The 113,407-nt window shown below is 56.9% G+C and carries 116 protein-coding genes and 1 riboswitch (2 of these 117 running past the window's edge); of the genes, 44 read left to right on the top strand and 72 right to left on the bottom strand.

All coding sequences use genetic code 11. From position 1 onward, the window contains the following. Nucleotides 1-664 carry the 3' portion of a DEAD/DEAH box helicase gene (locus tag HNR64_RS09755; protein ID WP_204996299.1) on the top strand. Its footprint begins 647 nt before the window's first position, so the window shows 664 of its 1,311 coding nt (coding positions 648-1,311); its start codon lies beyond the left edge, outside the window; its stop codon occupies nt 662-664. Here HNR64_RS09755 and HNR64_RS09750 read toward each other — a convergent pair. The 17 genes from HNR64_RS09750 to HNR64_RS09670 form a co-directional block, all read right to left on the bottom strand. Continuing rightward, nucleotides 661-1,806 carry a PepSY-associated TM helix domain-containing protein gene (locus HNR64_RS09750; protein WP_204996298.1) on the bottom strand — a complete coding sequence of 382 codons (1,146 nt, stop codon included), beginning with the start codon at nt 1,804-1,806 and terminating at the stop codon, nt 661-663. The two genes, HNR64_RS09755 and HNR64_RS09750, sit on opposite strands and share 4 nt — an antisense overlap. 1 nt (nt 1,807) lies before the next feature. Further along, nucleotides 1,808-3,892 carry a TonB-dependent siderophore receptor gene (locus tag HNR64_RS09745; protein ID WP_204996297.1) on the bottom strand — a complete coding sequence of 695 codons (2,085 nt, stop codon included), beginning with the start codon at nt 3,890-3,892 and terminating at the stop codon, nt 1,808-1,810. Nucleotides 3,893-3,961: 69 nt separating this feature from the next. Next, the gene (locus HNR64_RS09740) at nt 3,962-5,008 is read right to left on the bottom strand and encodes a hypothetical protein (RefSeq protein ID WP_204996296.1); all 1,047 of its coding nucleotides are present in this window, start codon (nt 5,006-5,008) and stop codon (nt 3,962-3,964) included. 54 nt (nt 5,009-5,062) lie between these two features. Next, nucleotides 5,063-5,494, bottom strand: coding sequence for a group II truncated hemoglobin (locus tag HNR64_RS09735; protein ID WP_204996295.1), 432 nt, complete (start codon nt 5,492-5,494; stop codon nt 5,063-5,065). A 50-nt stretch (nt 5,495-5,544) separates the two neighbouring features. Then, nucleotides 5,545-6,723 (bottom strand): acetyl-CoA C-acyltransferase, encoded by a 1,179-nt coding sequence (locus tag HNR64_RS09730; protein WP_204996294.1) that lies wholly within the window; start codon nt 6,721-6,723, stop codon nt 5,545-5,547. Nucleotides 6,724-6,798: 75 nt separating this feature from the next. Beyond that, on the bottom strand, nt 6,799-7,536 hold the full coding sequence (locus tag HNR64_RS09725; protein ID WP_204996293.1) for a sulfite exporter TauE/SafE family protein: 738 nt from the start codon (nt 7,534-7,536) through the stop codon (nt 6,799-6,801). Between the two features lie 90 nt (nt 7,537-7,626). Beyond that, nucleotides 7,627-8,022, bottom strand: coding sequence for a hypothetical protein (locus tag HNR64_RS09720; protein WP_204996292.1), 396 nt, complete (start codon nt 8,020-8,022; stop codon nt 7,627-7,629). Nucleotides 8,023-8,055: 33 nt separating this feature from the next. Then, complete coding sequence (locus HNR64_RS09715; RefSeq protein WP_204996291.1) at nt 8,056-9,201, bottom strand: hypothetical protein; 1,146 nt, start codon at nt 9,199-9,201, stop codon at nt 8,056-8,058. Nucleotides 9,202-9,231: 30 nt separating this feature from the next. Then, complete coding sequence (locus HNR64_RS09710; RefSeq protein ID WP_204996290.1) at nt 9,232-9,861, bottom strand: class I SAM-dependent DNA methyltransferase; 630 nt, start codon at nt 9,859-9,861, stop codon at nt 9,232-9,234. A 134-nt stretch (nt 9,862-9,995) separates the two neighbouring features. Continuing rightward, nucleotides 9,996-11,078: an endonuclease/exonuclease/phosphatase family protein gene (locus HNR64_RS09705; RefSeq protein WP_204996289.1), complete on the bottom strand. Its 1,083-nt coding sequence runs from the start codon at nt 11,076-11,078 to the stop codon at nt 9,996-9,998. Further along, entirely contained in the window at nt 11,078-11,455 is a 378-nt protein-coding gene (locus HNR64_RS09700; RefSeq protein ID WP_204996288.1) for a nuclear transport factor 2 family protein, read from the bottom strand. Before HNR64_RS09700 ends, HNR64_RS09705 begins: the two co-directional genes overlap by 1 nt. After that, on the bottom strand, nt 11,448-12,137 hold the full coding sequence (locus HNR64_RS09695) for a YoaK family protein (protein WP_204996287.1): 690 nt from the start codon (nt 12,135-12,137) through the stop codon (nt 11,448-11,450). The genes HNR64_RS09700 and HNR64_RS09695 overlap by 8 nt, the downstream gene beginning before the upstream one ends. Before the next feature lie 66 nt (nt 12,138-12,203). Next, nucleotides 12,204-12,503 (bottom strand): hypothetical protein, encoded by a 300-nt coding sequence (locus HNR64_RS09690; protein ID WP_204996286.1) that lies wholly within the window; start codon nt 12,501-12,503, stop codon nt 12,204-12,206. Continuing rightward, the gene (gene dbpA / locus HNR64_RS09685) at nt 12,503-13,888 is read right to left on the bottom strand and encodes an ATP-dependent RNA helicase DbpA (protein WP_204996285.1); all 1,386 of its coding nucleotides are present in this window, start codon (nt 13,886-13,888) and stop codon (nt 12,503-12,505) included. The genes HNR64_RS09690 and dbpA overlap by 1 nt, the downstream gene beginning before the upstream one ends. Nucleotides 13,889-14,049: 161 nt before the next feature. Further along, nucleotides 14,050-14,256 carry a cold-shock protein gene (locus HNR64_RS09680; protein WP_168448358.1) on the bottom strand — a complete coding sequence of 69 codons (207 nt, stop codon included), beginning with the start codon at nt 14,254-14,256 and terminating at the stop codon, nt 14,050-14,052. A gap of 220 nt (nt 14,257-14,476) precedes the next feature. Beyond that, nucleotides 14,477-14,869 carry an NAD(P)H-binding protein gene (locus HNR64_RS09675; protein WP_204996284.1) on the bottom strand — a complete coding sequence of 131 codons (393 nt, stop codon included), beginning with the start codon at nt 14,867-14,869 and terminating at the stop codon, nt 14,477-14,479. A 74-nt stretch (nt 14,870-14,943) separates the two neighbouring features. Continuing rightward, nucleotides 14,944-15,696, bottom strand: a complete 753-nt coding sequence (locus tag HNR64_RS09670; protein ID WP_204996283.1) for a hypothetical protein — start codon at nt 15,694-15,696, stop codon at nt 14,944-14,946. An 81-nt stretch (nt 15,697-15,777) separates the two neighbouring features. Here HNR64_RS09670 and HNR64_RS09665 point away from each other — a divergent pair, with 81 nt between their 5' ends. Continuing rightward, nucleotides 15,778-16,056 (top strand): peptidylprolyl isomerase, encoded by a 279-nt coding sequence (locus tag HNR64_RS09665; RefSeq protein ID WP_027874009.1) that lies wholly within the window; start codon nt 15,778-15,780, stop codon nt 16,054-16,056. Here HNR64_RS09665 and HNR64_RS09660 read toward each other — a convergent pair. The 4 genes from HNR64_RS09660 to HNR64_RS09645 all read right to left on the bottom strand — a co-directional run bounded on the left by HNR64_RS09660 (nt 16,053) and on the right by HNR64_RS09645 (nt 21,614). Further along, nucleotides 16,053-17,531 (bottom strand): PepSY domain-containing protein, encoded by a 1,479-nt coding sequence (locus tag HNR64_RS09660; protein ID WP_204996282.1) that lies wholly within the window; start codon nt 17,529-17,531, stop codon nt 16,053-16,055. The two genes, HNR64_RS09665 and HNR64_RS09660, sit on opposite strands and share 4 nt — an antisense overlap. A gap of 11 nt (nt 17,532-17,542) precedes the next feature. Then, complete coding sequence (locus HNR64_RS09655; protein WP_204996281.1) at nt 17,543-19,648, bottom strand: TonB-dependent receptor; 2,106 nt, start codon at nt 19,646-19,648, stop codon at nt 17,543-17,545. 110 nt (nt 19,649-19,758) lie between these two features. Then, a riboswitch (cobalamin riboswitch) is annotated at nt 19,759-19,914 on the bottom strand. Between the two features lie 30 nt (nt 19,915-19,944). Beyond that, on the bottom strand, nt 19,945-20,484 hold the full coding sequence (locus tag HNR64_RS09650) for a hypothetical protein (protein ID WP_204996280.1): 540 nt from the start codon (nt 20,482-20,484) through the stop codon (nt 19,945-19,947). Nucleotides 20,485-20,570: 86 nt separating this feature from the next. Further along, nucleotides 20,571-21,614 carry a transporter gene (locus tag HNR64_RS09645; RefSeq protein ID WP_204996279.1) on the bottom strand — a complete coding sequence of 348 codons (1,044 nt, stop codon included), beginning with the start codon at nt 21,612-21,614 and terminating at the stop codon, nt 20,571-20,573. Nucleotides 21,615-21,756: 142 nt separating this feature from the next. Here HNR64_RS09645 and HNR64_RS17480 point away from each other — a divergent pair, with 142 nt between their 5' ends. After that, nucleotides 21,757-23,016, top strand: a complete 1,260-nt coding sequence (locus HNR64_RS17480; RefSeq protein ID WP_204996278.1) for an ATP-binding protein — start codon at nt 21,757-21,759, stop codon at nt 23,014-23,016. A gap of 11 nt (nt 23,017-23,027) precedes the next feature. Further along, nucleotides 23,028-23,567 carry a response regulator transcription factor gene (locus tag HNR64_RS09635; RefSeq protein WP_204996277.1) on the top strand — a complete coding sequence of 180 codons (540 nt, stop codon included), beginning with the start codon at nt 23,028-23,030 and terminating at the stop codon, nt 23,565-23,567. Nucleotides 23,568-23,638: 71 nt separating this feature from the next. Here the strand turns inward: HNR64_RS09635 and HNR64_RS09630 are convergent, their stop codons facing one another. The 3 genes from HNR64_RS09630 to HNR64_RS09620 all read right to left on the bottom strand — a co-directional run bounded on the left by HNR64_RS09630 (nt 23,639) and on the right by HNR64_RS09620 (nt 29,026). After that, a complete protein-coding gene (locus HNR64_RS09630) occupies nt 23,639-26,581 on the bottom strand; it encodes a choice-of-anchor I family protein (RefSeq protein WP_204996276.1) in 2,943 nt (980 codons plus the stop codon). A 123-nt stretch (nt 26,582-26,704) separates the two neighbouring features. Next, nucleotides 26,705-27,925 carry an argininosuccinate synthase gene (locus HNR64_RS09625; protein WP_204996275.1) on the bottom strand — a complete coding sequence of 407 codons (1,221 nt, stop codon included), beginning with the start codon at nt 27,923-27,925 and terminating at the stop codon, nt 26,705-26,707. A 186-nt stretch (nt 27,926-28,111) separates the two neighbouring features. Continuing rightward, nucleotides 28,112-29,026 (bottom strand): alpha/beta fold hydrolase, encoded by a 915-nt coding sequence (locus HNR64_RS09620; RefSeq protein ID WP_204996274.1) that lies wholly within the window; start codon nt 29,024-29,026, stop codon nt 28,112-28,114. A gap of 120 nt (nt 29,027-29,146) precedes the next feature. Here HNR64_RS09620 and HNR64_RS09615 point away from each other — a divergent pair, with 120 nt between their 5' ends. From HNR64_RS09615 to HNR64_RS09600, 4 genes are all read left to right on the top strand, one after another. After that, on the top strand, nt 29,147-29,737 hold the full coding sequence (locus HNR64_RS09615; protein ID WP_204996273.1) for a TetR/AcrR family transcriptional regulator: 591 nt from the start codon (nt 29,147-29,149) through the stop codon (nt 29,735-29,737). Nucleotides 29,738-29,758: 21 nt separating this feature from the next. Further along, nucleotides 29,759-31,654 (top strand): N-acyl-D-amino-acid deacylase family protein, encoded by a 1,896-nt coding sequence (locus tag HNR64_RS09610; RefSeq protein WP_204996272.1) that lies wholly within the window; start codon nt 29,759-29,761, stop codon nt 31,652-31,654. 110 nt (nt 31,655-31,764) lie between these two features. Further along, nucleotides 31,765-32,064 carry a ComEA family DNA-binding protein gene (locus tag HNR64_RS09605; RefSeq protein ID WP_204996271.1) on the top strand — a complete coding sequence of 100 codons (300 nt, stop codon included), beginning with the start codon at nt 31,765-31,767 and terminating at the stop codon, nt 32,062-32,064. Nucleotides 32,065-32,260: 196 nt separating this feature from the next. Then, nucleotides 32,261-32,563, top strand: coding sequence for a hypothetical protein (locus tag HNR64_RS09600; RefSeq protein WP_239547750.1), 303 nt, complete (start codon nt 32,261-32,263; stop codon nt 32,561-32,563). Nucleotides 32,564-32,589: 26 nt separating this feature from the next. Here HNR64_RS09600 and HNR64_RS09595 read toward each other — a convergent pair whose 3' ends face one another. Then, nucleotides 32,590-33,054 carry a DUF4442 domain-containing protein gene (locus HNR64_RS09595; RefSeq protein WP_204996270.1) on the bottom strand — a complete coding sequence of 155 codons (465 nt, stop codon included), beginning with the start codon at nt 33,052-33,054 and terminating at the stop codon, nt 32,590-32,592. A 148-nt stretch (nt 33,055-33,202) separates the two neighbouring features. After that, nucleotides 33,203-34,060, bottom strand: coding sequence for a LysR family transcriptional regulator (locus tag HNR64_RS09590; protein WP_204996269.1), 858 nt, complete (start codon nt 34,058-34,060; stop codon nt 33,203-33,205). A 100-nt stretch (nt 34,061-34,160) separates the two neighbouring features. Between HNR64_RS09590 and HNR64_RS09585 the strand changes: the two genes are divergently transcribed. The 3 genes from HNR64_RS09585 (at nt 34,161) to HNR64_RS09575 (ending at nt 35,853) form a co-directional block, all read left to right on the top strand. Next, a complete protein-coding gene (locus tag HNR64_RS09585) occupies nt 34,161-34,571 on the top strand; it encodes a nuclear transport factor 2 family protein (protein ID WP_204996268.1) in 411 nt (136 codons plus the stop codon). 35 nt (nt 34,572-34,606) lie between these two features. Then, the gene (locus HNR64_RS09580; protein WP_204996267.1) at nt 34,607-35,509 is read left to right on the top strand and encodes an NAD-dependent epimerase/dehydratase family protein; all 903 of its coding nucleotides are present in this window, start codon (nt 34,607-34,609) and stop codon (nt 35,507-35,509) included. Between the two features lie 158 nt (nt 35,510-35,667). Next, nucleotides 35,668-35,853: a DUF6435 family protein gene (locus tag HNR64_RS09575; protein ID WP_204996266.1), complete on the top strand. Its 186-nt coding sequence runs from the start codon at nt 35,668-35,670 to the stop codon at nt 35,851-35,853. A gap of 55 nt (nt 35,854-35,908) precedes the next feature. Here the strand turns inward: HNR64_RS09575 and HNR64_RS09570 are convergent, their stop codons facing one another. Then, the gene (locus HNR64_RS09570; RefSeq protein WP_338061845.1) at nt 35,909-37,147 is read right to left on the bottom strand and encodes a sensor domain-containing phosphodiesterase; all 1,239 of its coding nucleotides are present in this window, start codon (nt 37,145-37,147) and stop codon (nt 35,909-35,911) included. A 321-nt stretch (nt 37,148-37,468) separates the two neighbouring features. Here HNR64_RS09570 and HNR64_RS09565 point away from each other — a divergent pair, with 321 nt between their 5' ends. From HNR64_RS09565 to dsbG, 3 genes are all read left to right on the top strand, one after another. Next, nucleotides 37,469-37,765 (top strand): glutaredoxin family protein, encoded by a 297-nt coding sequence (locus HNR64_RS09565; RefSeq protein ID WP_204996264.1) that lies wholly within the window; start codon nt 37,469-37,471, stop codon nt 37,763-37,765. Next, nucleotides 37,762-38,355, top strand: coding sequence for an RNA polymerase sigma factor (locus HNR64_RS09560; RefSeq protein WP_204996263.1), 594 nt, complete (start codon nt 37,762-37,764; stop codon nt 38,353-38,355). Before HNR64_RS09565 ends, HNR64_RS09560 begins: the two co-directional genes overlap by 4 nt. A gap of 69 nt (nt 38,356-38,424) precedes the next feature. Next, nucleotides 38,425-39,204, top strand: coding sequence for a thiol:disulfide interchange protein DsbG (dsbG, locus tag HNR64_RS09555; RefSeq protein WP_204996262.1), 780 nt, complete (start codon nt 38,425-38,427; stop codon nt 39,202-39,204). 35 nt (nt 39,205-39,239) lie between these two features. Here the strand turns inward: dsbG and HNR64_RS09550 are convergent, their stop codons facing one another. Further along, nucleotides 39,240-40,091, bottom strand: a complete 852-nt coding sequence (locus HNR64_RS09550; protein ID WP_204996261.1) for a LysR family transcriptional regulator — start codon at nt 40,089-40,091, stop codon at nt 39,240-39,242. Nucleotides 40,092-40,224: 133 nt separating this feature from the next. On the opposite strand from HNR64_RS09550, the gene HNR64_RS09545 reads away from it, so the two are divergent. After that, a complete protein-coding gene (locus tag HNR64_RS09545; RefSeq protein WP_204996260.1) occupies nt 40,225-40,929 on the top strand; it encodes an FMN-dependent NADH-azoreductase in 705 nt (234 codons plus the stop codon). Further along, on the top strand, nt 40,922-41,404 hold the full coding sequence (locus tag HNR64_RS09540; RefSeq protein WP_204996259.1) for a deaminase: 483 nt from the start codon (nt 40,922-40,924) through the stop codon (nt 41,402-41,404). Before HNR64_RS09545 ends, HNR64_RS09540 begins: the two co-directional genes overlap by 8 nt. Nucleotides 41,405-41,469: 65 nt before the next feature. On the opposite strand, the gene HNR64_RS09535 is transcribed toward HNR64_RS09540, so the two are convergent. From HNR64_RS09535 to HNR64_RS09495, 9 genes are all read right to left on the bottom strand, one after another. Continuing rightward, on the bottom strand, nt 41,470-42,006 hold the full coding sequence (locus tag HNR64_RS09535; protein ID WP_204996258.1) for a GNAT family N-acetyltransferase: 537 nt from the start codon (nt 42,004-42,006) through the stop codon (nt 41,470-41,472). Nucleotides 42,007-42,163: 157 nt separating this feature from the next. After that, nucleotides 42,164-42,481, bottom strand: a complete 318-nt coding sequence (locus tag HNR64_RS09530) for a type II toxin-antitoxin system RelE/ParE family toxin (RefSeq protein ID WP_204996257.1) — start codon at nt 42,479-42,481, stop codon at nt 42,164-42,166. Continuing rightward, a complete protein-coding gene (locus HNR64_RS09525; RefSeq protein ID WP_204996256.1) occupies nt 42,469-42,726 on the bottom strand; it encodes a type II toxin-antitoxin system Phd/YefM family antitoxin in 258 nt (85 codons plus the stop codon). Before HNR64_RS09525 ends, HNR64_RS09530 begins: the two co-directional genes overlap by 13 nt. A 313-nt stretch (nt 42,727-43,039) precedes the next feature. Beyond that, the gene (locus HNR64_RS09520) at nt 43,040-43,459 is read right to left on the bottom strand and encodes a J517_1871 family lipoprotein (protein WP_204996255.1); all 420 of its coding nucleotides are present in this window, start codon (nt 43,457-43,459) and stop codon (nt 43,040-43,042) included. Nucleotides 43,460-43,909: 450 nt separating this feature from the next. Beyond that, nucleotides 43,910-44,797: a 3-hydroxyisobutyrate dehydrogenase gene (mmsB, locus tag HNR64_RS09515; RefSeq protein ID WP_204996254.1), complete on the bottom strand. Its 888-nt coding sequence runs from the start codon at nt 44,795-44,797 to the stop codon at nt 43,910-43,912. A gap of 43 nt (nt 44,798-44,840) precedes the next feature. After that, on the bottom strand, nt 44,841-45,956 hold the full coding sequence (locus tag HNR64_RS09510) for an enoyl-CoA hydratase/isomerase family protein (RefSeq protein WP_204996253.1): 1,116 nt from the start codon (nt 45,954-45,956) through the stop codon (nt 44,841-44,843). After that, nucleotides 45,956-46,744 carry an enoyl-CoA hydratase gene (locus HNR64_RS09505; RefSeq protein ID WP_204996252.1) on the bottom strand — a complete coding sequence of 263 codons (789 nt, stop codon included), beginning with the start codon at nt 46,742-46,744 and terminating at the stop codon, nt 45,956-45,958. The genes HNR64_RS09510 and HNR64_RS09505 overlap by 1 nt, the downstream gene beginning before the upstream one ends. Then, a complete protein-coding gene (locus HNR64_RS09500) occupies nt 46,741-47,901 on the bottom strand; it encodes an acyl-CoA dehydrogenase family protein (RefSeq protein WP_204996251.1) in 1,161 nt (386 codons plus the stop codon). The genes HNR64_RS09505 and HNR64_RS09500 overlap by 4 nt, the downstream gene beginning before the upstream one ends. Nucleotides 47,902-47,928: 27 nt before the next feature. Then, a complete protein-coding gene (locus HNR64_RS09495) occupies nt 47,929-49,368 on the bottom strand; it encodes an aldehyde dehydrogenase family protein (protein WP_204996250.1) in 1,440 nt (479 codons plus the stop codon). Between the two features lie 162 nt (nt 49,369-49,530). Between HNR64_RS09495 and HNR64_RS09490 the strand changes: the two genes are divergently transcribed. Next, nucleotides 49,531-50,421, top strand: coding sequence for an AraC family transcriptional regulator (locus HNR64_RS09490; RefSeq protein WP_204996249.1), 891 nt, complete (start codon nt 49,531-49,533; stop codon nt 50,419-50,421). Here HNR64_RS09490 and HNR64_RS09485 read toward each other — a convergent pair. Genes HNR64_RS09485 through HNR64_RS09475 form a run of 3 tightly spaced genes read right to left on the bottom strand, consistent with a single transcriptional unit; the run spans nt 50,418 to nt 52,444 of the window. Then, nucleotides 50,418-51,200 (bottom strand): PhzF family phenazine biosynthesis protein, encoded by a 783-nt coding sequence (locus HNR64_RS09485; protein WP_204996248.1) that lies wholly within the window; start codon nt 51,198-51,200, stop codon nt 50,418-50,420. The genes HNR64_RS09490 and HNR64_RS09485 overlap by 4 nt on opposite strands. Before the next feature lie 22 nt (nt 51,201-51,222). Next, the gene (gene cobB / locus HNR64_RS09480) at nt 51,223-51,948 is read right to left on the bottom strand and encodes a Sir2 family NAD+-dependent deacetylase (protein WP_204996247.1); all 726 of its coding nucleotides are present in this window, start codon (nt 51,946-51,948) and stop codon (nt 51,223-51,225) included. Beyond that, on the bottom strand, nt 51,941-52,444 hold the full coding sequence (locus HNR64_RS09475; protein ID WP_204996246.1) for a GNAT family N-acetyltransferase: 504 nt from the start codon (nt 52,442-52,444) through the stop codon (nt 51,941-51,943). The genes cobB and HNR64_RS09475 overlap by 8 nt, the downstream gene beginning before the upstream one ends. 133 nt (nt 52,445-52,577) lie before the next feature. On the opposite strand from HNR64_RS09475, the gene HNR64_RS09470 reads away from it, so the two are divergent. Further along, nucleotides 52,578-54,344 carry an alpha/beta hydrolase gene (locus HNR64_RS09470; protein WP_204996245.1) on the top strand — a complete coding sequence of 589 codons (1,767 nt, stop codon included), beginning with the start codon at nt 52,578-52,580 and terminating at the stop codon, nt 54,342-54,344. A gap of 47 nt (nt 54,345-54,391) precedes the next feature. On the opposite strand, the gene HNR64_RS09465 is transcribed toward HNR64_RS09470, so the two are convergent. The 3 genes from HNR64_RS09465 to HNR64_RS09455 form a co-directional block, all read right to left on the bottom strand. After that, the gene (locus tag HNR64_RS09465; protein WP_204996244.1) at nt 54,392-54,580 is read right to left on the bottom strand and encodes a DUF3094 family protein; all 189 of its coding nucleotides are present in this window, start codon (nt 54,578-54,580) and stop codon (nt 54,392-54,394) included. Between the two features lie 120 nt (nt 54,581-54,700). Further along, nucleotides 54,701-56,488, bottom strand: a complete 1,788-nt coding sequence (locus HNR64_RS09460; RefSeq protein WP_204996243.1) for an acyl-CoA dehydrogenase C-terminal domain-containing protein — start codon at nt 56,486-56,488, stop codon at nt 54,701-54,703. A gap of 103 nt (nt 56,489-56,591) precedes the next feature. Further along, nucleotides 56,592-58,379, bottom strand: a complete 1,788-nt coding sequence (locus HNR64_RS09455; RefSeq protein ID WP_204996242.1) for an acyl-CoA dehydrogenase C-terminal domain-containing protein — start codon at nt 58,377-58,379, stop codon at nt 56,592-56,594. Nucleotides 58,380-58,705: 326 nt separating this feature from the next. On the opposite strand from HNR64_RS09455, the gene HNR64_RS09450 reads away from it, so the two are divergent. Then, on the top strand, nt 58,706-59,008 hold the full coding sequence (locus tag HNR64_RS09450) for a hypothetical protein (protein ID WP_204996241.1): 303 nt from the start codon (nt 58,706-58,708) through the stop codon (nt 59,006-59,008). Between the two features lie 27 nt (nt 59,009-59,035). On the opposite strand, the gene bioD is transcribed toward HNR64_RS09450, so the two are convergent. Genes bioD through bioB form a run of 4 tightly spaced genes read right to left on the bottom strand, consistent with a single transcriptional unit; the run spans nt 59,036 to nt 63,575 of the window. Further along, the gene (gene bioD / locus HNR64_RS09445; RefSeq protein ID WP_204996240.1) at nt 59,036-59,731 is read right to left on the bottom strand and encodes a dethiobiotin synthase; all 696 of its coding nucleotides are present in this window, start codon (nt 59,729-59,731) and stop codon (nt 59,036-59,038) included. Nucleotides 59,732-59,743: 12 nt separating this feature from the next. Further along, a complete protein-coding gene (bioC, locus tag HNR64_RS09440) occupies nt 59,744-61,309 on the bottom strand; it encodes a malonyl-ACP O-methyltransferase BioC (protein WP_204996239.1) in 1,566 nt (521 codons plus the stop codon). After that, on the bottom strand, nt 61,306-62,496 hold the full coding sequence (gene bioF, locus HNR64_RS09435) for an 8-amino-7-oxononanoate synthase (RefSeq protein ID WP_204996341.1): 1,191 nt from the start codon (nt 62,494-62,496) through the stop codon (nt 61,306-61,308). Before bioF ends, bioC begins: the two co-directional genes overlap by 4 nt. Nucleotides 62,497-62,516: 20 nt before the next feature. Continuing rightward, complete coding sequence (gene bioB / locus HNR64_RS09430; RefSeq protein ID WP_204996238.1) at nt 62,517-63,575, bottom strand: biotin synthase BioB; 1,059 nt, start codon at nt 63,573-63,575, stop codon at nt 62,517-62,519. Nucleotides 63,576-63,654: 79 nt separating this feature from the next. On the opposite strand from bioB, the gene HNR64_RS09425 reads away from it, so the two are divergent. The 5 genes from HNR64_RS09425 (at nt 63,655) to HNR64_RS09405 (ending at nt 68,810) form a co-directional block, all read left to right on the top strand. Beyond that, nucleotides 63,655-64,374, top strand: coding sequence for a ComF family protein (locus tag HNR64_RS09425; RefSeq protein ID WP_204996237.1), 720 nt, complete (start codon nt 63,655-63,657; stop codon nt 64,372-64,374). Between the two features lie 18 nt (nt 64,375-64,392). After that, complete coding sequence (locus HNR64_RS09420; protein WP_204996236.1) at nt 64,393-65,394, top strand: serine/threonine protein kinase; 1,002 nt, start codon at nt 64,393-64,395, stop codon at nt 65,392-65,394. Between the two features lie 168 nt (nt 65,395-65,562). Continuing rightward, nucleotides 65,563-66,021, top strand: a complete 459-nt coding sequence (locus HNR64_RS09415) for a (2Fe-2S)-binding protein (protein WP_204996235.1) — start codon at nt 65,563-65,565, stop codon at nt 66,019-66,021. Nucleotides 66,022-66,031: 10 nt separating this feature from the next. Next, a complete protein-coding gene (locus HNR64_RS09410) occupies nt 66,032-68,260 on the top strand; it encodes a xanthine dehydrogenase family protein molybdopterin-binding subunit (protein ID WP_204996234.1) in 2,229 nt (742 codons plus the stop codon). 13 nt (nt 68,261-68,273) lie between these two features. After that, a complete protein-coding gene (locus tag HNR64_RS09405) occupies nt 68,274-68,810 on the top strand; it encodes a hypothetical protein (protein ID WP_204996233.1) in 537 nt (178 codons plus the stop codon). A gap of 50 nt (nt 68,811-68,860) precedes the next feature. Here HNR64_RS09405 and HNR64_RS09400 read toward each other — a convergent pair whose 3' ends face one another. The 3 genes from HNR64_RS09400 to HNR64_RS09390 form a co-directional block, all read right to left on the bottom strand. Further along, entirely contained in the window at nt 68,861-69,622 is a 762-nt protein-coding gene (locus tag HNR64_RS09400) for an ABC transporter permease (protein WP_027874065.1), read from the bottom strand. After that, nucleotides 69,619-70,575 (bottom strand): ABC transporter ATP-binding protein, encoded by a 957-nt coding sequence (locus tag HNR64_RS09395; RefSeq protein WP_204996232.1) that lies wholly within the window; start codon nt 70,573-70,575, stop codon nt 69,619-69,621. Before HNR64_RS09395 ends, HNR64_RS09400 begins: the two co-directional genes overlap by 4 nt. 208 nt (nt 70,576-70,783) lie before the next feature. Beyond that, nucleotides 70,784-71,461, bottom strand: a complete 678-nt coding sequence (locus tag HNR64_RS09390) for a TetR/AcrR family transcriptional regulator (protein WP_239547748.1) — start codon at nt 71,459-71,461, stop codon at nt 70,784-70,786. 75 nt (nt 71,462-71,536) lie between these two features. On the opposite strand from HNR64_RS09390, the gene HNR64_RS09385 reads away from it, so the two are divergent. The 4 genes from HNR64_RS09385 to HNR64_RS09370 are packed head-to-tail and all read left to right on the top strand — an operon-like array spanning nt 71,537 to nt 76,059. Next, nucleotides 71,537-73,552: an NADPH-dependent 2,4-dienoyl-CoA reductase gene (locus HNR64_RS09385; protein ID WP_204996231.1), complete on the top strand. Its 2,016-nt coding sequence runs from the start codon at nt 71,537-71,539 to the stop codon at nt 73,550-73,552. A gap of 52 nt (nt 73,553-73,604) precedes the next feature. Beyond that, complete coding sequence (locus HNR64_RS09380) at nt 73,605-74,696, top strand: MBL fold metallo-hydrolase (protein WP_204996230.1); 1,092 nt, start codon at nt 73,605-73,607, stop codon at nt 74,694-74,696. 33 nt (nt 74,697-74,729) lie between these two features. Then, complete coding sequence (locus HNR64_RS09375; protein ID WP_204996229.1) at nt 74,730-75,632, top strand: esterase-like activity of phytase family protein; 903 nt, start codon at nt 74,730-74,732, stop codon at nt 75,630-75,632. 37 nt (nt 75,633-75,669) lie between these two features. Then, nucleotides 75,670-76,059 (top strand): nuclear transport factor 2 family protein, encoded by a 390-nt coding sequence (locus HNR64_RS09370; protein WP_204996228.1) that lies wholly within the window; start codon nt 75,670-75,672, stop codon nt 76,057-76,059. Nucleotides 76,060-76,106: 47 nt separating this feature from the next. On the opposite strand, the gene HNR64_RS09365 is transcribed toward HNR64_RS09370, so the two are convergent. Both HNR64_RS09365 and HNR64_RS09360 read right to left on the bottom strand, forming a co-directional pair. Then, nucleotides 76,107-76,490: an MAPEG family protein gene (locus tag HNR64_RS09365; RefSeq protein ID WP_204996227.1), complete on the bottom strand. Its 384-nt coding sequence runs from the start codon at nt 76,488-76,490 to the stop codon at nt 76,107-76,109. A gap of 49 nt (nt 76,491-76,539) precedes the next feature. After that, complete coding sequence (locus tag HNR64_RS09360; protein ID WP_204996226.1) at nt 76,540-77,262, bottom strand: acyltransferase; 723 nt, start codon at nt 77,260-77,262, stop codon at nt 76,540-76,542. 80 nt (nt 77,263-77,342) lie between these two features. On the opposite strand from HNR64_RS09360, the gene trmB reads away from it, so the two are divergent. Together trmB and cysE are read left to right on the top strand one after the other, a co-directional pair. Beyond that, the gene (gene trmB, locus HNR64_RS09355) at nt 77,343-78,017 is read left to right on the top strand and encodes a tRNA (guanine(46)-N(7))-methyltransferase TrmB (RefSeq protein WP_204996225.1); all 675 of its coding nucleotides are present in this window, start codon (nt 77,343-77,345) and stop codon (nt 78,015-78,017) included. 48 nt (nt 78,018-78,065) lie between these two features. Beyond that, complete coding sequence (gene cysE / locus HNR64_RS09350) at nt 78,066-78,884, top strand: serine O-acetyltransferase (RefSeq protein WP_239547747.1); 819 nt, start codon at nt 78,066-78,068, stop codon at nt 78,882-78,884. 42 nt (nt 78,885-78,926) lie between these two features. Here the strand turns inward: cysE and HNR64_RS09345 are convergent, their stop codons facing one another. After that, the gene (locus tag HNR64_RS09345) at nt 78,927-79,718 is read right to left on the bottom strand and encodes a M48 family metallopeptidase (RefSeq protein WP_027874075.1); all 792 of its coding nucleotides are present in this window, start codon (nt 79,716-79,718) and stop codon (nt 78,927-78,929) included. A 103-nt stretch (nt 79,719-79,821) separates the two neighbouring features. Here HNR64_RS09345 and HNR64_RS09340 point away from each other — a divergent pair, with 103 nt between their 5' ends. Continuing rightward, complete coding sequence (locus HNR64_RS09340; protein ID WP_204996224.1) at nt 79,822-80,394, top strand: DNA-3-methyladenine glycosylase I; 573 nt, start codon at nt 79,822-79,824, stop codon at nt 80,392-80,394. An 88-nt stretch (nt 80,395-80,482) separates the two neighbouring features. Then, nucleotides 80,483-81,028 (top strand): DUF4136 domain-containing protein, encoded by a 546-nt coding sequence (locus tag HNR64_RS09335; protein ID WP_204996223.1) that lies wholly within the window; start codon nt 80,483-80,485, stop codon nt 81,026-81,028. A 10-nt stretch (nt 81,029-81,038) separates the two neighbouring features. On the opposite strand, the gene HNR64_RS09330 is transcribed toward HNR64_RS09335, so the two are convergent. After that, complete coding sequence (locus tag HNR64_RS09330; protein ID WP_204996222.1) at nt 81,039-81,602, bottom strand: DUF1415 domain-containing protein; 564 nt, start codon at nt 81,600-81,602, stop codon at nt 81,039-81,041. A 224-nt stretch (nt 81,603-81,826) separates the two neighbouring features. On the opposite strand from HNR64_RS09330, the gene HNR64_RS09325 reads away from it, so the two are divergent. Beyond that, on the top strand, nt 81,827-82,381 hold the full coding sequence (locus HNR64_RS09325; protein WP_204996221.1) for an NAD/FAD-utilizing enzyme: 555 nt from the start codon (nt 81,827-81,829) through the stop codon (nt 82,379-82,381). Nucleotides 82,382-82,438: 57 nt separating this feature from the next. Here the strand turns inward: HNR64_RS09325 and hemE are convergent, their stop codons facing one another. The 10 genes from hemE to HNR64_RS09275 form a co-directional block, all read right to left on the bottom strand. Continuing rightward, a complete protein-coding gene (hemE, locus tag HNR64_RS09320) occupies nt 82,439-83,503 on the bottom strand; it encodes a uroporphyrinogen decarboxylase (protein WP_204996220.1) in 1,065 nt (354 codons plus the stop codon). Nucleotides 83,504-83,591: 88 nt separating this feature from the next. Beyond that, nucleotides 83,592-85,010, bottom strand: coding sequence for an FAD-dependent oxidoreductase (locus HNR64_RS09315; protein ID WP_204996219.1), 1,419 nt, complete (start codon nt 85,008-85,010; stop codon nt 83,592-83,594). A 28-nt stretch (nt 85,011-85,038) separates the two neighbouring features. Further along, nucleotides 85,039-89,487, bottom strand: coding sequence for a glutamate synthase large subunit (gltB, locus tag HNR64_RS09310; RefSeq protein ID WP_204996218.1), 4,449 nt, complete (start codon nt 89,485-89,487; stop codon nt 85,039-85,041). Between the two features lie 158 nt (nt 89,488-89,645). Continuing rightward, complete coding sequence (gene aroB, locus HNR64_RS09305) at nt 89,646-90,734, bottom strand: 3-dehydroquinate synthase (protein ID WP_204996217.1); 1,089 nt, start codon at nt 90,732-90,734, stop codon at nt 89,646-89,648. A 53-nt stretch (nt 90,735-90,787) separates the two neighbouring features. Next, nucleotides 90,788-91,318 carry a shikimate kinase AroK gene (gene aroK / locus HNR64_RS09300; RefSeq protein ID WP_204996216.1) on the bottom strand — a complete coding sequence of 177 codons (531 nt, stop codon included), beginning with the start codon at nt 91,316-91,318 and terminating at the stop codon, nt 90,788-90,790. A gap of 7 nt (nt 91,319-91,325) precedes the next feature. Continuing rightward, on the bottom strand, nt 91,326-93,506 hold the full coding sequence (locus HNR64_RS09295; RefSeq protein WP_204996215.1) for a type IV pilus secretin PilQ: 2,181 nt from the start codon (nt 93,504-93,506) through the stop codon (nt 91,326-91,328). A gap of 23 nt (nt 93,507-93,529) precedes the next feature. Then, nucleotides 93,530-94,057: a pilus assembly protein PilP gene (locus HNR64_RS09290; RefSeq protein ID WP_204996214.1), complete on the bottom strand. Its 528-nt coding sequence runs from the start codon at nt 94,055-94,057 to the stop codon at nt 93,530-93,532. Next, a complete protein-coding gene (locus tag HNR64_RS09285; RefSeq protein WP_204996213.1) occupies nt 94,057-94,680 on the bottom strand; it encodes a type IV pilus inner membrane component PilO in 624 nt (207 codons plus the stop codon). The genes HNR64_RS09290 and HNR64_RS09285 overlap by 1 nt, the downstream gene beginning before the upstream one ends. A 3-nt stretch (nt 94,681-94,683) precedes the next feature. Next, nucleotides 94,684-95,244: a PilN domain-containing protein gene (locus tag HNR64_RS09280; RefSeq protein ID WP_204996212.1), complete on the bottom strand. Its 561-nt coding sequence runs from the start codon at nt 95,242-95,244 to the stop codon at nt 94,684-94,686. Then, nucleotides 95,244-96,311, bottom strand: coding sequence for a pilus assembly protein PilM (locus HNR64_RS09275; RefSeq protein WP_286693982.1), 1,068 nt, complete (start codon nt 96,309-96,311; stop codon nt 95,244-95,246). The genes HNR64_RS09280 and HNR64_RS09275 overlap by 1 nt, the downstream gene beginning before the upstream one ends. 170 nt (nt 96,312-96,481) lie before the next feature. Here HNR64_RS09275 and HNR64_RS09270 point away from each other — a divergent pair, with 170 nt between their 5' ends. Further along, the gene (locus HNR64_RS09270) at nt 96,482-98,947 is read left to right on the top strand and encodes a penicillin-binding protein 1A (RefSeq protein WP_204996211.1); all 2,466 of its coding nucleotides are present in this window, start codon (nt 96,482-96,484) and stop codon (nt 98,945-98,947) included. A 21-nt stretch (nt 98,948-98,968) separates the two neighbouring features. Here the strand turns inward: HNR64_RS09270 and radA are convergent, their stop codons facing one another. Next, complete coding sequence (radA, locus tag HNR64_RS09265; RefSeq protein ID WP_204996210.1) at nt 98,969-100,330, bottom strand: DNA repair protein RadA; 1,362 nt, start codon at nt 100,328-100,330, stop codon at nt 98,969-98,971. 77 nt (nt 100,331-100,407) lie between these two features. Here radA and HNR64_RS09260 point away from each other — a divergent pair, with 77 nt between their 5' ends. From HNR64_RS09260 to tatC, 10 genes are all read left to right on the top strand, one after another. Continuing rightward, nucleotides 100,408-101,550, top strand: coding sequence for a DnaT-like ssDNA-binding domain-containing protein (locus tag HNR64_RS09260; RefSeq protein ID WP_204996209.1), 1,143 nt, complete (start codon nt 100,408-100,410; stop codon nt 101,548-101,550). Beyond that, nucleotides 101,459-102,127 carry a replication protein P gene (locus HNR64_RS09255; RefSeq protein WP_239547745.1) on the top strand — a complete coding sequence of 223 codons (669 nt, stop codon included), beginning with the start codon at nt 101,459-101,461 and terminating at the stop codon, nt 102,125-102,127. The genes HNR64_RS09260 and HNR64_RS09255 overlap by 92 nt, the downstream gene beginning before the upstream one ends. 86 nt (nt 102,128-102,213) lie before the next feature. After that, nucleotides 102,214-102,963, top strand: a complete 750-nt coding sequence (ubiE, locus tag HNR64_RS09250; protein ID WP_204996208.1) for a bifunctional demethylmenaquinone methyltransferase/2-methoxy-6-polyprenyl-1,4-benzoquinol methylase UbiE — start codon at nt 102,214-102,216, stop codon at nt 102,961-102,963. An 8-nt stretch (nt 102,964-102,971) separates the two neighbouring features. Next, the gene (locus HNR64_RS09245) at nt 102,972-103,586 is read left to right on the top strand and encodes a ubiquinone biosynthesis accessory factor UbiJ (RefSeq protein WP_036256368.1); all 615 of its coding nucleotides are present in this window, start codon (nt 102,972-102,974) and stop codon (nt 103,584-103,586) included. 14 nt (nt 103,587-103,600) lie between these two features. Continuing rightward, on the top strand, nt 103,601-105,232 hold the full coding sequence (gene ubiB / locus HNR64_RS09240; protein WP_204996207.1) for a ubiquinone biosynthesis regulatory protein kinase UbiB: 1,632 nt from the start codon (nt 103,601-103,603) through the stop codon (nt 105,230-105,232). Between the two features lie 40 nt (nt 105,233-105,272). After that, nucleotides 105,273-105,674, top strand: a complete 402-nt coding sequence (gene hisI / locus HNR64_RS09235; RefSeq protein ID WP_204996206.1) for a phosphoribosyl-AMP cyclohydrolase — start codon at nt 105,273-105,275, stop codon at nt 105,672-105,674. After that, complete coding sequence (locus HNR64_RS09230; protein ID WP_204996205.1) at nt 105,664-106,026, top strand: phosphoribosyl-ATP diphosphatase; 363 nt, start codon at nt 105,664-105,666, stop codon at nt 106,024-106,026. Before hisI ends, HNR64_RS09230 begins: the two co-directional genes overlap by 11 nt. Nucleotides 106,027-106,041: 15 nt before the next feature. Then, complete coding sequence (tatA, locus tag HNR64_RS09225) at nt 106,042-106,281, top strand: Sec-independent protein translocase subunit TatA (protein WP_204996204.1); 240 nt, start codon at nt 106,042-106,044, stop codon at nt 106,279-106,281. Nucleotides 106,282-106,284: 3 nt separating this feature from the next. Then, nucleotides 106,285-106,737: a Sec-independent protein translocase protein TatB gene (tatB, locus tag HNR64_RS09220; RefSeq protein ID WP_204996203.1), complete on the top strand. Its 453-nt coding sequence runs from the start codon at nt 106,285-106,287 to the stop codon at nt 106,735-106,737. Next, complete coding sequence (tatC, locus tag HNR64_RS09215; protein WP_204996202.1) at nt 106,734-107,501, top strand: twin-arginine translocase subunit TatC; 768 nt, start codon at nt 106,734-106,736, stop codon at nt 107,499-107,501. Before tatB ends, tatC begins: the two co-directional genes overlap by 4 nt. A 34-nt stretch (nt 107,502-107,535) precedes the next feature. Here the strand turns inward: tatC and dnaB are convergent, their stop codons facing one another. From dnaB to rnr, 7 genes are all read right to left on the bottom strand, one after another. Further along, nucleotides 107,536-108,954 (bottom strand): replicative DNA helicase, encoded by a 1,419-nt coding sequence (gene dnaB, locus HNR64_RS09210; RefSeq protein WP_286837796.1) that lies wholly within the window; start codon nt 108,952-108,954, stop codon nt 107,536-107,538. A gap of 150 nt (nt 108,955-109,104) precedes the next feature. After that, nucleotides 109,105-109,551 carry a 50S ribosomal protein L9 gene (rplI, locus tag HNR64_RS09205; RefSeq protein ID WP_204996201.1) on the bottom strand — a complete coding sequence of 149 codons (447 nt, stop codon included), beginning with the start codon at nt 109,549-109,551 and terminating at the stop codon, nt 109,105-109,107. 38 nt (nt 109,552-109,589) lie between these two features. Then, the gene (locus HNR64_RS09200) at nt 109,590-110,405 is read right to left on the bottom strand and encodes a hypothetical protein (protein WP_204996200.1); all 816 of its coding nucleotides are present in this window, start codon (nt 110,403-110,405) and stop codon (nt 109,590-109,592) included. A 39-nt stretch (nt 110,406-110,444) separates the two neighbouring features. Further along, nucleotides 110,445-110,672 carry a 30S ribosomal protein S18 gene (gene rpsR, locus HNR64_RS09195; protein WP_027874105.1) on the bottom strand — a complete coding sequence of 76 codons (228 nt, stop codon included), beginning with the start codon at nt 110,670-110,672 and terminating at the stop codon, nt 110,445-110,447. Between the two features lie 26 nt (nt 110,673-110,698). Next, entirely contained in the window at nt 110,699-111,142 is a 444-nt protein-coding gene (gene rpsF / locus HNR64_RS09190) for a 30S ribosomal protein S6 (protein WP_204996199.1), read from the bottom strand. A 157-nt stretch (nt 111,143-111,299) separates the two neighbouring features. Further along, complete coding sequence (gene rlmB / locus HNR64_RS09185; protein WP_204996198.1) at nt 111,300-112,031, bottom strand: 23S rRNA (guanosine(2251)-2'-O)-methyltransferase RlmB; 732 nt, start codon at nt 112,029-112,031, stop codon at nt 111,300-111,302. Between the two features lie 55 nt (nt 112,032-112,086). Then, nucleotides 112,087-113,407: the 3' portion of a ribonuclease R gene (gene rnr, locus HNR64_RS09180; protein WP_204996197.1), read on the bottom strand. It continues 1,091 nt past the right edge of the window; only the last 1,321 of its 2,412 coding nucleotides appear in the window; its start codon lies beyond the right edge, outside the window; it ends in the stop codon at nt 112,087-112,089.

Here is a 113,407-nt window from a genome sequence, read left to right as displayed (position 1 = left end):
ACGCGTTGAACAATGGATATGCCCGGTCGATAAAAAACGCAAACCGGCACTGCTGGCAAAATTAATCGAAGAGAATGGCTGGCATCAGGTACTGGTGTTTTCACGCACTAAACACGGCGCCAATAAACTCAGCCGTTTTCTCGACGAACGCGGCATTCCCTCGGCACCGATTCACGGCAACAAGAGCCAGAATGCCCGCACCAAAGCGCTGGCAGAGTTTAAAAGCGGTAAGATTCAAGCGCTGGTGGCCACCGATATCGCCGCGCGCGGTTTGGACATTAGTCACTTGCCCTACGTTGTGAATGTCGACCTGCCGAATGTGCCGGAAGATTATGTGCACCGCATTGGTCGCACGGGGCGCGCCGGCGCCGCCGGGCAGGCCGTTTCACTGGTGAGCGCCGACGAATTTGACCAACTCAGCGACATTGAGCGCCTGATCAAACAACTGCTGCGCCGCGAAGAAATTGAAGGCTTTGAGCCAAGTCACGTATTGCCGGAATCGCGCCTGAACGCGCGCCCCGGACGCAGCCGTAAGCCACAGCAAAACCGCAAACCCCGCCCGGAGCACCGGGACGGACAGCGTCCACCGCAAGCGAGACGGCGCCGACGCCGCCCCGCCGCTGACGGCAACCGCAGTGCGCGGCCAGCAAATGGAAACCGCTAATCCCGACCGAGCGCGGCGCGGGTAGAGACGCCTGCCGCTGCGCGCTGCTTACTGCGGCGCTTATGTCTGGCGCGGCGTCGTTTGGCGCGTCGCGTCAACCACAGATAGCCGCCGGTGAAAGCCAACAGTAGCGGCGCCAACCCCAGCACACTCCATATAACGCGACTGGTCAGCCCGGCGAAGTTCCCAAAGTGCAGGCGCCGAAAGCTGTCCAATACCTTTGCCCCCACCCCAGCAGTTCGAATGTCACTCGCCGCTAATGCCTCCCCCGTATCGGCATTGAAACCGACGCTGCTCGCGTATTCACTCAGCAGAGGATTGGCCGAGCCAACGTCACCCCAGAAACGGATCGCCCGACCGGGCTCCCAGGGCAGGGACACGTAGCGGGCCGTAAAGCCGGGCAACTGTGCCTGACTCTTGGCAAGCAAGGCATCCAGCGACAGGTCGCGACTGTACATCGGCCCTTCAACTATCGGATGCTCGTGGCCATCGGCATGCTCTTGGTATTCCTCGATACTGTGCGCGATATTCCAATAGCCTCCGGTAATACCGAGCACCAACAACACCGGCGATGCCAGCGCACCACTCAATTTGTGCAGGTCGCTGTAGTAGACGATGCGCCGACCGTGGCGACGCAAGGTGAACAGATTTTTCCAAAACCTGCGATGCAGAATCAGGCCGCTAATGCCAAGCAGGCACAGCACGACCGCCACCACCGCACTCACAATAATGCCGGCATCGTCCAACAACAGGGTGTAGTGCAACTCCAGCAACCAGTCACTGAGATAGTGATCGGTGGCCACCGCTGGCGCCAATATTTCACCGCGATAGGGGTCTACCAAGGTATACAGCCAGTCTCGACTGCCGTGCGCAATCACATACACCTGATCGGCACGCTGCGGATCATCAAACAGCGTCCAGCCGACGATTTCATGATTCGGCAAACCTTGGTGCAGCACCGTTTGCAATGCATCCAGGGACTGCCGCGGCCCGGCCACCTCAACCCGTACCTTTTCGGGCATCAGCAGGCGGTCAATTTCGTGCTTGAACACGAGGACACTGCCGGTCGCACAGATAACGACCAAGGGTAGGCAAGCGGCCAGCGCCAACCAGCTGTGCCATTTGAACAGCCACTTATTCATGTCAGTAGTTCCAGCGCACCGTCAGCGACGCGTTGCGAGGCGCGGCATAAAACGCCTGGTCCCAATAGAGGCTGTTCAGGTATTTTTCATCACCTAGGTTATTGCCATTGATGGCGATGCTCAGCGTTTCATCATACTGATAGCTGACAAAGGCATTCACAACGGAATACGCCTCCTGCTCCACACGCATTCCATCTTTGGTATCCCGGCGGGTATCATCCTGCCATCGCACGGAACTACCCACCTTCCATTTCGACGCCCAGGGCAATTGATAGCTCAGCGCCGCAGCAAGAATACGCTTAGGCACAAAGCGCCGGGCCGTATCGCCCTCTTCATCCTCTATACGCAGTTGGGTAAGGCTGACATTCGCCGACAGGCCCTCAGTGATCTGGCCGTAGACATCCAGTTCCAGACCTTCGCTTTGATAGTCGCGACCAACATAGACGTTCCGCCCCAGCGTTGTGTCAAAACCATCCGACTCGGCAACGTGCTGGTGCTTGGCTTGGAATAGCGCCACAGCAACGGTTAGGCGCTGGTCAAAGAAGGCCGACTTTAAGCCCAGTTCCGTATTGCTCCCTTCGGCGGGGTCTAAACGGTCATCATTGCGATCCAGGTCGCGCTGGGGCATGAACGTTTCGGTATAGCTCAGGTAGGCACTGTGATTATCGGCATATTCATACACCACACCGCTGTAGGGCAGTATCTTGCCGCTGGCCCGCGTCGCCTTCGACTTCCCGTAACTGTCGCCCTTGCTGCGCCAGTCCAACACCCGGGCGCCACCAATAAAGCTTAACTGCTCGCTCAGTCGAATACGGCTCGCCGCGTATGCCGCCTGCTGAACATCCTGCCAGTCGCTGCCCGTGCGGCCATCGACAAAATTCGGCGTCGGCGCGCGTCCCCGCCACTGCGAAAAATCGTCTATCGCGGGGAAGCCATTGGTGTAGTCATACAGGGAAACGTCTTCAATGTTGCTCTGCGCATAGTTAACGCCGAAAACAGCGTCGTGTTCACGCCCCCACAGCGTGTAACGCCCTTGCAAGTAGGCATCGAGCTGTTGGCGGCGATCATCCAGCGTGTATTCGCTGGCATACCCGATCATGCCTGACTCAGACGCCCGGTCCGGCAAGTTATACATATAAAACAGGTGGCTATCGCTATCGGTGTCGTCGTATTGATACACCGCTTTAAACTGCCAGTCTTCAGCAACCGGCACCGACCATTCGACAAAGGCACTGCGGTTGCGATTATCCCAGTACGCCCAATCTGCCGAGGTACTTGTCGACACGTCGTAGTCTGTCTGGCTGCCATCGCTGTAGTTCATCGGCAGCGCCCCCCAAAGCGGACTGTCTGCCTGGCGGTCTTCAATGGTGAGCCCCGCGGTTAAGCGACCGGCACTGGCGAGGTCCTGTTCAATCACCCCGTAGATAACGCGATTGTAAGTTTCGTAGCGATCTAAATGCGACTCGCCTTTTTCAATGGCCGCCACTAAACGGCCTCGGGTATTGCCCGCCAGTGCCCCACCAGCATCCAACTCTAAACGCCGTGTGTTCCATGAACCCAGCGTCGCGGCCACCGAGAGCGCGAGGTCATCACTCGGGCGCTTGCGAATTAAGTTGATCGTGGCCGAGGGATTACCGGCCCCCGACATCAAGCCATTGGCACCGCGCAGCACGTCGATACGTTCGAAGAGCGCCGAGTCGACACTGCCATACACACTACCCGAGCTGAGCGGCAAGCCAATGCCGTCGCGCTGAAAATTGGTGATATCGAAGCCGCGAGCCGTGTAGTAGGTACGATCGGTCTCAATACTTTGTACCTGAACCGTCGCCTGATTGGCCAGCGCGTCATTGAGATTGTGCAGAGCGAAATCATCGAGTTGCGAACGGCTGATCGCACTTAGCGATTGAGGGGTTTCCAATACCGACAACCCCAGGCGGGTAGCCGTTTCGCCATCACTAAGGCCGTACTGCGCGGCATCGCGCTGGCCGTATACCTCGACGGTTTCCAAGTGGTCATTGGCAAAAATAGGGGGGCTAAAAGCAAGGCTCAGGGCCAGTGGCCCGGTGTAAATCCGCCAAGACGACATACTGCACGCTCCATGATCTAACGAAAGAGCGCAGCATGCTATTGCAAATGATATTGATTATCAACTCTATTATTGATTGCGACCGTCTTCCTCCAACCAGCGCTTGCGTCGCACCTGGGCGCGCAACAGACTGACCACCTCATCAAGCGCGGGGCCGAAATCTCGCGGTCTGGCGCGGCGCTCATCGACGAGGTCATCGATAACACTGCGCACCAAGCTCTCCAGTAGTTCTCCACCCAGTGCCGCGTTGTTGTCGCCGTAGCCAAATAACTCATCAATGGTGTCGCAACTGGCGCTGACCAGAATACTCTCCAGTGCCTCGATAATGGCATCGCCGACGCCCGGCAACCGATCCAGGCGCTGCGCCGCCGCATTGTGCGCAAGAGTGCGCTGCACAAGTTCGGTAACGTAACGATGAATATCCTGGCGGCGCTGCCCGTAGACGGTATTTGCCGTTGTACCGATGCGCTCGGCCAGCGCCGATGACAACGGCTCCCGACGCGGCGCAATGACCTTCTGCAAAATTTGGTCAGGTAGCTCCGACGCGCCACTGCGCAGTTCAGACTGGACGCCGGAGAGCACATTGTCGACAATGCGGTCCGAGAGTTCTTCAATCAAAATGCGGTAGTAACGCATCACAATGCCGTAGGCGGGCCACTGCTGAACATGGATCAGGCCCAGACGCTGCAGGCGGAACAATATCGAAAACACCCGCAATATTCTCAGCCAGCGGAAGCCCGCCAGGGGTATGCAACCCAGCACGTCGTACCAGTGAACGAAGGGATAAAACCACCAGCGCTCATAGCGGCGCTCCCACGCTGCCAAGCCCCAGCCCAAAACGACGTCGAAGACAAACACCGCCACAAAAAGTAAGTCGATAGTTTGGAAATTTGCATGCACCTGATCGGTATAGCGCTGATGAAAAGCAGGCAACACCTCAGCTAAAAACTGGTTAAACGGTGCGAAAATAAACAGGCTATCAAAGACAATAAGCAGCAGGTTGGCCGACACTAACAATATCACCAGCAGATCCCACAACAGCAGCAACTGCTCTTCCAGGCGGCTACTCTGTTGGCGGCTGTGACGGCTCTTCGCGGATTCTTCTGGCTCACTCATCGCGGCATCCTTTTTGGCGAGATCAATACTGTGACCGACCAAGGCCGCCAGGATTCAACCCGATTTGGCGGCGTGCTCTAGTTGGCTGCGCTGGCGAACCCGCTCAGCAGGAATACTGAGCTGGGCGAGCAAATATTCTTTGAACTCCGGCGGGTAGTCCTGCCGATCCAGTGCGCGCTGCATGCACCACAGCCATTGGTCTCGCTCTTCTGACCCGATTCGCAAATGCTTGTGGATATCGGGAATACTGATCGCACCGAAGTGCTCACGATACAGGCGCGGCCCGCCCAACCAGCCCGACAGAAAATAACTCAAGCGCTGGCGCGAAGAGGACAGGTCGTCAGGGTGCATGGCGCGGATTACCGCCGCATGGGGTTCGGTGTCCATAACGGCGTAAAAATCATCGACCAGCGCAGTAATGCCCGCCAGCTCCCCCGCCGCTTTGTAGGACGCATCGCCCTCGCCAAATGCCAATTTAAGACTCACACTCGCTCCTCAATATCATCGCCGCCACGCGCGCTCAGTCACCGTTATCGTCACAGTCGCTCTATGATGACAGCGGCGCCAATACCCGAGGCTCCGGTTGCAACGACCATTCCCAGGCGGCCATCGCGCTGTTCCAACGCATCCACCAAACACGACAATAGTACCGCACCGGTGGCGCCCATTGGGTGCCCTTTTGCCAGGTGGCCGCCAGCAATATTTACTTTACTGGGGTCAACGCGATAGCGCTGTTCAAACAGCGCCGGCACAACGGCAAAGGCCTCCATCATCTCGATAACATCGATATCGTCCAGCGATAAACCCGCGCGACTCAGCACCTGCTCCATCGCCGCAAAGCCGCCCGTCAGGGACTCCTCAGGACTGCCGCAGTGCTCTGACAGTGCAATGAAGCGGGCCCGCGGCGCGCTTTCCAGCGGCAAATTCGCAGGGCCGATCAACGCCACCGCAGCACCATCCACCATGGGCGGCATATGCGCAAAACTGTGTCGCGCGTCCAATGCGCGGCCATGCAGCGTCTCAGCATAGGGCTTGGCAAAGTCGGCAAAGGCCGGCGGCATTGCCGCCAGGCTTTCAGCAGAAAGCTGCGCCTGAATCGCTTCGTCGCGATCTGCCAGCACACTGCCGTCGGCCGACGTCATCGCCACCAGCGACGCATTGAACGCCGGCTGTTGCTGCGCAGCCGCCGCTCGCTGGTGGGAGCGCAATGCCTGTGCATTGAGTTGTTCAACCGTCACATCAAACTGACTGGCCAACAGGTCGGCGGCCACCGGAACAGGAATGAATCGCCCCTTGCGCGGCAGACTAGCGTCACTGTAATAGCTGGCGCGGTCGGCCATAAAAGGTACCTGGCTTAAATTCTCGACGCCGCCCGCCAGGCTCATATGACTCATGCCAGCCTGCACTGCCAACACCGCCTGGCTAATGGCCGTGAGACCCGATACGCAGTAGTTATTCAGCGTGTAAGCGGCTGCACTGTCGCTAAGCCCTGCGGCCATTTTGCTGACCAGGGCAATATTGCCCCCCTGACTGGACACTTGACCGACACAGCCCAGCAGCAGCTGAGCCGACTCTCGCACGCCCGGGTGACGCCCTTCCATGGCCGACAACAACTGCCTAACCATCTCGTGCGGCGGCATCGTCGCCAAACTCCCCTGTTCGGCTTTGGCCTTGGCTCGCGGGCTGCGCAAACAGTCGTATAGGTACGCGTCCATTTCTGCTCCTTATTCCTCTCGGTTCACGGCTCACGGGCGGGCAGGAAAAAGGTATCACAATGCAAGTAATAAATCTTACACAGGCAAACGAAGAAAGAAGACCGCAGCCATCACCAACCCCACCACCACAATACCGCCGCGTAACCACGACGCTGGAATACGATAGGCCAACGCAGCACCCGCATACCCGCCAACAATAGCAGCCACCGCCATCGGCAGGAACGACGCCCACACCACCATGTCACCCGCGGCATACACCAACACCGCAATAGCAGTCAGCACCGCGGATAACACATTTTTCACCCCGTTCATGCTGTGCAGATTGCGCTGCCCGAGTAAGCCCAGGGCCGCCAACAAAATAATGCCCAAACCACCATTGAAGTAGCCGCCATAGAGACACACCACAAACACACTGCTAAGGGCCAGAGGCCGCCTAACCTCGCGGACGGAAGCCAGTAATGACGGGGCCAGCGCGAACAGCATGGTTGCCAGCAGTATCAACCAGGGCGCCAGGCGCGCAAACCACTGCGGGTCGCCGACCGTTAACAGCGCCGCGCCAAGGCTGCCACCCAGTAGGCTAATCCCCAACAGACGTGACCAAGACAGGCCTGCAGGCGCATGAATATCGCGACGAAAGCGCCAGGCGCTCATGATATAGCCGGGCAGCAACGCCGCTGTACCCGTGGCATTCGCCATTACCGGCGGCAATCCGGCAAACACCAGTGCCGGTAAGGTGACAAAACTGCCGCCGCCCGCCAGTGCATTCATCGCCCCACCAACAAATCCAGCGGTGACAATTAGCAGTAGCTCCACGCAAAACCTCCCGTACCGCTCGGTGAAATCTGAAGATGCAAATCAGCCAGCGATCGGCGCCCGGTAATCGCGGCTGTAATACCCCGGCGGTTATTGACGACTCTGCGGCGCCCTAAGCGAATAGACCACCAGCCAAGCACCCAGGGTAAGATCCACCGCTGCGCAAAAGGCTGGCCACCAGATCGGTACACCGGGGTTGTCGATAAGGCCGTCGTGGAGGATATCGAATACGGCGTGCAACGCAATGCCAACGCCCACCCCCAGCGGCCAGTAAAACGCGGCAAGCAAGGCCGCTGCGGTAAACGCCAGCGCGACAAGCGCCTCCTCAAAAACAGCTTGCCCAGCCATACAGGCAAACAAAAGGTAGTAACTGGCGATCACAATTAACACGGTGGGGTAAAAGCTTCTATCCCGGTCAAACTGCATCCAGCGTGCAGATGCCGCAATCACCACCGCAAGCGCGATCCCCAGCATAATGGGCATCATGTTTTCTCTCCACAAGCACTAATCGCAGGCTGCTCAGTCATTGAAATACGCGCTGTGATCAGCCTCGTAAAATAAGCGATCATTGGGACGGGGAATGGCCGAGGGCAAGCCCGAGCCACGCCGCGTGCGCGCAGCGGTGTACTTAAAACCGGGGCCGGAGGTTTTTTCGTCACACCACAAGCAGGCATTGAGCTTACCGGTTTTTTCATTCTCCAGCGGGCAGCCATTGGCCTGAAGGATGGCCCGCAAGGCGGGGTCGTCGCTTTCCACATCCGCGGGGCAGGCACTAAATTCGCCTTTCACCATGGTATTGAAAACGCCGCGCAACAGCGGCGACAACCAGGCATCGCGCCCGTAACTGCGCATACAGTCCAGAGCACATTCGGCGCCTGTATGTATGCCGTTGTACGCCCAGCTCTCCGCGCACATTTCTGTGAAGCCCACTTCCTCGATAATGCACTGCTTAACGTCGTCCAGCTTACCGACCTGCCCTCGCCCCTTCTTGGTACAGGCGCGCACGGGTGTCGTTTGATCGGGAATGCCCATATATGCCGCTAGATCTTGTAGCGTCGAGCACGTGCCGCAGTGGTACTGATGCGTAATGGTCCAGCCCGCTTGTTTAGCTGCCTCGCCATTGGCGAAGGTTTTCAGCTCATAGCGCTGCTGGGCTGCATCGGTAAACTTTACCGCACACACCTCCTGCGCCACAGCCTTGCCGTGACTCACGTCGCTGAACCACTGGCTGACGCGCTGTTGCTGAAAGTAATTGGGACGGCCATTTTCCAGCTCGTAGCCTTCCGCACTGTCGGTGTAACCCTCCGGGTTGTGAACCGTTTTGCCGTCGCGAACGACACTGCGCGGTTTGGGCAACGCTATCGAGGCCTCCTCCGCGCGAGGATAATAGGGATTGGCGCTGGCAAAGCCCTCGCCACGATTCACATCACTCTGCAGGGCGAGCTGCTCAACGATATCAGCGTGATTCACCGCCCGGGTGTTATACAGGCGGATGACCAGCTCCCGCGTCTCGCTCTGGCCTAGTGCCACCCCGGTATTCGGATTGCGGTAGTGAATATCGGCGTCGAGGATATTGTAGCGGCCAATATGGGTCTGCGGCGCAGGCTCTGCCACCGCAAACTCAGCAGCCACCAGCACGCCAAGGCAGAGAAGAAGGGCTTTCATTCGCACAGTCTCTTGTCGATAAAAGCGTGATTAAAGCAGACGCTGCGCGCTGGCGCCCTCGTCTTTTTGGCGCTTGTGAGCGATCACATAGACATGGGATTGCGGGTGCTGATCGCGCTCGCAGTGGAGGATGGTCAGCCCCTCGCTCATTAGCACGCGGAGATTTTCCGAAATACCGATAGAGCTGTAGTGAAAATCGCGACCATGCCACTGGTCGATGTGGCTACCCTCGGCGTCGCCGAAGCTGTATATCAGCACGCCGTTGTCATCGAGTAGTCGACACAGCTTTCTCAGCACTGGCTCGTGCTCGTTGAGCGGGAGGTGAAAAAGGCTGTCCCAGGCCAGAATCAGTGCGAAGCGCCGCTGGCTCTGCCATTGGCAAATGTCGGCGCGACAGAACCCCAGCCCCGGATGCGCCTGTTGCGCCAGACTCAACATCCCCGCCGAAACATCGATGCCCTCAGGCGTAAAGCCCGCTTGCTGAAGGGCGTCAATCATCCGCCCTCCCACGCCGCAACCGACATCCAGTGCGTCGCCCACAATCGGGCAATAACGTATCGCGCGCCGCAGGGCACTCAGTCCGTAGTCGGAATGCAGCATATCGCGCTGATAAAGCGGGGCAATGTAGTCGTAGGTTGCGCCAAGTTCCTGCGGCGTCATGGATTCGTCCTTGCTGTGGGCCGGTATCAACAGGCAGTGAAGCTCACCTTAACGTAGAGGCCCAGCATAAAATAAAGTTCCGCTTTAATATCTGCGCCACTTTGCAAAAATCCCATTCAGTCCGCTAACGCGCCCTACGCTCTCGGTGTGGGTACATCGTCAACACCCACATCTTGCTGGGCAATCAAGGCATCGACCTCGCTGTCGGTATCCGCGTCGGCGTCCAAACCGGCATCTGCGCGATGCTGCTCAGCCACCAATACCAGCTCGGTGTACAAGGCGAAGTGGTCGGAGCCAAAGGCCGGCAGTCGGTCAATCTCGGCAACAGCAAAGTGGCTGCTGTGAAACACGTGATCCAAGGGCCAGCGCATGCCCGGATATTTTGCGTGGAAGGTATTGAACATCCCGCGCCCAACCCGGGGGTCCAGCAGGCCGCTTTTCTTGCGGAACAAGCGCGTTGTTCGCGACCAGGCCACATCATTCAGGTCGCCGCACACCACCACTGGCTCACGGCAGGCATCCAGCTTCTTGGCAACCACCATCAGCTCCGCATCGCGCTCCGCCGATTCGTCATTTTCTGTCGGGCTCGGTGGTGCAGGGTGCAGGCAGTGTAAGCGCAGCCGCGGTCCGTCCGGCATTTGCAGCAACACATGTATCGACGGCACATCCTCTTCGACCAAAAATTCAACGTGGCTATCGAGCAGCGGCCAGCGCGAATACAAGTGCATACCGTATAAATTATCCTGAGGACATTTAACGCTGTGGGGATAGTCGGCATCCAGCTCCGCCAGCGCGTTTTGCCACCACGCATCACTTTCCAGGGTCACGAGCACATCGGGGCGCGTCTCTCGCACCAGCGACAAAAATGCCTCAGCGTTGCGATTGGGGGTAAGCACATTCGCCGTTAACAGACGCAGTGTGGGTAGCCGTGTTTGAGCCGGCGCATCTGGCACCTCCTTGGGATAAAACGGCGTGTAGGGAATGATCCACCACCACTGATAGACGGCGCAGGCTGCGGTCACCCCCACCATCGCCTGCACCCACTCCTGATTGCTATCTAACAGCAGATATTGCGCTGCCACCAAGGCGCTGGCCAGCAGAGCAATTTGCATGCGCGGGAAATCAAACGCGCGTACCCACCACTGCTGCTTGGGCAGGGCCGGCAATAGCGAGGCCACCACGCAAACCAAGCTCAATACCACAATTACTGCGCCCATTACGATTCCTCGGCCATGCGAATATCGGCACTGACAATGCGGCCCTCTCGCAGGCGATAGCGCGCGTGCAACAACAATTCCAGGCTCTCACCCTCGGCAAATGAGTGACCCATAAAGTCTGCCACCGCCACCTTGGCAGTGAAGCGGTCGCGAATATCAACGCCGTATTCGTCGCCGTGGCAGGCAATATGTTCAGGCGTCATGTGGTCGTAGAACTGGGCAATAATGTGTTTGTACACCGCTAGAATCGCGTCCGGCCCACGCAGTGCCCCGTCGGCGGTATGCAACACAATATCAGGGTGATAAAAATCCCTCAGTGCATCGGGGGATTCTGAATTATAGGTGCGAAAATAGTCTTCAATAATCGCTTTACTCATCCCGCGTCGCCTCGGTGCCTATAGGGGTACTCGCCGCACGCAACCGCGTTATACGGTAGGCCAGCGCCAGCAAAAAACATAGCACAGCGGGTATTGTCAAAGCGAAGAAGCCAAGCCCGGCATAGAGCCAGGCCCCGGCACTGCCGCCGCCGGTAAAACCCAAAATGATCAGCATAAACAGGCTGGCTTTGCGGCGGTCAAAGTGCTCGCCCCGCAGCGCGGCGCCGATCATTATCCCGAGGTCAGTGAACAAGCCGGTCACATGGGTGGTGCGAACCACAGCCCCGCTGTACCGGGTCGCCATGGCATTTTGTAGGCCACAGGCCGCCGACGCAAAGTAGTGCCCGGCGCCCTGCTCACGCTGAAGAAACGCGATCGCTATCAACAACAGTGCCCCCTCTATCACGAGCAACGTGTCGTAATGGCGTCCCAGGCTCAGGGTTTCGCTGCGGTTCAAATACCCGGAAATTGCGGCGCCCAATAGAAAGCTCAGCAGAATTGCCAATAAATGCCAGGCCCCGGTATCGCTCAGTAGGCCAGCGCCCAGCAGCGTAGCGGTGCCGGACAGGTGAGAAACCGACTGGTGGGCAAAACCTAGCAGGCCCACCGCATTAACGATGCCGGCCAGCAGCGCCAAGGTAAAGGCGCCCAGCTCCAACCAACGCGGCAGTGAATGAATCAACGCTAGCTCCCTTTGTCTGTCGGACAAACCCGTGGAACCGTTGCAGGACGGTTTGCGAAATTGACGCTACGCCAGTGGAAACGCACGTTGCCATTCGCTACCGGCACCCGTGCTATAACTCAGCCCACTGCCACCGGGCGCTCGGCAAGGCCTCGCTTGCCAAACCGCAGCCAGTGCCTCGCAACCGGGCGAAAAATACACCAGTACCTCACAGTGCAAGCGCCCCTCTGACTCGTGCCTGGTTATCAAAACCCGCGGCGTGGCAGACGCCGAGTAGCGGCGCTGAAAGTCAGCTACCAGAGCGGCGTGCTGCGGCTCCGCCAGCAGCGCATCGCCTAAATTCAAGCAGTGCCACCCAGCGGCCATCAGCGAATCTTGCGCACCCGTACACTGCGGCCTTTCAGCTTACCGGCCGTCAGCGTGCGCAATGCTTGGTCGGCGACATGTCTGCGCACGGCAACGTAGGCACAGTTATCAAAGATATGAATTTTACCCACTTCTTTGCCGGCAACACCGTCTTCACGAGTGAGTGCTCCAAGGATGTCACCCGGGCGAATTTTCTGCTTTTTGCCGGAGTCCAATTGTAGGCAAACCATCGCCGGTTTGTAGCCCGGGGCGCTCAATACGGCGGCACTGGGCAAGGGCTCGGGGCGGATCGCCGCCTGACTCTGCGCTTCGAGCCGCTCAATTTTCTGGCGCTCGCGATCGCCAAACAAGCTACAGGCGCGCCCCTTTGCACCGGCCCGACCTGTTCGACCAATCCTGTGAGTGTGAACCTCGGGATCGCGGGCGATGTGGTAATTGATCACCATATCCAGCTCTTCAATATCCAGGCCTCGCGCGGCCACGTCGGTGGCCACCAACACCGACACGCTTTTGTTGGCGAAACACACCAAGGCCTGGTCACGGGCGCGTTGGTCCAACTCGCCGTGCAGTGCAATGACCTTCAGATTGGCCTCGCGCAGTCGCGCCGCCACCTCTTCGGTATCGCGCCGCGTGTTGCAAAACACCACGGCGGAGTCGGGGCGGTGTTCAAGCAGTAAGCGAAGCACTGCCTCTACTCGCTCGGCATTGTCATTGACGTAATAAAAACTCTGCGCGATTGTCGTTGCGCTGTGCTGCTCTTTAATTTGCAGCAATTCAGGCTGGTTCATCACCCGCTTGGAAATTGCGCGGATCTCATCCGGGTATGTTGCACTGAACAACAGGGTCTGACGCTGCTTAGGCATTTTTTCCACGATGGCGTCCAGCGTCGCCTGAAAGCCCATTTCCAGCATGCGATCGGCCTCGTCCAGAACCAGCATGGAGAGCGCGTCGAGCTTCAGATTGCCCTTGCGCAGGTGCTCCTCTACCCTTCCCGGCGTCCCCACAATAATATGCGCGCCGTGCTCCAGCGAGCCGACCTGCGGCCCAAAGGGCATGCCACCACACAGGGTCAGCACCTTCACATTGTGCACGCCCCTCGCCAACTTGCGCAGCTCTCTCGCCACCTGATCGGCCAACTCACGGGTTGGACACAGCACCAATGACTGCACCGCAAAGCGTTTGACCTCCAGCTTCTGCAACACCCCCAAACCAAAGGCCACCGTTTTGCCTGAGCCGGTTTTGGCCTGTGCGATCAGGTCCACGCCGTCGAGAATGCGCGGCAGGGCGCCAGCCTGTACCGCAGTCATTTGCTGATAGCCCAAAGAGGAAAGGTTATTGCGCAGCCCACTTTTGAGCGACAGGCTGGCGAAATCGTAGTGATTCAAGGTGGTACCTATGTATATTGAGCTGGCGGGTATAGGGCTATGATGCCAGTTCAGCCGTGTTTTAAAAGCCCAAAAGCAAAAGGGCAGAACCTCGCGGTTCTGCCCCTTCTCGTTATTCGGCCGTAGCCGAGTAATGCTGATCCGACTAGCGGATCACATCATTACAGTACAACGATGTTGTCAGCCTGTGGGCCTTTTTGGCCTTGGCTTACAGAGAATTCTACACGCTGGCCTTCAACCAGAGTTTTGAAGCCGCTGCCAGAGATAGCGCTGAAGTGTGCGAACACGTCTGGGCCATTTTCTTGCTCGATGAAGCCGAAGCCTTTAGTTTCGTTGAACCATTTTACTGTGCCAGTAACTGTAGACATATTTCTATCCTGAGTTTTCAAAAATAAGTTTTGCCTCACACGAGGCGGTTGTGCTGGAAGTGTTTCTATTACTTATGAGATCAGGACGAGAACTAAAGGTAGAACATCGAAATGGCGTGCATAAATATTAGGAGCTACTTTCTAGCTGGTGCCCACTATATAGGTAAAGTGAATAGAGGTATAGCTTTTTTTAGGCCGTAAAAACCGCAGCCAAACCCGACTATTCACCACGCTGAGCAATAACAGATTGCGCGCGGCAACTGACGATTGCCGGCGCCTTGTGCAGCAAACTGTCGTCGCGAAGCGCCGCGACCATAAAGCCAGCAAAATCCACCCGCCGCGTTTTATTGCTGGCCAAAATCGGGTCGCCGGCGGGCTCAGCATAATCCAGCACCGCCTGCGCCGTACCATAGGCATACTGCTGGACACCCCAGGGCACCAGCACAACTACGGCACCATCGCAGCCTTGAAGGGCGCGACGCAGCACTGCCCGATCATTGGTTTTACCGGGAAAGATCTCAATGCCGCCGGCAAATTCGTCCAGCTTTTTCACGCTCTCGGGGCGACAGACAGCGGCGACCTCGTCACCCGCCTCCAACAACTGCCGAACCATGTATTGCCCCCAACTTGCCCGAAGCGCCCACCACACAAATTCGCATTTCTTATCCCTCGCCTGTCAGCCTGAGCTCAGCCCTGCAAGCCCTCGCGGGCCATAAATTCTGCAACCCGTTGTCGCGCTTGCGCATCGCGATGTTCGTCGCCGCGCCGGCTGTCCATTTGGTCAATATAATGCAGCAGCCCCACCTCGTTAAACGCGTACATCGGGGTATCGCTGCAAACATCGGCGGCCTGCTGCGCCGACAGCAGGCTGGTTCGCGCATGGTACAAGCGATTATGGTGACTATTATCGAGTATCAATAAACCCGGCTGACGATTCAGCAGCAGACCACTGCCCTCATCAAGACTGCGAGCCACCCACTGCTCGTGTAAGGCATCAACAGAAAGCTGTGGCTGCTGGCCCTGCAACTGGTAAAAGCGCTCAGCCATCGTATGGCCCATCACCCAGGTAGCGAAATAACGGCGCGGTGCAGCCAGCCAAAAGGCCGTCGGATACGGCGGTGTGTCCTGGTGAGGGCTCTGACAAAAGTCAGTGAGATAGGGATTGCTGCTGTATGCATGCTGCTGAGGCGCGCGTTGCGCCAGGGTGTAATTGGTGGGGTTCAGCGGCAAACCGGGGAATTCGATAATGCCCCATTCAAAAATTTCCTTGCGCAGCTGCTGCAAGAAGTCGTAGGCCGAGGCATTAAAAGGGTGGCAGCCGTGCAGCGCTTCAGGCACCGCTATGCGAAGCCCTAACAAACGGCCATCCAGGCGATAGCATCCCGTAGTAACCGTGCATTCTGCAGCGATGTCATCAAAGCTAAAGGCGGGGCGGGACATACACACTCGGAACTATTCGCGACCGTAGGCCCACCACATTATAATCAGCCTCCCCTAATTACCAGCCCTGGAATGCCCGCAATGAACACAGCAATGGCGCGCCACATTCTTGTCGCGACGGAGGCCGAAGCCTTGGATATCAAACGCCGCCTTTCGAAAGGGCAGGCCTTTGATGTGCTGGCACGCAAGTATTCCAAATGCCCCTCAGCGAAGAAAGGCGGCGACCTCGGCGAGGTTCGCCGCCGACAAATGGTACCCAGCATCGACAAGGTCATTTTCAATAACGCCCTGCGCCAGACCCACGGCCCGATCAAGAGTAAGTTCGGCTATCACTTGGTGCAGGTGTATTTTCGCGGTTAAGCGCGGCGCCTGCTGGGCCGCGCCTGAAGGCGTTTCGCCGCGATGATTATCGCGGTTATCGAAAAGCCAGCCCCCAGAACCATCATCGTAATCACCAATACATCCCAGAGAGGGCGACGGTTAAGCAGCGGCAAAAAGTCCCAGCTATGCAAGCCGTTGTATAGCCAGCGCCGCAATCGCTCGCGCTGGTTAAGCCTGCCACGCAGCTCACCCGTGAGCGGGTCAATGTGGAACCACGTTGCCTGTGGGTCGTCAAAACGCAGCCGCATCACCGGCAGCGGACGATAACGCTGGTGATGGCTGTAGTAGTACACATCGTGCCCGGCCAGCACCTCAACCCGGTAGCCGTGGTCGGGCAGCAGCTGCGCTGCGGCCTCGGCGATCTTCGCCGCCATCACCGGCTCACGCTGCCAGGACAGCGGCCGCAATAGGTCTGTGTGGCGAGGGGAGCGCGAGCCAAGCAGGTAATATTCGCCGCCCAATCGTCGCCAATGCAATTCTCGGTATTCCCCGCTACGGAGAACCTGTTGAAGCGCGGGCAGTGACGCCACCTCGTCCGCGATTTCGCCGCCGCCGTAATAGCGCTGCGCCTGCCGAGAGTAGGGCTCGCCTGACGAAAAAATTCCCCACGGGCTCATCGACATCAAACCGCTGAACATATAGGTGGCGAAGAATAATACGCAGATCAGCCCCATTACGTGGTGCCATTTCATCACCCCACGATAGGGGCTATAACGACGCCCCTTGTAGGGTTTGCGCAGACGCAAACGCCAAATACCTACAACGGCCCCACTGGCAATAGACAGCAACCCCAATAGCGATAAAGCAATTACCAACTGCGCCCACAGTTCTGAGTGGCGACGCAGCGCCGCCGGATAGAGCCAATGCAGGTTGGCCCCCAGCCAATTCCAACTGCGCTCGAAGCGCGTGGTATCACGCAGCACCTGGCCCGTTTGCGACGACACATAAAGCTGAAGCCCATCCTCGGTGCCAAGGTCCACCCGAAAGAGCGGGCGATGCTCACGCAAGCTCGACGATAAGCTCCACTGGTCGTAGTCGATACTCGCCACCGATACCACCCCGGCGACACTGGCAGCCAGGCGACCACTGCGCCGGGCAAAGGCCTGCGCAAGCCCGACGGCCTCCTCCGCAGAAATGGCGGCGACGGGCTCGGCCGTATCTGCGTAATACCGCTCTGTTCGGCCATCGCTGAAACCAACAACATAGGCAGCGCGATCGCCAATGGCGCGCAGACTTAGCTGAGTAACGCCCACCTCGCTCAACAACTGCCGCGGGGAAACGGCAACGGCAGAGGCCCGCAGCGGCGGCAAGCCCGCCAGTCGTTCCTCCTCGCTCAAGCCAGGATAGGGCACATACATCAGCACAATGCCGCTGATAAACCACATGGCAAACAGCACGCACATGGCCACACCCAGCCAGCGATGCCCCAGATATAAATACCGTTTTAGTTTCATCGCGGCGCGCCTCAGAAGCGATAATTCACACTGAGGTCAGCAGCCCGTCCATCTGCCAGGATCCACTGATCACCATAGGGTGCCAACACATAGTCGCGGGTGTCCGACAGGTTTTTACCGCGCAAACTTATTTGCAGGGCATCACTAACCTGCCAGTGAAGGGCCGCGTCGACAACGCGGTAGGACGGCAATACCGAGGTGTTACTGTCATTGGCATAGCGCTCACCCACATAGCGCAGGCCCGCACCCAGCTGCCAGTGAGGATGCCACTGCCAACGCAACCACAGGTTGGCGGTTTTCTCGGCGACATTGCGCGGGGTGTTTCCGGAAAGATCATCGCTGCCTTTCACGAACTCCTCGTAACGCGCCCGCGCCAATGCCAGATTAAAATCAAGGCTGACCGACTCGCTTACCTGTGTATACACCTCCCACTCGATACCTCGGGAAGATTGCTCACCAATTTGCCGCTGCACACCGCCGGGGTCAGCGCTCAACAGGTCGCGTTTGACGATATCGTATACCGCTAAACTGGTTTGCAAACGCCCCTGCCAGTACTGCTGTTTTACGCCGAGCTCTACTTGCTCACCCTTGGCCAGCGCCACGTCATCGTTCACCGATGTCAGTACCGATCCAATGGGATCGAGTGCACGGCTGTATTGCGCATAGACAGAGGATTCCTCTGACGGCTGGTAAACCACACCAACACGCCAACTGCCACCACTGGGCGACGAGGTACTGCGCGACGCGCTCTGGCCGTTGCTGCGCGCAACGTCGTTGCGCTCGATCTCAAGTCGGTCGTAGCGCAAGCCCAACACGGCACTCCACTGTGGCGTGATTTGCAGATGATCGTCGAGAAACAAGGCGACTTGCTGTGTATCACTGCTGAAGTCATCGCTGGTGGCACTCTGCACACCGTCGCGCCAACGGCCCGGCGCAGGCTGCTCCAAGTCGACGCTACTGCTGCCTTGGTAAGGGGAGTTATTGCGGTGGCTGAAGTCAATATCGTTCACTTCCAGACCGATGTTGAATCGGTTGTCACGCCCCAGTAGGGGTTGCACTAAGGTGACATCCGCGCGATAGCCCAACTGCTCCTGGTCGTGCAGTATTTCCAGATAGAAACTCCGATCCACCTCGCCAGAGGCCGAGTTGTAGGCGTAACTCTCAACATTGCGCCAGTGGCGATCGGCACGCATGTAGTAAAGTTCACTGCGCAGTACCGCCGCCTCGCTGATCTGCCAAGTGGCAGAGAGCCGCGGCCACAAATCCTGGTAAGACACGATGGCATCGCTAACATTGTAATTATTGCGGCGTGTCGACGGATGCACCCGACCATCGACCAGTGGCGTTCCCCAGTAGGGCGCGGCATCAGTGTCGGCAATATCGACGGCAAGCTGCCACGACAACTGCGCCGTCTGCTGAAACAAGACACCAACCGCCAGCGCCTGCCGATGCTCATCGGCGCGGTCCACGTAACCATCGCTGCGGTGATCCACCGCATCAATGCGGTAGGCGAGCTGGTCGGATACCGCATCCCCCAGGCCCAGCGCAAAACGTCGCAAACCAAAACTGCCTGCACTGATATCAAGCTCATTCGGCGCCTTCTCGAAGGACGGCTTTTTCGGCACGTAATTCACCGTGGCGCCAATGGCGCCCACACCATTGATCACCGAACCAGGGCCACGCAGCACCTCAATGCGCGCCATTGTCCAGGTGTCGGCAGGGAAGCTGACCGTGCCACTGCCTACATACAAGCGCTTGCCATCATAGGTGCTAACCACCGAACTGTGCCCGGCAAACCCGCGAACGGACGTGGCACTGCCGCCATTTCCCGGCGAGGCATTGGCGGCGAAGCCCGCCGCCCGCGTTAGCGCAGACAAGCCCGAGAAGTCGCCCTTTTCAGCAATGTCTTCTCCGGTGATGACCGCCACGCTGGCGGGAATTTCCATCACGGTTAAGCCCAGCCGAGACCCGGCCCGGTGTTGCTCATACAACGATAAGCCCGCCGACGTGTCGGCTTCGGCGGTCACCGCCATTTCTTCAAGTTGAAGATGCTCCGCAAAATTTGGCGCGCACCACACCAGCCCGCTGCACAGCAGCAAACATCGCGTATTGTTCATTGTGAAACCTCAAACGTAAGTTAAAAAACGCATGAGGGAGGGGACGAGGGAATTCGACAGCGAGCCGCCAGGGCCAGAGGAAGTCCAACGCATGAAGCCCTCCGCTTCATTGCTGTTAACGTCTAAAGGCCGGTATCGGGCTCTCATCGAAATGATCACCGTTGCGGGGGCAGCGTTGGATTCACCTTGGCGGTTTACCAAACTTCCCGTTTAACCTGCCAGACCGATTGCTCGTGTCGACAGGCACCTTCAGAACGCGGGGGAGCATACCACAGCTCACCCGCGGCACAAGTTTATCAGGCTAGCAAGGCAAGAATCAGAAATAGCGCTGTGCCGGACAAGCTCAGCTGCATGGTTCGTGTTTTCAGCCCTTTTGAGGCCAAACCCAAATACAAACCACTGAGCATAATCACGACCAGTGCCATTGAGAACGCAATTTCAAACTGCTTATACAGCGTTGGACCATGCCCCTTGTGCAGCTCGATTAAAGCGGCAATCAAATCGGGCTTGGCAGCGACAATATGCAGGCCATCATCGCGTTGCAACAACTGGTAGAACTGACGGTTGGTCGGACGAGTATCCAGGTTTTCGCCGCGGTGCTTCAAATATTGGAAGTTGCTGTTAAGGCCCTGCTCTTGGAGTAAGTCGCGCACCTGCTGCTCCAGGTCGGGGCTTTGGGTATCGATCTTTACCGGCACAACGGCTACGGTCTCTTTTTCGACACTGCCCTTTACACCCAACAGGTAGAGCCCACCTGAGAGCGCCATGATCACCACCATCGGCGCAAAGAACGCGGCTAAATACAGGTGGATATTGATAACTAGCTTTCTGGACATTACTGCACTCCCTTACAACCAAAAATGGCATGCCAGAATAGCATGCCATTGATGTCGGAGTTTGACGCAGCTCTATGACAGGCGCATTAAAATGCGTATTGCCAGCCTGCGGTTAGCGTCGAGTCCAGTTCCATTTGCGGGCCGTCCAAGTGCTGGTAAACCGGCTCGCCATATTCCAGCGCCAGCCGGTGCCCCTTCGCGCCCCCTTTCAGGAACAGGTAATTGAGGCCCAATGAGAGCTCGCTGCGCTCGCCACCCTGCGCATCGGGGTCCGCCGTTGGCACCATCATCGGATTCAGATCGTCTCGCGCTCCGTCGATATTTCCCCAGGCGCTGTGAGTTACGCGCAGCGAAGCGCTCAACGCCGGAGAGAAGCTGTGCGCCAACCACGCACTTACTTGGGCGCGATTGCCAAGACGGTAGTCGTTGTCGTTGTAATCACTGCGAATGGTCAACGCCAGCTGGGCGCCCCAGCTTAGTGACGCGTCCTGACCGCTGTAGGTCACACCCGGCAGCAGGTCGACGCTGCCACTACCCAGTTGCATGCGGTAGGGCAACTTGGCATTTTTCATTGCTGGCGTGTCATCGCGCTCATCAATGCTACCAGTTGGCAAGCTAAGCCCAAGGTTGGCGTGCACTCGATGGGCATTATCGGCAGAGGCATAAAGTGTAACCAACGCCGAGGCCTTCACGTCGCCCCAACCACTGCTCTCTGTCGTAAAGCGGCCACCCATGCGCGTTTGGTGATCCATTTCGTTACTCAGGTAGGGCAGCATAAACATCAGCGTAACGTCATCGCTGGGTGCATACATGGCACCAAACATATGCATTTCCATATCCATGCTTAGCGGCGCAACCATATAGGGGCCAGGGTTCATCATCGTGCCGGTAATCTCTCGGGCAGAGAGCGAGTCACCACCGTCGAGATTGCCTTCCATCTCCATTGCCATATAGCGGTAGGAGAACATCCACTCACCCGCTTTGTGAGTGTGGTCACCCATTACCCCAATGGGGCCGTGGGCGGCCGCGCCCATCGACGCCACCTGCACAATGTCGTCGTGCGCAAATACAGGGGTTGAGCTTAAAACCGCAGCCGACAGCAGCGCCGTGCAAAGAGTAGAGCGGGACATAGAAATTGCCTGTTGTTATGACTAAGCCTAAAGTTGGCTACATGGTAGCAAAATCGCCGCCACCCTCTCTGCGACAAAATGTCGCAGCCATTCGCCTACATGGCGACAAGCGCTATACTCGCCTCTTTATCTGGAGCGGCCTGTGAATTCAGACATCGCCAATATGCGCCGACTCTGCGCGATTCGTAGCGTTGTTATCGCCGGGCAATTCGGTGCCTTACAGTTCGCCAAATACCAGCTTGGCTGGCTCCTGCCCTACGTAACACTCGAGCTGCTGCTTGGCGTCATCGCTATTTTTGCCGCCTTTTGCTGGTGGCGCAGCTATCAGCGCTGGCCCGTTACCGACTTAGAATTTTTCGTTCAGCTGTGCATTGATGTCGCCGGCTTTACCGCCGTTCTGTACCTCTCCGGTGGCAGTAGCAACCCCTTTATCTCTTACCTGTTAGTGCCCCTGTGCATATCAGCCACAACACTGCCGCTGCGCTACACCTGGGGCCTGGTCATCGTATCGCTGCTGGCATATGGGCTACTGCTGTTTTACTTCATCCCGCTGGCGCCCCTTTCGCCCCACGCCCAGCATATGCACAACGCCCCGGCCATCAATATGCATATGGTCGGCATGTGGATGAACTTCGTGGTCAGCGCCCTGCTTATCAGCTACTTCGTATCCGCCATGGCGTCCAGCCTGCGCCAAAAAGAAAACGAGCTCGCCCAGGTGCGTGAACGCCAGCTACAAGACGAACAACTGCTCGCCGTCGCCACACTCGCGGCCGGTACGGCGCACGAACTCGGCACGCCGCTAGCCACAATTAAGGTAATTAGCGAAGACTTGCTGGACGAAATAGACGACAACTATGCCGACGATGTGGAGGCACTTAGCGAGCAAGTCGACCACTGCAAACAGATTCTCGATAAATTGGTGAGCACCGCTCGCGACCTGAGTACCCAGCAAGCAGAAGCCACAGCACTGGTTAGCTATATCGACGGTGTTATCGACCGCTGGCAGCTTATGCGCCCCGCTTGCGCTGTCGCCGTGTCCATTGCCGACGACTGCAAGAGCCTGTCCATCAACTTAGACGGCACCGTCTCGCAGAGCATTCTCAACCTGCTAAACAATGCCGCCGACGCCAGCCCCGACGATGTTGCGCTGGCGGTTCATCGCGACGACATTCATTTATACATAACGATTTGTGACCGCGGCCCGGGCCTGCCCGGCGCGGAGGGGCGTATTCACCGCGCCTATGTCAGCACCAAAGGAAAGGGCCTCGGGCTGGGCCTATTGCTCAGCCACGCCACGGCCGAACGCTACGGCGGCCAGCTACAGTGGCAGCGCCGCCCGGAAGGCGGCAGTCGCCTGGAGCTAAGCCTGCCGCTGGCCGCGATTACTCAGCGAAGCTATTGAGGGGATACGCCATGACCGCTAAACGCTTTTTAGTCATTGATGATGACGACGCCTTTTGCACCGCCTTGCAACGTTCGCTAACGCGCAAGGGCTATGAGGTAAAGCTGGCGAATAATCTCGATGAGGCCCGCGAATGCTGTCAGCAGTACGTTCCGAACTATGCGGTGGTGGACCTGAAAATTGACCAGGAGTCGGGCCTGAACATTATTCCCTATTTGCGCAACCGCTTCCCCGACATACGCATGCTGATGCTGACCGGCTATTCCAGCATCGCGACCGCAGTGGATGCCATAAAACTGGGTGCAGATAATTATTTGCAGAAGCCCGCTGGCACCGCCGCGATTCTCGCCGCGCTGGAGGAGAGCTCAAAGCCTGAGCCGGGGCAAGCCCTTCCCCCCAGTAACGCACCGTCGCTGGAGCGCATGACCTGGGAGCATATTCAACAGGCTCTGAAGGATAACGATGGCAATATTTCTGCCACGGCGCGGCAGCTGGGAATGCACCGGCGCACCTTGCAGCGAAAACTACAGAAGCGGCCGGTTAAGTCTTAAAAGCGGCTATATAAGTCAGCAACCCCGGGCAACACCCGGGGCAGAGATGCAAGGCCCCGCAGGGCCCAGAATTAATCGCTAACGCTGTTTCCGGCATCGAGTTCGAAGATGCGTACATTGCCGCTCACCTCGTTGCCGACAACAATGTAACCCACGCCCTCTTTCAGGAAGCCGGTCAGCCCTTCTGGACCCACATCGCCCGTTTCGTTTTGCAGGTCAGCCGCAAAATTGCGATTGTTCACATACTGCACAAACTGCACGCCGTAGGGCGAGGTCACGTCGTACACCGCAATGCCGCCGGTGCGCTCCAAACCAATAAAGGCATAGACACGCCCCAGGCTGGCGATCAGCGTCAAGCCTTCAGGCTCGGCGCCTTTGTCGTCGCTGCGGGTGTCGCGGTCGTTGGCATTATTGCCCAGCAAAGCGTGGGTCACGCGCAGCAAATCCGCGCCGGAGTCGAAGACTAAGTTGCCCTCTTCATCCCAGATCGCAAAGGACCGAGCACCGAAGGCACTGATTTCTTCAATGTCGTTGTCAGCATCGGTGTTACCCGCCTCGCTGCTCACCTTCAAGCGGCCAAGTTGGTTGTCGTCAGCGGCTGCATTGGCACTGGGGTTTGCCGGGTCGATATCCGGGCCACTCACACCATCGAGGTCACTGGCGCGCAGCTCCTCGGAAAAACCGCTGTAATCGCGGGCATCACCTTCGTTGGCGGTAACAAAGAAATTCTTACCTGCAAACTGATAGGCCGCGATCGCATCCGGCTGGTACATACCCACCACGCCCGGCCACAGCCCAAAATTAATGCTGCCGTCGTCGTTAACATCCAGCTCATTGCCCTTCACACCAAAGTCTTTGGTGCCCAGCGCGAAAATCTCGCTGACGGATTTGCTGTCGAAATCGATCACCGCTACGGCGTTGTTTTCCTGCAAGCTGACGAAGGCTTTGCTGTTGTTCAGCGCTACGCCTATGTACTCCGGCTCCAAATCCTGGGCGACGCTGGCACCCGGCCCGAACACCCGCACACCGGCGGGCAATTCGCTGGCGCGCGCACCGCCCGCATTAAATTCGCTGAAACCAATCTGTGTAACTTCCGCGGCATCAACACCGTCAGTCAGGTCGATGAGGGTTACGCTGCCTTCGGGGTCGATGCTGTAGTCATCATTGGGCTCGCCTTCATTGGCAACCAGCAAGCGCTGCGCCAGCAGGTCAAAGGTCAGCATATCCGGCCCGGCACCCACCTCGAACGTGGCCGCCAGGGTAAGGTCTTCAAGGTTGTATAGCGCGGCAATACCGTTTTGCTGACGGTCGCTGTTTTCAATAGCAACGGCAACGTGTTGTGTGCCCACAGCCACGCTATTGATTGCACCGAGGGTCACACCGCTATCGGTGGCCGCCGCCGCAATATCGAGCTGCCCTAACAGCGTAGGCTGCAGTGGCGTTTCAATATCTAACACTTCGACAATGCCAAGCTGGGCATTGACCACAAACAGCTGGTCATTGGTGGTATCCACGGCAACAATCTCTGCCGCGCCAGTATCGGGTTGGGCATCGGCACGTTGATAGCTGGCCGACTCGGCATAATCCAGGCTTGGGCGATAGGGCGGCGTGCTGCTGATAATGAAGCTACCCAGCGGCAGAATGCTGATACGGCTGCGCGCGCCGGCACTGCTTTGGTCATACACGCCATAGCGGTTATCCGACACCACGGCAACAAACGCCGAGCTGAGCAGTGCCAGGCCTTCAATATTTTCGCCGAGCGCATCAATACCCGCCGGCAGCGGCATGCTCAAACTGTCAAAGCCCAATTGCTTCACGACAAAGGGCGCGTCGCTAACCAGGAACTGCTCTTCCAGACTGGGCGAGGTACTCTCCTGGTCCCACTGACTGCCCAGAATACTGGTCGCCTTAGCGAGGTTGATTCGGTAGTACTTACTCACGTCGCGAGCCTGCTCAACCACCACCAGGCTGTCCACATCCACGGCGGCCGCTTCGGTTACGCGCACCTCGCTTTGGCTGACAAACTCACCGTTGTCCAGCGCGCCTTTACCATCGTGTTTGGTCGCAAACTGTGAGGGCGTATCCAGGCGATACAGGTATTCACCATCAACACTGGCAATGCTGCCGTCGTCATTCAACGCCAGTTTAACGATACGCACCACGCGCGAATCGGCTACCGCTGCCACGCTGGGGTTAGCCAGCGGCGCTTCCATCACAAAGTATAAGAATTCGTTGTCTGGCGTCACGGCCAAGGCTGAAATCCCGCGGTCGACTTGGCGACGAGCAAGAATACCGGGCAGGAAGCCTTCACTCACGGTGTACCCGGCAGCAACGTAGTCGACGCCACGCCCCTGAGGAACTTCACGGCGCACAATGCGGCCGTCACTTTCCAACAACACCAGGCTGGGGCCGTATTCATCGGCCACCCAGAAGCGGCCATTATTCAGGCGCACCAGCGCCTCGGGGTCGAAGCCATTGGCGCTGGTGCCCAGCTCATTGCCATTGGGGTCGTAACCCACTTCGCCTGAGCCCTCATTGGGCAGGCCGTTTACATCCGAACCGTTTTGCGTGGAAATACGAATGGTCTCAAGCTTTTCAATGCTGAGCTTGGTGCCCACACCGCTGAGTTTCCACTTTTGAATTTGCGGCGCAAACTGTGGCAGAGCGAAAACCGTACCCGCATTTCCGCCACACAAATTCGCTACACCGATAATTGCCTGGCTCTCCGAACAGTCAAAGGTCGGACCGCGATCGCTTAAGGTGTAGAAAAAATTATTCCCCTCATCGGTCGAGCGAAATGCGCTACTGCCGATCGACAGGCTGAGATCCAAGCTGGCGCCACCTTGGAATTGCACGCTGCCGAGTGACTCCTCAACAAAAAACTGTCGCGAATTGAGTTCATAGGACAAGCTGCGGCTGCTGGAGCTACTGTCGCCACTACAGGCAGCCAGGCCGAGTGCGGCCGCGGCAAGCACCGATAGAGTTTTTGCAAAAGCCTTGGTGGTTCCCATCATCAATACGCCTTAAATCAGAGGAAGGCGCCGCAGCGCCATTTATTCATTACTATTGTTGTTAAGTCACTGCCACGCACAGCAAAAGGGGGCCTGCGCAGCCCCCTTACTCATCCTCGCCCTGCCTTACAGTTGCGAGCGGCCTTTGTTCGCCGCGATGCGCAAGCGCAGTGCATTGAGCTTGATAAAGCCTTCGGCGTCTTTTTGATCATAGGCGCCAGCATCATCTTCAAAGGTGGCAATCGCTTCGTCGAACAAGGAGTTGTCTGACTTGCGACCTACTACGACCACATTGCCTTTGTAGAGTTTCAGACGCACGGTGCCATTCACAAAGCCCTGCGACTCATCAATGGCGGTTTGCAGCATCCGGCGCTCGGGGCTAAACCAGTACCCGTTGTAAACCAGCTTGGCGTAGCGCGGCATCAGCTCATCTTTCAGGTGGGCCGCTTCGCGGTCCAGCGTGATTGATTCGATAGCGCGGTGGGCCTTGAGCATGATGGTGCCACCCGGTGTTTCGTAACAGCCGCGCGACTTCATACCCACGTAGCGGTTTTCAACCAAGTCCAGACGACCAATACCGTTGGCGCCGCCAAGCTTGTTCAAGGTCTCAAGCATGGTCGCAGGGCTCAGTGCTTCGCCGTTCAGCGTAACCGGGTCGCCGTTTTGGTAGCCGATCTCGATATAGGTTGGCTTGTCGGGCGCCGCCTCTGGGCTAACGCTCCAGCGCCACATGTCTTCTTCAGGCTCCCAGTAAGGGTCTTCCAGCTTGCCGCCTTCGTAGGAGATATGCAGCAGGTTGGCGTCCATAGAATAGGGCGACTTCTTCTTTTTGCTGGAGAAATCCACCGGGATATTGTGGGTCTCGCAATAGGCCATCAGCGTTTCGCGAGAGGTCAGATCCCACTCGCGCCAGGGAGCAATCACCTGAATACCCGGCTTCAGTGAGTACGCCCCCAGCTCGAAGCGTACCTGGTCATTCCCCTTACCTGTGGCACCGTGCGAAATGGCATCGGCGCCGGTTTCATTAGCGATCTCGATCAGGCGCTTGGCGATCAGCGGGCGGGCAATGGAGGTGCCCAGCAGGTACTCGCCTTCATAAATGGCATTGGCGCGGAACATCGGAAACACAAAGTCGCGCACGTATTCTTCGCGCAGATCATCGATGTAGATTTCTTTCACACCCAGCGCCTCAGCCTTGGCGCGGGCTGGCTCAACCTCTTCGCCCTGACCGATGTCAGCAGTAAAAGTCACCACTTCGCAGTCATAGGTTTCCTGAAGCCATCTAACAATGACCGAGGTGTCCAGGCCGCCAGAATAGGCCAGTACCACCTTGTTGATATCCGACATAACACACTCCGAAAAACGCCTGCAGGCACCTGGGCCGCAGGGTGGGAAAAAGGCCGCCATTTTAACGCTCTTTGGCCGCTGGTGCCATGCCGCAGGCCCGCTGGGGCAGGAATCATCGCAATAAATGCCCCCGCCTCAGCGCCGCGAACCGAAATTTAACGAAAGCCGCACCGCCTTCTACTGGCGCTAGTCTTCCGCTGACACCGTGGCCAGGAAGTTTTTGTACGCCGTCAGCACCTCATTGGGGGCTTCCACCTGCGGGTAGTGGCCGATGCGCGGCAGGCGCGCAAGAAAGTCCAGGCGGCACTCAAGCTGCTGGTAGCGCTGCACCATGTGGTCGCCGGAAACCGGATCAACCGAGCCATTAATCAGCGCCAGCGGCAGCTCCGCGCGCTGCAATGGCTCCAGCCAACGCTGCCGGTGTTGCTTTCGGTCTCGCATATAGGTGATCAGGTTATGGAAGATATGCTTGCCATCATTTTCGTTGATCAACGACCAAAAGGCGTTTAACTCCGTGTCGCTGGGCTGAGTATCCGGGCCGAATACCCGGCTGAAATTCTTGCGAAATTGGGCAAAGCCCGACAGGCGATTCAGCAGCGGCCCAATCGGCGACAGCAATAATTTCTGCGTTAACAAGGCGCGGTGGGTTTCCGGGAACAAGCCGCCGTTTAAAAAACAGCCTGACAACCACTGCCCGACGCCGCCCTCCTGCTGACGGGCTAGTAGCTCCTGCGCGACGGTGTCACCGTAATCGTGGGCCAGCACGTGATAGCGCTGCACACCCAACTCGCTGAGCACGGCCTCCACCAGATCAGCCTGCAAATGGATGCTGTAGTCGCGGCGCTTGGGCTTATCCGAAAAGCCAAACCCGAGCATATCCAAAGTAATCAGGCGGTAGTCCGGGCGCAGCCCTTCCCATAAACCCTGCCAGTCCCAACTGGATGTGGGAAAGCCGTGAATCAGAAGTATTGTCGGTTGATCTGCCGCGCCGTCATCGCGCACGAACAGACGGTGGCCCAGCACGGTCAGCATCCGCCCTTGTTCTCGCCAAAGCTGTTTGTTGGCCTCATTCCACAGTGTTTTATCGTTAGCGGCAGCCATTATTTCGCCCCTTTTTATTGTTGTTGCAATCACCGTAGCTAAATCCGAACTTGACGTCTAGTTCAATTTACACTGAACTGCCTTTAGCCACCACAACAACACAAGGCTCACTAACCACTCATGAAAGCCCTGCCCACACAACAGCGCGCACTCGCCAAACGCAATGCACTGATTAGCGCCGCTGAGCACTGCTTTGCCAAACTGGGTTACGAGGGTTGTACGGCAAAAATTGTTGCTGAGCATGCCGAGGTTGCGACGGGAACCTTCTATCAGTATTTCGACAACAAAGACGACATGCTGCACACGCTGGCGGAGCAGTGGTTTTTCGAGCTCGAGCACACCCTCGATGATCACCAGAGCAGCCCGCCCACGACAGACATCGAGGCGCGCCTGGAAAACAGCCTGCGCTTTATCTACGACTTCCACGAACAGAAGCCCGAGCTCCACCAGATCTTCGAGCACCGCCGCAACGTCGACGGCACGCTCGCCGACATTCTCAACCGCGGCGAAGCCAAACTGCAGCAGCACGTGGTGCAGTTTGTCCACGCGCTCAAGCTGCCCAATGCCGACCTCGTGGCCTACAACCTCTTTGCAATGGCCGAAGGCGTGGTTCATCGCCATGTATTTCACAGCGAAATAAAACAGGACAAAGACGCGGTTATTCAGCAGGCAGCCCGAATGCTCGCCAGCTATTTACACCACCCAAGCTAAACCAAAACGGGAATAACAATAATGACAAACCAACACAGCAGCATCGCCCCAACCGACATAGATACCCTGATTAAACAGGCCAAGGTGTTTAACCGTGGCCATGACCCGGTTATCGAAGACATTGCCATCGGCAACGGCCGCATTGTCGCCCGCGGCCCCGCGCTTGTACCCGGGCCAAACACCGAAGTCATCGACGCTAAGGGCCTGTGGGCCATGCCCGGACTCTTTGATATTCACACCCACTATGACCTGGAATTGGAGGTCGCACCGGGACTGCCCGAGTCCACCCGCCACGGCACTACCACAGTGGTGATCGCCAACTGCAGCCTGGGGCTGGCTTTCGGCGCGCAACGCGAAAACGGCGCCGACCCCATCGTTGACTGCTATGCCCGCGTCGAGAATATTCCCAAGGGCGTACTGCGAGACTGCGCCGAGAAAGTCTCCTGGCAGACACCGGCCGAATACCTGAACCATCTCGATGGCCTCGCACTAGGCCCGAATGTGGTCACCCTGCTGCCCCACTCCATGCTGCGCATTGATGCGATGGGCTTTAATGACAGCATTAGTCGCGACCCCAGCCAGGCCGAGCTCAGTGCCATGCAACGTACACTGAAAGGCGCACTCGCCGACGGCTACGTCGGCCTTTCCACCGACGCCCTGCCCTTTCACTATCTGGCGAACCAACCCAACTGCCACAAAACCATCCCCACACAATTTGCCAAATATGGCGAGCTAAAAGCGCTCACCCAAGTGGTGCGTGACGCCGGCGGCATCTGGCAGGCAACACCGCCTAAAGACAGTGCTCTAGGCACACTGAAAACGTTTCTGCTCACCAGCGGCCGCTTACACGGCCGCCCTCTCACCACCACCGTGGTCGCCGCACTGGATATCGCCAACAACAAGAAGATCGTTCGCCTGGCCCTGTTTTTGGCTCGAATGCTCAACAGCCGCTGGCTGAAAGGCAACTTCCACATGCAGGCCCTCGGCGCCGCGTTCAAAACCTGGGCCGACGGCGTCATTACGCCACTATCAGAGGAAATTCCCGAACTGCGCGCGCTCAATGAAACCGACTTAGAAGACCGCGCTGCGCGCCTCGCCATCCTCAATGACCCGGACTATATTCGCGCCTTTAAGCGCATGTGGATGAGCGGTAAACAGGGCTGGGGGCTGGCGCGCCTGAAGCGCAAACTCAAGCTCGAAGACTACGCCTTCAATCGCACCCTTGCCGATATGACCGTCGAGCGCTGCCCCATCGAAAACTGGCAGGGCAAAGACCTGCAAACCGTGTATGAGCGCGTACTGGCAATATTGCAGCAGCGGCCACCGCAAGACCTCGGCGAAGAAGAGCGGCAGCTCGTCGAACGCGACTTCACCGTAATCAACGACGAAGCCGACTTTATGCTGCAATTGCTGCGCAGCTTTGACACCGCGCTATCGTGGAGCACGATCACCGCAAATAGAAACCCGCAAAAGGTCCGCGAGCTGATTATGAACCCGCTTCTGTTGCCCGGTTTTAACGACAGCGGCGCCCACCTCACCAACATGGCCTTTTACGATGTAAACCTACGCTGTTTAAAGCTGGCGGCCGAAGGCGGCGACAAGGACGTGAGCTACATGGTGAAACGCCTGACCTGCGACGCTGCGAACGTATTCGGCGTCGACGGTGGCAGCATTGATGTTGGCGATACCGCCGACCTAATTTTGGTTGACCCAAAGCAACTTGCCAATTACGAGGGCCAAGCCAATGTAGAGCGGCGCTACCGCGAGGAATTCAGGCACGAGCAATTGGTCAATCGCTCCGACGGCGTGGTAACACAGGTGTTTATTGGCGGCCAAAGTGCATGGCGCGACCAGCAGTTTTCGCCGCAGCTGGGCAAGCAAAAGTTTGGCCGGCTACTGCGTCGCCGGGCGCATTAAGCCCTTCTGGCACAGCATGTTAGCACCGGGCAAGCGCGCCTAAGATGCTGTGCTACACTCAAATTGTGCATGGACCGCACACCTCTATTTCATCAACAAGAAGGATTTGGATGATGAGCTATTCACTGCCGCAACTCGCTACACTTATCAGTATGTTCTTTGTACTGGCGCTGACCTTTTCGGCCCCAGCCAGCGCACTGAATATCAACACAGCCACGGCTGCCGAGCTCACGGAGCTAAAGGGCGTGGGCCCAAAACGCGCACAAGCCATTGTGCGTTACCGGGAAAAACACGGCCCATTCCAAGACCGCGAAGCCCTGCTGGACGTGCCCGGTGTTGGCAAAAAAGTGTTGAAGGATAACCTCGCAATCATTGAACTGGAGGCGCGAAACACCACCGCAAGCAAGTAAGGCCGTTGGCACTGGCAGCGCTGCCAGTGCCCTGCTCCTTTGCCCTCTCCCCTCTGCAAAGCCACTCCCCTCTGCAAAGCCATCCCCCTCACAAACTGATCAGAGCCAGTTTGTGAAAAGCGCTTGATCCAGGTCAGCGCAGCCTCGGCTGCGGCCCCGTAGTGTTAGTTTTTGATTGACTTCAATGGGTAGCACCATGCACTACAAAAAAATGGCTGGCACGGCCGCCGTATTCGTTCTCGCCGACCAACATGCCAACAAGCCCGTTGAGCGGCAGGGCGAAATATGGAGCGCGCAGGAACTTCACCTCGACACCACCCCCGCTGCCCTCACCAGCAAACCCAGCATGGCCAGTAGCCTCGCCCTGGAAGGCCTGGAAAGCTACGACCCACCCCGCCACGGCGATGTGCGCGAGGTCAGCGCATTGAATGCGAGTTTTGTGTACATCGAGGCCATCAGGGGCTGGGTGGAGCTAGCGTTGGATACGGAAAGCCACTAAAACAGGGCAGCGGCCCTATTCAGGCTTTACTTAGCGCGAGCCTGCGGCTTTTTTCTGATGTAAATCACCTTGCGCACCCGCGACACAAGTTGCTCGGAGGCATCAACAATGTCTACGGTGAAATGGGCAAAGTACTTGTCGCCGTTTGCAGTGTTATCGCGAATATTCTGGATATCTTCATCTGAAATGGTCATCACCGCCGTGACTTTGGACTGCCCCGGTTTGATAAATTCGATATCTGCAGATTTATCCCATATCAAATAGTCTTTGCCGAAAATCTGCATGAGCAGCAGCATAATGTGGGGGTCAACCATCGAATACAGGCTGCCGCCAAAATGCGTGCCCACCGCGTTGCGGTTATACCAACGCAACGGCATAGAGACCTGCAACTGCTGCCAATCCTGACTGACGTAGTCCACCTTTACCCCAGCGCCGATGTAGGGCGGATAACAATTAAGCATCAATTTAAATAGCCGCGGGGACAACTTCATATCGTCTACCTTACTGTCTGTAAAAAACGGCAGAGGTGTGTATTACCCGCCAGCCGCGTACCGAGCAACGCACACTAACCGATTTATTAATGGCGTGATAGCGCCGCCGGCCGTTTACGCATTTAGCGTCAGGGCGGGGAAAAGGCATTCATCGTATCCAGGGGCGCAGGGCAGTTTCCGACATAAAATCCATAAAACAGCGTACCCGGCGTGAGTCACGCAAATCAGTATGAGTTAGCAACCACAGCTCGGTGGTCACCAATGGCTCATCGCAGGCGGGCAGAAGCTCAGGGTAGCGCGCGGCGATGGGCGCCGTCATTAAGCCGAGCAAAACACCCTGCCGAACCATCGCCACCAACTGGCTGTTGCTATTGGTACGCAAGGTGATTTGCGGGTCGTCGACCATATTGCGGAAGTAGCGATCGCCGTGATTGCTGTCAAAGGCCGCCTGCCAAATGCCCCAAGAAGCCTCATTCAACTCACCGTCGATGCTCTCCAGATACTCCCGTGTGCCATAGGCAAACAGGGAAATATCCGTCAGTTTTCGCCCAACCAACAACTCCGGCGGGTGGTCGGTGATGCGGATAAGAATATCTGCCTGAGACTGGTTCAGGTTGTGTTGCGCAGAAGTGGCAAACACAGTGAGCTCGATATCAGGGTATCGCCGCATAAAATCAGCTAACGGCGCCGACAGATCGATCAATGTGGTCTCGGGAATCGACAGCGTTAAGGGACCGGCCAGCACATCGGATTGGCCGCGCATTTTCCGCTCGAAATTAATACAGCGCTCTTCCACCGCTTCGGCGTCGCTCATCAGGCGTTCGCCGGCAATAGTCAGGCGGTAACCACTCTGGCGGCGGTCAAAGAGCTTTACCTTGCGCCGCGTTTCCAAGCGGTCGATGCGGCGAGCCACGGTGACATGGGTCACACCCAGTTTGCGCGCCGCACTGCTGAGCGAGCCGCTGCGCGCGAGCACGGTGAAGTAGCGAATATCATCCCAGTCCATCTGTACATTTTCTCACAATAATTGTTATTTCATTGAACTAACTATAACAGCGCAGTCTTTCGTAGACTGTAGCGATTCCATCAATTCTGGAGGTTGATGTATGCACAGCGTGCAAGATGCTCAGGCCCTGGCGCTTCGCTATGCGCAGATTGTCGACAACCGAACGTTCGACGCCATGCGCGAGCTACTCGTCGACGACTTTACCCAGCGCGGCCCAGAGTGGCTTTGTGAGAGTGCCGATGCCTTTGTCGGCATGCTGAATCTACTCGCCGATAACTATAGTGCGACCTTTCATTTGGTTGGCAATCAGCTGGGCGAGTGGCAAGGCGACTGCTACGAAGGCGAAACCTACTGCATTGCCTCCCATATCTACGAAAAGGCCGGTCAGGGACGAAAACTGGACATGGGGATTCGCTACCAGGAACAGGTGGTCTACGCCGAAGGGGCTTACCGATACGCCCGCCGGGACGTGACCGTGGTGTGGACCAGCGATCACCCGCTCGATAGCTAAATTCCATTTACACGCACAATAACGAGAGCATAACTATGAACGTACTTGTTGTCGGTGGCTCCGGCTTGATTGGCGGCGACGCGGCCCTCTATCTGAAATCACACGGTCATAACGCAACTATTATGGCGCGCAACAAGCCAACAGCACCGGCGCTGGCGGCCCTGCCTTTTTTGCAGGGAGACTATGTCAACGACGACATGGGCGACGGTCGCCTAAAAGGCTTTGATGCGTTGGTTTTCGCGGCCGCAGCTGATATCCGACAACTGCCGATGGATGGCAGCGTCACGCCGGAAGACTTCTACCGGGAAGTGAACGACAGCGCGGTACCGCGTTTTTTTGCCGCCGCTCGCGAGGCCGGTGTGCGCCGCGCGGTATACATTGGCACCTTCTACCCGCAGGTAGCGGCGCATCGTATTGGCGAGTGCCCCTATGTGACGTCGCGCAGCAATACCGATGAGGCGGTGCGCGCAATGAGCAGCGACAGCTTCACCGTATGCAGCCTGAATTTACCCTTTGTTATGGGCCACATACCGGGGCTGGATATCCCCCATATTGGTGCGCTGGTGGCCTACGCCAGCGGCGCCTTAGAGCTGCCGGTGTTTGCCCCCAAGGGCGGCACAAACCACATTAGCTCTCACTCGGTGGCCCAGGCGACGCTGGCGGCCTTGGATCACGGCGAATCGGGCCGGGCCTATTTACTGGGCGATGAAAATTACAGTTGGAAGGAGTACCTCGAGCTCTGGTTCGAAGCCGCGGGCAACCCGCAAACACTCGAGGTCAGGGAGGACGACCACCCCCTTCTGCCAAATGTGATTATGTTTGCCGGCGCCGGTGCGACGGTTAGCTATGAGCCGGAAGCCGTTGACGAGCTGGGCTACGACCGCCATCAGATCAAAGCGACGATCAACACGCTGATAAACGCCTACGGCGGGAAGTGATCGCTATTACGCAATAGGCCGTCAGCGAGCGTGGCTGGCGGCCTGCTCACTGTGTCACCAATGGCGTTTGGTAAGCGGGCGGCGCCTTCCGCGCCATGCATCACAACCAGTACCGACCGGCCACCGTAGAAGGAAGACACGTCTACAAGGACCACACCATGTTTTCGCTCTTCAAAAAAGACCCCGTCGCCAAGCTCAACAAGGCGTATCTGGCCAAACTGGAAAAAGCGATGCAGGCGCAGCGCAATGGCGATATTAAAGCGTATTCGATGATCACCGCCGAAGCCGAGCAGCTGGCAGACGAGATGCAAAAACTGAAGGAAGCTAAGGAGCCCTCACGCTGATTGAGGCGCTCTGCCAACATCCAATGTCAGGGCGGAGCCCCCACAGTTGAATCGGCTAATTACCCGGCAACTGTCGCATCGAAATGGCCTCGTGTATCGGTAGCGGATGAGAGAGGTGGTAACCTTGCGCCTTGTCCACGCCTAACGCCCTTAACACCTCTAAATCCTCAGACGACTCAATACCCTCGGCAATAATTGAGCAACCAACCGAGCTTGCAAATGCGCAGAGCGCCTTGGCCAAGGCCAGCTTTCTGGGCTTGCAGTGAATATCATGCGTCAGACTGATGTCGAGCTTTATAATATCGGCACCTAGCTCCAGAACATGCTGAAAACTGGCATATCCTGCACCCGCGTCGTCGATAGCGACACGAACGCCCATCTCGCGCAATACTTCTGTGGCGGCCGCAAGCTCCGTGTAGTCGCTGACAGGCGCGTGCTCGGTAACCTCCAAAACAACGCGCCGCGCATCAACTCCCAACAGCGCCTTGCGGACCGCACCGCTCGACACGTGATCAGGTGATGCATTGATGGAGATATAAATATCTTCTCTGAAACGACTTAGCGCGCTTACCGCTTTTCGAATCGCCATCATTTCGAGCTCTTCGCCCAAATCGACCTGTGATGCCTCCGCAAACCAAATATCGGGCGGCCGGTACGGCAACGGCGAAAATCTAGACAGCGACTCGAAACCGACAACGCAATTTTCCTGCAAATTAATAATCGGCTGATAATAGATATCCAACTGCTCCTCGGCCAATACCGACTGAACCCGTCGCATCGCTTCAGTCTTGTTATTTTCAGCCGTAATATTCCGCTCAATGAGGTCACCGGCAATCTCGGAAATGGCACTTAAAAACCGCAGGTCTCGGCGATTCAAGGTCTCATCGGCGACGTTTTTGTAACAGCAGAAGGTTCCGTAAACATCACCTGTCGACAATACAATTGGCACCCCCATATAGGAGCCAATAGACAGCGCCTCGGTCACGGCCAGCTCTCGGGTCACCGTATTACAGGACGTGTCGTGAATGATATTTTCAAGCTTGTTGTCAGCAATTCGTTTGCAATAGGTATCTTCTAAGGGATCTGAGCCACCAACGGACAGTGGAGGTTCACTGCCCTTAGCGTCAACAAACCGGAAAACGCGCTGCTCATCGATAAACTCCGAGATAAAGGCCACATCCATATCGAGGTGCCTCCGGAGGATTGAGAGTAGTTGTTGCAGCCTGTCGTAAAGCCCCTCATCGCATTGTTCTGTTAGAAGAACTGACTCTAAACCCGCATCTTCTTTATTCACCTAACGTGCCCTGCGCGTCGAATACATCAATAAGGTAAAAGAGTAGACGCCCCCGTCGAGACTCACAACTCCGGGCAGCAGATAAATTCAAACGCTAACGGACTCCCCTCAGCGGAAGCGCGGCACCGGAAAACGCGTTGATCGCGGCCGCCTCGCGGGCGAGTCAAACCCCATATAGCGCCAATGTCATTCGCAAGAAAATGGACAAGCGAGGCTGCGCCGCACCCGCTTACACAATATGACCAAAATTCCGGATGTTCGGCCAAATTCACGGCCGCCCCCTGCGCCAAGATAACGCCATGTTTCAGGGAGGCCCCGCCGATGAATACCGACAGTACTCAAACCAGACTTTCGCTCTATCACTACCCGGCATGTCCCTTTTGTGCCTATACCCGCGCGGCGATCAAAAGCTTGAAGCTAGACGTGGCGCAACGGGATATTGCCATTAACCCAGGTTATCGCCGAGAGCTTCGTCAGGGCGGCGGCAAAACGCAGGTTCCCTGCCTGAAAATCGAGACGGGTGGCCAAGTGAAATGGCTGTATGAGTCTCAAGACATCGTCAATTTTCTCAGCCGTCACGCCACCGCTCACAGAGCAAAGAAAGGGGGAAAACGATGAGCCTCTCCACGCCGCAAACACAGCACGCCCCGCATAACTGGCAGCACGACCGGGCCCTTGCCGAGCGCCTAAAGCGCGGCGACAGAAAGGCCTATGCCAGTGCCTACCGCGACTACCACCCCACCATGGTCGGCATCGCCCGCCAATATGTGGAGCACAGCCTTGCCGAGGATGCCGCCCAGAGTGCATGGGTTGCCGCGCTAGAGCGAATGCATCAGTTCGAGGGTCGCTCAACGCTGAAAACCTGGCTGTGTCGAATTACCATTAACGTGGCCCTCACCGCACGCCGAAAACACCGGAGAGAAATTACCGTGTCGGCGGTCCGCTGGTCGGCCTTGGTCGACCAGAGTCATCACAGTCACCCTGACGATGCGCTGAGCGACCCTGAACTCGCCCTGGATACCGCCCGCACATTGCACAAGGTGGATACAAAAATGCGGCGCATGAACCGCGCCCAGGCTAACGCGCTTTACCTCCGCGCCACCAGCGCGATCGATGGCAAACAAATCTCAGAGATCCTGGCACTCTCTCACGCCAATATGCGCGTGATGCTTCACCGAGCGCGAAACCAACTCTCGCCCTGCCGCTAGCGGCGCGCTCATCACCACGTCGCACAAATCCAGCGACCCTAATTCCACTACCCTCTGGTTCACAACGCTATGAAACACTTGCTCAAGCGCCTATCCATTCCCCTTGGCAGCGCGCTACTGCTCACATCACACATCACCCTTGCTGGAGAGTACCCGCAAATCATTCAGCACATACTGGATCGTGGCCTAAGCGTAGTTGCCGACTTCGACGCCACGCCCGACATGCGCGGCTACATTCTGGAATCGCAAGGCAAGCCGATCACCGTCTATGTGAGCAAAGGTCAGCAGCACGCCTTTGTCGGCACCCATATCGACCAAAACGGCAACAATCTCTCCGCTGAGAAAATCGATGCCTTGTACTACCCCGCTATGGCTAGCCAAACCTGGGCCGAGCTTGCATCGAGCCACTGGGTCGCCGACGGCGATAACAGCGCAGCGACGATTATCTACGCCTTTTACGACCCCAACTGCCCCTACTGCCAAGCCTTCCGCGAAGCCGCTAGCCCCTGGGTTCAGTGGGGACAGGTTCAACTCAGGCACATTCTGGTCGGCGTGCTCACGCCCAGCAGCCTGCCCAAAGCCGCGACAATTCTGGGCGCTGCCAATCCGCACACCGCGTATATGCAAAACGTGGCGCAACATAAACACGGCGGCATTGCCGTGCAGGAAAGCGCTCGCATACGCGGCGAACCACAGGTGCGGGCCAACAACCAACTAATGCAAAAACTTGGCGTACCGGCAACGCCAGCCATCTACTACAAAGATGCCGAGGGTCGGCTACGAAAGCACTTGGGCATGCCGCCAGCGCACACGCTAAACCTGATGATGGAGGGGATAACCCAGCCTTAACGTTTTATGGGTTGCTAGAGGGGATAGCGCGCGGCCTACCCATTCAACAGCGCGTCCACCCACTCCAAAAAGCGCACGGCGCCGCGCGTTTCAAAGCTGTTTTTATTCGGCACGTAGTAACACAGGCTCGATGCCACCTCTCGCGTGTCACAGCTTTGCAGCAGCTTGGCATCCACCAAGCGCTTAGCGAGCGTTGTCGAACAGAACACCAGCCCGCGCCCGGCCATTGCCTGCTGAATCCCGAATAACTCCTGGTCAAAGGGAACGCAGTTAAGTTTTGCACCCTGCAGCCTATTCTCCTCCAGCCAAGCGGTGAGTGGCGGCTCCGGCAAGGCAGTGTTTTTCCACTGCGTGGTAAACAGGGTAATTCCCTCGTTCCAGCTGCCAGGAGCCGCCATTCCGGGAGCGCCAAAGACATTGAATGACTCGTGTCGAATGATATCCGAGGGCTCAACTCTCGCGGCATCGCCATAGCGAACAGGTAAAATGTAAGATTGGCTATCCACTGATTCGCCTGTCGATATTTCCAGAGAGATACCCGGGTTCGCCTGTTCAAATTCGTGCTGAGCGGGAATCAGCGCCATCGCCGCCAACGACGAGGTCGTGGACACCCGCACCGCTGTGCCCGCCCTCATCACCTCATCCAGGGCGTTATCAATTTTACGGAACCCCTCCGAGGTTGCCTTTGCCAGGCGCGCCCCTGTTCCGGTTAACGCAATCCGCCTGCCATGGCGATGAAATAAACTGACCGACAAGCGCCCCTCCAAATTACTGATGTGGTGGGAGATCGCCGTTGGCGTTAGCGACAGCTCCTCAGCGGCCAACTTAAAACTGCCCAAACGGGCAGCAGATTCAAACGCTTTAAGTGCCTGCAACGATACTTGCAACGTCCACCTCCCCAACAGTAAGCACTGAGACTTTAGATGAGTTTAGCTCATCTGCAAGTGTGTTTTTATCGTTTGTTCGCCCGTGCACAGCGACACAAAATATCCCTGTCACTAACTGAGCGAGAGAACGGCCATGACAACAATACTCCACATCGATTCAAGCGTAAGAGCAGTAAGCAACCCGAACCCCGAGCATGACTCCCTGTCGAAAAATATCGCGCGGCGATTTATCGAGACATGGAAAAAGCACCGACCTCTAGATGAATATATCTACCGCGATGTTGGCATAAACCCACCGGCATTTATCAACCAAGACTGGATTGGCGCGGTATTTACCCCCGAGCACAACCGCAGCCCGGCACAACAGCAAACACTGGCCCTCTCCGACGAACTGATCGCAGAGGTCGCAGCGGCCGACGTCATCGTCATTTCCTCACCAATGTACAACCACGGTATGCCCGCCCAACTTAAAGCCTGGTTCGACCAAATTGTGCGGATCAATGAAACCTTCGACTTTGACCTATCGCGCGGCGACTACCCCTTGCAGCCACTGCTATCTGGCAAAACCCTAATCATCGTGACGTCCACGGGTGAATTCGGCTTTGAAAAGGGCGGTATCCGCGAGCACTCTGCCCATCTGGTTCCCCACCTGAAAACACTCAGCAAATATTTAGGCGTGGAAACCAGCTATGAAATCGCCTCTGAATACCAGGAATTTGGCGACGACCGGCACCGCCACTCACTCGACCAGGCAAAGGCCCGTGCCGAGCACCTTGCAACCGAACTATGCGGCGCGATGCCGACGCAATCTCCCACAACGGAGGCAGAAAGTGCATAACGCTCTCGAAAGCCGCCTGCCAGAGCACGCAGAAAGCACCATCGAGCTGGCGATTCAGCACGCCAATGCCGGTGGCTTGCCCTTCTCCGCACTGATTATCAATGCACAAGGGGAAATCATCGGCGAAGGCGTCAATCAGGTCGCGCAACAGCTCGACTGCACCGCCCACGCCGAAGTGCAGGCAATACGAAACGCCTCACGCAATACGCGCCGCGTTGCGTTACACGGCGCGACACTCATTGCCTCCGGCGAGCCCTGCTCGCTCTGTTTTATGGCCATCCATATGGCCGGTATCAAAAACGTGATCTGCCTTTCGAGCCGGCATGATGCCGCCGACCACGGCTTCGACTACCGATGGACCTACCGACACATAAACACCAGCCTACTTAATGCGCTTAACGTGGTGATGTTGGAGAACGACAGGAAACTGCTGCCATTTCAGGTGGCAAAACAGCAATTACGTAACAGTAATTAAGCCAACAGCACTAAGGGGTGAAGAGAAACGGCTAATTAAAACCGAAAGCTGAAGCGACTGAAACGCTACCAAAGCCCAGGGTCATTGAGCGCCTCAACACACCGCGTGGGGCCAATCATCGCCTGAACCGCGCTGCCATCGAGTGATTGCGCCAACCAGCCAATCGGCTGACTCAAGGGCCACGGGGCTTTTACAATCGCTTCGGTGATCTGCTTAAAGCCCACTTTGGAATAATAGCCGGGGTCGCCATAGGTAAACACCAACTCAACTCCAAGCGATTTCAGATGATCCAAACCGTATCGAATAAGCGCCTGGCCAACCCCTTTGCCCTGCACATCCGTCGACACCGCAACTGGCGACAAAATAAAGGCACGCTGCCCGCTCGGCACAATAAGCTGACTAAAGAAAATACCGCCAACAACAGCATCGCCTTCCCATGCAGTAAAGCCAATAACCTCAGACGGGGGTGTTGTTGAAATCAGCTCCTTAACGAAATCCGCAATAATCTGCCCTTCTGCCTCTCCTTCAGCATCTGAGAAAACCCGCTGAAACAGCGCGACAACGGGGTTCACATCGGAATCATTGAATAATGCAAGTCTCATCTAACTAGTTGCTCTCAGTGCGAACGACTGCTTGAAACATGTAACGCATTCCGGTTTCTCTCACACTGTCGAGTCAGGCTCGGCATGATTATTCTGCGTTAGCTACCAGAAAGCGCACATCAAATTGGGGGAACGACAGCCCGCCAGTCTTAACTCGTTAATCGCCCCAATCATCGCGATCTTCGAGTAAGAAATTTCGCAGCTCACGTTCGCTGCGCAGAACATATAAGATGAAAATCTTCTTCTCGGCGTGGCGATAAAAAATTCGACAGGGATTGCATACAACTTCACGATAGCGGCTATCTGTCAGTTCCCCGGGAACCTTGCCAGAGCTCGGGTGTTCTTTGAGGCGCTCTACAGCAGAGAACACCCGCTGTACCAGTTCACGCGCTGCTGTAAGATTTTCTATCGCTATGTATTCCGCGATTTCGTTCAGGTCAGATAGGGCCGGCTCAGTCCAGATTAACTCAGCCATTTTTTCATTTTGGCTTTGGCTTCATTATGAGTCAGCGCCCTGCCTTCTTGAACAGCGGACTCTCCTCGAGCGATACCTTCCAAAATTATCATTCTACGCTGAAGGGCTTCAAAGTCTTCGACATCAACAAGATAGGCAGATGGCTTGCCATGCTCTGTGATTAGCACAGGCTCTTTGGATTTATGAAGTTCAGACAATATTTTGGTTGCCTGGCGCTTCAATGTAGTCACTAATTCAGTCTTCATAAAAAGTGACACTACTCTATCACTTCATGCTTTACAAGGGCATTTATGCTCGGCACAAGAGCGGCTTGCCCATAGTAAACAGGCGGATAAGCCGCGCAGTTTAGCGTAGCGATAGGTCGCCACTTGTCAGGCGCGCTTTGGGCGGTTCACTACATGGATTTTCACGCACGCACGACACAAAAACCCATTACGGAAGCTCTCTCCAGAGCCAAGAAGCTACAAACTCAGAGATTTCGCCATACTTGCCTACCTCCAGGTTGAAATAGGCGTCTACTAACTAGCGGGAGGTTCCGCCACGTACTGCTGCGACTGGTTATGTGTTTAGCGCCTTGGCGCAGTAGCCCGAGGCATTTTTATAATCCGGATCGGCGTAGAGGACTGTATCTTTGCCAGCAGCATAGGGCGAATGAACCGTTATCGATTTAGGGTGCTGCTCTTTCAATATCAGTTTGGTGCCGTCCTGAATCTGGATCTTGCCCCCTGAAAATTTTACTTTCTGCAGAACGTCAGCGATGCCGTAGGAATAGCAGAACAAACCATATCCGTCGGACTGCCATTTCATAGTGACAAGGTAAGGCCCCATATTCCCCGTCCATGAACCAGCAAGACCTTCAGGCACTGGCTCAGGTGTGACCGCCACGAAGTTATTATTCATCATGTCACTCATGGGCGACTGGCAACCCGCGAGAATGATTACAAAACCAGCAACTAAGCCCTGCTTAAAAACTTTCATGAAACTCCCTTTTCTCAGGCTCAGAACACATAACATTGGTATACCGCGCACGCTCGATTTTCCCAACGTCAGCTAGCGTAAAAATCTCGTGACGCTCTGATTTTTAATATACATGAGCGTTAACGCGGGAATCGCTTATCGGGATAAACGGGCATGCGCTTAAATCTTCTTGGTGGGGTCTCATAGATATTGCCCATATTTCCTTATGTGGCTGATTTGCTGCGCGCTAAACGAATGCTTTGAACGGCGCGCTTTCCTTGCTGGAGGGTTCAGCATAAAACCTGAACACCCAAAACACTAGCCAAGACAGCACATCAATTATTATATGCGGCGCTTGCAGAAGGCTGTATTCGCGGGTCTGAAGACATAGAAGGGAAAATAGCGGCGCCTGGGCTTTAAGGCGGGGAGGATGCTTGGCGCGAAACAGCGCCAAGCGGGTAAGCGCGGGTGCTAGCTCTGCATCATTTCAATAATGGCAGAGAAGTCTCGCTGGGCGTTGCCGTCTTTGCCGGCAAAGCTGGCATAGAGGCTGCGCGCCAATGCACCCATGGGCACCGCGCTTTGGGTTTTCAGGCTGTTTTCCATCGCCAGCCCCAGGTCTTTGAGCATCAGCTGGGCCATAAAGCCGGGCTGGTAGTCGTTGCTGGCCGGGGTGGCGGGCATAACGCCGGGTACCGGGTTGTAGTTTTGCAGTGACCAGTTGTCGCCGGAGCTGTTCTTCATAATCTCTGACAATACGCTGGCATCCAGGCCGTTATTTAAGCCCAGCTGCAGCGCTTCGGCGGTGCCTACCATATGAACGGCCAGCAGCATGTTGTTGCACATCTTGGCGATTTGGCCAGCGCCGTGGTCGCCAGCGTGGAAGATTTTTTTACCCATCCCCGCCAGGATTTTTTCTGCGCGAGCAAAGCCGGCCTCGCTGCCGCCGCACATAAAGGCGAGTGTTCCCGCCTGAGCGGCTTTTACGCCACCGGATACCGGCGCGTCTAACATATCCAGCCCTGCGGCCTCGGCCGCCGCGCCAACTTCGCGGGCGGTTTCGGCATCAATGGTGCTGCAGTCGAGGATGAGCGTGCCTTTTTGCGCCTTGGCAATCAGGCCCGCCTCGCCAAGGTATAAACCGGCCACGTGCTTACCGGCGGGCAGCATACTAAGAATCACTTCGGCGCCATCAATGGCCGCTTCAGCGGTGCTGGCACACTGCGCGCCCTGCTCGGCTAGCGCTTGCATGGCGGACTGAGACAGGTCAAAAACGGTCAGGCTGTGGCCTGCCTTGAGTAGATTGGCCGCCATTGGGCCACCCATATTTCCCAAGCCGATAAATGCAATGCTGCTCATGGTGTTCTCCTTATTGCGGCCCCTGGAAGGCGCGGCGGTATGGTTATAAATCGTGCAGTGGATGTTCTGACCAAGGGGCGTCGAAGTAAGCGCCTACTTCGACGCTGTCTATCGCTTCGTAGCTGCTGTGGCGCCACTGGGGATTTTTATCTTTGTCGATTAACAAGGCGCGCACACCCTCGGCGAAGTCGCTGTTACGCACCACATTGGTGGACAGTACTAGCTCAGCGCGAAATACCTCGCGCAGGCTCAGGCCGTCGGCGCGGCGCAATTGCTCCAAGATTAGGCGTGCACTCAATGGCGAACCCGCAGACAAGGTTGCCGCCGCTTTTTGCAGCCAGGGGTTGTCGCTGGATAGCTCAGTGATGGCCTTGATGGCGGCAATATCATCGCCCTCGCAGAGCTGATTAATTACTGGCGCCGCAGGCTCGACATTGGCCTCGGGAAGCGCCGCTTGCGAGGCTTCTATATGGCTGGCCATCAGGCTGTACAGGCGCTCGTGATTGTCGCTGACATCGTCGGACCACAGCTCGTTGGCCATCGCTGCCAACACTTCGTCGCGGCGGCGGTTTTCAATAAAGCCCTCGGCCAAGCCGAGGTACAGGGCGTCGCGGCCATTGAAGGACGCGCCGGTTAGCGCCAGGAAACGCCCACAGTGGCCAGGCATACGATTTAGGAAATAACTGCCACCCACGTCGGGGTAGAGGCCGATGGTAATTTCCGGCATCGCCAGACGGGATTTTTCGGTGACAACGCGATAACTGCCCGCCGCGAAGATACCCAAACCGCCGCCCATAACAATGCCGTGGCCCCACACCACAACGGGTTTGGCGAACTGGTGCAGCGCGTAGTCGAGGCGATATTCCCGCTCGAAGAAGCGCTCGGCGTATTCGCAGGGGCCGCCCGGTGTTTCGGTTGCGGAGCGATACAGAGCCTGCACGTCGCCACCTGCACAGAAGGCTTTTTCACCGGCAGCGGTAATAAACAGGCAGGCGATATCGCGGCGATCACGCCACTCAGCCAGCTGCGTTAGCATGGCCTCGACCATGCCGAGGTTAAGGGAGTTCAGCGTTTTTTCTACATTGAGGGTGACAATGCCCAGCTTCTGACCGCTGGCGGTGTCGCGCTCTTCAAATAGTACGTCCTGGCTTGTGCTCATTAGGCGTTTTTCCACTCCGGTTGCCGTTTTTCCAAAAAGGCATTCACGCCTTCTTTTTGGTCGACGGTATCAAACAGTTGCACAAAACGCTCGCGCTCCAGAATCAGCCCTTTTGGCATGACGGCATCGCGCGCTTCGTGGATTAACGCTTTGCAGAAGCTGACGGCCACTGGGCTTTGCTGGGCAACAGCGCTTGCCATATTCAGCGCCGCCTGCAGCGACTCGCCACGGGGCACTAGCTCTTCCACCAAGCCGATGCGGTGCGCCGTTTCGGCATTCACTCGCTCGCCACACAGAATCATGCGCTTGGCCCAGCCCGCACCCACCAGGGCAGTGAGGCGCTGGGTGCCACCCGCGCAGGGCAACAGGCCAACCTTGGCCTCGGGCAGCGCCAGTTGTGCCTGCTCTTCCGCAATACGGATGTCGCAGGCCAGCGCACATTCCAAACCACCGCCCATCGCGAAGCCGTTAATGGCGGCAATGCTCACGCCGCGAAAATCGGCTAAGGCTTCAAACGCCTGACCAAACTTCAGGCCGATATCTTGCGCCACGGCTTTGTCGCCGCTGGCAAACATTTTCAGATCGGCCCCGGCGGAGAAGAACTTTTCGCCGCTGCCGGTGATCACCAAGGCGTAGATATTTTTGTCGGCGTTGAGCGCAGCAATCAGCGTTTTCAAGCCACTCAGGGATTCAGCGTCCCAGGTGTTGGCGGCGGGGTTATTGATGGTTACCACTGCTGTGTGGCCCTGCACGTCAAGCTGTAATTTTTCAGTTGGACTCATGCTCATTTAATCACCTCCAGTGCGCCTTCCATTAAGATTCGACGGGCGATAATCACCCGCATAATTTCGTTGGTACCCTCCAGAATTTGATGTACGCGACTGTCGCGCAGGTGCCGCTCCAAGGGGTACTCACGTATGTAGCCATAGCCGCCGTGCAGCTGCAGCGCGGCATTGCACACGTCAAAGCCCACGTCGGTGGCAAAGCGCTTGGCCATGGCGCAGTAGCTGCTGGCCTCTGGGTGGCCGGTGTCGAGTTTAAACGCCGCCAGCCGGACCATTTGCCGCGCGGCAACAAGCTGGGTGGCCATATCGGCCAGGGTAAATTGGGTGTTTTGAAAATCGGCAATGGCCTGGCCAAATTGCTCACGCTCTTTCACGTAGGCGGTTGCCGTTTCCAGTGCGGCTTGCGCGGTGCCAATAGAGCAGGTGGCAATATTAATGCGGCCGCCGTCCAGGCCTTGCATTGCAATGCGAAAGCCCTGCCCCTCGTCGCCGAGGCGGTTGGCAGCGGGCACCCGCACATTGTCAAAGGTAACCGTAGCGGTCGGCTGGCTGTTCCAGCCCATTTTTTCTTCCGGCTTACCGTAGCTGATGCCCGCACTATCGGCGGGAATGGCAAAGGCGCTAATACCTTTGGGGCCAGGCTCGCCGGTGCGCAGCATGGCAACCAACATGTCGGTGGCGCCGGCGCCAGAGATAAACATTTTGCTGCCATTCACAATGTAGTGCTCACCGCCGCGGCGAGCAGTGCTGCGCAGGTTGCCCGCATCGGAGCCGGCACCGGGCTCGGTAAGGCAGTACGAGGCCAACGCCTCGCCAGTCACCAAAGCTGGGCACAGCGCTTCAACCAACTCAGGCTGGCCGTAGTGGCCGATCATGCTGGTGGCCATATTATGGATGGTTAAAAACGCCGCCGTAGAGGTGCAGCCGCGGGCCAACTCTTCAACAATCAGACTGGTATCCAAACGACTCATGCCCAAGCCCCCGGCAGATTCCGGGGTATACATGCCCATGAACCCCAGCTCTCCGGCTTGACGCAGTGCGTCTTTAGGGAAGATGTGTTCGGCGTCCCACTTTGCGGCGTTGGGCATGAACACACCCTCGGCAAACTGGCGCGCGCTCAGGGCATAGGCCTGCTGGTCGTCGTTTAATTCAAAATCCATAACTGCGTTACCTTAACCACAACTCACTTATGCGCCAGGCGCCAAACCCGCGGCATGCTCGGCAGCGATCGCTGAGGCAAATAGCTGCTCATCGGCGGGAAGCTGTTTGGTTTGAGCCAACGGCCGCGACACCCAGGTAATGTTTACCAGGTCTAGCCAGCTAATATTATTGTTAGTGCCATTGCCGCCCCAACTGCCACAACCGAGCGAAAAGGTCTGGCGCATACCATTCCAAACATTACCACTATTCGACGGCGCTTGCGGCTGATTTACCATCACCCGCGAGGTAAACGTTTGCTCGGCATAGCGCTGGATATTGTCATCGCTGCGCGAGTAGATGCCGCAGCTATGCCCCTGCCCCTGATACGCCTGAATGGCATTGGTGGTGGCAATGGCCTCGCCCAGGTCGGCCACCCGATAGAAGGCCATTACCACCGACATTTTTTCCCCTGAGAAAGGATGCTCGGCGCCCGCGCCGGTTTCCGGCACGATGAAAAACTGTTTGCCCTCAGGCAGATCGATACCCGCCATTGCTGCCAATACCGATGCCGGCTGGGCAACAATTTTGCTATTGATGTGGCCATCTTCCCAGATCAACGCCTGCAAGCGCTGCTTTTCTTCGCTGTTGCAAATATAGCCGCCCTCGGCCCGAAGCTTGTCGAGCAGGCTGTCGGCAATAGTCTCAAACGCCACCACCGAGTTATCGGAGGAACACGACGCTGCCAGATCCAGGGTTTTTGAAATACGAATTTTCTCCGCCGCCATCTCCAGGTCGGCGGTGTCATCAACCACAATCACCGCATTGCCCGCGCCAACGCCCAGTGCAGGCGTGCCGCTGGCATAGGCCGATTTCACCATTGCCGCGCCACCGGTGGCCAGAATGCGGTCGCACTGCTTCATTAATTCGTTGGTGCTTTCCAATGAGGGCTGCTCAATCGCGATGACCAAGTCCTCGGGGGCGCCCATCGCGGCGATGGCGGCGCGCATGCGATCGCAGATCATTTTATTGGTGAGCTTGGAGCGCGGGTGCGGCGCAATAATGATGGCATTGCGCCCTTTTACGGCAAAAATAGACTTAATCACCGGCGTCGCTTCGGGGTTAGTGCAGGGTGCCAAGGCGCCTATCACGCCGACGGGCTTCGCGATTTTAACAATATTGCGCTCGCGATCTTCTTCGATCACACCCACGGATTTGTCGTGCAAAATATCGAACAGGGTTGCCCGCGTTTTCTTGGCGATTTTTAAATACTTGCCCTCGTAGTTACCCAGCTGGGTTTCCTCTACGGTAAAGCGCGCCACGTCTTCGGCAACGCCGGGTTTGGCAACCGCCCACACCATGGCGGTGATCAATTCATCAACCTGCTGCTGGCTGTAGTGCGCAATTTGCTGCTGAGCAGCTCGCGACCGCGCCATCAAACCTGCAATATAGTCGGCGGCGTTGGCCTCTGGCTGTTGGGTATTTTCCATGGTGTTTACCTGCTGATCTCTGTGCCCCAGCACCGCGCATAGGACGGAATTGTTAACAGGTCGCTATAAAACCACAGCCAAGCTGGCTTCTGGATTGACTATATTGGGCTATTGATGGACTATATTGCTACGCCAAAGAACCACTCCGGCTAGGCAATAATTATGAGCATCACCTCTGACTGGCCCCTTCCCCCCAATGGCGTGCGCTTCCTTACGCCGCAGCGCGTCGCCCAACAACTGGCCGCCCACCCACTGAGCGAAGCCCTGTATCCACTGGCCATGGGCTACTACCCTTATGCCCACGGCCACCGTATGGAGCGGGATCAGCACGACAGTTTTCTGCTGATCTACTGCATTGATGGCAGCGGTGTTCTGCGCAGTGGTGAGCGCCAGTTCAGCATTGCCAGCGGGGATTTAATTTTGTTGCCCAAGGGCATGGCGCACCAGTACGCTGCGGACGACGACACACCGTGGACCATTTACTGGCTACACTTTGACGGCCGATTGGCCGACGACTTTTATCGCCACTGTCAGCTACACACTCCGCATATCCATATTGGCGTTCAACCCCGCGTGGTACGCATATTTGACGGCCTGTCAGAGTTGCGACGCAGTGCCTATCAACTCGCCGAGTTTATTCAGGGCTGTCATCAGTTGCAGGCCCTGTTGAGCTACATCGCCCTGCTGGTTCGCCAGCAACCCTCACGTGGCGGCAAACGCCTGGACTGGGAACATATTCGCGCGGTAATGCAGGAGCATATTCACGGCCAGCTGAACTTAGAGACACTCGCAGCCAGCGCCAATATGTCGAAGTATCACTTTATTAAAAAGTTTAAGGCCTGGAGCGGGCAGTCGCCGATTCAGTACTTTATTCATATGAAAATACAGCGCGCCTGCTACCTGCTGGACAGCACGGCAATGTCGGTAAAGGAAGTGGCAGCCACGTTGGGTTATGACGACATGTATTATTTTTCACGGCTTTTTAAAAAAGTGCTGGGCATTGCGCCCAGCGACTACCGGCGCCATCGAGGCGCTATTCCGTCACGCCCTTAGACCAGCAGCTCCCCGGCCAATACGGTGCGGGCACTACCCGATAAAACGACCCGATCGCCATGTATGGCAATACTAACGTTGCCACCGCGCGCGGAAATTTGCCGCGCCTGGAACGTATCGCGACCGAGCTTTTGCTGCCAGTAATGCGCCAACGCGCAGTGCGCCGAACCCGTTACAGGGTCCTCTTCAATACCGACAGCCGGTGCGAAGAAGCGAGATACGAAGTCATGCTTCTCGCCGCGAGCGGTAACGATTAAGCCCCTTACATTCAGGGCGGAGATAGCTGCGCTGTCAGCCATAAAATTCTCCACCGCATGCTGATCCGTCAGCTCTAGCAACAGGTCTTCCCCTGCCGTTGCCGCCGCTGCGGCGCCACTGGTTAGGCTGGCCGGCCAGCTGTCAAAGCTACAGCTTTGCGTCACACACAGGGGAAAGTCCATCGACATACCATCGCCACGACGCTGCACACGCAACTCACCGCTCAGGGTGTCAAAGCGCAAGGTGTCGGCGCCGATCTGACACTGCTCCCATAGGGCGTGCGCACAAGCCAGCGTTGCATGACCGCAGAGGGACACCTCCGCTTTCGGGGTAAACCAGCGCAGACTCCAGCATTCTCCTTGGCTGTCCAGTGGCTGAAGAAATGCGGTTTCAGAGAGGTTAAATTCCGCAGCGATCTTTTGCAGACTTTCGTCATCGAGTTGACGGTTTTGTAAAACGACCGCGGCCGGGTTACCGGAGAACGGCTGGTCACTGAAGGCATCGACAATAAAACTTTTCATGTGTTGTTTTCCTTGTAGCGCATTAGCCGTAAGCGCCCTTGAGTATGTCTTCACAAAGTTGTGGCAACACTACACTGGCAGGGCCCTGGCGATGCTCAGCAAATTCGCTGGCGGGGCTCGCCGGCTCGATATTAACCTCAATACTGTGCGCACCGGCACGGCGCGCCTCATGAACGAAGCCAGCGGCGGGATACACCTGCCCGGAGGTGCCTATGGCAATAAATAACTGACACTGAGACAACGCCTGCTGAATATCGTCCATATACAGCGGCATCTCGCCAAACCATACCACGTGGGGACGCAGTGTCTGCGGCAAATTACAGCATTCACAATGCTGTGATGGCAGCAGATCCTGCTGGATCTCAAAACACTGGCCGCTAGTGGCGCAGCGCATCTTCAACAGCTCGCCGTGCATGTGCAGCAGCTTATTCGAACCGGCCCGCTCGTGAAGGTTGTCGATATTTTGGGTAACCAGTAGCAGGTCACCGGCAAAGTGTTCCTCCAACTCCGCCAGCGCAATATGCGCGGGATTGGGCGCAATATCCGCTGACAATAATTGCTGACGGCGACGGTTGTAAAAGTCATGAACTCGCTCGGGGTTACGCGCGAACCCCTCCGGGGTCGCCACCTCTTCAATGCGGTGCTCTTCCCAAAGGCCATCGGCCGCGCGAAAGGTCTGTATGCCCGACTCGGCGGAAATACCCGCGCCCGTTAACACAACAATGCGTGACAGGGTTTGGCTACTCATCTACGACGCCCTCCAAAGGCTTCTCCATAAAGCGCGCGCTGCCGTACTCCGGCCGCAGTTGGTAGTCGACGAAGCCAAAGCGTTGATAGCTGTGCCGGGCAGCGGTATTGCCCTCTAATACCTCCAACGTCAGCTTGCAGTAACCGCGCCTCTGCGCCAGTGTTTGAATATGCTCCAGCATGGCCGAACACACGCCGCGTTGGCGCCAGGCGGGGCGTACGATAATGTCGTGGACATTCAACAGCGGTTTGGCTTTGAAGGTGGAAAATCCCACAAAGGCGTTGATCAGGCCAATGGCTTGCCCGCCGTCCCAGGCGATGACACTGATCGCCCCCGGCTGCTCGGCCAGCGCATCACACAAACTTGATACCACTTCTGGAGCCAGCGCTTCTGCACCACCCATTGGGTCTTTGGCGTAGCACTCCATCAGCGACACGATCGCCTCACAATCACTCTCACAGGCATAGTCCGCCAGGCGACACTGCCAGTCTTTCATTTGTTTCTCCCAACTTGCCAAACGCGCTTACGGCCCGCGGCGCACCACTTACCTGGCGCGTCATATTCACACTTCTAGCGGCCGCGCGCGTTACGTATACTCTGTGTCATAAACACCAATAAAGAGAACCGTTATGTCCCAGAAACTCTTGCCTGTACTCGGCATCAGCGCCGCGCTATTGCTTAGCGGCTGCGGTAGCAGCTCATCCTCGTCAACGACCAATAACGGCTCGCCAAGTGGTAACGGCGGTGTTGCTGAGGCAAAAACCTTCAGCGACCAGGCCATTACCGCCGATGACGGCGAAACCATCGCCTTCACCGCTTACACACCGGAGAACCCGAACGGCAAGGCCGTACCGCTGATTCTGCACGGTCACGGCTTTGGTCTTTCCCGCGCAAAAAATCTGGAAAACCCCAATCCACTGGAAGCGTTTACAACCAAAGATGTTTCCGGAGATGTGGCTCGCCAAGCGTGGCTGGACAAGGGCTACTATGTGATCAGCTTCGACCAGCGCGGCTTTGGTGACAGCACCGGGAAAATTAGTGTGATGGACCCCGATGTGGATTGCAAAAGCATTTCCTCCATCATCGACTGGGCTGAAATCAATCTACCGAATTTAAAGCGCGACAATGGCGACCCGCTGATTGGTTCGGTGGGACTCTCTTACGGCGGCGGCTTCCAGACCGTGTGCTCGAGCGTCGACAAACGCTTCGACGCTATTGTACCGCTGGCCACCTGGAGCCACCTGCCCTATAGCTTGTACGCCGACAGCAGCCCCAAAACCAGCTGGCTGGATGTACTGGGCATTGCCTCGATGGGCAACCTGGAAGACTACCTGTGGCCGGCATTTCTGCAGGCCAACTCCACCGGTAATATCGACCAGTCAATCATCGATAAACTCGCAGGGCACGGCCCGCTGTCCTACTGCCTGGGTGAGCGCAGCGACGGCGGCACCCTATCCGAAGCAGACGCGCTGTTTATTCAGGGCGCGAACGATATCTTATTCAATACCAACGAGGCTGTTGAAAATTACGAATGCTGGACCGGCCAAGGGCGGGACACCCACTTGTTTGTGCAGCGCGAGGGGCATATTTTGCCGCTGCTGCAAAATGCCGGTGAAATGATCCTGTTTGGCACCGACGAGACCCTGTACTGCGACGACCAACAGTTCGACACCACCACCATCGCGCTGGGTTTCCTCGCCAATAAACTGATGGGTGAACCGCAACAAGACCTGCCCGACGTGTGCTTCAGCCACGCGGCGTCTCAGCAGGGTCGCAGTTTCAGCAGCGTGGTTCGCGGTGGTACCACAACCCTACTGCCGGCCAGCCAGGTAATTCCCGGCGGTGCCGCCTACGTCATCAACCTCTTACAGGCCTTGCCACTGGGCACCTTGCTAGAGGTGTTAGCAGGCCTACCCGGCGAAACCGCTGGCGTATTGCAGGCCGTATTGGGCGGCCTGCAGGACCCGGCCTCCATCGCCGATTCCCTGGATGACATCCTGAATCTGATTCCCGCTGAAGTGATCAATAAAACCCTCGCGGCGGGTCAGTTTATTCCGCTAATTACAGTAGACAAGGACGGCTTACTGGCCGGCATTCCCACCGCCAACCTGCTATTGGAAGGCGGCAACGGTGACGGCAATCTGCTGTATGTTGGCCTGGGTAAACGCCGGGGCGGTGACGCGGCGCTGGTTAACGACCAGGTACGGCCGGTGCGCGGTATCGGTGCCAAGCAATTGGAGCTGGTGGGTGTGAACGAGGACTTACAGGCGGGCGATGAGTTGGGACTGATGGTCTATGGCATTCATCCCTACTACTTGTATCCTGCGGGCCTGGTGCAACCGCCTCTGCCGGTTAGCGTGAATGGCACGGTACAGCTCCCCATTCACACTCAGTAAGGATTCAGCCGGGGGCATTGCGCCTCCGGCTTGTTGTTGAGCAGCGTTTAGCCAATACCCACAAAGGTTGCCAGCCAAAGGCTCAGCACGGTCATCGAGGTGACCGAGGCAGCCAGAATCAGCAGCAATTTAAACGGCTTAAAGGGCTTTCGCTCGACGTCGTTATAACCCTTCTTTAGAAATTCATCGACTTTGAGCTGATCTTCGGGATACAGCTTATTGTGTTCGTTTTCCATCAATTACCGCCCCAATATAAATACATCGCCATAAAAAAAGGCGGCCCCATTATCACAGGATGCCGCCTTCAACTCCAGCCGTCGCCGTGCAGGGCACGGCAGGCTGTGGGATATACGCGTTTACGCGAACGCTTCTTCCGCAATATCCATCAACGTGCTGCTGCCGTTGCGGATTGATGCGCTCAGGGCGCTGGCCTGTGGCAACAGGCGCTGAACGAAGAAGCGAGCGGTTTGCAGCTTGGCTTTGTCGAACTCTTCACCCTGCTGGCTCTCACCGCTGAGCACAGTGCGACACATCATTGCCCACATGTAGCTGAACAGTGTGAAGCCCATTACGTGCAGGTATTCGTTCGCGGCTGCGCCAATCGCGTTGGCATCGCTGCCCGCTTGCTCAAGTACAAACTTGGTCAGCGACTCGAGATTGTCTACGGCGTCGTTCAGCGGGTTAAGGAATTCATCCATGCCCGCTACCGATGCTGAGTCGGCGCTGAAGGCCCGCATTTCAGCGATCAGTGCCTGAAGGTTTTTCGCGCCATTGGCGGCAACCTTACGACCCATCAGGTCCATCGCCTGGATGCCGTTGGTGCCTTCGTAGATTTGCGCAATGCGCACGTCACGCACCAGCTGCTCCATGCCCCACTCACGCACGTAGCCGTGGCCGCCGTAACACTGCTGACCCAGTACGGTACCCTCGAAGCCCTTGTCGGTCAGGAAGGCTTTCGCAACAGGCGTCAACAGCTCAACCATACCGGCAGCTGCCGCTTTGGCATCGCCGTCGCCAAATTTAGACACATCCAACTGCTTGCCCACGTACACAGCAAATGCGCGACCCGCTTCAACCAGTGCTTTCTGGGTGAGCAGCATGCGGCGAACATCGGGGTGTACAACGATTGGGTCGGCTGGGCCGGCTTGGTTAACAGGGCCAGTCGGTGCGCGGCTTTGCAGACGCTCACGCGCGTATTCGCAAGACCACTGGTAGGCAGTTTGCGCGGCGCTCAGGCCCTGAATACCTACTGACAGGCGCTCGTAGTTCATCATGGTGAACATGCCTTGCAGGCCGCGGTTGATTTCACCAACGAGGTAGCCTTCGGCACCGTCGAAGTTCATCACACAGGTGGCCGACGCATTGATACCCATTTTGTGCTCGATGCTGCCGCAGTTCACGCCGTTGCGCTCGCCAAGGCTGCCGTCGTCATTCACTTTTACCTTGGGTACCAGGAACAGTGAAATACCTTTAGAACCTGCTGGAGCATCGGGCAGTTTTGCCAGCACCAGGTGGATAACGTTTTCGGTCAGATCGTGGTCACCACCAGTGATGAAGATCTTGGTACCGGTGATTTTGTAAGTGCCATCAGCTTGTGGCTCGGCCTTGGTACGGATCATACCCAGGTCAGTACCCGCGTGGCTCTCTGTCAAACACATGGCACCGGCCCACTGACCGGAGTACATGTTAGGCAGATATTTTTCCTTCAGCTCATCGGAGGCGTGGTTGTCGATGGCCAGCGCCGCGCCTGAGGTCAGGGTCAGGTAGAGGCCCATCGCGATGTTGGAGGAGTACAGCATTTCCTCGAACAACAGTACCAGCATCTTGGGCATGTTCTGGCCGCCGTAATTCGGCTCACCCGCCAGACCACCCCAGCCGCCCTCGGCCAGTTGCTTAAACGCTTCCGGATAGCCTTTGGGTGTGGTGACAACACCGTCGTCCCACTTCACACCCTCTTCATGGCCAGACTGGCTCAAAGGGGCGATCAGGTTTTCATTGATCTTGGCGCTTTCTTCAAGGATCGCATCCGCCAGCTCGCGGTTAACTTCCTCGGTTCCCGGCATGTTTTGCCAAAGCTGCTCGGCCTTAAATACCTCGTGCAGGACAAACTGCATATCACGCAGCGGCGCTTTATATTCGGGCATATCTGATTCTCCACATTCTTTCGCGACGATCTGTCGCTATCCATAACGCAATGCACAAACGCCCACCGAAGGGTGGGCGTTGCTCGTTTGGGACCTTGCTAATTTAGAACGCAAATGCCTCTTCGGGCATCTCCATCAAACTGTCAGCGCCGTTGAGCATGGACAGTTTGTGCGATTCAGTACGCGGCAGCAGGCGATCGTAATAGAACTTCGCAGTCTGCAGCTTGGCTTTCAGGAACTCGTCGTCGGCAGCGCCGTCTACGGCGGCAGCGGCCATGCGTGCCCACATGTAAGCCAACGAGATGTAGCCAGAATACATCAGGTAATCCACCGATGCAGCACCGACTTCGTCGGGGTTCTGCATGGCTTTTTCACCCAGCTTCATGGTGACTTCGCCCCACTCTTTGTTCAGTTCAGCCAGCTTGCTGATGAACGGCTCCAGCTCTGGGCGCGACGCTTGCTCTTCACAGAACTTGTGAATGATCTTGGTGAAGACCATCAACTGCTTGCCGCCTGTGCCCATTACCTTGCGACCCAGCAGGTCGAGGGCTTGTATGCCGGTTGTGCCTTCGTACAGTGTGGCGATGCGCAGGTCACGAACGATCTGCTCCATACCCCACTCTGAAATGTAGCCGTGACCACCGTATACCTGCATACCGTAGTTGGCAGACTCCAAGCCCGTTTCAGTAACGAACGCCTTGGCGATCGGTGTCAGCAGTTCAGACAGTTCTTCTGCATCTTTACGCTCTTGCTCGTCGCCACTGAAGTAGAAGGTGTCGACCAGTTGCGCTACCCAGTAGATAAACGCACGGCTACCTTCAGCCAGTGCTTTTTGAGTCAGCAGCATACGGCGCACGTCAGGGTGCACGATCAGCGGATCAGCGGGACCTTCTGGGTTTTTCGGGCCGCTCAATGAACGCATTTGCAGACGCTCGCGAGCGTACTCCAATGCGCCCTGGAATGAGGCTTCACCCGCAGACAAGCCCTGCAGAGCAGTACCCAGACGGGCAGAGTTCATCATGTGGAACATCGCCTGCAGACCGCGGTTCTCTTCGCCGACCAGGAAGCCCTTGGCTCCGTCAAAGTTCATCACGCAGGTTGCAGAGGCTTTGATGCCCATTTTGTGCTCGATGCTGCCACAGCTCACGCCATTGCGCTCGCCGACGTTGTTGTCTGCATCGGGCAGGAATTTAGGTACCAGGAACAGGGAGATACCTTTGGTTCCCGCTGGCGCACCTTCAATGCGAGCCAGTACCAGGTGAATGATATTTTCCATCATGTCGTGCTCGCCACCCGAGATGAAGATCTTGGTGCCGGTCACGTTGTAGCTACCATCAGCATTGGCTTCGGCCTTGGTGCGCAGAATGCCCAGATCTGAACCGCAATGTGGCTCGGTCAGGCACATTGTGCCGCCCCAGGTGCCGTCGGTCATTTTAGGCAGGTATTCGTTTTGCAGCTCTTCACTGGCGTAGTTTTCCAGCAGGCGCGCAGCCGACTGAGACAAGCCGGTGTACATACCCCACGCCCAGCACGCTGAGCTAACCATTTCGGTCACAACCAGGCCGAGTGAGTTAGGCAGGCCCTGGCCGCCAAAGCGGGCGTCGGCGGTCATTGATGGCCAACCACCTTCAGCAAATTGTTGGTAGGCTTCTTTAAAGCCGGTTGGCGTTTTTACGCCGTCTTCCGACCATACACAGCCTTCTTGGTCACCCACTTGGTTCAGCGGTGACAGTACGTTTTCAGAAAACTTGGCGCCTTCAGAAAGGATGGCGTCCAGCAGATCCTCGCTCACTTCTTCACGGCCGGCCAGGCTCGCAAAATGCTCGTTTGCGTTGAGCACATTTTTGAGTACGAAATTGATATCGCGTAGTGGCGCTTTATATTGCGGCATGATGAAACCTCACGTTAGTTACTGCGAGCGATGAATCGCTGCAATGTTGACGGTGACAACTATATCGATTTATCTACGTTGCGCAAGGCCGAAAAGATCAAGTATTTTGTCATCTCGGCCAATAAAATCAGCACTAAACCCAGCAAAAACATAAACTTACATAATTATGACGCTTTGCTAGGGAATTCTACGGATTTAGCCAAAAAGATGGATGACGCTAATCTTGGCCCCAGATACTAAGAACCATAGACGAAAACCTATGAATTACCGCCCCCCACGGTGAGCACAAACTCCACTGCGACGATGACATTATCACCGCTGAGCTATTGGGTACCTGGAACGCCGAAGCCGCCGAGCACTATGGCCGCGATTTACGCGCGCACATTCGCCGTTTAAATGGCCGCCCCTGGGCGCGGATTATCGACCTGCGCGGTTATGAGCTACACACCCCCGAGGTCATAGAAATGGGTAGGCAGTTTGCCGCGTGGGCGGCAGAAAACGGCTGCGTCTTTCACTGCTACATCTATTCCAATGTTATGCAGCGAGATACGGTGAAAGCCATGTTTGATGACAGTAGCCAAGCCCGCGATGAAGCCACCACGATGGAAGAAGCCGTAGAGAAATGCTGACGCGCACTGGCGCGCGCCGCCAAAGCATCAGGGGATTTGCAGCGCCGCTAGGTCGATAAACGGTGCCACATCCACACCACTTGCCCCCTTGCCCAGGTGCGGCACCACCCCGAGACAAGGTGCGGGAAGCATCGCCTTCAAGGTTTCAAGGTTCTCGTCAAAACGGGCCATTTCCGGGTCTACTCGGTTTGCCACCCAGCCCGCCAGTGGCAAGCCGTCGCTACGAATTGCCTCCGCGCTTAACAGTGCATGATTAATACAACCGAGCTTCATTCCCACCACCAGAACCACCGGCAAATTTAACTCTATAACCAAGTCCGCCAGGGTCTCGCGCTGGTTTAACGGTACTCGCCAGCCACCGGCCCCCTCTACCAATAACAGGTCAGCGGGGCGCATCATCGCGCCGCGGCAATAGCCCGCCAATTGGGCAGCGCTCAAGCGCCGTCCAGCCCGCTCGGCAGCGATATGCGGGGCAATCGGCTCTGCAAAAACCACCGGATTTACCTGTTCGTAGCTCATCGACTCGGACATCGCCGACATCAACGCCAGCGCATCGTCGTTACGCAACTCGCCATCAACCAGTTCCGCCCCCGCCGCTACCGGTTTCAGCGCCAGGGTGCGCAAGCCCTGCTGCCTGGCGGCTTCAAGCACGCCGCAGGCGATCAGGGTTTTACCCGCATCGGTATCGGTACCAGCGATAAACAGCTTTTGGCGGCGCGTCATCAGGGTGCTCCTCTAAGGTTGTTTATCCAGCTCCAGGTACCACACCTGATAACTGGCGGGCAGCCCGGCCGGTTGGCGAAATGCTTCGTAGGCCTGCTGCAGTGCTTGCAAGCGTTTGCGACTAGCCAGCCCCTGAGGGCGGTCGCGATTCACATTGCTCACGCCCAGCTGTTTGAGCTCTCGGGTCAGGGCGGTCACCGTCGGGTAATACAGCACCTCGGTAGCCTCCTGCCACTGCACCCGCAGCCCCGACGCGGCAATGGCCGTGTCCAGCGCCTGCCGGGGGATAAAGCGGTTCACATGGGCATAGCCATCAACGTTTTGCCACGCCTCGCGAAGCTCGAACAATGTCTCGGGGCCAAGGGTTGCGATGAAGGCTTTGCCGCCCGGGGCCAACACCCGGTCAATCTCTGAAAACAGCGCCGATACATTTTCGCACCACTGTAAAGACAGGCTGGAAAACAGCAGATCGACACGGGCATCGGCCAGCGGCAGGTCTTCAGCATCGCCGCAGACCCACTGCCGGCAGTCTTCAGAGTGATGCTCGCTCGCATAGGCAAGCATTCCCTCAGCCAGGTCGACACCAACAAGCTGGGCATCGTTAAAGCGCTGACGCAACGCTGGCAAGCTGTAGCCAGTGCCGCAGCCCAGATCGACCAGCGTTTGTGGTGCACGCTGGTGGGCAAGCAAGCGAAATAGTTCGTCCGCGACCCGGCGCTGCAAGGTCGCGGCACGGTCGTAACTGTTTGCCGCCCGGGAGAAGGATCGCGCGACATCGCGCTTTTTAAAATGGCGCTCAATGCCAGGTGGCATCGCCTCGGCAATACAGTCTTTTTCAAAGGAGATAATGTCGCTAACAAACTGCTCTGGCTGCGACAAAAAAGGGATATGCCCTGCTCCGGCGTAACACAGGCTGCGGGCAGCGGGCACCGTTTCTGCCAGGGCAGCGGGCACCAGCGCATCGTCACTACCGTAGATATTCATCACCGGGCACGACAAGCCCGCGTAGGTCTCGCGCTGATCCAGTTCGCGCAGACAATCCAGCCCCCAGCGCAGCGCCTCCGGCTCCGCGTGGCACAACGGCAACAGTCGACGCAGCGCGCGTGCGCTGACATCGCCCTGCAACTGCAGGGTATTGAAACGCTTCCGTGTTTTTTCCGGCTGCTCCAGCAAGCCAGTGTAGAACGCGGCAAAATCTTCTCCGGGCATGGCCTGCGACCACTGCTCATTGGCAACAAAACGCAAATTGCTGGCAAGGCGAACCAAGCCGCTCACGCGACCCGGTGCAGCGAGCGCCAGCTCGCCTGCCAGCAGCCCTCCCAGCGACCAGCCCACATATAAAGCGCGGGTGGGCAGTTGCGTCAGCAGCGCCTGCACAACAGATTCAACCGACATATCGGCCAGTAGCGGGCTTCGACCGCAGCCAGGCAGGTCAATAATAGTTACCGAGAAATTCGCTCGCAGTGCTGGCAACAGCGGCCGCCAAATTTCACTGCAGCTACCCCAGCCGTGCAGCAGCACCAGCTCAGCAGAGGCATCCGAGCTTGACGGCAGGCGCTCTCGGTAGAGTGCACTCACGAATGAAATTCCAGCAATTGCGGCGCCACATCCCAACATGCTGATTCGAGCGTCGTTAACAGCTGTTCAATATCTTCCCGGCTGTGCGCGGCACTCAAGGTGATGCGCAGCCGCGCGGTACCGAGCGGCACGGTGGGGGGGCGGATAGCGGAAACCAGTACGCCGCGAGCTTCCAACTCACGACTCAGCGCCAATGCCAGGGCATCGTCATTCACCATCAGCGGCTGAATCGCGGTTTGCGATGCCATTAGCGGCAGCCCCAGGCGCTTCGCTTCCGCCCGAAAAAAGCCGATGTGCTCAGCCAAACGCTGCCGACGCCAGCCCTCACTGTGCAGGAGGTCCAGCGATGCCAGCGTTGCCGCTGCGACTGCCGGAGGCATGGCGGTGGTGTAAATATAGGGGCGCGCAAACTGGATCAGGCTTTCGATCAGCGTCGCGCTTCCGGCGATGAAGGCGCCAAAGCTGCCCAGCGCCTTGCCGAGTGTGGCCATAAGTACTGGCAATTGCCGGGTATCCAGGCCGAGCATTTCAGCCGTTCCTGCACCGCGCTCGCCCAGCACGCCAAAGCCGTGCGCGTCGTCGGCCATCAGCCAGGCATTGTGCCCGCGAGCCAGGTCGGCCATCTCAGCCAGAGGGGCCAGATCGCCGTCCATGCTGTAAACCGCGTCTACCGCAATCAAGCGCTGGCCAGTGTGGGGGAGTTTTTTCAGTCGGCGCTCGAGATCCGCTGTGTCGCTGTGTTGAAAGCGCTGCATTTTTGCGCCGCTTAGCAAGCCGCCATCCAGCAGCGAGGCGTGGTTCAAGCGATCTTCTAGCAGGTGGTCGCCGCGCTGCATCAAGCCAGCAATAAGCCCCAAATTCGCCATGTAGCCAGTGGAGAAAAGCAGCGCGCGCTCCCTGCCGGTAAATTCGGCGAGGCGCTCCTCCAGCTCGTGATGCAGACTGGAATGGCCGCAGATCAGGTGCGATGCGCCACCGCCCACACCATAGTCTTTGGCGGCAGCCTGCATGGCTTCAATGAGTTTGGGATGGCCGGCGTGTCCGAGATAGTCATTACTGCAGAACTGCAGCACGGTGCGGCCGTTGAGCTGGATGCGCGCACCTTGTGCACTCCCCAGCTCTCGGCGGTGTCGATATAACGACTGCTCGCGACGCTCCGCCAGCCGCTGCTGTAGGTGCAGCTCCATGGTTGGCGTTGTCACGGCGTTTATGCTGTTGCGTCGTAGAAAAATTTGTCGTTGCGCGCTTTTTCCATCTCACCCAGCAGAGCCGCTTCCGTCGCCTCATCATCGGCCTCAGCGCAGCGCTGCTCGGGTTTGATACCGAGGCGCTCGAACAACTGCAGATCCTTGTTGGCTTCAGGGTTTGGCGTGGTAAGCAGCTTTTCGCCGTAGAAGATCGAGTTGGCACCGGCAAAATACGCCAGGGCATGCATTTGCTCGTTCATCTCTTCACGCCCCGCCGACAGGCGCACGTGGGATTTAGGCATCAGGATACGCGCCACCGCGATGGTGCGAATAAAGTCGAAGGGGTCGAGGTCAACTTCTTCAGCCAGGGGCGTCCCTTCCACACGCACCAACATATTGATGGGCACGCTCTCGGGGTGCTCCGGCAGGTTGGCCAACTGGATAAGCAGGCCGGCGCGGTCTTTCACGGACTCGCCCATGCCAACGATTCCTCCGCTGCACACCTTAATACCCGCATCGCGCACATTCGCCAGCGTGTTCAGGCGGTCGCCGTAGGTGCGTGTAGTGATAATTTCACCGTAGTACTCCGGCGAGGTATCGAGGTTGTGGTTGTAGTAATCCAGCCCCGCCTCAGCCAGCTCCGCAGCCTGCTCACCGCTGAGCATCCCGAGGGTCATGCAGGTTTCCATCCCCATCTCTTTCACACCCTTCACCATGGCGGTCACGTAGGGCATATCCTTCTTCTTGGGTGAGCGCCACGCCGCCCCCATGCAGAACCGGGTCGAACCCTGCGCCTTGGCAGCACGTGCCTCTTGCAGCACTTTTTCCACTTCCATTAGCTTTTCTTTTTCCAAGCCAGTGTCGTAGCGGTTGCTCTGCGGGCAGTATTTGCAGTCCTCCGGGCAAGCGCCCGTTTTGATCGACAGCAGCGTGCTTACCTGAACGCTATTGGCATCGAAATTCGCGCGGTGAACGCTTTGTGCTTGAAACAGCAGGTCATTAAAAGGTTGTTCAAACAGGGCTTGAACTTCCTCAGGGCTCCAGTCGTGACGAATTGAAGACGCTTCCATACTGCTCATATCTGACAATCTCTAGGGGCTGATCGAAAGGCTATAATGATACAGGCAGCCCCTTCGCTGTCAACCAACGCAGGACGCCATGGTTTACAAGTCGATTCGCGCCTCATTGCAACGCCTCTTCCCACTCCAATGCCTGCTGTGCCTGGATCACAGCGGCGCCACCACGGAGATCTGCCCCGCCTGTCGTGACACGCTGCCCTGGCTGGGCCACCATTGCCGACGCTGCGCGCTGCCGCTAGCCACGGCGAATGCCGAGCTATGCGGCCGCTGCCTACAACGGCCGCCGCGCTTTCATCAATGCCTGTGTGCACTGAATTACCGCTTCCCGGTGGACAGCCTGCTCGCCGACTTTAAACATCACGCCAAGCCGCCCAGCGGCCGCCTATTGGCACAACTTTGGTTAGAGCGCTGCTCGGCGGCGGCTGCCGAACCGCTTCCCGATGCGCTCGTGCCCGTACCCCTGCATTGGCGGCGTCGCTGGCAACGCGGCTACAACCAGTCGCTGCTTGTCAGTCAATTTTGGGGGAACGCCCTAGCGATCCCGGTCGCGGATCTACTTCGCCGCCAGCATGCGACACCGCCACAACAGGGGCTGACGGCGGCAGAGCGCCGCCGCAATATGAAAAATGCCTTCCACCTGGCAAATCCCGACCGCATTCGCGGCAAGCACCTGGCACTGGTCGACGATGTGCTCACCACAGGCACGACAGCCAATGCGGCGGCCGCTATACTGCTGCGCGCCGGCGCAACGCGAGTAGACGTCTGGTGCCTGGCCCGGACTCCCGCGCCCGGCCAATGACTCGCCAATGGGAATACCATGAAGGCCACCGACAATACCGACCAGCAAAACTTTGCCGCCCTCGACCCCGATCGCGTTATTGACGCTGTCGAGTCTCTGGGGTTTGTCAGCGACCTGCGCGTGTTCCCACTGAACAGTTACGAGAACCGAGTTTATCAGTTCGGCATCGAAGACGCCGAGCCTCTCGTGGTTAAGTTTTATCGCCCGCAGCGCTGGAGCAACGCCCAGATCAGCGAGGAACATCGCTTTACACAGCAGCTGTGTGATGCAGACATCCCAGTGATCCCGCCCTGGCAAAACGACGATGGGCAGAGCCTGTTCGAACACGAAGGGTATCGCTTCGCGCTTTACCCCCGGCGCGGCGGTCACGCCCCGGCGCTGGATGACATGGAAAACCTGTTTCAATTGGGGCGCCTGTTCGGCCGCCTTCACCTGGTGGGCGAAACGGAAGATTTCCAGCACCGTCCGACCCTCACCCCGCAAACCTTTGGCGAGCACAGCAGCCACTATCTGCTGGAAAATGACTTTATTCCGGACAGCCTGCGCCAGGCCTACGAGAGCCTGGCCCGCGACTTATTGGCGTTAATTGAACAACGTTTTAGCGACTGCCAAGCGCGCAATATTCGCTGCCACGGCGACGGCCACATTGGCAATATATTGTGGCGCGACGGCGACACCCAGCTGGTCGATTTTGACGACAGCCGCATGGCGCCGGCTATCCAAGACCTGTGGATGTTTCTCTCCGGCGATTCTGATGCTCGCCAAAAAGCACTGATGGAGCTGGTCGAGGGCTACGAGGAGTTTCGCAGCTTCGACAGCCGCGAATTGATGCTGGTGGAGGCCCTGCGCGGGCTGCGCATCATGCACCACGCGGCGTGGCTAGCGCAGCGCTGGAGCGACCCCGCCTTTCCCCGCGCCTTCCCCTGGTTTAACACCGAGCGCTATTGGGGCGAGCACATACTGATGCTGCGCGAGCAACTGGCATTGGTCCAGGAGCCCGCCCTCAAGCTGAGCGTGTAAATTTTCACCGCGTGATCCAAAGCAGATTAACGTTCGTAAAGATAGGGTTTACACTATCGCGGCAACGTTGCTGGACTGTGCGCTAGGTGCAAGCGCAGCGCGATCAAACACTCTACAATTGCCAAAGCACTCCACCGTTCCACACATAATAAGAGTGCAGGAGAAGTCATGTTTACAATCCGAGTAAATGGTGAAGACCACACCGTTGACGTACCCGAAGATAAACCCCTGCTGTGGGTTTTGCGCGAAGATTTAAAGCTCACGGGCAGCAAATACGGCTGCGGACAAGCCCTGTGTGGCGCCTGTACGGTGCATGTTGACGACCAGCCCACCCGCTCCTGCGTCATGCCAATTAGCGCCGCTGAGGGCCACAACATCACCACCGTGGAAGCGATTGACCAACAGCAGATCGGCCGGCTGGTTCAGCAGGCCTGGCAAGAGCTAAACGTTCCCCAGTGCGGGTACTGCCAGTCCGGGCAGGTGATGGCGGCCACGGCCTTACTGACGGAAAACCGCTCGCCCAGCGACCGCGATATTGATGAAGCCATGTCTGGCAATATCTGCCGCTGCGGCACCTATGCCCGCATCCGCAAGGCCATTCACAAGATCGCAGACGAACAACTGTAAGGGGGCGCGCATGAGCACATCAGGATATACCCGCAGACAGTTTTTACGCGTCAGCGCTCTCGCAGGTGGCGGCTTACTCGTTGCCTGTGGAGGCGGTGGTGGCGGTGGCGGCTCCAACCCGAATAACCCCCAGCCCCCTGGCAATGGCGGCCCCAGTGATGCAGAGCAGTTCACCGTTAGTGAGTTTATGCGCATTGGCAGCGACGGCCGCATACACATTTTGGTGGGCGCCTCAGAAATTGGCCAGGGCGCACTGACATCGATGCCGATGATCGTCGCCGAAGAGCTCGACGCCGACTGGGACCTTGTTACCGCCGAACACTCACCCGTTGCCGCGCGCTTTAACAACCCCTACTTTGGCGGCCTGCTGCAATTCACGGTGGCCAGTGCCACCACTCGGGGCTATTTCGACAATCAGCGCCAAGTCGGCGCCGCAGTCAGGCAAATGCTGGTCAACGCTGCTGCCGAGCGCTGGGAGGTGCCCGCAGACAGCCTGCGCACAGAGCGCGGTGTCGTCTACGACGACCTCAATGGCCGCAGCGCCAGCTACGGCGAACTCGCCGAGTCGGCGGCCAACCAGCCGGTACCGAGTAATCCGCCGCTAAAAGACCCGGCAAGCTACCGCATTATTGGCCAGTCCAAACAGCGCAAAGACGCTGCGGAGAAGGTCAACGGCTCGCATATTTATGGTATCGACGTCGATATTCCCGACATGCTCACGGCCGTAATTGCCCGCCCGCCGCGCTTTTTTGGTCAGGCACTGAGCGTCGACAGCAATGCCGCTATGGCGGTGCCCGGTGTGCGCGAAGTACACACCATTCCCTCTGGCGTCGCCGTGGTTGCCGATGATTATTGGTCGGCAGAGAAAGGGCGCCAAGCCCTTGAAGTCAGCTGGAATGAACTGTTGGCCGGACGCACAGATTCCAATGACACGCGCGGCGAGTATAGTTTCAAGCTCAACTTACCCGGCCTGCCGATTCGTGTTGACGGTTTGGTTCCGGTGGCTCAACTCGCCGCAGCGGAAAATCGCAGCGCCGATTACTTCTTCCCCTTCCAAGCCCACGCGGCAATGGAGCCACTAAACGTTACCGTGGACTACACCGGCAGCAAAGCCGACATCTGGACGGGCAGCCAATCACCAACGCTTGATAAAACCTTCGCGTCGCTGATTCTCGGCTTACTGCCCAACCAGATCACCTTCCACACCATGTCCTCTGGCGGCGGTTTTGGCCGCCGCGGCAACCCGCTGGCTGACTACGTGCGCGACGCCTGCCACGTGGCGAAGGCAACCCAAAAACCCGTGAAGGTCATGTGGACCCGCGAAGACGACATGAAGGGGGGCTACTACCGGCCCGCCGCGGCCGTGCGCGTCGGCGCCTCCATGGACAATCAGGGCAATATCACTGCCTGGACGCACCGCGCGGTCACCCAGGATGTCACGGCGGCGCTGTACGCCGAAGAGCTACTCGACACCCTGGCCGAGGGCCAGTTGCCGCCCCTTAAGGAATTAACAGACCTTGAGACCGGCATGCCCTACGACATCGACAATGTGTTGATGGACGCCCACCTGACACTCAAGCCGCAGATGCCCTCACTGTGGATGCGCTCGGTAAACAAATTCACCGATGTATTTGCCCAGGAAACCTTTATCGACGATATAGCCGTCAGCTACAGCCGCGACCCCTACCAATATCGACGCGGCATGCTCGCCGGCAAGCCCCGCCTGTTAGCGGTATTGGACGCCGCCGCGCAAGCATCGAACTGGGGCAGCACAGGGGGCGGTCGCAGTCAGGGGATCGCCGTGCTGAACCACTGGATGAGCTACGTCGCTCAAGTTGTGGAGCTCAGCGTGTCCGACGATAAAGTCATTACCCTTCACCGAATTGTCAGCGCGATTGATGTCGGCACAGCCATCAACCCTGACTTGGTGGTGGCCCAGGTTGAGTCCGCGGTAATCTTTGCGCTGACCAGCGTCTTTTACGGCGAGATCGAATTGCAGGACGGCGTGGTTCAGCAGAGCAATTTCGATGACTACAAAATGCTGCGCATGTTCCAAGTGCCGCAAATTGATACCGTTGTATTGCCGAGCAATGAGTCGCCAGGCGGTGTCGGCGAACTGGGCGTACCGGCGCTGGGCCCAGCCCTAGCAAATGCTATTTTTGCGGCAACCGGCGAGAAAATTCGCGAATTACCGCTTAAAAACCTCGGCTATACCCTAGCCGAACAACACCCCGCCTAACAGGAGCCGGAGCATGCTATTACTACGCAACTATTGGCTCGGCTTGAGCGCGGCGCTGGCCCTATTGGTCAGCGGCGGCGCTCTGGCACAGTCGCCGCTATTTACACCGATCTACGAGGTGCTTACCCACCCACGGTGTTTGAACTGCCACACCTTGACCGACTTCCCGCGTCAGGGCGATGAACGCCGCCGCCACGACCAGCTGGTTATGCGCGGTGAAGATAATCACGGCGCGCCGACCCTGCAGTGTTCAGCCTGCCACCAGGAACAAAACGTGGCAGAAGACAAAGTGCCAGGCGCGCCGCACTGGGGCCTGGCACCACTGAGCATGGGCTGGGAAGGTATGGGGCCGAGAGAACTCTGCACGGTGCTGAAAGACCAAAGCAAAAACGGTGGCAAAGACCTGCAAGCCCTGCTCAAACACATGGAGGAGGACCCGCTGGTGCTGTGGGGCTTTGATCCCGGCGAGGGCCGAACGCTCCCGCCCGTGGATCACACCCGCTTTGTTGAACTATTGGAGCAATGGGTGAACGCAGGCGGCCCCTGTTAAGCCACTCACCTGATGGTGTGACTACCGTATTTGCCGCGGCAGTCACACCGTCATTGCTTAAGCCGATAACCGCTGCGAAACATCCAGGTAATCAAGGCCAGGCACAGCAGCAAAAAGAATACGGTCATCCCCAGACTGACACCGACGTTCACGTCGGCAACGTCGTAAAAACTCCAGCGAAAACCACTAATCAGGTAGACCACCGGATTCGCCAAGGTAATGGTCTGCCACAGCGGTGGCAACATGCTGATTGAGTAAAAGCTGCCGCCCAAAAACGCCAGCGGCGTCACGATCAGCATCGGCACTATCTGCAATTTCTCAAAGCCGTCGGCCCAGACGCCAATAATGAAACCGAATAAACTGAAGGTCACCGCAGTTAACACCAAGAAGCCGAGCATCCAAAAGGGATGCGCGATGCTGTAGTCGACAAAAAGCCGAGCGGTCGCCAGCATAATCAACCCGATGATAATCGACTTGCTCGCCGCCGCCCCGACATAGCCCAGTAGAATCTCTGGCAGGGCAACAGGTGCTGACAGCAGCTCGTAGATGGTGCCGTTGTATTTAGGGAAGAAAATACCAAACGCGGCATTGGAGATACTCTCGGTCAGCAGCGCCAACATCACCAACCCGGGGATAATAAACGCGCCGTAGCTGATGCCGTCGATAGCGACCATTTTCGAGCCGATTGCCGAGCCAAATACCACGAAATATAACGAGGTCGAAATCACTGGCGACGCGATACTTTGCAGCAGCGTCCGCCAGGCTCGGTTCATTTCAAACAAATAGATTGCGCGCACTGCGTGAAAATTCACTGTTCCACCTCCACCGCTGCTGACGACTGATCGCTGTCGGCAACCAGGCTGACAAAAATTTCCTCCAGCGAGCGCTGGGTTGAATGCAGGTCTTTGTAATCGATGCCGTGCATTTCCAAGTGACGAAACAACTCGGCAATGCCGGTGTGTTCGCTTTGGCTGTCGTAGTGGTATACCAGCTCGTGGCCATCGTCAGTCAGGCTCAGCGGATAGCCCCCGAGATCGGCGGGCAACTCGCTAAGCGGTTGCTGCAATTGCAGGCGCAGCTGCTTTTGCCCCAGCTTTTCCATCAAGCGGTTCTTTTCTTCAACCAGCACAATTTCGCCGCGGCGAATAACACCGATGCGATCGGCCATTTCCTCGGCCTCTTCAATGTAATGCGTGGTTAAAATGATCGTCACACCGCGCTCGCGCAGGCCGTGAACCATCTGCCACATATCGCGCCGCAGTTCGACATCCACCCCCGCCGTAGGCTCGTCAAGAAACAAAATTTCAGGCTCATGAGACAGGGCCTTAGCAATCATTACGCGCCGCTTCATGCCGCCAGATAACGCCATAATCCGCTCGTCTTTTTTATCCCACAGCGATAGCTGGCGAAGTATTTGCTCCAGATAAGCATCATTTTTCGGCTTGCCGAACAAGCCCCGGCTAAAGGTCACCGTGGCCCATACGCTTTCAAAACCGTCGGTCGACAGCTCTTGAGGAACAAGGCCAATAAGCTGCCTGGCTCGCCGATAATCGGAAACGATGTTGAAGGCGCCGGCGTGAATCTGCCCGGCCGTGGCATTCACAATGCCGCAGATAATGCTGATCAAGGTGGTTTTACCGGCCCCGTTAGGGCCGAGTAACGCGAAGATCTCGCCGCGCCGAATATCCAAATTGACGCCGCGCAGCGCTTGAAAGCCTGAGTCATAGACTTTGCTAACGTCTTTCACACTAATAACCGAGGACACAAATGCTCCTAATTTACCCGCAATGCGACGAACCGTGCTCGACGCGAGGTCAAAACCCTCCTTTCACAGCACACTCGATACGCACCTCGCGCCCAGCATATAACAGTGGGAGCGGATGGCAGGCGCAGAGGCAAAGCCGGAATGATTCGGGGTTATCATTGAGGTTTTCACACACTGAGCGAGAGTGTCGCCCAGCTGAGCGGCGCGTTCAACCGCTAGTGTTCAGCGGCCGACACTGTCGCCAAAACATAGCGGCAGCCGTGTTACACATTTCTTCTACGGTTGAGCTGTCCAGATAGATACCATCGATCAGCAAGCGGCTCATACCGTGCAGGGTCGACCAGCTTAATTGCGCGTAACGCAGTGGGTCGAAATTCGCGGCGAAAATACCGCCCGCCTGCAGTTGGCGAAAGTGGTCAACATACTCGCGAAACGCCGTGTAGGCCTCCGCTTTGAGGCTCGCCGTGAGCGCCGCCGACTTCCACAGCTTGCCGCCAAACATTAGGTCGTAATACTCGGCATTGCTTACCGCGAAATTGACGTAGCGACGAACAAAGGCCTGCAAACTCGCCTCGCTGAAGGTGTCGACATTCCAAAGTTCGGCGTCCGCATTGACTTGCCGAAAACGACGAAAGCCCTCTTCGGCAATCCCGCAGAGCAAACTGTGCTTATCGCTGAAGTGATGATAGGGGGCGGTGCGAGAAACCCCCAACTCCTGCGCCAGACGCCGCATCGACAGTCCTTCCTCACCTTCCTCACGCAGCAGACGCGCGGCAACATCCAGAAGCTGCGCACGCAGATCACCGTGATGGTAGGCGCCGGATGGCTTGTTGGCAGGGGCTTGGGACATGGCGGCAATATAGCAGCCACCGGCGATAGCGTCCATCTTGACAGCGTCAACATTTGCCTCTAGCCTTGGCATCTGGACAGCGTCAAGTTACGTCAATGAGAGGACACCACCATGAGCGCCTACCCCACATTAATGCAGCCCCTGGACCTGGGCTTCACTCAGCTGAAAAACCGAGTCCTGATGGGCTCCATGCACACCGGCCTGGAAGAAGCTGAAAACGGCTTCGAACGCATGGCGGCGTTCTTTGCTGAGCGCGCTCGCGGCGGTGTCGCGCTGATCGTGACCGGCGGCTTTGGCCCCAACAAGCGCGCCTCGACCCACGAACACACCAAAATGCTGGAAACCGAAGCAGACTGCGAAGGCCACCGTATTGTGACCGACGCCGTCCACGCCGAGGGCGGTAAGATCTGCATGCAGATCCTGCACACTGGCCGCTACGCGTTTAACGAAAACCCCATCGCGCCGTCAGCGATCCGTGCCCCCATCAATGTTTTCACTCCTAAGGCGGCGACTGAAGACGATATCGAACAGGAAATCCAAGACTTTATTCGCAGCGCCACATTGGCCCAAAAGGCCGGCTACGACGGCGTTGAAATTATGGGCTCCGAGGGTTACTTCATTAACCAATTCTTGGCCGCTCGCACCAACCAGCGCGACGACCAGTGGGGTGGCAGCTACGAGAATCGTATGCGCCTGGCCGTTGAAGTGGTACGCCGCGTACGGGAAGCGGTGGGCGAAGAATTCATCATCATTTACCGCCTGTCGATGCTGGACCTGGTAGAGGGCGGCAGCAGTTATGACGAGGCTGTACAACTGGGTAAAGCCATTGAGAAAGCCGGCGCTACGCTTATCAATACCGGCATCGGCTGGCACGAAGCGCGCATCCCAACGATCGCCACCAAGGTGCCTCGCGCTGCCTTCACCTGGGTAACCAAGCGTTTCCGCGAAGCGCTCAGCATTCCGGTAATTACTTCTAACCGCATCAACACTCCTGACGTTGCTGAGCGCGTCCTCGCCGAAGGCGACGCCGACATGGTGTCGATGGCCCGCCCCTTCCTTGCCGACCCCGAGTTTATCGTCAAGGCCGCCGAAGGCCGCAGTGACGAAATCAACACTTGCATCGGCTGCAACCAGGCTTGTCTCGATCACGTGTTCACCGGCCGCATGACCAGCTGCTTGGTTAACCCACGCGCCTGTCACGAAACCGAACTGAACATCGCCGCAACAAACTCACCCAAGCGTCTGGCAGTGGTCGGCGCCGGCCCTGCGGGCCTGGCCTTTGCCTGCACCGCCGCGGAGCGCGGCCATAATGTGACGCTGTTCGATGCTGACCCGGTTATCGGTGGGCAGTTCAATATAGCCCGCAAAGTGCCGGGTAAAGAGGAATTTGCGGAGACCCTGCGCTACTTCGGCCGCCGCCTGGAACTGGCTGGCGTAACGCTGCAACTCGGCCAACGCGTGGACGCCAATATGCTAAATGACGGCGATTTCGATGAAGTCATACTGGCAACAGGCATTGTGCCGCGTACCCCCGCCATTCCCGGCATCGACCACCCCATGGTAATGAGCTACCTGGACGTCCTGCGCGACGACAAACCCGTTGGCAAGAACGTCGCCATTATCGGCGCGGGCGGCATCGGTTTTGATGTTGCCGAAGCGCTGACACACAGCAGCGATGCCAGCCAGAACATTGAAACCTTCATGAAAGAATGGGGTGTTGATATGACGCTGCAAGCGCGCGGCGGCATTGAGGGTGTAGCCGCTCAGCCTTCGCCCTCACCGCGCCAGGTTCACCTGCTGCAGCGTAAAACCAGCAAAGTGGGCAACGGCCTGGGCAAAACGACCGGCTGGATTCACCGCGCTGGCTTGCAGCATAAAGGCGTGAATATGGTCGCCGGCTGTGAGTACCTCGGTATTGATGACCAGGGCCTGCGTATTCGCGTCGGTGACGAGGAGAAAACCTTAGCCGTCGACAACGTGATTGTCTGCGCCGGCCAGGAGCCTCGCCGCGAACTCTGCGACGGCTTGAACAAGCCCGTTCACCTGATCGGGGGCGCCGATGTCGCCGCCGAGCTGGATGCAAAACGCGCCATCGACCAGGGCACTCGCCTCGCCGCCAGCCTGTAATCATCGCCTCGCCCCCCTTCCTGCGTATACTGCGCAGGAAGGGGGAAGCACGATGCTCATACAAAACCACACAGCGGGGCGCCATCAGCGCTGCGCCGTTTTGCTACTTATCAGCCTGACATTGGCAATCGTAACCCCCCTGCATGCCGAGACGGCAAAGCCGGCCCATCATGGCGAGAGCGAGTTCCGCAATCCTTATTGGCCAACGTTCAACAAGAGCCTCTGGGAATTACTCCGGCTGCGCTTTTTCTCTGACTTAACCATTGCCGACCAAGCCTCTCAACGCCAGCGCATTCGCGTTGTCACTGAGGTCGCCGATCTTCATATTTCCCCGTCAGCCCCCCTGCAAGTAACGTGGCTGGGGCACTCCAGCTTTCTGCTGCAATACCGGGGATTAGCCATTCTAACCGACCCCATTTTTTCTCGGCGCGCGTCGCCGGTACAATGGCTCGGCCCGGAGCGTTTGGTTGCCCAGCCCATTGGCCCACCCCAGTTGCCACCGATTGATGTGGTGATTATCTCCCACGATCACTACGACCACTTAGATGAGCGCAGCATTCGCGCACTTGGCAACCAGCCGGTGTATCTGGTGCCGCTGAAACTCGGTGACACCCTGCAAGACTTTGGCATCGCCGCGACAAGAATCGTCGAGCGCGACTGGTGGCAAACCTTCCAACTCGACTCCCTCACCGCCACCGCCACACCGTCGCAACACTGGTCTGGCAGGGGCATCACCGATCGCTTCAAGTCGCTGTGGGCCTCCTGGCATCTGCGCATAGACGATATGCAGCTGTGGTTTGGCGGCGACACCGGGTACAACACCGAGCAATTCAAAAGCATTGGCGAGCGCTTCCCCGGTATCGACTTGGCCCTGATTCCCATCGGCGCCTATAAGCCAAGAAGCTTCCTGAAAGAACAACACGTCGACCCCGCTGAGGCAGTGCAGATACATCGAGATATTGGTGCAGCACAGAGTATCGGTATACATTGGGCGACGTTTCAGCTGTCGGCAGAAGATATCGATGCGCCGCAGCACGATTTGCGCAGGGCGGTTGAAGACGCTGGTTTGCCACCCAGCAGCTTCGACACCATGCAAATTGGCGAAACTCGACAGCTTATGCCGTCACAAATTATTCATCCATAATCGGCACACTGACACTTTTACCCAGGTCATTCTATGTCTCGTTTCCTGCCGGTTTTACTGACCCTGCCACTCTTGCTGGCAACACTTTCCAGCAGCGCAACCGAACGCCACTGGCAAACCCAAGAATACACGCTGAATCAGCGCCCCTTGTCGGAGTTGAGCGGGCTCGCGGCGAGCGGTGCCCACCCCGGTTACTATTGGGCCCACAATGACAGCGGCGACCGCCCCACCTTGTATCTGATTAAGCCCGGCGAGGACAAGCTGAAGTCGGTGAGCGTGCGCGGCGCCAGCGCCGCCGACTGGGAAGACATGGCGAGCTTTAGTGAGGGCGACGCCCACTATCTTCTCGTTGGAGACATCGGAGATAACCTGGCGATTCGACCGATGATCGACATTTACCTGCTGAGAGAGGGCGGGGCCCCAAAGGCACCATCACTAACCCTGCTGCGGCGCTATACCCTGGTTTTCGATGGCGGCCCCCGCGATGTGGAAGGGCTTGCCGTGGACCCTGAGCAACGTATGGTCTACCTGCTGAGCAAGAGAGAGCGCCACCCGAAACTGTACCGTTTTTCGCTGGACAGCCTGCCCGACGAACCCGTGTTACTCAGCGCACTGGGCGAGATCAAAAGCCTGCCCACCACTGACTCACACACCCCGCAAAGAAAGGGCGGCATTACCCAGCACTCCCCCACCGGCTTGGATTTCGCCGCCAATGGTAGCGCGGCGGTAATCAGTACCCTCGGCGAGAGTTACTATTTCGTGCGGCAGAATCGGCAAAGCTGGCTAAGTGTGTTGAACACGTCTCCCCAAGCACTGGGGGCACCGCCATTGCGGCAAGCGGAATCGATCGCCATTAGCCGCGATGGCAACATAATATTACTGGGTAGCGAAGGCCTTCCGACAAAGCTGCTAAGCTTTCAGCCTACATCGCATTGAGCCCCGCAGGGCTCGCACAGTAAAAGGACCTCTGCCTATGCACCCCACAATAAAAAGTTGGCACCAACTGCTAAGCCGCCGCGATACAACCGGCTTGGAAAATTTACTCGCCGATGACGCAGTATTTCACTCACCCATCGTCCACACCCCGCAGCGCGGCAAGGACGTGACGGCACAGTATTTATCCGCGGCGTTTCAAGTGTTAGTTAATGACAGTTTTCACTACGTACGCGAGGTGGAGGGCGCCAATGACGCAGTGCTGGAATTCGCGGTCGTCATCGACGGCGTTCAGGTCAACGGTGTGGATATGATTCGCTGGAATGCAGAGGGAAAAATCACTGACTTTAAAGTGATGCTGCGACCACTCAAAGCGATTAATTTGATACACCAAAAAATGGCAGAGATGCTGGAGGCGCTAGCTTCGTAAACGGCGATTAACAGGCGCTGGCAGCAAGGCCCCAGCGCCTCGGCCCGTTAGGGGATAATGCAGAACATGGTGATGACGACGCCAGCGCCGGCAAACCATACCAAGCTGCGCAGCGCACCCCAGTTAAGCAAATAACAAGCGGTGTAAAGCACACGAATCGCCACATAGGCCATGGCCAGTAAATTCAGGGTATCCGCAGGCGCCTTGGAAAAATGCGCAATAATCACCGCCGCCGCAAACAGCGGAAAACTCTCAAAGCTGTTGTTCATTGCCGCAACGGCTCGCGCGGGGCGCCCTTCCAGTTGCGCTAACCACTGGCGCGGGTGATTGTTGTCGTAGGACTTGCCACCAACCTTGCCCCCTTTGGCCAGCAGGCCGGTCAGCGGTGACATCATTCCCGCAATCAGTACACACCATAGTGCTATTGTCATTGTTTTCCCCTTAGCGATTGATTAAGTGATTTATCGTTATTGAGGTGCCCTAATCATTGGGCCCCGGTTTCAGTAAACAGCGCAGCCAATTCAAGGTGCCGTTTTTACCGAGCACCATTTTGTCCACACCATCAAAGAATTTTTGCAGCCCCTGTGGATCGGCAAAGTAATCGGCACGGGTTTTCATCGGGCGCTCGGGATCGAGCTGCTTGACCACTTTGGCAGGATTCCCCGCCACCACCACATTGGCCGGCACGTCGCGAGTAACCACCGCCCCGGCGGCAACCACGCTGTTATCACCAATCGTCACGCCCTTCAGAACGGTGCTGTGGTCACCCAGCCAAACATTGTTGCCAATATGCACCGGCTTGACCTCCTCACTGCGCGCAGTGCGGTCGTAGATGTCGTGCCAATCGCTGTCGGTAATGTAGACGCCATTCGCCATCATCACGCTGTCGCCGATCACGATTTCATCGCTGGCAGAGATCCGCCCGCCGGGGCTGATTAATACATAGTCGCCAATGCTGATGCGCCCCTTGTCGGGTTCGCGCCCCCACACGCCGATCTTCACCCGCGCCTCTGGCTCTGCGATCACGGTGGCGCAGCGGCCAATAGACACGTTGGGCCCAGATATGGAGATATACCAGGGTTTCATAAACGTGGGATAATCACCCAACGCGTCACAGGCGGGCCGCAGAAAATGCAGGGTGTACCAATGCCTGAAACGCAGATAATTTTTCTTCACCCAGTAGGGGCGCCGATCCTGACGCATAGCGAACTCGCACTGTTGTTATTGCCGCACAGTGTCGCAGGGCTTGATGAGGGTAGCAATTCCAACAAGGTTACCAATTCATGAAAAAAACCAGCGATGGCCGGCAGTCACGGCGCATCGAAAGCAGCCAGACCGCCATTCACGAGCGCTTGGAAGAGGTCGTGCGCAAACACCTTCACCACGCCTTTTTAAAGCCCTATGCAAAGCACAATCAGCAGGCGTTTGACGAAGCGAATACGTGGCTGCAACAACAGCGCAGTCCTCTTATTATCGATTCGTTCTGCGGTGTCGGTGAAAGCACCTGGCGACTGGCTGAGCGCTATCCTGATTGCGCCGTTATCGGTATCGATAAATCCGCAGCCCGCCTCGACAAGCATAATTCGCACTGCCAGCACGCCAGAGACAACTACCTGTTAGTGCGCGCGGATGTGGACGACTTCTGGCGGCTGGCCTGCGAGGCCGGTTGGCAGGCCGACGCCCACTATTTGTTGTATCCCAACCCCTGGCCCAAACCCGGGCAGCTTAGTTACCGGGTGCATGGCTCGCCCTTATTTCCCAGCGTGTTAACCCTGGGTGGACAAATTGAGCTGCGCAGCAACTGGCCGGTATACGTACAAGAGTTTGCCCACGCGCTGAAAATAGCGGGCAGAACCGCAAAACTCGGTACCTTTGTTGCTGAACACCCGCTCACGCCTTTTGAAAGAAAATACCAGCTCGCTGGCCAAACGCTGTGGCGATGCACCAGCGCCAATTAAGCGCAAAACAATGCTGAATGCAGACGTAGGCGTTATACTCGGCGAGCGATGAATACAGATGACAACACCATGAGCAGCTCCGCCCACGACGACAAGGTTTGGCAAAGTATCCGAGAGGAAACCGCCGCAGAAGTTGAACGCGAGCCTGTGCTCGCCAGTTTCCTGCACGCCACCATACTCAATCACGACCGCCTTGAAGATGCCCTGAGCTATCACTTGGCACATATGCTGGACAGCCCCGCAGCGTCGAGCCTGTTGGTCCGAGAAGTGATCGATCAGGCATTTGCCGCTGAGCCCTGCATTCGCAAAGCATTGCGCGCCGACCTGTGCGCCGTGCTGGAGCGCGATTCAGCCTGCAGCTTGTTGTCAGTGCCCTTCCTGTATTTTAAGGGTTATCACGCTCTGCAGTCCTACCGCGTTGCCCACTGGCTGTGGCGCCAGGGGCGCAGCTCATTGGCGCTGTTTTTTCAGAACCGCATAAGCTGTGAGTTCGGTGTCGATATTCACCCTGCCGCAAAGGTGGGACACGGGGTATTGATGGATCACGCCACCGGTATCGTGATCGGCGAGACCGCCGTTGTCGGCAACAATGTTTCACTTATGCAGTCGGTGACACTGGGAGGAACGGGCAAGGAACATGGCGACCGCCACCCCAAAGTGGCAGACGGCGTGTTGATCAGCGCGGGAGCAAAAATCCTCGGCAATATTCGCATTGGCGAAGGCTCCCATGTAGCGGCCGGCAGTGTGGTGTTAAAAGCCGTACCGCCGCACAGCCTCGTCGCTGGCGTGCCCGCCAAGGTGATTGGCAAACCCGATACCGAGGCACCGGCCTTATCCATGAATCACAGCGCCTGCTGCGACGATTAAGGCTTGTACGCGAAAACAAATGTCTGCTGCGACAACGACTGCTCAACCACAGTTAGGGCGAATGCCCTGAGCGCGCGCCTGCTGATACAGCGGCGCCGCTTTTTTCTGTTGGCGCTGCAAGTCGTTAATCCGGGTTTGGTGAGAGGGGTGGGTCGACATAAACTCGGGCGGCTGGCCATTGCCCGCGGCGCTCATGTTTTTCCATAAATCGATACTGGCTGCCGGGTTAAAGCCGGCTCGCGCCATCAGGTCTACTCCCAATACATCGGCTTCAGACTCCTGGGCGCGGCCGTAGGGCAGCACCAAGCCATATTGCGCACCGAGACCCAGCATACCCATCACCGTGGCTTTCTGTGGACTGTCGCCCAGCAACACCGCCAGCAGCTGAGCACCAGTGCCGGTAACGCTTTGCAACGACATTCTCTCTGCACTGTGGTGAGCCAAGACGTGGGCAACTTCATGTCCGAGCACGGTTGCCAGCTGGTCGGCATTTTTCGCGACACTAAAGATGCCAGTATGCACGCCAATTTTCTTACCGGGCAGCGCAAAGGCATTGGCAGACTTTTCCTCAAACACCACCACTTCCCAACTGCCGCGCCACTGTGCAGGTAAACGCGCCGTGATTGCATCGGCAACACAGGTGACATAGCCGTTGACCTTGCCGTCGCGATTGACCGTCATCTTCTGCTTCATTTCATCGAAGGCCGCGACACCCATCTGCGACATTTCGCCGTTAGAAAACAACATCATTTGTCGCCGCCCAGTGGGAGACTCAACGCAGGCAAGCAGGGTAAGTACGGCGGCAGCAAGGGCGACGATCCGTATTGTTTTCATTCCTTCTCTCCAAAAAGCGGCAATCTATGAGTACGTTTGATACGTTGTACATTATGGCACAGGCTCCAGCCTGGCTGGCAATCACCTTAACTGAGGACGCCCCGTGAGCGAAGTGTGTGACTGGTGTGGCAGTGACGAACAATATCGACGCTACCATGACGACGAGTGGGGAAGACCCTGCAGAGACGACCACAAATTATTCGAGTTTTTGATTCTCGAGTCCGCTCAGGCCGGACTCAACTGGCTAACGATACTGCGTAAGCGCGAAGGCTATCGCAGGCTGTTCGCCAATTTCTCCGCGCCGCATGTGGCGGCATTTACGCAGGCCGATATTGAACGCTTATTGGCCGACCCCTCGATTATTAGAAACCGCATGAAGATAGAAAGCGCGATCAATAACGCCCAGCGCTTTCTTGAAGTACAGCAGGAATATGGCAGTTTCGCCCACTACCTGTGGGGCTTTGTTGAACACCGACCGATTCAAAATCAATGGCAAAGCCTGGCCGATGTCCCAGCCACTACGTCGCTTTCAGATGGCATTAGCAAAGATATGAAGAAGCGCGGCTTCCGCTTTTTTGGCAGCACGATCTGTTACGCCTATTTACAGGCGATGGGCTTGGTTAATGACCATATAGTCAGCTGCCCGGCTCACCAACAATGTGCCGCCCTGGCCTGATGCTGGCTCGGGCACTAATGGCCTCCAGCGTGGACTAATTACCGTATACTCTATTTAGGCGCGGCACAGCGCGACAAGGGGCTTCCACATGACAACCACACGAATTGCACTCAGCCTGCTCACTGCCTTGCTAGTCAGTGCCTGCAGCAGCACGGATGTACGCACCGACTACAATCCTCGCGCGAACTTCGCTAGCTATCAGCAGTACAGCTGGTCTGAAGACAGCGGCGCCGACAAAAGTGTCTCACCGTTTATCGCCGAACAAGTCAAAAGCGCGCTGAAAACCCGACTGGATGCCGGCCTGTATAAGCTGCGTCCTGACGGCGCAGATTTCCTGGTGCGCTACTACATTGCCCAGGCGGCCAACACCATTGACCGCAGCCCGCGACTGGGGATTGGGCTGGGCAGCTTCTCCGGAAATTTCGGCCTTAGCACCTCCGTCGGCGTGCCGCTCGGCAAGGACAAGGTCAATCGCAATGTGCAAATTCTTATCGATTTATTAGACGGGCCCAGCAAAGCATTGAGCTGGCGCGGTTCACTGGTCATTGAACTGGACGACCAAGACCCCAAGGTTAACCAAGCTCGAATAGACAGTGCCGTTGGCGAAATTTGGTCGCAATTTCCGCCGCGCTAACGCTGCGGCGCTAGCGATTGCGCCAGGGAAACAAGCCTGCCAGCGCCTCTGCTGACATTTCCCGCAGCAGGGCCATATTGCGCTCGGGGATGCCGTGGATGTCAGGGTGACTGGCCACCGCCGCGGCTACGCTGTCCTCGCGCAAGAGGTGGAGAATTGGCCACGGCGCCCGGTTGCTGTAATTTGCCGGATCGCTTGCCTCGCAACCCTCGAAACAGTACTCGGGGTGAAAACTGGCCACTTGAAACTGCCCGCGCCAAGGGCTGCTCTCCAGCAGGTCCTCAACAATGCCAACAAACTCCCAGTAATCGTCAAAACTCTCTTGCAGTGCTGGCACCACCAGCAGGCTGGTTTCCAGTGTGCCGGGGTCGGTGTCGGCCAATTTCATCAGCTCTGCATAACACCGTTCGAGCAGCGCCTGCGGATCTTGCTCATCGGCAACAGCAATGCGAATGCTTCCCTGCTGCCTGGGCCTCGCCGCAAAGGGGCACAACTGCTGAGCAATCACTACTGAGTCCAGCCAATCACTCACTTCAGCCACTATTTGCGCCTTACCCGCCGCGACGTCCGACATGTTCTTTTCTCCAATTGTTCAGGCCGCCAGTATACCTTCCAGCCCGTCGTAATATAACTGATCGAAATTTGGCCAGCCCGCGCTAGACGGATTCGCCATAAGCAGAGCCAGCTGCGCGCCAAGCGCGTAATGTAGGTACTGCTACACTTACATTGAGCACAACCGAGGTGTCAGCGGTTTAACACATTCGGCGTTCTCGCCGCGAATAAGATTGGGAGCAGTCAATGAAAAGATATTTCTTTCTGGCGGACAATCTCGACAAGTTAGCCGCCATTGAACACGACCTGGAAGAGAACGGCCTGTCCCGTCCTCAAATTCATGTACTCAGCCACGATGATAGTGGTGTCGCCCAGCGTAAACTCAACGAGGTGGAGGCGGTACTGCGCAAAGATGTTGTGTTTGCCATGCAGCGCGGAGCACTCATCGGCCTAGGTGGCTTCGCCCTAGTGTTAGCGAGCGCTCACTATTCTGGGGTAACGCAGATTGCCGGCTGGACACCCTTTGTTTTTCTGGCAATCGTGGTTCTGGGCTTTTTCACCTGGGAAGGCGGCTTATTCGGTATTCAGGAGCCTCACCACGACTTCAAGCGCTTTGAACAAGCACTGAGTAGCGGGCGACACCTGCTAATGATCGATGCGGGCAGTCGTGAGCAAAGCGCCCTGAACCGCGTGACCGCACACTACCCCGAGCTGGAATTCTCCGGCACCGGGGAAGGTGCTCCGGCATGGGTAATCGGCTTGCAGAACCGCTGGCGGCACTTTGTTGAGGTTATGCCCTGAGCCGGCACAAGGCAGCCATAAAAAAACCACGCTTAGCGTGGTTTTTTTATGCGTTGTTTAGCGGTGGTATTCCGGCGACAACTCTCTCACCGCGTTGATAAAGGCCCCCGCATGCTCGGGGTCGACCTCCGGCGTGATACCGTGGCCCAGGTTGAAAACATGACCCACACCACTGCCATACTCGGCGAGAATGGTCGCCACTTCTTCACGAATCCGCTTGGGTGAGGCGCGCAGCATAGCGGGGTCCATATTGCCCTGCAGCGCCACTTTGTCGCCAACCCGTTTGCGCGCCGCGCCAATATCCGTCGTCCAGTCCAGGCCCAGTGCATTAGCGCCGGTATCGGCCATACTCTCCAGCCACTGGCCACCATTTTTCGTGAACAGAATTGCGGGTACGGCACGGCCGTCGTGCTCTTTGATCAAGCCATCGACGATCTGCTTCATATAGCGCAGGCTAAACTCTTGGTAGGCACGGTGCCCCAACGCACCGCCCCAGGTATCAAATATCTGCACCGCTTGCGCACCGGCGCGAATCTGGTCATTCAAATAAGCGGTAACGCTCTGCGCCAGCTTGTCCAGAAGGGCGTGCATGGTTTCCGGCTCATCGAACGCCAACGCCTTGCAGCGCCCGTGATCTTTAGAGCCGCCGCCTTCTACCATATAGGTGGCCAGTGTCCACGGGCTGCCAGAAAAGCCGATAAGCGGCACGCGACCATTGAGAGCGCTGCGAATCGCTCGCACGGCGTCACAGACATAGGTCAGGTCGTTTTCACCATCGACAACCGGCAGCGCCTCTACGTCAGCCATGCTGCGCACCGTTTTGCGAAAGCGCGGCCCCTCTCCGGTTTCAAAATACAGCCCCAGGCCCATGGCGTCGGGAATCGTCAATATATCCGAGAACAGGATAGCGGCATCGAGCGGGTAGCGCTCCAGCGGCTGTAGGGTCACTTCACAAGCCAGCTCTGTGTTTTTGCAAAGCGACAGAAAATCGCCCGCTTTACCGCGTGTCGCCCGATACTCAGGCAAATACCTGCCAGCCTGACGCATCATCCATACCGGCGTGTAATCCACCGGCTGGCGCATTAACGCCCGTAAAAACGTATCGTTTTTCAATTCACTCATGGCACCATCACCTTGCTTCAAACACGACGACGCCGAGCACGGTCGGCACAGCAATGCTGCTACAACCGGGCTCGGCGTCCGTCGTTGGCTATACTTTCAGGTAGTCGAGAATACCTTCTGCAGCTTGACGACCTTCCCAGACTGCAGTTACCACCAAATCGGAACCGCGTACCATATCACCCCCAGCAAACACTTTGGGGTTTGTGGTCTGGAATTTAAACAATTGTTGCTCGGGCGCCTTAACGCCGCCCCAAGACTCCAGCTCAACCTGCTGATCCTTTAACCACTCTGGCGGGTTCGGCTGGAAACCAAAGGCAACCAAGACCACATCGGCAGGGATAATTTCTTCACTACCGGGAATCGCTTCCGGGCGGCGGCGGCCATTCTCATCGGGCTCACCAAGCTGAGTGGTTACCACTTTTACGCCTTCAACTTTGCCGTTGCCAACAATGGCAACAGGTTGGCGATTGAACAAGAACTCCACGCCCTCTTCACGCGCATTTTGCACCTCGCGACGCGAGCCGGGCATGTTTTCTTCGTCGCGGCGGTAGGCACAGGTTACGCTTTGCGCACCTTGGCGGATCGACGTGCGGTTGCAGTCCATTGCGGTATCACCGCCACCAAGCACAACCACGCGCTTACCATTGACGCTAATGAAGTCGCCGGCATCCTTTTCCCAACCCATGTTGCGATTGACGTTAGACACCAAGAACGGCAGTGCGTCGTACACGCCGTCGAGGTCTTCGCCCGGGAAACCGCCCTTCATGTACTTATAGGTACCCATTCCCATGAACACGGCATCGTAATCGGCCAGCAGTTGCTCCATGGTGATGTCGGTGCCGATGTCGGTATTCAGGCGGAACTCCACGCCCATTTCTTCCAGCACGCGACGACGACGCTGCACCACGGACTTTTCGAGCTTGAACTCGGGAATACCAAAGGTCAGCAAGCCGCCGATCTCAGGGTAACGATCAAACACCACAGGCTTCACGCCGGCACGCACCAGAACGTCGGCACAACCAATGCCCGCAGGCCCCGCACCAATGACGGCAACTTTTTTGTCGGTCCATACACGCTTGGACATGTCCGGGCGCCAGCCCAGCTCCAACGCGGTGTCGGTAATGTATTTTTCCGTTGAGCCGATGGTTACCGCGCCGAAGCCGTCGTTCAGGGTACAGGCACCCTCGCACAGGCGGTCTTGCGGACACACACGCCCACACACTTCCGGCAAGCTGTTTGTCTGATGGCTTAATTCTGCCGCCTCAAACAAATTGCCCTCACTCACCAACTTTAACCAGTTGGGAATAAAGTTATGTACCGGGCACTTCCACTCACAGTAGGGGTTGCCGCAGCCCAGGCAGCGGTGCGCCTGATGCTGAACTTCCTCTTCTTTGTAAGGCTCGTAAATTTCTACAAAAGCCTCGCGGCGCTGCACCATATCTTTCTTGCTGGGGTCTTGGCGACCCACATCAAGAAACTGAAATGTATTCTGCAAACGTTCAGCCATATCTTCTACCTCTTCGCTACGCGGCTACTTATTCCGGACGCCGTCTGGTGGTTTCCAGCAGGCGGCTGAGGCTTGCTGCTTTTGGCTTGATCATCCAGAACTTGCCGATGTAGTCGTCGAAATTATCGAGAATATGCTGCCCCCAGGCACTGCCTGTTTCCTCAACAAACTCTTCGATATTGCCGCGCAAATGAGCGCGGTAAGCTTCCAGTGACTCAGAGGTGATCCGGCAGATCTCCACCAGTTCACTGTTATAGCGATCTACGAAGGTGTTCTCTTCGTCGAGTACGTAGGCGAAACCACCCGTCATACCCGCACCAAAGTTCACCCCGGTGTTGCCCAACACGGTGACGTTGCCACCGGTCATGTATTCACAGCAGTGGTCACCGGCACCCTCAATCACGGCATGAGACCCGGAGTTGCGCACTGCGAAACGCTCACCCGCAGTACCTGCCGCAAACAACTTACCGCCGGTCGCGCCGTAAAGGCAGGTGTTGCCGACAATAGAGGTTTCCTGGCTGGCAAAGGCACTGCCACGCGGGGGATATATCACCAGCTTACCGCCCGCCATACCTTTACCCACGTAGTCGTTGGCATCGCCTTCGAGGTACATATGCAGGCCGCCCGCGTTCCACACACCAAAGCTCTGGCCGGCAGTACCTTCCAAGCGCAACACAATCGGTGCATCTTCCATATCCAGATTGCCGTGACGCTTGGCAATTTCACCGGATATCCGCGCACCAATTGAACGGTCACAGTTATTGACGTGGAAGCTATACTCGCCGCCCGATTTTGCTTCGATGGCCGACAATACAGCCGCCACCATTGCTTCGGCTTTTTCGCCTTTATCGAAGGGCTCGTTGAGGGCAACCTGGCAAAACTCTGGCTGACCTTCAGCATCGGCATCTTTGTGAAGAATGGGCGACAGGTCCAACAGTCCCTGCTTTTCCGTCTCGCCTGCTTTTTGAACAAGCAAGTCGGTGCGGCCGATCAGCTCATCCATGCTGCGTACGCCAATCTGCGCCATCCACTCACGCGTTTCTTCTGCGACGAACTTGAAGAAGTTCATCACCATTTCAACAGTGCCGATAAAGTGGTCGTCACGCAGGCGTTCGTCCTGAGTCGCAACCCCGGTAGCACAGTTATTCAAGTGACAGATACGCAGGTACTTACAGCCCAGAGCTACCATCGGCGTGGTACCAAAGCCGAAACTCTCTGCGCCGAGGATAGCCGCTTTCACGACATCCAGGCCGGTCTTCAGGCCACCGTCGGTTTGCACCCGCACTTTACCGCGCAGGCCATTGCCACGCAGCGTTTGCTGGGCTTCTGCCAGACCGAGCTCCCAAGGTGAGCCAGCATAACGGATGGACGTGATCGGGCTCGCCGCCGTACCACCGTCGTAACCGGAAATAGTGATCAAGTCCGCATAGGCCTTCGCCACACCAGCGGCGATGGTGCCCACACCGGGCTCAGATACCAGCTTCACCGACACCAGCGCCTGCGGGTTCACCTGCTTGAGGTCGAAAATCAGCTGAGCCAAATCCTCGATAGAGTAAATATCGTGGTGAGGCGGCGGTGAAATCAGCGTTACACCCGGTACTGAATGGCGCAAGCGCGCGATCAAGGCATTGACCTTGCCACCCGGCAGCTGACCACCTTCACCGGGCTTGGCGCCCTGAGCGACTTTAATTTGCAGTACTTCGGCATTCACCAGGTAGTGAGGCGTAACACCAAAGCGGCCCGATGCGATCTGCTTAATTTTTGAAACGCGCTCGGTACCGAAGCGGGCAGGGTCTTCACCACCTTCACCGGAGTTTGAACGCGCACCCAGGCGATTCATCGCCGCCGCTAGTGCTTCATGAGCCTCGGGGCTCAATGCACCCAGCGACATACCGGCGGAGTCAAAGCGGCTGAGAATTTTCTCTGCAGGCTCAACTTCCTCAAGCGGGATGGGGGTGACGTCACCGCTGAAATCCAACAGGTCGCGCAGGGTAGCAACCGGACGTGTGTTCACCAGCTCTGCGTACTTTTTCCAGTCAGCGTAGTTACCACTCTTAACCGCTTCTTGCAGACGCATCACAACGTCTGGGTTAAAGGCGTGGTATTCCTTGCCGTGAACGTACTTGAGCAAGCCACCCTGATCGATTGGCTTGCGCGGCAACCAGGCGATGGTCGCCAGGGCTTCCTGATCTTGCTGAAGCTGAGCAAAGTTAACGCCGGCGATGCGGCTAGCCACACCTTTAAAGCAGCTATTGATCACATCATCGTCGAGGCCAACGGCTTCAAAGAGCTGGGCACCACGGTATGAGGAGATCGATGAAATCCCCATTTTCGACATGATCTTCAGCAGGCCTTTGTTAATGCCTTTAACGTAATTTTCGTAGGTTGTTTGCTCGTCACCGAGAATTTCTCCGCTGCTCAGCATGTCGCTCAGTACAGCAAAAGACATATAAGGGTAGACGGCGGTGGCGCCAAAACCGAACAGACAGGCCATTTGGTGAGAGTCGCGAGCGCTACCACTTTCAATTACCAGGTTGGCATCACAGCGAAGACCTTGCTTGATCAAGTGGTGGTGAACCGCACCGGTGGCCAGCAAGCTGTGCACGGTCAACAGGCCGGGCTCCACAGCACGGTCGCTCAACACAAGAATCACATCGCCACCGCGCACGGCGTCTTCTGCCGCCGCCGCCACATCGCGAACGGCTTGCTGCAGGTTCTTCTCTGCAGGGTCGTAGCAAAGGTCGATGGTTACCCGCGGATAACGTGGCGAATCTACCGCCATCAATCGGTCAAACTTGTCTGGCGACAAAACCGGGCTGCTTAGAATCAAGCGATCAGCGTGATCGGCCGTTTGCTCGAAGACATTTTGCTCGGCGCCCAGCAACGTCTCCAGACTCATCACGATGGACTCACGAAGTGGGTCAATGGGCGGATTGGTAACTTGAGCGAATTTTTGTCGGAAGTAGTCGTACAGCGACCGCTCGCTGCGCGACAGCACAGCCATTGGCGTGTCATCACCCATCGAACCAACGGCTTCGTTGCCGCTATCGGCCAGAGGCGACAGCACTTGCTCGCGCTCTTCAAAGCTTACCTGGAAATATTTTTGCAGGCTTTCCAAGTGATCCGCTTCGGGCAACGCCGGGCGATTGCCCTGGCCGAGCTGATCCTGCAGGCGATTCGCGTTATCACGCAACCACTGTTTGTAGGGGTGGGCGCTTTTCAGCCGCTCATCGACATCTTTCGTGTGCAGGACTTCGCCGGTCTCGGTATCGACAACCAGAATCTGCCCTGGCCCAACGCGCCCCTTGGCAACGACGTCATCTGGCTGGTAGCCGTAGGTGCCGATTTCCGAGGCAACGGTGATGAAACCATTTTTGGTGATGACCCAGCGTGACGGACGCAAACCGTTGCGGTCCAACATACATACCGCGTAGCGGCCGTCGGTCATTACCAAACCCGCAGGGCCATCCCAGGGTTCCATGTGCATGGAGTTATATTCGTAGAATGCCTTCAAGTCAGCATCCATGTGTTCGATATTTTGCCAAGCAGGTGGCACCAGCATGCGAACGGCACGGAACAGATCCATACCACCGGCCACCAACAGCTCAAGCATATTATCCAGGCTTGACGAGTCAGAGCCCGTGCGATTCACCAGCGGCGCCAGAGCCTCTACATCGGGGATGCGGGGGCTGCTGAAATTCTTGGTGCGCGCGTCCGCCCAGTTGCGGTTGCCCTCAACGGTATTGATTTCACCATTGTGAGCCAGCATGCGGAATGGCTGAGCCAAGGGCCAGCGCGGCATGGTGTTGGTAGAGAAGCGTTGGTGGAAAACACAAATCGCCGTTTCCAACTCGGGGTTGGCAAGGTCGAGGTAGAAATGGGGCAAATCCACCGGCATGACCAAGCCTTTGTATGACACGACATCGGCGGACAGGCTACAAATGTAAAACTCACTGTCATCAGCGAGCGCCATTTCGACTTGACGACGCACAATAAACAGGCGCGTGGTCAGCTCTTGGGCAGTCAGGCCTTCAACGTTGATAAACAGCTGCTCAATGCGTGGCAGGCTTGCCAAGGCGATATCACCACACACCGATGCATCGACCGGCACAGGGCGCCAGCCCGCTTGCTGCAGGCCGTTTTCACCAAGAATCTTTTCAAGAGTCGCGCGCGCAGCCGCCGCCTTGCCTTCGTCCTGGCTTAAAAAGATCTGGCCGATACCATATAACTCGGTCAGCTCGCCGCCAAAGGCGTCGCGGGCCGCTTGGCGCAGAAAGCTGTCCGGCTTCTTCAACAGCAAACCACAGCCATCACCGGTTTTGCCATCTGCCGCGATACCACCGCGGTGAGTCATGCAGGTCAGTGATTCGATGGCAGTCTTCAACAATTCGTGGCTAGCAGTGCCCTGCATGTGGGCAATTAGCCCAAAACCACAGTTGTCGCGCACATCTTCAGGTCTGTACAGGCCTGTACTCATAAAACGACTCTCACAAAATATATAAGAAAAACAAGCAGATAGTCGAAATGACAGCTCGGCGCACGCTTGCGTACCCGAAAAAAGGAGGGACATTCTACACGTATGCAGCAAGCCGGACAAACGCCGGCCAAAAATTGCTCAAATTTCAGCCAAAAATCTTATGGCTGGACACCTGCATCGACCAATATCTGCGCGATTTGCTCCGGGCTCGCCGCCTCGGTAACCACCGCCTCACCCAGGCCCTGTAAAAGCACCAGGCGCAAGCGCCCATCTATCACTTTCTTGTCGCGGCCCATGAGTTGCAGGAACTGCGCCACATTCATCGCTGGCGGGGGCGATATTGGCAGACCGGCTTTCACCATTAGCGCATTGCCACGGCGCAATACCTCTGCATCCAACCACCCCAGCGATACTGACAAGGCCATTGCCAGCGACATTCCCGCGGCAACCGCCTCGCCGTGCAGCCAGCTTCCGTAGCCTTCGGCGGTTTCTATTGCGTGGCCAAAAGTGTGCCCGAGATTCAAGATAGCGCGACGCCCGCCTTCTCTCTCGTCTTCAGCGACCACTTTGGCTTTGTTTTCACAGCTGCGAAACACCGCCTCAGCCAGGGCCTCGCCATCGCGAGCCATCAGTGCATCGATATTTTGCTCTAACCACTCAAAGAAAGGCGCGTCGCAGATGAGCCCGTACTTGATCACCTCAGCGATACCCGCCGCGTATTCGCGCTCTGGCAAGCTGTCCAACAAACTCAGATCGGCCACCACACACTCAGGCTGGTGAAAGGCACCAATCATGTTTTTACCGAGCGGATGGTTAACGCCCGTCTTCCCTCCAACAGAGGAGTCAACCATCGCTAACAGCGTAGTTGGCAGCTGAATAAAAGCGACGCCTCGCTGGTAACTCGCTGCTGCGAAACCGCACATATCTCCTACGACACCGCCACCCAGGGCGATCAGCGTAGTGCTGCGGTTGTGGTTATCGGTGAGCAGGCGATCAAAAACGGTGGCCATAACATCCAGCGTCTTATTCGCTTCGCCGTCGGGCAGAACCACCGTGGAGAGTTGCTTGCCTTCAAGCTGCCTAGCAACTGCATCGAGGTAGAGGGGAGCCACGCGATCATTGCTAACAACACAGGCCTGCTTGCCGCCTATGTAACGCTGCCAGTCCAGGCCTTCGCCGGCCAGTAAATCGCGACCAATGAAAATAGGGTAGCTGCGCTCACCCAGCGACACCTGAAGCTGCTTCATGGAATTGCCCGATATTGTTAGTGGAAAGAGGTAGGCGGGAAATTATATCAGCATCACGACGACAGGTCGCCGCTGCGAATTTTTTCAACCAACTCTTGCACGACTGTGCGTGGGCTTCGCTGATCAGTGGTAATACTGTAGTCAGCCAACTGCAAATAGAGGGGCTCTCGTTCGGCCATTAAGCGCCTAAGCGTCTCCTCTGGATTACCCTGCTGAAGCAAGGGCCGCTTGCGGTCTTTCGCTGTGCGCCGAATTTGTTCGTCAACCGAGGTGCGAAGATAAACGACCGTACCCCGCGTCATCATCAATGCGCGATTATCATCGCGCAGCACCGCACCACCACCGGTAGAAACTACCGCTCCGGGACTGTCACTGAGGTCGCTAAGCATCTGCGCCTCACGCTCGCGAAAGCCTTCCTCGCCTTCCATGTCGAATATCCAGGGTATGTCTACCCCGGCTCGCTCTTCAATCTCTCGATCGACGTCGTAGAATTCCATGTTCAGGCTGTCAGCCAGCAGCTTACCAATGGTGCTCTTCCCTGCCCCCATTGGCCCGACTAAATATATAACTTCCGTTTTCCGCATTGCTCCATCAATCTATCAAACTGTCCGCGAGTATCCGTGGAGTAATAAAAATAAGTGTTTCCTGCTTCTCGCGAGTCACACTGGTAGATTTAAACAGACGCCCCAGGAAGGGGATATCGCCCAGGAAGGGTACCTTCGTTACGGTTTCAACATCCAGCTGATCGTAGACGCCGCCCAAAACAACGGTTTCACCATTGCTGACCAAAACGCGCGTCTGCAATTCGGTAGTGTCAATGGTCGGCACCTGACCACCAAGACCGGTCGCGATCACCAGATCCCCTACCGTATCCTGATTAATGATCAAATCCATAATAATTCGGTCGTCAGGCGTAATAATTGGCGTGACATCCAGCTTCAGCACCGCTTCTTTGAAGGCAATCGTTGTTTCACCGCTGGCTGAACTTTCTGGGTAGGGAATTTCGGTACCCGCTTTGATAATGGCGGGCTCCTTATCGCCGGTGACGATGCGCGGCTGGGAGACAACTTCACCGCGGCCCTTCGACTCCAGTGCAGAAAGCTCCAAGTTCAGCAACACATCAGAGCCGATATAACCCAGGGCAAAGGAGCCCGCTGCACCGGCAACACCCAGATCTGTCACCAGACCGGGGACGGCGTCAAAGCTATTTGAGCCGCTCACCAAGGCGTCGACAAAATTATTTCGTGTGGCCTGATCACTCTCCAAATCACCATTTGCAGAATAAATTTCATTGCCTTTCTGCTTCACGTAGGCGCCGCCCCAACGCACACCCAGAGCGCGATCGAAGTCGGATGAAGCGCGAACAATACGCGCCTCAATTTGTACTTGGCGCACCGGCACATCAATCAGCGCCACCAAACGGCGAAACTCTTCAAGTCGATCCGCGGTCTCCGTAATCAACAGAGAATTGGTGCGTTCATCGACAATAACATTCCCGCGCGGCGACAAAATGCTCTTGGCAGAACCCTCGCCGCTACCACCGTCGCCATCACCTTTTTTTTTAAATAGCTTGAAGAGTTCTGAGGCATCCGCATAGCGAATACGAATAAATTCACTCTGTAGCGGGGCCAGCTCCTCGACCTGTTTCTGCGCCTCAATCTCCTGACGCTCACGCTCGGCGATCTCCGCAGCAGGCGCCACCATCAGCACGTTGCCAACTTGGCGCTTGTCTAAGCCCTTTGTTTTCAGCACTAACTCCAGCGCTTGGTCCCAAGGCACATTCTGCAAGCGCAGGGTGATATTCCCCTTTACGGTGTCACTGGCCACCAGGTTGAGTTCTGTGAAGTCGGCAATCAACTGCAGAACCGAGCGCACCTCAATGTCCTGGAAGTTGAGCGACAGCTTTTCGCCGACAAAGGCAAATTCTTTGCGACGCTCTTCCACCTCTGCCTTTGTCAGCGGCTTGACGCTAACCACATACTCATTGTCGGTTTGGTAGGCGAGATAGTCATACTCTCCACGCGCATCCAGCGATAACTTCGCGCCCTTCTCCCCCATGCGCGCGTCTATCAACTTAACCGGCGTGGCGAAATCAGCCACGTCGAAACGTCGCTGAAGGCTCTCTGGGAGTGCAACGCCACTAAAGTCAATTTTGATTCGCGGCCCTTCGACAAAGACATTAATGTCCGCCTTGTCGTCAGCCAGCTTAATGACTAAACGGCCCTCACCGGCATCGCCGCGGCGAAAATCCAGGTCAGTGATGCGATTGCCGCTCGCTTCAGGAGCGGCTTCAGCCATCGACAAAACAGGGTTGTTATACTTTTCCTTGAGGTAGGCCTTGCTGCCGCCGCCACCTACCGCGACGACCAACTCGTTCCCTTCCACTCGCGTTTCGTAGGGCGCCAGGCTGACTAAGTTCAGTACCACGCGGGTGCGATCCCGCCCCTCCAGCACAATGGCACTGCTGGCATTGTCATACGCCAGCGGAAATTTTTTCTGGTCGAGCTGATTCTTTGCACCAATCAAGTCCAATGCAATGCGCGCAGGCTTTTCAATGGTGTAGCCCTTCACTTCGGGCGCAGCGCCATCAAACTGGAAGCGCGCCTCAAAGCGGCCACCCTCCAGGGCATTGAATTCCACATCAGTCAGATTCGATGCCGACACAGCGGCCGACGCGAGCAGGGATATCAGCAGTAAACACTGGCCCATAAGTGCGCGATGGCCTCGCGCCATGTACTGCACGGCGAGGTGCTTCTGCGTTCGGGTTTTCATGAATCTCTCCGCCTCTCGAATTCTCACTTACCGCTACTCAGCTCTAAAGAGCGCGGCCGTTCCACCCAGCCTTCTCCGCCGGTGGAAACAATTTCAACAACCGAAATAAAGTTGTCGCCAACTTTCATAATCTTGCCGTGGTTGCGGCCCAAATAATTATTCTCTTTGACTCGGTGCACACCGCCATCGGGGGTTTTCATCAGCGCCCACAACACCTTGTTCAAGCGCACCGTGCCAACCATTTTCAACGCATCGATAGAGAAGCTTTCTAAATATTCGCGCTCACGCTCTAGATTGGGCTTCACATTGGAGGATGCTTCCAGTCGCGCAATTTCTTTTACGTCCACGGGCTGCGTGAAGGGGCCACGCAAGCCAGATGCGGTGTAGGTAAAGGCACGATAAGCCTGCAGGGCGGGAATCGGCTCAATAACACCACTGGGCGCTGCACGCTTTTCGGCGACAAAGGCATCAATATCGGCGTATTGCCCACTGTTGCTGCATGCCAGTAGCATCGTGGACAGCAAAGGTATGGCGAGCCGTAAATATCTCATTACGATCCCCCGTCAATTTCTTTGTAGCGATACGTTTTCGCGGTGATCGACATGCTTTGGGTGCCAAGCTGCTTGTTCGTTTTGATTTTGTAATCGTGGAGCGTCACGATTCTCGGCAAGCTCGCAATACCGCTCACAAAGGCCGCCAAATCGTGGTAGGTGCCCTCCACTTCGATGGCGATGGGTAGCTCAATATAAAATTCTTGCGTACGCTCCGGCTGCAGCTTAATGCTGTCAATTTCCAAGCCGTTATCCACGGCTTTTTCGGTCATATCCTCAAGCAGGCCTGGCACTTCGGTATCGGCCGGCAGCTGACCCAGCAAAATACCAAATGACTCTTCCATTTCCGCCATTTGTTTTTTAAGCGGTTCAAGCTTCGCCGCTTTAAATGCTTTTTTCTCAAACTCTGTTTTTAGCTTCGCTTCCTTAGCAACCGCATTGTCCAGCTCCACCCGCAAGTCGGCAATCACGTAAAAATAGCCGCCTACCAATACCAGCACAAAGGCCAGCACCCAGAGCGCAGCGCGAACCAGTACCGGCCACGCACCAATATTGCCCTCGTTGATATCGTTGATATCAAACTGTTTGACCTCGTCAACCCACTCCTGCCACTGCACGGCCATCTCTTATTTCTCCTTCTCAGGGGAAGGGGCGCTGATACGGAAGGAAAGCTTGAAGTTGCTCGCCTGATCACCGTATTCCTCTGCTGCCTTCACCGCCGTAAGGTTTGGCTCGGAAAACCAGCTGGAAGCGTCTAATTTACGCATCAGGCTCGACACCCGGTTATTCGACTCTGCAATGCCTTCAACATCGATGCGATTGCCGGAGCGAACCACAGAGGTAAAGAAAAGGCCGTCAGGTAGCGTGCGAACCATCTCATCAAAAACCCGCACAATTAACGGGCGTGTGCCCTGAAGGTTTTGGATAATATTCATTCTGTCGAGCAGCTGTTGTCTGCGCAGCTCCAGATCACGAATTTCAGCCACCTCTTTGTTTATGCGTTTTATGTGGCTTTGCAAATACTGATTACGGCCTTCCTGGCCGCTAATGGCGCTGTTAAAAATACTCATCGTCAGCATGATCAGCAGTGCGGCAACCGCCACCGAGGCACCCAGAATAATAAGAAACTGCTTCTTGATTAGCTGGCGGCGCTCTTCACGCCAGGGCAAAAGGTTAATATTCGCCATCAGTCGAAGCTCCTCAGCGCCAAACCGCAAGCCACCAGCATGGCAGGAGCATCATTGCTCAAGCGCATGGCATCGACTCCTGAGGCAATCGCCATATTGGCAAAGGGGTTCGCAACCACCGTATTTACGCCCAGGCGCTCTTCGACCATTTCAGCCAAACCCTGCATCGCGGCAACGCCGCCGGCGAGTAAAATAGTATCAACAGCACTGTATTGACTCGCCGAAAAGAAAAATTGCAAAGACCTCGAAACCTGCTGAATGGCGGCTTCTTTAAAGGGCGCCAGCACCTCACTGTCGTAGTCATCCGACAGGCCGCCCTGTTTCTTCGCCAATCCCGCCTCTTCCGCACTCAAGCCGTAGCGACGCTGAATTTCCTCGGTGAGCTGGCGACCGCCGAACACTTGGTCGCGCGTGTATACCGTCTCACCATCGACGATCACACTTAGCGAGGTCATGCTCGCGCCGATGTCGACGATCGCGACAACGGTATTTTCATCCACGCCAATCTGCGGCGCCATCAGCTCAAAGCTGCGCTCCACCGCGTAGGCCTCGACGTCCATCACCTTCGGCTCCAAACCACCGATCTCCAGCGCTTCAACGCGACTATCGACGTTGTCCCGGCGGCAGGCCACCAGCATGACTTCAACTTGATCCGGCTCGTCCTCGGCAACATCGACAACCTCGAAGTCCAGCGCCACCTCATCGAGCGGATAGGGGATGTATTGATCAGCTTCCAGGGAGATCTGCGCCTCCATGGCGTTATCATTCATATCAGCGGGCATTCGCAGCATTTTGGTAATCACCGCAGACCCGGGCACAGCGGCCGCGGCCTTGGTCACCTTGCTCCGAGAGCGGTTGTATACGGCCTTAATGATTTCACCGACGGCTTCGACCTCAACCACATTTTTTTCAACCACGGACTGAGGCGGCAGCGACATTACGGCGTAGCTTTCAACGCGAAGTTTTTCCCCGCTACGACTCAACTCCAGCACTTTTACCGCACTGGAACTGATATCTACACCGAGCAAATTGCGAGATTTTTGACCGCCTAACAAGCCATCTAGCACTGTTATTTTCCTATTTACATCGTGGACTTAGGGCGAATTCTTATATGCAAGATTAAATACCAGTGTATACCATTGCGCAAATAGTTATGAAAAAAATACCCGGATAGTGTCACAGATTTGGGTATCCTATTGTCCGCGTTTTAAAAGCCCATTGGCATAACTGGAAAAATATGGCTCGCACTACTTCGCTGTTACGTTCTTTTAGCCTTCTGGCACTCCTTGGTGCCTGTGGCGCTGTCATGGTGTTCTGCGCCGCCTTCCTGTACATAGCGCCACGGCTCCCCGAGGCGGAAAAATTACGCGATGTCGAGCTGCAAACACCTCTGCGAATATATAGCAGAGACGGCCAGGTTATCGGTGAATTCGGCGAAAAACGTCGCTCACCGGTCAGCATTCAAGAAGTCCCCGACACATTCATCAAGGCGTTTCTGGCCGCCGAGGACGACCGCTTCTACCAACACCGCGGCGTCGACCTCACCAGTTTGCTGCGCGCGGCATCGCAGTTGATCACCAGCGGCAGCATTCAAACCGGCGGCTCGACCATTACCATGCAAGTCGCAAAGAACTACTTTTTGAGCCAAGAGCGCACCTTCACACGTAAATTCACCGAAATTTTTCTCGCCATCGAAATAGAGCGCAAACTCAGCAAAGGCGACATCCTCGAGCTCTACCTCAACAAAATCTTTCTCGGCAACCACTCCTATGGCATCGAGGCCGCCGCGCAAACTTATTACGGCAAGTCCATTAAGGAACTCAGCCTTGCCCAAATGGCAATGATCGCCGGACTACCCAAAGCCCCATCGGCCTACAACCCTGTTGCCAACCCAGAGCGAGCCCGGATTCGCCGAAACTGGATACTCGGCCGAATGTTTGCGCTGGGCTATATCAACCAAGCCGATTACCAAGCGGCTAAACAGCAAAACATCACCGCCCGCCGACACGGTACACAACTCGACGTCAGTGCCGCCTACGCCGCCGAAATGGTCCGCGTCGAAATGCTGAAACGCTATGGCCGCGATGCCTATGAAAACGGCTACAGCGTTATCACCAGCGTCGACAGCACCCTACAAACTGCCGCAAACCAGGCCGTTATAAACGGCGTTATCGAATACGATCGTCGCCACGGTTATCGAGGCCCTGAACAACAATGGCCGCTCCCCGCCGATTTCAACGAGCAACAGCGCGAGCACTTTAGCGACAAGCTTCGCGACATTGGCGCCATCGGCCCCTGGCACCCAGCCCTTGTTCTCCACATAGAGAGCCAGAGCGCAACATTCTTACTCGCCACCGGCGAGCAAACCACCCTCGACTGGGAACAGGGTTTTGCCGGCAGCGTTCGGTATATTAATGAAGACCGAAATAGCTACGAAGTGGAATCCGTAGATGAACTTATCGCCCCTGGCGACGTTGTCAGGCTGCGCATGAGCTCATCACTCCCCAAGCGCTGGATTTTTTCACAGCTACCCGCCATTCAGGGAGCGTTGGTTTCACTGGACGCAGACACCGGCGCCATTCTCAGTTTGGTCGGCGGCTATAGCTATCAGCGAAGCTCATTCAACCGCGTCACTCAGGCTGCCCGGCAACCAGGCTCAGCGTTTAAACCCTTTATTTACACCGCCGCACTGGCCAATGGCTTTACACCAGCGAGCATCATCAATGATGCCCCCATCGTATTCGATGACGCCTCACTGGGGGGAACGTGGCGCCCGAGCAACTCCAACGGCAAATTTAACGGCCCAATGCGACTGCGCAAAGCCTTGTACCTGTCTAGGAACCTGGTATCGATTCGACTTTTACGAGAGCTGGGAATCAATACCGCCATCGACTACGTCTCCCGCTTTGGCTTCGACGGCCGCACCCTCCCAAGAGACCTTTCTCTTGCGCTGGGCAGCCACTCACTGACGCCTCTCGACGTGGTTACCGGCTACGCCACGTTTGCCAACGGCGGCTATAAGGTGTCGCCGTGGCTGATAGAACAAATCATCGACCGCGATGGCAACACCCTTTACCGCGCTGAACCGAAAGTCGCCTGCCGCAACTGCGAAGCCGGCCTGGACAGGCTCGACGACATCGATAGCATGGTGGAAGCAGATTCTTTGGATGACCTCCATGCCGACACCGCTGCCGGCCAGCAGGACTTGGCAGAGAGAGTGATCGACGAGGAAGTTGTCTTCCTTATCGACAGCATTCTCAAGGACGTTATATCACGCGGCACCGGGCGCAAAGCCCGAGTCCTAAAACGCGGCGATGCTGCCGGCAAGACGGGAACCACAAACGGGCCAACCGACGCCTGGTTCTCTGGCTACAGCAGCGGCGTGGTCACCTCCACATGGGTCGGCTTCGACCAAAACCAGAAGCTGGGCCGCCGCGAGTACGGTGGCTCTGTTGCCCTGCCAATCTGGATCGACTATATGAAAGTCGCACTGCAGGGCCGCCAGGAGCGCTACCTAAAACAGCCCGAGGGTATCGTGTCGGTGCGTATTGACCCGGAAACCGGCACCCTGGCCGCGCCGGGGCAGAGCAATGCAATCTTTGAATACTTCCGGGCAGAGAATGCGCCCACTACCGTGAACACAAGCAGCGGTGGCAGCAGCCCTTATGGAGAAGACAGCGGCGAGCCGATAGAGCTGTTCTAAAGGCGCCACAGCGAGGCAGCGTTACATTGCCTCGATAGCCTCGGCAAGCGTGCTGACCGCGACGACATCCATTGCGATATCGCCGCGGGGAGCATTCGCCTTAGGCACGATAGCGCGGCTAAAGCCGTGCTTTTTCGCTTCTTGAAGGCGCTCTTGCCCACTGGGCACAGGGCGAATTTCCCCCGACAAGCCCACCTCGCCAAAAACGACCAAGTCTTCGGGCAAGGCGCGGTCGCGAAAACTCGATACGATGGCGAACAACAGCGCCAAGTCAGCCCCGGTTTCCAGCACCTTGACGCCACCAACCACATTGACGAATACGTCCTGATCGCCGAGCTGCAATCCTCCATGGCGGTGGAGCACCGCCAGCAACATCGCCAAGCGGTTCTGCTCTAACCCCACCGCAACACGACGGGGATTGCCGTAATTACTTTCATCAACCAGCGCCTGGATCTCTACCAACAGAGGGCGAGTGCCCTCCCACACCACCATCACCACGCTGCCCGCCGCCTGCACATCACCGCGATTCAGGAAAATCGCCGACGGGTTCTTAACCTCTTTCAGGCCCTGCTCGGTCATGGCAAACACGCCCAGCTCATTCACCGCGCCAAAGCGGTTTTTATGGCCGCGCAGGGTGCGATAACGGCTGTCACTGCCGCCCTCAAACATAATCGAGCAATCAATGATGTGCTCCAACACCTTCGGGCCAGCCAGCGCACCGTCTTTGGTCACATGGCCGACCATAATCAACACCGTATTGGTCTGCTTGGCAAAGCGCGTTAACGCCGCGGCGCACTCTCGAACCTGGGAAACACTGCCGGGCGCCGAACTCACCTGCTCGCTATGTAATACCTGAATCGAGTCGACCACCAACACCGACGGCCGGTGCTGATTCGCCTGCGCCAATACCGCCTCCAGACTGGTTTCGGAGTACAGCTGCAACTCCTCTGCCGACAAACCAAGGCGGCGTGCACGTAAGGCCACTTGCTGCAGTGACTCCTCCCCGGTGACGTACAAACAGCGGCTGCGCGTCGCCAAGCGGCACAGCACCTGTAACAACATGGTGCTCTTCCCCGCCCCAGGGTGACCGCCAAGCAGCACCGCCGAACCCGGTACAAAACCACCGCCGAGCACCCGGTCCAGCTCTTCAAAACCGCTGGCAATTCGCGGTAAATCCTCTATTTGAACGCTCGACAGACTTTGCAGTTCGCCAACAGCGCCGGCATAGCCCTGGCGCCCAGCAGGCGCCGAGGCGGCACCTGCCGCAGCCAAGCGCACCTCGGTAAGCGTATTCCAGGCGCCACAGTCCTGACACTGCCCTTGCCACTTGCGATGGTCGGAACCGCAATCACTACAAACATAGGCTGTTTTGGCCTTCGCCATACTTTGTGCTCCGCTGCTGTGCTGACAGAACAGGCGACTAGCCCGTACAATACTCTGCCAAGCGAGGATAATGATTCATGTCGGCGCCACTACTGGAAAGACCCCTACTGGTATCGCCCACTCTGGCAGCAACCATTGGCCTGGAGTGCGCTCTGCTATACCAGTTGCTCGCCGACTGGCAGCCCCTGCTGGAAGTCCGCCCACGCCAGGGTCAAGACTGGTTGCTTATTGACCGCCAGCGGCTCGAAGAACAACTGCCATTCTGGCAAAGCGCCGATATTGACCGCCTGCTTCAACAACTCCACGACCAGGGACTCATTATTATCGGCGGCGCGCTGATCAGCAATGCCCGCAACATTCGCTTTGCCATGCCCGCTCAGCAAACCGGCGCGCCCCAAAACGCCCCAGCTCGGCCGGCATCAACACAGCCCGAACCGGCAGTGCGCAGCAGCGCACCCACCCAGGCCGTTCCCGGACGCCAGCTTATTAGTGCCGATTGGCGCCCCGACCCCGCCGCCGTGGAATACCTCACCCGCTTCAACCGGGTGAGCAACCACTTTATCGAAGCGTGTATACCCGAGTTCATCGCCCACTACCGCGAAAGCGGCGAAGCAAGAAGCTCCTGGAGCAGCACATTTAGCCAGTACGTCAGCCGCCGCTGGAAAAAACAGCAATACGCTGAAATAGAGCAAGCCCGGCACCAAGTCATCGACAATCACTGGCGCCCCAGCCGAGACGCTCTCGACATCCTGCTGCGCGACGGCATCAGTGAGCACTTCATTGAAGACGCCATTCCCGAGTTCATTCTTTACTGGCGCGAGCGCGGCACGCAAGATAGCAACTGGAACTCTCGATTCCTACAACATATTCGATTGCAGTGGGCGCGATACACGAATGCCGTCAGCCACGAACAAGCCCATGTGCCGATTCGCAACGACTGGCAGCCCAGCCCGGAAGTCTTTGAAATTTTGCGCATGGCGAGGATCGATGCCGACTTTGCCCGCGAGCAGATTCCCGAGTTTATACTGTTCTGGCGTGACAGCGGCCAGACCCAACGCTCCTGGAATACAAAGTTTCTACAGCATGTAAAATATCGCTGGGCACACAGTCACCAACTGGACAAATACGATGCACGACAGCAAAAAGCTTCTGGATCAAGCCAAGCGGCAACTGGCTTCATCGACAAACACACCGACCGAAGCTGGGCCGACGGCCTCTAAGCCACTGCCGGATAAGAGCGCTGTTATCGACGCCATCAACCGCATGTTTGCGGAGTTTGAGCTCGTCTATCACAACCAATACAACAAAGCCTTCGCAAACGCCGAAAAGCTCTCTTATGCCAAGAAGCTTTGGTTCAGCAACCTTTGCCATATTCCACCAGAGCAAATTACCGCAGCCTGTCATCGCGCCATTCGCGAGTCTGAATTCCTGCCGACGATCAAAGGCATTTTGAAATACTGCGAACCCGACGACCAAGCACTGGGCCTGCCAGACCCCCACAGCGCCTATGTAGAGGCTTGCAGAGCGCCCTCACCCAAAAATGAATACCGCTGGTCCCACCCTGCGGTTTACCACGCTGGACGCAAAAGCGATTGGTATTTTCTGGCAAACAATACCGAGCAGCAGGCCTTCCCGGTCTACAAGCGCCACTACCACGCGCTGTGCGAGCAGGTGCGCAGCGGTCACACACTAGAACCCCCGCATCCAGAGGCGCTCCCCGCACCGGAGGCAAAGCCTCTGGAACCGGAAGAACAGCGCCGTCGTATGCGGGAAATGCGCAGTAAATTGAATATCTAACAACGGCCGTGCAGGCCGCCGTCGCAGCGGATACAATATCGCCGCACGCGCGCGATCAGCGCCCCACGCCCCTCGGGACAAAGACTATGGCAGACGACAAAACAACCCACTTCGGTTTTAAAACCGTCAACCGCGGTGAAAAAGTAAACATGGTAGCCGGTGTCTTTCACTCGGTAGCCGGCAAATACGACTTAATGAACGACCTCATGTCCGGGGGCATTCACCGACTTTGGAAGCGTTTCACCATTGAACTTTCCGGCGTCCGACGCGGCAATAGCGTGCTCGACATCGCGGGCGGCACCGGCGACTTGGCGGCCAAATTCAGCCGTTTAGTTGGCAGTGAAGGCAAGGTTGTGCTTGCCGATATCAACGACTCAATGCTCCAGGTGGGCCGTGAAAAACTAACCAATCGCGGCATTGTCGGTAATATTGAGTATGTGCAGGCCAACGCCGAGTGCCTGCCCTTCCCGGACAATAGCTTCGACTGCATTACCATCGCCTTTGGCCTGCGTAATGTCACCGACAAAGACGCCGCGCTGCGCTCTATGCTGCGCGTACTGAAGCCAGGCGGGCGCTTGCTGGTGTTGGAATTCTCCAAGCCGACCAATGAATTAATGAGCAAGGTCTACGACCGCTACTCCTTCGACATTCTGCCTCGCATGGGCAAGCTCATCACCAATGACGAAGACAGCTACCGCTATCTCGCCGAGAGCATTCGCATGCACCCGGACCAGGAAACCCTTAAGGAAATGATGGCCGAAGCCGGTTTTGCCGAGGTCCGCTACCACAATATGACGGCCGGCGTGGTTGCCGTTCACCGGGGCGTCAAGCCGTGATTCCCCCCATGATCAGCACTGCAGCCCTCTCAGGGCTGGAGGACGCGGTCAACCGAGCACTGCAGCTCGACCCGAGTAGCGCCGCCAAACTCGCCGAGCTCGATGGCGAAAGCTTTGCCCTGGAGCTGCGCGAGCCCGACTTGAATATCGGGCTCAGCATTAACGGCAAGCGACTAAAACTGGGGCTGCACGCACCACAATCACCGAGCACCGCACTGAGAGGGCACTGGCGAGACTTCGCCGCCGTCGCCTCCGCTGACGATCCGGCAGCAGCGTTGATTAACGGCAATATTCAAGTCAGCGGCGACACCGCCCCCCTGCTGGCATTGCGCAAGCTACTGGCCGAATTGCAACTAGACTGGGAACACCCACTGGCCGAGGCCTTTGGCGACGTTGCCGCACACCAAATTGGCCGGGGCTTGCGCGCCGGGCATCGCTGGCTGAGCGGGACCGGGAAAAACCTGCGCCGCCAGCTTGAAGACTTTTTACTAGAAGAGAGTCGACTCTTGCCCCACCCCCTGCAGGCAGAAGCGATGTTCAAAGATATCGACGACCTGAACGCCCGCAGTGAGCGTCTCGAAGCGAAACTTCGTCGCCTACAGCAGCGCCTGAAAACTCAGTAACAAAGGAATACCGAATGGGCCTGCGCCGGTTGCTTGCCATACTCATTATCGTCTGTCGCTATCGCATCGACTTGCTGCTTCCCCAGGACAAACTGCCACTGCGATTGCGCCTACTTCTGCGCTGTGGCCCCTGGCGCCTGTGCCCGGCACCGGCGTTGAGCCGAGGGCAGCGACTGCGCTTAGCCCTTGAGTCGCTGGGGCCGATTTTTATCAAATTCGGCCAACTGCTCTCTACCCGGCGGGACCTGCTGCCCGACGACATCGCCGAAGAACTCGCATTACTGCAAGACCGCGTACCGCCTTTTCCCAGCGACCAGGCGGTCGCCGTAATTGAAAAAGCGCTGGGCCAGAGCGTCGATGACGTGTTTGCCTCTTTCGATCGCAACGCGCTGGCCTCGGCCTCCATTGCCCAGGTGCACTGCGCAACGCTGAAGACGGGCGAGCAGGTCGTCGTTAAAGTCGTTCGCCCCGGCATTGAAACCACGATTGGCAAAGACATCCAGTTAATGCAGAGCATTGCTCGCATTGTCCGCCGCCACCTCCCCGATGGCCGCCGCCTTCGCCCCGAGGAGGTCGTTGAAGACTATCGTCACACCATCTACGACGAGCTGGACCTACAGCGCGAAGGCGCCAATACCTCGCAGCTGCGCCGCAATTTCGCCGCCTCAGATATTCTTTATGTGCCCGAGGTCTACTGGGACTATACCCGCCGCAACGTGCTGGTCATTGAGCGCATTCACGGCATCCCCGTTACCGATGTGGAGACCCTGAACGCACAGGGCACGGATATGAAGAAGCTCGCCGAGCGCGGCGTGGAAATTTTCTTCACCCAGGTTTTTCGCGACAGCTTTTTCCACGCGGACATGCACCCCGGCAATATTTTCGTTGCCGAAGGCCGCCCCCAGTCACCGCAGTACATCGCTATTGATTGCGCAATTATCGGCAGCCTGAGCGACTTCGATCAGTACTATTTAGCGCGCAACCTACTGGCGATCTTCCAGCGCAACTACCGCGAAGTCGCAGAGCTCCATGTCGAGTGCGGCTGGGTGCCTCCGCACACCAAAGTTCACGAATTTGAAGCAGCCATCCGCAGCGTCAGCGAACCGATTTTTGAAAAACCGTTGTCAGAAATTTCCTTCGGCCAGTTGCTAGTATACCTGTTTCAAACTGCTCGCCGCTTCGATATGGAAGTACAACCCTCGCTGGTGCTGTTGCAAAAGACCTTGCTGAATGTAGAGGGCCTGGGGCGCCAGCTGTATCCGCAGCTCGACCTGTGGGCAACCGCCATGCCTTTTTTGGAGCGCTGGATCCGCGACCGCTATTCGCCCCAGAGTATGCTGAAGCGCGTCGGCCACCGACTGCCCGGCTGGCTGGAGCAACTTCCGCAATTACCCGAGACGCTGCTTGAGCGCGGCCAACCGCCGCAGCAAGCGCAAAACGACGCACTGCGCCTGCAATTACAACAGGCGGAAAAACAGGCTGAGCAACGCGATAGGCGCGCGCGAAACCAACGACTGGGTATCGTCGCCCTGCTGGCCGCCGCATTGATCGCCAATCCGGAAATCAGCCTTGGCTTGCAGTCACTACCCACCGCGAGCCTCGCCTTGCTAGGCGCCGGTTTATATTTCTTAATTCGCTCGCGCTAATGTAAAGTAGGCGCACGCAGAAAACGAAGGCAGTATGTTTATGCAGCGGCAAGACAGTAAACAGTGGTTAGACCAGGTCAAATGGAATGACGCTGGCTTGGTCGCTGCCATTGCACAAGACGTGCACAGCGGTCGCGTGCTGATGATGGCATGGATGAATCGCGAAGCGCTTGAACTGACCGTGAGCGAGCAACGCGCCGTTTATTGGTCGCGCTCGCGCAACGCTTTGTGGCGCAAGGGTGAGAGTTCCGGCCATACACAAACGCTTCATGACATCGCGCTAGACTGCGACGGCGACGCAATTCTTATGCAGGTTGAACAAATAGGCGGCATCGCTTGCCATACAGGGCGCCAGAGCTGCTTCTATCGCAGCCTGAAAGAGGCGCAGTGGCAAACCCAGGAAGCGGTACTAAAGAACCCGGAAGAGATCTATGACAAGTAATTCTGATGCCGCGGATACATCGATACTCAGTGAGTTAGATGCGGTGCTCGCCGAGCGCAAAAACGCTGACGCCGACAGCTCGTATGTAGCCAGCCTGTACCACAAGGGGCTCAATAAAATTCTGGAAAAGGTCGGCGAAGAATCCGTGGAAACGATCATCGCCGCCAAGGATGCCGAGCACAGTGGCAACCATCAAGACGTAATCTATGAGACCGCAGACCTGTGGTTCCACACGATGGTTATGCTTCAACACTTGGGCATCGACCACAGCGATGTTTTACATGAACTTGCGCGGCGCTTTGGGCTTTCCGGCCATGATGAAAAAGCACAGCGCGGCAACAACAAACAATAAGTGAGGTAAGTAGCAATGGGACTTGGTGGTATTAGTATCTGGCAACTGTTGATCATTCTGGCAATTGTGGTGCTGTTGTTTGGTACCAAGAAGCTTAAAAATATCGGCAGCGACCTCGGCGGCGCCGTAAAAGGCTTTAAAGACAGCCTTGATGGCGAAGACGACAAGGCCAAAAACATTGAGCAAAAAGAGGCCGACGGCGAAGCAAACAGTGCTCAAGCCGAGCAAAGCGAACAAAAAAGCGAGTCAAAATAAACCATGTTTGACATCGGCTTTGCCGAACTGCTGCTGATCGCTGTACTCGGTCTGCTGGTATTAGGGCCCGAGCGCCTGCCAACCGCAGTGAGAACAATCAGCTTATGGCTAGGACGGCTGCGCAGAAGCTTTACCAGCATTCGCCAGGAAATCGAACGAGAGGTCGGCGCCGATGAAATCCGCCGGCAGCTCCACAATGAGTCGATAATGGCTTCGCTGGAAGACAGCAAACAATCCCTGCGAGACGGCCTTGAAAGTGCCGCCGACGACATCCGCTCTGTTGAGCGCTCGCTAAGCCGCGCCAATGCGAAGCAGGACGCCGAGGACGACACGCCCGAGCCCGCGCTGGACGAGCACTCCATTGCCCCGGAAGCGATAGAAGCCGGCCCCGTAGCAGCCCCCGACGCCAGTAATAACACCCCCACTAAAGAAAAAGGCAGCGACCCCGCGCCATGAGTATCGACGCTGACCAAGATCAAGGCCAACCCCTGATTGCCCACCTCACTGAACTGCGCGACCGCTTATTGCGAATCGTATTGGCAGTACTGATTTGCGCACTGGGGCTTATGCCCTTTTCCTCAGAGATCTATGCCTTCGTCTCGCAGCCATTGCAACAGTACCTGCCAGAAGGCAGCGGCATGATCGCCACCGAGGTTGCCTCCACCTTCCTCGCCCCATTTAAACTGGTACTTGTGTCGGCTGTCTGTCTGGCCATCCCGGTGATTCTTCACCAGATATGGGCCTTTATCTCCCCCGGCATGTATCGCCACGAAAAGCGTATTGCCGCGCCGCTGTTGTTTTCCAGCGTGCTGCTCTTCTATCTCGGGCTGGCCTTTGCCTATGTTGTGGTATTCCCACTGGTGTTTGGCTTTTTCAGCAGTATCACACCGGAGGGCGTGTCCTATACACCCGATATTTCTCGCTTTCTCGACACCGCGCTGAAGCTCTTTATGGCCTTCGGCATTGCCTTTGAAATCCCCATCGCCACGGTCTTACTGATTAGCGCCGGCGTAACCAGCGCTGAAAAGCTCGCAGCCAAGCGTGCGTACGTGGTGGTGGCCTGTTTTGTCGTGGGTATGCTGCTAACACCGCCAGACGTTATCTCGCAGATGCTACTGGCGCTGCCAATGTGGCTACTGTTTGAAGTGGGAATATTCTTTGGCCGTTTCATTCAGTCGCGGCCTGCGGCGAACGAGGAAGACCAGCGCCCGTCTCTATGAACGGAGACCGGCGCTGGCTCCGTGTCATCTGATATTAGTAACCGGGGTCGTCGTAATCGCCAAAGGCGAGATTTTCGAAGCGCGTAAATTTACCAATAAAGCTCAATCTCGCGGTTCCGATGGGGCCGTTACGCTGCTTGCCGATAATAATTTCCGCAACGCCTTTATCTTGCGTTTCTTCGTTGTAGACCTCATCACGATAGATAAACATGATGACGTCGGCATCCTGCTCGATCGCACCGGATTCCCGCAAGTCGGAATTCACCGGGCGCTTATTGGGCCGCTGCTCCAGTGCCCGGTTAAGCTGTGACAGCGCGATGACCGGGCAGTCGAATTCTTTTGCTATCCCCTTGAGCGAGCGTGATATTTCGGAGATTTCCGCAGTTCGCCCCTCGCTTCCCTTGCCAGCCACCTGCATCAGCTGCAGGTAATCAAGCATGATCATGCCGATACTGCCATGCTCGCGGAGCACTTTGCGCGCCCGTGAGCGCACCTCGGTGGGGGTCAATGCGGCGGTATCATCGATAAACAGCGGCCGATCTTTCAACTTACTTACCGCTGCGCTCAGCTTCGGCCAATCTTCCTCTTCCAGTTTGCCGCTGCGCACCCGACCCTGGTCGATCTTACCCACTGACGACAACATCCTCATCATTAGCTGGCTGGCTGGCATTTCCATACTGAACACCAGTACCGGTTGCTCGTATCGCAACAGGACGTTTTCCACCAGGTTCATGGCGAACGTCGTCTTACCCATCGATGGTCGCGCAGCGACGATGACCAGGTCCGACTTCTGCAAGCCAGAGGTCATCTCATCGAGTTTTTCAAAGCCTGTGCTTAAACCGGTAATGGCATCGTCGTTGTTGAACAGCTCGTCAATTTTATCAACGGCTTCCTTCAACAGCGGATTGATCGGCTCCAGACCGCCCGCTTTCGGGCGCTCCTCAGCGATCTGCATAATGCGACGCTCGGCCTCGTCCAGCACCTCGTCGCTGCTTCGCCCCTCAGGGTTAAAGCTCGTATCGGCAATGGAGTTGGCCGCAGAGATCAGCGAGCGAAAGATCGAACGCTCGCGCACGGCTTGCGCGTAGGCACGAATATTCGCAACCGACGGCGTTCCGGTGGCGATTTCGGCAAGGTAGGCGGTGCCACCCACCTCTTTGAGCTGCCCGTTGCGCGCCAGGGTTTCCGCCAAGGTGACAACATCAATCGGCTGCTCTTGCTCGACCAGCTGACTCATACAGGCGTAAATCAGACGGTGCTCGGGGCGAAAGAAATCGCCCTCGCCAACCATATCGGCAACCGAGTCCCAAGCTTCACCGGCAATCATTAAGCCGCCCAGCACCGATTGCTCCGCTTCCAGAGAGTGCGGAGGCAATTTCAATTTCGCGAAGTCACCGTCATCAAATTCCGGCGGCGATTCAGATTCTGGATAGGCGTCAGCTTGCACAGCCACACTCACTGCTCAGGTTGGTTGGCCATTGTGGCAAAAAAAAAACGCGCCGACCAGCAAGGCCACGCGCGCTTTTTTCACCGCACCCCATTAACAGGACACAGCATTGCGGGCAGTGCTCACCGCCCGCTGCTACCATTGATTGGCGAGTTATTACTCAGCAACAACCGTTACGGCAACGTTTTGAATCACATCACTGTGAACCTGGATAGCGATTTCGTAGCTACCAATCTCACGGATGGGACCTTCAGGCATACGCACTTCACTTTTGCTTACTTCAACGCCAGCAGCAGTGATCGCCTCAGCCAAATCGCGAGTACCGATAGAGCCGAACAGTTTGCCGCCCTCGCCCGCATTCGCTTCGATGTTAACAGCCACTTCAGCCAGTTTCGCTGCGCGTGCTTCAGCTTCTGCACGCTTTTCAGCAGCAGCGGCTTCCAGCTCGGCGCGGCGCGCTTCGAATGTCGCTACATTGTCTTCGGTGGCAGGAACTGCTTTACCGAAGGGAATCAGGAAATTACGGCCGTAACCGGATTTCACATTTACCTGGTCGCCCAGGTCACCCAACTTGCCAATTTTCTCAAGCAGAATCACTTGCATGGTTCTAACCCTCTTCTGCGCGTCTGTCTCGAGGCCTATTAGGCCGTCGGCAAACGCCGTCTGATATCAATCCAACTATCTACAATCGCTGCCAAAATCAGCACCGCCCACAGCGGGCCTAACAACAACAGCGCGATATAAAACACCACTAGCCATACACGCCCTAAGGCAAGACGACCCACCACCCCGTGCACCAGTGACAGCCCCGCAGCAATCAGTGGCAGCAAACACATAACGCCCCAGAAGCGGTACACTTCGCCCAGTTGGCTCACCAGTAGCATCACTGCCACGAACACAACGGTCAGTACCGCTGGCAGGCGCAAAGACCACATCTCTTCGCGAAACCCACCCGGGTTGTACAAAAGTGCTTGCCACCAGCGCGCCAGCATAAGCGCTAACACGCTCCACAACACTGTGCTGCCGCCAATCACTGCCGCAATATCGCCGGTCAGTATCTGGGGCAACGCATTGCTGGACTGCGCTTGAAGCTGATCCAACATCGGCTGCACGGTAGCCAAAATTCCCGCCAGGTATTCCTGTGCCCCGTGATACAGGGCAAAGGCGCTGAGCATTCCACCCAGCACAGCACTGGCAAGTGCTAAAGGCCAGGATCGACTGCTACGCAGTACTTCGGCTGCTGCGGCTGTAGTTAACAGCATGCAAAGCGGGCCGACATCCTGGCCGTATAACGCAACGGCGATGGCCGGTAAAAGCGCCCAAAATACAACAAAGGCGCCCTCGGTCATTCCCTTTCTCAGGGTAACCAAGGCAGCGGCTGAGGCCCCTACCCAGGCAAACATCAAACTGCCTATCCCCAGACCGGCAACTGCCACCGCCTGGAGGCGCCCTTTCATAATAAATTCTGCAAGGGGGCGCATGACTATCCGCTCAGCTTATTTATGGCTGTCGGTGTAAGGCAGCAGAGCCAGAAAACGCGCGCGTTTAATCGCGGTAGACAGCTGGCGCTGGTACTTGGCGTTGGTTCCAGTAATACGGCTGGGAACAATCTTGCCAGTTTCTGAAACATAGGCTTTCAAAGTGTCCAGATCTTTGTAGTCGATCTGCTTAACACCTTCCGCGGTGAAGCGGCAAAACTTACGACGACGGAAAAAACGTGCCATCTTTTAAATCCTCACTCTGTCCGCAATTATTCAGCGTTCTGCTCAGCAGCCGGAGCGGCTTCTGATGCTTCTTCACGCTTCTCGGTAGGCTGCTCGCTGTCACGGCGCTCGCTGCGCTGTTCACTGCGGCTGCGACGCTCACGGCTTTCTTTTTCCGCCTTCATGATCGGAGATTCTTCAGTAACCGCTTCATCCTGACGGATGATGAGGTTACGCAGAACAGCGTCGTTGTAGCGGAAGTTTGTGGTCAGCTCGTCGATCGCATCAGCGCTTGCTTCAGCATTGATCAGCACGTAGTGAGCCTTGTGGATTTTGTTGATGGGGTAAGCCAGTTGACGGCGGCCCCAGTCTTCCAAGCGGTGAACTTTACCGCCGTCTTTTTCGATAGCCTGGGTATAACGCTCGACCATACCAGGTACCTGCTCGCTCTGATCCGGGTGGACCAGGAACACGATTTCGTAGTGACGCATTGTATGCTCCTTACGGGTTAAGCCACCCTTTATGGTGTGGCAAGGAGGGCAAACCAGCCGCTATGGGCGAGCTTACCGTTAAAACAAGAGCGCGAATTCTAGGCAAGCACCCTGACAGATGCAAGCAATTCGTGCATTTTTTAATCAAATTCGGGTATTAAAGACGCTGGCGCACCGCTTCAAACAAGCACACCCCGGTGGCAACCGATACATTGAGACTGCTGACCTCCCCGGCCATTGGCAGGTGCGCTAAGTAATCACACTGCTCTCGGGTTAGGCGCCGCATACCTGCCCCTTCGGCGCCCATCACCAGCGCAACAGGCCCCGCCAGGTCACATTCATACAGCGACTGCGACGCCTCTCCCGCCAAGCCAATAATCCACACCCCCGCCTCTTGGAGTTGGCGCAGGCTGCGCGCCAGGTTGGTTACCTGCACAAATGGCACTGCTTCGGCAGCCCCGCAGGCCACCTTGCGTACGGTCGCGTTTAAGCTCGCAGAATTATCCTTGGGCGCGATCACTACCGTGGCCCCCGCCGCATCGGCGCTGCGCAAGCAAGCGCCGAGATTATGGGGGTCAGTCACGCCGTCAAGGACCAATACCAAAGCGCGCTTGCCCGCTTCAGCAACCAGCTCGGGCAAGCGCTTTTCATGGGTTTGCGTCGGCGCTTTGGCACTGGCAACCACCCCCTGATGCCGTCCGTCGACGAGCTCATCCAGCACCTTTCGAGAACATTCATGCAGAGTAATGCCATGTCGCTGCGCCAGCTCAAGCACGGTATGTAGTCGCTTGTCTCGACGCCCCTCCAGCACCCACATTTCACGAATACTTTCCGGGCGGCGTTGCAGCGCAGTGGTAACGGCGTGCAAGCCAAAAATCTGCTCTTTCACTCTTTAACCTTTTGTAAGCATCCCGTATTCCTCACGGGCGGGGTTCATCACTGCGTTAGCGGCGGCGCTTCTTACTGGCCACTCCCTTTTTGGCAGAGCTGTTCTTTGCGCCCGACTTCTTGCCAGCAGCACCGCGCTTTGCCTTAGGGGCTTTACCGGGCTTGGACTTTGGCACCTGTCCCTTGGCAAGCGCTTCGCGCAGCGACGGTTTACGGCGGCGCTTGGTCTCGCCTTGCACCAAGCCGAGATCGACCTTGCGCTCGTCTAGGTCGACACTGAGCACCTGCACTTTTAGCGAATCACCCAACTGGTATACCCGGCGACTGCGCTCACCCACCAAGCGCTGATGGGCCGGGTCAAACTGATAGTAGTCCTGTGGCAGCGCTGAAATATGCACCAGCCCTTCTATGTAGAGGTCCTGCAGCTCAACAAACAAACCAAAGCCCGTCACCGCAGCGATCATGCCGTCGAATTCACTGCCCACATGCTCCTGCAGGAATTCGCATTTCAAAAACGCCATTACATCGCGGCTGGCATCATCGGCGCGACGCTCGGCCATCGAGCAGTGCTCACCCAGACCCAGCAGCGCCGCCATATCATAGGGATAGATCTTTTCGCGCGGCAGATCAGGTGCGCCTTTCACAGGCCGGAAGCATTTGGGGGCTTTCCCGCCACCGTTGCGCAACAAATACCGCAGCGCCCGATGAACCATCAAATCCGGGTAGCGCCGTATCGGCGAGGTAAAGTGGGTGTAGCCGGTGTAGTTCAAGCCAAAGTGGCCATCGTTGTCCGGCTGATACACGGCTTGGCTCAGCGAGCGCAACATCATCGTTTGAATCATCTGGCCGTCGGGCCGGTCTTTCAAACTCGCCAATAATTTTTGGTAATCGGTGGGCGAGGGGTCGTCGCCACCTTTTAACCCCAGCCCGATCTCCGCCAAAAACTCTCGCAAGTTACTCAGCTTTTGCTCGGATGGGCCATTGTGCACGCGGAACAGCGCTTCAAGCCCTGACTTTTCCAGCGTTTTTGCCGTCGCCACATTGGCGATCAGCATGCACTCCTCAATCATTCGGTGAGCATCGTGGCGGTGTACGGGCACGATCGCATCGATACGTTTCTCGTCGTCAAAGACGATGCGTGTCTCAACCGTTTCAAAGTCGATAGCACCACGCTTAGAGCGCGCCTCACGCAGCGCTGTGTACAAATTGTGAAGCTCGCTTAACTGAGGAAGCAGGTCGCGGTGTTTGCCGGTGTCTTTAGCGGGGTCAGCGCCTTCCACGCCGAGCATGGCGCCCACTTCGTTGTATGTGAGGCGGGCATGTGAACGCATTACCGCCTCATAAAACTGGTAACCACTCAGCCGCCCCCGCGCACTG

Source organism: Spongiibacter marinus (assembly GCF_016906995.1).
GTDB classification, from domain to species: domain Bacteria; phylum Pseudomonadota; class Gammaproteobacteria; order Pseudomonadales; family Spongiibacteraceae; genus Spongiibacter; species Spongiibacter marinus.
Note: the sequence above shows the minus strand (reverse complement) of the source record. Positions and strands in the feature narration are given on the sequence as shown.

Excerpts from the sequence above, each read along its gene's own strand:
- HNR64_RS09750 (WP_204996298.1), bottom strand. The coding sequence starts at position 1,806 with ATGAATAAGTGGCTGTTCAAATGGCACAGCTGGTTGGCGCTGGCCGCT.
- HNR64_RS09745 (WP_204996297.1), bottom strand. The coding sequence starts at position 3,892 with ATGTCGTCTTGGCGGATTTACACCGGGCCACTGGCCCTGAGCCTTGCT.
- HNR64_RS09740 (WP_204996296.1), bottom strand. The coding sequence starts at position 5,008 with ATGAGTGAGCCAGAAGAATCCGCGAAGAGCCGTCACAGCCGCCAACAG.
- HNR64_RS09730 (WP_204996294.1), bottom strand. The coding sequence starts at position 6,723 with ATGGACGCGTACCTATACGACTGTTTGCGCAGCCCGCGAGCCAAGGCC.
- HNR64_RS09720 (WP_204996292.1), bottom strand. The coding sequence starts at position 8,022 with ATGATGCCCATTATGCTGGGGATCGCGCTTGCGGTGGTGATTGCGGCA.
- HNR64_RS09715 (WP_204996291.1), bottom strand. The coding sequence starts at position 9,201 with ATGAAAGCCCTTCTTCTCTGCCTTGGCGTGCTGGTGGCTGCTGAGTTT.
- HNR64_RS09710 (WP_204996290.1), bottom strand. The coding sequence starts at position 9,861 with ATGACGCCGCAGGAACTTGGCGCAACCTACGACTACATTGCCCCGCTT.
- HNR64_RS09705 (WP_204996289.1), bottom strand. The coding sequence starts at position 11,078 with ATGGGCGCAGTAATTGTGGTATTGAGCTTGGTTTGCGTGGTGGCCTCG.
- HNR64_RS09700 (WP_204996288.1), bottom strand. The coding sequence starts at position 11,455 with ATGAGTAAAGCGATTATTGAAGACTATTTTCGCACCTATAATTCAGAA.
- HNR64_RS09690 (WP_204996286.1), bottom strand. The coding sequence starts at position 12,503 with ATGGCCGCTGGGTGGCACTGCTTGAATTTAGGCGATGCGCTGCTGGCG.
- HNR64_RS09680 (WP_168448358.1), bottom strand. The coding sequence starts at position 14,256 with ATGTCTACAGTTACTGGCACAGTAAAATGGTTCAACGAAACTAAAGGC.
- HNR64_RS09675 (WP_204996284.1), bottom strand. The coding sequence starts at position 14,869 with ATGGTTCGGCAGTTGTTGGAGGCGGGTGACGAGGTCGCCGCTGTCTGT.
- HNR64_RS09670 (WP_204996283.1), bottom strand. The coding sequence starts at position 15,696 with ATGTCCCGCCCCGCCTTTAGCTTTGATGACATCGCTGCAGAATGCACG.
- HNR64_RS09665 (WP_027874009.1), top strand. The coding sequence starts at position 15,778 with ATGAACACAGCAATGGCGCGCCACATTCTTGTCGCGACGGAGGCCGAA.
- HNR64_RS09660 (WP_204996282.1), bottom strand. The coding sequence starts at position 17,531 with ATGAAACTAAAACGGTATTTATATCTGGGGCATCGCTGGCTGGGTGTG.
- HNR64_RS09655 (WP_204996281.1), bottom strand. The coding sequence starts at position 19,648 with ATGAACAATACGCGATGTTTGCTGCTGTGCAGCGGGCTGGTGTGGTGC.
- HNR64_RS09650 (WP_204996280.1), bottom strand. The coding sequence starts at position 20,484 with ATGTCCAGAAAGCTAGTTATCAATATCCACCTGTATTTAGCCGCGTTC.
- HNR64_RS09645 (WP_204996279.1), bottom strand. The coding sequence starts at position 21,614 with ATGTCCCGCTCTACTCTTTGCACGGCGCTGCTGTCGGCTGCGGTTTTA.
- HNR64_RS09635 (WP_204996277.1), top strand. The coding sequence starts at position 23,028 with ATGACCGCTAAACGCTTTTTAGTCATTGATGATGACGACGCCTTTTGC.
- HNR64_RS09630 (WP_204996276.1), bottom strand. The coding sequence starts at position 26,581 with ATGATGGGAACCACCAAGGCTTTTGCAAAAACTCTATCGGTGCTTGCC.
- HNR64_RS09625 (WP_204996275.1), bottom strand. The coding sequence starts at position 27,925 with ATGTCGGATATCAACAAGGTGGTACTGGCCTATTCTGGCGGCCTGGAC.
- HNR64_RS09620 (WP_204996274.1), bottom strand. The coding sequence starts at position 29,026 with ATGGCTGCCGCTAACGATAAAACACTGTGGAATGAGGCCAACAAACAG.
- HNR64_RS09615 (WP_204996273.1), top strand. The coding sequence starts at position 29,147 with ATGAAAGCCCTGCCCACACAACAGCGCGCACTCGCCAAACGCAATGCA.
- HNR64_RS09610 (WP_204996272.1), top strand. The coding sequence starts at position 29,759 with ATGACAAACCAACACAGCAGCATCGCCCCAACCGACATAGATACCCTG.
- HNR64_RS09605 (WP_204996271.1), top strand. The coding sequence starts at position 31,765 with ATGATGAGCTATTCACTGCCGCAACTCGCTACACTTATCAGTATGTTC.
- HNR64_RS09600 (WP_239547750.1), top strand. The coding sequence starts at position 32,261 with ATGCACTACAAAAAAATGGCTGGCACGGCCGCCGTATTCGTTCTCGCC.
- HNR64_RS09595 (WP_204996270.1), bottom strand. The coding sequence starts at position 33,054 with ATGAAGTTGTCCCCGCGGCTATTTAAATTGATGCTTAATTGTTATCCG.
- HNR64_RS09590 (WP_204996269.1), bottom strand. The coding sequence starts at position 34,060 with ATGGACTGGGATGATATTCGCTACTTCACCGTGCTCGCGCGCAGCGGC.
- HNR64_RS09585 (WP_204996268.1), top strand. The coding sequence starts at position 34,161 with ATGCACAGCGTGCAAGATGCTCAGGCCCTGGCGCTTCGCTATGCGCAG.
- HNR64_RS09580 (WP_204996267.1), top strand. The coding sequence starts at position 34,607 with ATGAACGTACTTGTTGTCGGTGGCTCCGGCTTGATTGGCGGCGACGCG.
- HNR64_RS09575 (WP_204996266.1), top strand. The coding sequence starts at position 35,668 with ATGTTTTCGCTCTTCAAAAAAGACCCCGTCGCCAAGCTCAACAAGGCG.
- HNR64_RS09565 (WP_204996264.1), top strand. The coding sequence starts at position 37,469 with ATGAATACCGACAGTACTCAAACCAGACTTTCGCTCTATCACTACCCG.
- HNR64_RS09560 (WP_204996263.1), top strand. The coding sequence starts at position 37,762 with ATGAGCCTCTCCACGCCGCAAACACAGCACGCCCCGCATAACTGGCAG.
- dsbG (WP_204996262.1), top strand. The coding sequence starts at position 38,425 with ATGAAACACTTGCTCAAGCGCCTATCCATTCCCCTTGGCAGCGCGCTA.
- HNR64_RS09545 (WP_204996260.1), top strand. The coding sequence starts at position 40,225 with ATGACAACAATACTCCACATCGATTCAAGCGTAAGAGCAGTAAGCAAC.
- HNR64_RS09535 (WP_204996258.1), bottom strand. The coding sequence starts at position 42,006 with ATGAGACTTGCATTATTCAATGATTCCGATGTGAACCCCGTTGTCGCG.
- HNR64_RS09530 (WP_204996257.1), bottom strand. The coding sequence starts at position 42,481 with ATGGCTGAGTTAATCTGGACTGAGCCGGCCCTATCTGACCTGAACGAA.
- HNR64_RS09525 (WP_204996256.1), bottom strand. The coding sequence starts at position 42,726 with ATGAAGACTGAATTAGTGACTACATTGAAGCGCCAGGCAACCAAAATA.
- HNR64_RS09520 (WP_204996255.1), bottom strand. The coding sequence starts at position 43,459 with ATGAAAGTTTTTAAGCAGGGCTTAGTTGCTGGTTTTGTAATCATTCTC.
- mmsB (WP_204996254.1), bottom strand. The coding sequence starts at position 44,797 with ATGAGCAGCATTGCATTTATCGGCTTGGGAAATATGGGTGGCCCAATG.
- HNR64_RS09510 (WP_204996253.1), bottom strand. The coding sequence starts at position 45,956 with ATGAGCACAAGCCAGGACGTACTATTTGAAGAGCGCGACACCGCCAGC.
- HNR64_RS09505 (WP_204996252.1), bottom strand. The coding sequence starts at position 46,744 with ATGAGCATGAGTCCAACTGAAAAATTACAGCTTGACGTGCAGGGCCAC.
- HNR64_RS09500 (WP_204996251.1), bottom strand. The coding sequence starts at position 47,901 with ATGGATTTTGAATTAAACGACGACCAGCAGGCCTATGCCCTGAGCGCG.
- HNR64_RS09495 (WP_204996250.1), bottom strand. The coding sequence starts at position 49,368 with ATGGAAAATACCCAACAGCCAGAGGCCAACGCCGCCGACTATATTGCA.
- HNR64_RS09490 (WP_204996249.1), top strand. The coding sequence starts at position 49,531 with ATGAGCATCACCTCTGACTGGCCCCTTCCCCCCAATGGCGTGCGCTTC.
- HNR64_RS09485 (WP_204996248.1), bottom strand. The coding sequence starts at position 51,200 with ATGAAAAGTTTTATTGTCGATGCCTTCAGTGACCAGCCGTTCTCCGGT.
- cobB (WP_204996247.1), bottom strand. The coding sequence starts at position 51,948 with ATGAGTAGCCAAACCCTGTCACGCATTGTTGTGTTAACGGGCGCGGGT.
- HNR64_RS09475 (WP_204996246.1), bottom strand. The coding sequence starts at position 52,444 with ATGAAAGACTGGCAGTGTCGCCTGGCGGACTATGCCTGTGAGAGTGAT.
- HNR64_RS09470 (WP_204996245.1), top strand. The coding sequence starts at position 52,578 with ATGTCCCAGAAACTCTTGCCTGTACTCGGCATCAGCGCCGCGCTATTG.
- HNR64_RS09465 (WP_204996244.1), bottom strand. The coding sequence starts at position 54,580 with ATGGAAAACGAACACAATAAGCTGTATCCCGAAGATCAGCTCAAAGTC.
- HNR64_RS09460 (WP_204996243.1), bottom strand. The coding sequence starts at position 56,488 with ATGCCCGAATATAAAGCGCCGCTGCGTGATATGCAGTTTGTCCTGCAC.
- HNR64_RS09455 (WP_204996242.1), bottom strand. The coding sequence starts at position 58,379 with ATGCCGCAATATAAAGCGCCACTACGCGATATCAATTTCGTACTCAAA.
- bioD (WP_204996240.1), bottom strand. The coding sequence starts at position 59,731 with ATGACGCGCCGCCAAAAGCTGTTTATCGCTGGTACCGATACCGATGCG.
- bioF (WP_204996341.1), bottom strand. The coding sequence starts at position 62,496 with ATGGAGCTGCACCTACAGCAGCGGCTGGCGGAGCGTCGCGAGCAGTCG.
- bioB (WP_204996238.1), bottom strand. The coding sequence starts at position 63,575 with ATGAGCAGTATGGAAGCGTCTTCAATTCGTCACGACTGGAGCCCTGAG.
- HNR64_RS09425 (WP_204996237.1), top strand. The coding sequence starts at position 63,655 with ATGGTTTACAAGTCGATTCGCGCCTCATTGCAACGCCTCTTCCCACTC.
- HNR64_RS09420 (WP_204996236.1), top strand. The coding sequence starts at position 64,393 with ATGAAGGCCACCGACAATACCGACCAGCAAAACTTTGCCGCCCTCGAC.
- HNR64_RS09415 (WP_204996235.1), top strand. The coding sequence starts at position 65,563 with ATGTTTACAATCCGAGTAAATGGTGAAGACCACACCGTTGACGTACCC.
- HNR64_RS09410 (WP_204996234.1), top strand. The coding sequence starts at position 66,032 with ATGAGCACATCAGGATATACCCGCAGACAGTTTTTACGCGTCAGCGCT.
- HNR64_RS09405 (WP_204996233.1), top strand. The coding sequence starts at position 68,274 with ATGCTATTACTACGCAACTATTGGCTCGGCTTGAGCGCGGCGCTGGCC.
- HNR64_RS09390 (WP_239547748.1), bottom strand. The coding sequence starts at position 71,461 with ATGGACGCTATCGCCGGTGGCTGCTATATTGCCGCCATGTCCCAAGCC.
- HNR64_RS09385 (WP_204996231.1), top strand. The coding sequence starts at position 71,537 with ATGAGCGCCTACCCCACATTAATGCAGCCCCTGGACCTGGGCTTCACT.
- HNR64_RS09380 (WP_204996230.1), top strand. The coding sequence starts at position 73,605 with ATGCTCATACAAAACCACACAGCGGGGCGCCATCAGCGCTGCGCCGTT.
- HNR64_RS09375 (WP_204996229.1), top strand. The coding sequence starts at position 74,730 with ATGTCTCGTTTCCTGCCGGTTTTACTGACCCTGCCACTCTTGCTGGCA.
- HNR64_RS09370 (WP_204996228.1), top strand. The coding sequence starts at position 75,670 with ATGCACCCCACAATAAAAAGTTGGCACCAACTGCTAAGCCGCCGCGAT.
- HNR64_RS09365 (WP_204996227.1), bottom strand. The coding sequence starts at position 76,490 with ATGACAATAGCACTATGGTGTGTACTGATTGCGGGAATGATGTCACCG.
- HNR64_RS09360 (WP_204996226.1), bottom strand. The coding sequence starts at position 77,262 with ATGCGTCAGGATCGGCGCCCCTACTGGGTGAAGAAAAATTATCTGCGT.
- trmB (WP_204996225.1), top strand. The coding sequence starts at position 77,343 with ATGAAAAAAACCAGCGATGGCCGGCAGTCACGGCGCATCGAAAGCAGC.
- cysE (WP_239547747.1), top strand. The coding sequence starts at position 78,066 with ATGAATACAGATGACAACACCATGAGCAGCTCCGCCCACGACGACAAG.
- HNR64_RS09345 (WP_027874075.1), bottom strand. The coding sequence starts at position 79,718 with ATGAAAACAATACGGATCGTCGCCCTTGCTGCCGCCGTACTTACCCTG.
- HNR64_RS09335 (WP_204996223.1), top strand. The coding sequence starts at position 80,483 with ATGACAACCACACGAATTGCACTCAGCCTGCTCACTGCCTTGCTAGTC.
- HNR64_RS09330 (WP_204996222.1), bottom strand. The coding sequence starts at position 81,602 with ATGTCGGACGTCGCGGCGGGTAAGGCGCAAATAGTGGCTGAAGTGAGT.
- HNR64_RS09325 (WP_204996221.1), top strand. The coding sequence starts at position 81,827 with ATGAAAAGATATTTCTTTCTGGCGGACAATCTCGACAAGTTAGCCGCC.
- hemE (WP_204996220.1), bottom strand. The coding sequence starts at position 83,503 with ATGAGTGAATTGAAAAACGATACGTTTTTACGGGCGTTAATGCGCCAG.
- HNR64_RS09315 (WP_204996219.1), bottom strand. The coding sequence starts at position 85,010 with ATGGCTGAACGTTTGCAGAATACATTTCAGTTTCTTGATGTGGGTCGC.
- gltB (WP_204996218.1), bottom strand. The coding sequence starts at position 89,487 with ATGAGTACAGGCCTGTACAGACCTGAAGATGTGCGCGACAACTGTGGT.
- aroB (WP_204996217.1), bottom strand. The coding sequence starts at position 90,734 with ATGAAGCAGCTTCAGGTGTCGCTGGGTGAGCGCAGCTACCCTATTTTC.
- aroK (WP_204996216.1), bottom strand. The coding sequence starts at position 91,318 with ATGCGGAAAACGGAAGTTATATATTTAGTCGGGCCAATGGGGGCAGGG.
- HNR64_RS09295 (WP_204996215.1), bottom strand. The coding sequence starts at position 93,506 with ATGAAAACCCGAACGCAGAAGCACCTCGCCGTGCAGTACATGGCGCGA.
- HNR64_RS09290 (WP_204996214.1), bottom strand. The coding sequence starts at position 94,057 with ATGAGATATTTACGGCTCGCCATACCTTTGCTGTCCACGATGCTACTG.
- HNR64_RS09285 (WP_204996213.1), bottom strand. The coding sequence starts at position 94,680 with ATGGCCGTGCAGTGGCAGGAGTGGGTTGACGAGGTCAAACAGTTTGAT.
- HNR64_RS09280 (WP_204996212.1), bottom strand. The coding sequence starts at position 95,244 with ATGGCGAATATTAACCTTTTGCCCTGGCGTGAAGAGCGCCGCCAGCTA.
- HNR64_RS09270 (WP_204996211.1), top strand. The coding sequence starts at position 96,482 with ATGGCTCGCACTACTTCGCTGTTACGTTCTTTTAGCCTTCTGGCACTC.
- radA (WP_204996210.1), bottom strand. The coding sequence starts at position 100,330 with ATGGCGAAGGCCAAAACAGCCTATGTTTGTAGTGATTGCGGTTCCGAC.
- HNR64_RS09260 (WP_204996209.1), top strand. The coding sequence starts at position 100,408 with ATGTCGGCGCCACTACTGGAAAGACCCCTACTGGTATCGCCCACTCTG.
- HNR64_RS09255 (WP_239547745.1), top strand. The coding sequence starts at position 101,459 with ATGCACGACAGCAAAAAGCTTCTGGATCAAGCCAAGCGGCAACTGGCT.
- ubiE (WP_204996208.1), top strand. The coding sequence starts at position 102,214 with ATGGCAGACGACAAAACAACCCACTTCGGTTTTAAAACCGTCAACCGC.
- HNR64_RS09245 (WP_036256368.1), top strand. The coding sequence starts at position 102,972 with ATGATCAGCACTGCAGCCCTCTCAGGGCTGGAGGACGCGGTCAACCGA.
- ubiB (WP_204996207.1), top strand. The coding sequence starts at position 103,601 with ATGGGCCTGCGCCGGTTGCTTGCCATACTCATTATCGTCTGTCGCTAT.
- hisI (WP_204996206.1), top strand. The coding sequence starts at position 105,273 with ATGCAGCGGCAAGACAGTAAACAGTGGTTAGACCAGGTCAAATGGAAT.
- HNR64_RS09230 (WP_204996205.1), top strand. The coding sequence starts at position 105,664 with ATGACAAGTAATTCTGATGCCGCGGATACATCGATACTCAGTGAGTTA.
- tatA (WP_204996204.1), top strand. The coding sequence starts at position 106,042 with ATGGGACTTGGTGGTATTAGTATCTGGCAACTGTTGATCATTCTGGCA.
- tatB (WP_204996203.1), top strand. The coding sequence starts at position 106,285 with ATGTTTGACATCGGCTTTGCCGAACTGCTGCTGATCGCTGTACTCGGT.
- tatC (WP_204996202.1), top strand. The coding sequence starts at position 106,734 with ATGAGTATCGACGCTGACCAAGATCAAGGCCAACCCCTGATTGCCCAC.
- rplI (WP_204996201.1), bottom strand. The coding sequence starts at position 109,551 with ATGCAAGTGATTCTGCTTGAGAAAATTGGCAAGTTGGGTGACCTGGGC.
- HNR64_RS09200 (WP_204996200.1), bottom strand. The coding sequence starts at position 110,405 with ATGAAAGGGCGCCTCCAGGCGGTGGCAGTTGCCGGTCTGGGGATAGGC.
- rpsR (WP_027874105.1), bottom strand. The coding sequence starts at position 110,672 with ATGGCACGTTTTTTCCGTCGTCGTAAGTTTTGCCGCTTCACCGCGGAA.
- rpsF (WP_204996199.1), bottom strand. The coding sequence starts at position 111,142 with ATGCGTCACTACGAAATCGTGTTCCTGGTCCACCCGGATCAGAGCGAG.